This window comes from Cupriavidus necator N-1 (assembly GCF_000219215.1).
GTDB classification, from domain to species: Bacteria; Pseudomonadota; Gammaproteobacteria; order Burkholderiales; family Burkholderiaceae; genus Cupriavidus; species Cupriavidus necator.
Map to the genome: position 1 here is coordinate 2,985,595 of NC_015726.1, position 113,513 is coordinate 3,099,107.

100 protein-coding genes, 1 tRNA gene and 1 other RNA gene (2 of these 102 only partly in view) are annotated in these 113,513 nt (G+C 67.7%); 39 read left to right on the forward strand and 63 right to left on the reverse strand.

The annotated features are described in order from the left end of the window. Window positions 1–1,118 carry the 3' portion of a TRAP transporter large permease gene (locus CNE_RS14020; protein WP_013957764.1) on the forward strand. 616 nt of this gene lie to the left of the window's left edge, so only the last 1,118 of its 1,734 coding nucleotides appear in the window; its start codon lies beyond the left edge, outside the window; it ends in the stop codon at window positions 1,116–1,118. A gap of 45 nt (window positions 1,119–1,163) precedes the next feature. Beyond that, entirely contained in the window at window positions 1,164–1,544 is a 381-nt protein-coding gene (locus CNE_RS14025; protein WP_013957765.1) for a type II toxin-antitoxin system VapC family toxin, read from the forward strand. A 64-nt stretch (window positions 1,545–1,608) separates the two neighbouring features. On the opposite strand, the gene CNE_RS14030 is transcribed toward CNE_RS14025, so the two are convergent. From CNE_RS14030 to apbC, 14 genes are all read right to left on the reverse strand, one after another. After that, window positions 1,609–3,882, reverse strand: coding sequence for an arginine/lysine/ornithine decarboxylase (locus tag CNE_RS14030; RefSeq protein WP_013957766.1), 2,274 nt, complete (start codon window positions 3,880–3,882; stop codon window positions 1,609–1,611). A 149-nt stretch (window positions 3,883–4,031) separates the two neighbouring features. Then, window positions 4,032–4,598, reverse strand: a complete 567-nt coding sequence (gene dcd / locus CNE_RS14035) for a dCTP deaminase (protein ID WP_010813843.1) — start codon at window positions 4,596–4,598, stop codon at window positions 4,032–4,034. A 95-nt stretch (window positions 4,599–4,693) separates the two neighbouring features. Next, complete coding sequence (locus CNE_RS14040) at window positions 4,694–5,524, reverse strand: formate dehydrogenase accessory sulfurtransferase FdhD (protein WP_013957767.1); 831 nt, start codon at window positions 5,522–5,524, stop codon at window positions 4,694–4,696. A 63-nt stretch (window positions 5,525–5,587) separates the two neighbouring features. Then, the gene (locus CNE_RS14045) at window positions 5,588–5,977 is read right to left on the reverse strand and encodes a hypothetical protein (RefSeq protein WP_013957768.1); all 390 of its coding nucleotides are present in this window, start codon (window positions 5,975–5,977) and stop codon (window positions 5,588–5,590) included. 33 nt (window positions 5,978–6,010) lie between these two features. After that, window positions 6,011–7,219 carry a formate dehydrogenase subunit gamma gene (locus CNE_RS14050; RefSeq protein WP_013957769.1) on the reverse strand — a complete coding sequence of 403 codons (1,209 nt, stop codon included), beginning with the start codon at window positions 7,217–7,219 and terminating at the stop codon, window positions 6,011–6,013. A gap of 64 nt (window positions 7,220–7,283) precedes the next feature. Then, window positions 7,284–7,520: a hypothetical protein gene (locus CNE_RS14055; RefSeq protein ID WP_013957770.1), complete on the reverse strand. Its 237-nt coding sequence runs from the start codon at window positions 7,518–7,520 to the stop codon at window positions 7,284–7,286. Continuing rightward, window positions 7,517–8,203, reverse strand: coding sequence for a formate dehydrogenase FDH3 subunit beta (gene fdh3B, locus CNE_RS14060; protein WP_013957771.1), 687 nt, complete (start codon window positions 8,201–8,203; stop codon window positions 7,517–7,519). The genes CNE_RS14055 and fdh3B overlap by 4 nt, the downstream gene beginning before the upstream one ends. A 15-nt stretch (window positions 8,204–8,218) precedes the next feature. Continuing rightward, window positions 8,219–11,251, reverse strand: a complete 3,033-nt coding sequence (locus CNE_RS14065; RefSeq protein WP_041228080.1) for a molybdopterin-dependent oxidoreductase — start codon at window positions 11,249–11,251, stop codon at window positions 8,219–8,221. Between the two features lie 71 nt (window positions 11,252–11,322). Further along, entirely contained in the window at window positions 11,323–11,538 is a 216-nt protein-coding gene (locus CNE_RS14070; RefSeq protein WP_013957773.1) for a hypothetical protein, read from the reverse strand. 198 nt (window positions 11,539–11,736) lie between these two features. Beyond that, window positions 11,737–12,369, reverse strand: coding sequence for a TorD/DmsD family molecular chaperone (locus CNE_RS14075; protein WP_013957774.1), 633 nt, complete (start codon window positions 12,367–12,369; stop codon window positions 11,737–11,739). A 34-nt stretch (window positions 12,370–12,403) separates the two neighbouring features. Beyond that, a complete protein-coding gene (locus tag CNE_RS14080; RefSeq protein ID WP_013957775.1) occupies window positions 12,404–14,569 on the reverse strand; it encodes a 4Fe-4S binding protein in 2,166 nt (721 codons plus the stop codon). A 101-nt stretch (window positions 14,570–14,670) separates the two neighbouring features. Continuing rightward, entirely contained in the window at window positions 14,671–15,264 is a 594-nt protein-coding gene (locus tag CNE_RS14085; protein ID WP_013957776.1) for a DUF3306 domain-containing protein, read from the reverse strand. A gap of 27 nt (window positions 15,265–15,291) precedes the next feature. Further along, window positions 15,292–15,825, reverse strand: coding sequence for a DUF3305 domain-containing protein (locus tag CNE_RS14090; protein WP_013957777.1), 534 nt, complete (start codon window positions 15,823–15,825; stop codon window positions 15,292–15,294). Between the two features lie 27 nt (window positions 15,826–15,852). Then, on the reverse strand, window positions 15,853–16,941 hold the full coding sequence (apbC, locus tag CNE_RS14095; protein ID WP_013957778.1) for an iron-sulfur cluster carrier protein ApbC: 1,089 nt from the start codon (window positions 16,939–16,941) through the stop codon (window positions 15,853–15,855). A 338-nt stretch (window positions 16,942–17,279) separates the two neighbouring features. Here apbC and CNE_RS14100 point away from each other — a divergent pair, with 338 nt between their 5' ends. The 10 genes from CNE_RS14100 to CNE_RS14145 all read left to right on the forward strand — a co-directional run bounded on the left by CNE_RS14100 (window position 17,280) and on the right by CNE_RS14145 (window position 32,200). Further along, window positions 17,280–17,918: an OmpA family protein gene (locus CNE_RS14100; RefSeq protein WP_013957780.1), complete on the forward strand. Its 639-nt coding sequence runs from the start codon at window positions 17,280–17,282 to the stop codon at window positions 17,916–17,918. Window positions 17,919–18,208: 290 nt separating this feature from the next. After that, a complete protein-coding gene (gene metG / locus CNE_RS14105) occupies window positions 18,209–20,269 on the forward strand; it encodes a methionine--tRNA ligase (protein WP_013957781.1) in 2,061 nt (686 codons plus the stop codon). Between the two features lie 354 nt (window positions 20,270–20,623). Next, window positions 20,624–23,950, forward strand: a complete 3,327-nt coding sequence (locus CNE_RS14110; RefSeq protein WP_013957782.1) for an acetyl-CoA carboxylase family protein — start codon at window positions 20,624–20,626, stop codon at window positions 23,948–23,950. Between the two features lie 46 nt (window positions 23,951–23,996). Next, window positions 23,997–25,730, forward strand: a complete 1,734-nt coding sequence (locus CNE_RS14115; RefSeq protein WP_013957783.1) for an AMP-binding protein — start codon at window positions 23,997–23,999, stop codon at window positions 25,728–25,730. 121 nt (window positions 25,731–25,851) lie between these two features. After that, window positions 25,852–26,643 (forward strand): IclR family transcriptional regulator, encoded by a 792-nt coding sequence (locus tag CNE_RS14120; protein WP_013957784.1) that lies wholly within the window; start codon window positions 25,852–25,854, stop codon window positions 26,641–26,643. A 59-nt stretch (window positions 26,644–26,702) separates the two neighbouring features. Beyond that, entirely contained in the window at window positions 26,703–28,307 is a 1,605-nt protein-coding gene (locus CNE_RS14125) for an ABC transporter substrate-binding protein (protein ID WP_013957785.1), read from the forward strand. Between the two features lie 69 nt (window positions 28,308–28,376). Then, window positions 28,377–29,288: an ABC transporter permease gene (locus CNE_RS14130; protein WP_013957786.1), complete on the forward strand. Its 912-nt coding sequence runs from the start codon at window positions 28,377–28,379 to the stop codon at window positions 29,286–29,288. Continuing rightward, window positions 29,281–30,174, forward strand: coding sequence for an ABC transporter permease (locus tag CNE_RS14135; protein WP_013957787.1), 894 nt, complete (start codon window positions 29,281–29,283; stop codon window positions 30,172–30,174). Before CNE_RS14130 ends, CNE_RS14135 begins: the two co-directional genes overlap by 8 nt. Further along, a complete protein-coding gene (locus CNE_RS14140) occupies window positions 30,171–31,217 on the forward strand; it encodes an ABC transporter ATP-binding protein (protein WP_013957788.1) in 1,047 nt (348 codons plus the stop codon). The genes CNE_RS14135 and CNE_RS14140 overlap by 4 nt, the downstream gene beginning before the upstream one ends. 17 nt (window positions 31,218–31,234) lie before the next feature. Then, window positions 31,235–32,200: an ABC transporter ATP-binding protein gene (locus tag CNE_RS14145; RefSeq protein WP_013957789.1), complete on the forward strand. Its 966-nt coding sequence runs from the start codon at window positions 31,235–31,237 to the stop codon at window positions 32,198–32,200. 15 nt (window positions 32,201–32,215) lie between these two features. On the opposite strand, the gene bamE is transcribed toward CNE_RS14145, so the two are convergent. From bamE to CNE_RS14160, 3 genes are read right to left on the reverse strand one after another with little or no spacing between them, the layout of a single operon-like run. Continuing rightward, window positions 32,216–32,764 carry an outer membrane protein assembly factor BamE domain-containing protein gene (gene bamE / locus CNE_RS14150; protein WP_013957790.1) on the reverse strand — a complete coding sequence of 183 codons (549 nt, stop codon included), beginning with the start codon at window positions 32,762–32,764 and terminating at the stop codon, window positions 32,216–32,218. Window positions 32,765–32,807: 43 nt separating this feature from the next. Next, complete coding sequence (locus tag CNE_RS14155; RefSeq protein ID WP_013957791.1) at window positions 32,808–36,956, reverse strand: translocation/assembly module TamB domain-containing protein; 4,149 nt, start codon at window positions 36,954–36,956, stop codon at window positions 32,808–32,810. Window positions 36,957–36,996: 40 nt separating this feature from the next. After that, window positions 36,997–38,799, reverse strand: a complete 1,803-nt coding sequence (locus CNE_RS14160) for an autotransporter assembly complex protein TamA (protein WP_041228084.1) — start codon at window positions 38,797–38,799, stop codon at window positions 36,997–36,999. A gap of 167 nt (window positions 38,800–38,966) precedes the next feature. On the opposite strand from CNE_RS14160, the gene CNE_RS14165 reads away from it, so the two are divergent. The 3 genes from CNE_RS14165 (at window position 38,967) to panC (ending at window position 41,126) form a co-directional block, all read left to right on the forward strand. Then, a complete protein-coding gene (locus CNE_RS14165; RefSeq protein ID WP_013957793.1) occupies window positions 38,967–39,158 on the forward strand; it encodes a DUF3460 family protein in 192 nt (63 codons plus the stop codon). Window positions 39,159–39,189: 31 nt separating this feature from the next. Further along, on the forward strand, window positions 39,190–40,074 hold the full coding sequence (locus CNE_RS14170; protein WP_013957794.1) for a segregation and condensation protein A: 885 nt from the start codon (window positions 39,190–39,192) through the stop codon (window positions 40,072–40,074). A gap of 203 nt (window positions 40,075–40,277) precedes the next feature. Continuing rightward, the gene (gene panC / locus CNE_RS14175) at window positions 40,278–41,126 is read left to right on the forward strand and encodes a pantoate--beta-alanine ligase (RefSeq protein ID WP_013957795.1); all 849 of its coding nucleotides are present in this window, start codon (window positions 40,278–40,280) and stop codon (window positions 41,124–41,126) included. Window positions 41,127–41,175: 49 nt separating this feature from the next. Here the strand turns inward: panC and CNE_RS14180 are convergent, their stop codons facing one another. Together CNE_RS14180 and CNE_RS14185 are read right to left on the reverse strand one after the other, a co-directional pair. Further along, window positions 41,176–42,369 carry a PepSY-associated TM helix domain-containing protein gene (locus CNE_RS14180; RefSeq protein WP_013957796.1) on the reverse strand — a complete coding sequence of 398 codons (1,194 nt, stop codon included), beginning with the start codon at window positions 42,367–42,369 and terminating at the stop codon, window positions 41,176–41,178. 132 nt (window positions 42,370–42,501) lie between these two features. Further along, window positions 42,502–44,022, reverse strand: a complete 1,521-nt coding sequence (locus tag CNE_RS14185) for a cobyric acid synthase (protein ID WP_041228086.1) — start codon at window positions 44,020–44,022, stop codon at window positions 42,502–42,504. Window positions 44,023–44,063: 41 nt separating this feature from the next. On the opposite strand from CNE_RS14185, the gene cobU reads away from it, so the two are divergent. Genes cobU through CNE_RS14205 form a run of 4 tightly spaced genes read left to right on the forward strand, consistent with a single transcriptional unit; the run spans window position 44,064 to window position 47,667 of the window. Beyond that, window positions 44,064–44,759: a bifunctional adenosylcobinamide kinase/adenosylcobinamide-phosphate guanylyltransferase gene (cobU, locus tag CNE_RS14190; RefSeq protein WP_041228453.1), complete on the forward strand. Its 696-nt coding sequence runs from the start codon at window positions 44,064–44,066 to the stop codon at window positions 44,757–44,759. Then, a complete protein-coding gene (gene cbiB, locus CNE_RS14195; RefSeq protein ID WP_013957799.1) occupies window positions 44,753–45,727 on the forward strand; it encodes an adenosylcobinamide-phosphate synthase CbiB in 975 nt (324 codons plus the stop codon). The genes cobU and cbiB overlap by 7 nt, the downstream gene beginning before the upstream one ends. After that, the gene (gene cobD / locus CNE_RS14200; RefSeq protein WP_013957800.1) at window positions 45,724–46,743 is read left to right on the forward strand and encodes a threonine-phosphate decarboxylase CobD; all 1,020 of its coding nucleotides are present in this window, start codon (window positions 45,724–45,726) and stop codon (window positions 46,741–46,743) included. The genes cbiB and cobD overlap by 4 nt, the downstream gene beginning before the upstream one ends. Window positions 46,744–46,761: 18 nt before the next feature. Beyond that, the gene (locus CNE_RS14205; protein WP_013957801.1) at window positions 46,762–47,667 is read left to right on the forward strand and encodes a cobalamin-binding protein; all 906 of its coding nucleotides are present in this window, start codon (window positions 46,762–46,764) and stop codon (window positions 47,665–47,667) included. Here CNE_RS14205 and CNE_RS14210 read toward each other — a convergent pair whose 3' ends face one another. The 7 genes from CNE_RS14210 to CNE_RS14240 are packed head-to-tail and all read right to left on the reverse strand — an operon-like array spanning window position 47,668 to window position 54,544. After that, the gene (locus tag CNE_RS14210) at window positions 47,668–48,249 is read right to left on the reverse strand and encodes a histidine phosphatase family protein (RefSeq protein WP_013957802.1); all 582 of its coding nucleotides are present in this window, start codon (window positions 48,247–48,249) and stop codon (window positions 47,668–47,670) included. Further along, the gene (locus CNE_RS14215; protein WP_013957803.1) at window positions 48,234–49,070 is read right to left on the reverse strand and encodes an adenosylcobinamide-GDP ribazoletransferase; all 837 of its coding nucleotides are present in this window, start codon (window positions 49,068–49,070) and stop codon (window positions 48,234–48,236) included. Before CNE_RS14215 ends, CNE_RS14210 begins: the two co-directional genes overlap by 16 nt. Further along, window positions 49,067–50,107: a nicotinate-nucleotide--dimethylbenzimidazole phosphoribosyltransferase gene (cobT, locus tag CNE_RS14220; protein ID WP_013957804.1), complete on the reverse strand. Its 1,041-nt coding sequence runs from the start codon at window positions 50,105–50,107 to the stop codon at window positions 49,067–49,069. The genes CNE_RS14215 and cobT overlap by 4 nt, the downstream gene beginning before the upstream one ends. Before the next feature lie 33 nt (window positions 50,108–50,140). Beyond that, window positions 50,141–50,773, reverse strand: a complete 633-nt coding sequence (gene cobO / locus CNE_RS14225) for a cob(I)yrinic acid a,c-diamide adenosyltransferase (protein ID WP_013957805.1) — start codon at window positions 50,771–50,773, stop codon at window positions 50,141–50,143. Next, window positions 50,766–51,608: an ABC transporter ATP-binding protein gene (locus CNE_RS14230; protein ID WP_013957806.1), complete on the reverse strand. Its 843-nt coding sequence runs from the start codon at window positions 51,606–51,608 to the stop codon at window positions 50,766–50,768. The genes cobO and CNE_RS14230 overlap by 8 nt, the downstream gene beginning before the upstream one ends. After that, a complete protein-coding gene (locus tag CNE_RS14235) occupies window positions 51,605–52,612 on the reverse strand; it encodes a FecCD family ABC transporter permease (protein ID WP_013957807.1) in 1,008 nt (335 codons plus the stop codon). The genes CNE_RS14230 and CNE_RS14235 overlap by 4 nt, the downstream gene beginning before the upstream one ends. A 15-nt stretch (window positions 52,613–52,627) precedes the next feature. Next, entirely contained in the window at window positions 52,628–54,544 is a 1,917-nt protein-coding gene (locus CNE_RS14240; RefSeq protein WP_013957808.1) for a TonB-dependent receptor domain-containing protein, read from the reverse strand. A gap of 582 nt (window positions 54,545–55,126) precedes the next feature. On the opposite strand from CNE_RS14240, the gene CNE_RS14245 reads away from it, so the two are divergent. From CNE_RS14245 to CNE_RS14265, 6 genes are all read left to right on the forward strand, one after another. Next, window positions 55,127–55,447 carry a hypothetical protein gene (locus CNE_RS14245; RefSeq protein WP_010814920.1) on the forward strand — a complete coding sequence of 107 codons (321 nt, stop codon included), beginning with the start codon at window positions 55,127–55,129 and terminating at the stop codon, window positions 55,445–55,447. Continuing rightward, window positions 55,444–55,776 carry a cell division protein ZapA gene (locus tag CNE_RS14250; RefSeq protein WP_010814921.1) on the forward strand — a complete coding sequence of 111 codons (333 nt, stop codon included), beginning with the start codon at window positions 55,444–55,446 and terminating at the stop codon, window positions 55,774–55,776. The genes CNE_RS14245 and CNE_RS14250 overlap by 4 nt, the downstream gene beginning before the upstream one ends. Before the next feature lie 266 nt (window positions 55,777–56,042). Then, a non-coding RNA gene (gene ssrS / locus CNE_RS38940) (6S RNA) lies at window positions 56,043–56,260 on the forward strand. A 110-nt stretch (window positions 56,261–56,370) separates the two neighbouring features. Further along, window positions 56,371–56,853 (forward strand): EVE domain-containing protein, encoded by a 483-nt coding sequence (locus CNE_RS14255; protein WP_013957809.1) that lies wholly within the window; start codon window positions 56,371–56,373, stop codon window positions 56,851–56,853. A gap of 52 nt (window positions 56,854–56,905) precedes the next feature. Beyond that, window positions 56,906–57,730 (forward strand): sulfite exporter TauE/SafE family protein, encoded by an 825-nt coding sequence (locus CNE_RS14260; RefSeq protein ID WP_013957810.1) that lies wholly within the window; start codon window positions 56,906–56,908, stop codon window positions 57,728–57,730. A gap of 113 nt (window positions 57,731–57,843) precedes the next feature. Beyond that, the gene (locus CNE_RS14265; RefSeq protein ID WP_013957811.1) at window positions 57,844–58,542 is read left to right on the forward strand and encodes an SIMPL domain-containing protein; all 699 of its coding nucleotides are present in this window, start codon (window positions 57,844–57,846) and stop codon (window positions 58,540–58,542) included. Window positions 58,543–58,592: 50 nt separating this feature from the next. Here CNE_RS14265 and CNE_RS14270 read toward each other — a convergent pair whose 3' ends face one another. The 5 genes from CNE_RS14270 to CNE_RS14290 form a co-directional block, all read right to left on the reverse strand. After that, on the reverse strand, window positions 58,593–60,146 hold the full coding sequence (locus CNE_RS14270) for a malonate--CoA ligase (protein ID WP_013957812.1): 1,554 nt from the start codon (window positions 60,144–60,146) through the stop codon (window positions 58,593–58,595). A gap of 73 nt (window positions 60,147–60,219) precedes the next feature. Continuing rightward, the gene (locus tag CNE_RS14275) at window positions 60,220–61,002 is read right to left on the reverse strand and encodes an enoyl-CoA hydratase/isomerase family protein (protein ID WP_013957813.1); all 783 of its coding nucleotides are present in this window, start codon (window positions 61,000–61,002) and stop codon (window positions 60,220–60,222) included. Between the two features lie 44 nt (window positions 61,003–61,046). Then, on the reverse strand, window positions 61,047–62,060 hold the full coding sequence (locus CNE_RS14280; RefSeq protein ID WP_013957814.1) for a Bug family tripartite tricarboxylate transporter substrate binding protein: 1,014 nt from the start codon (window positions 62,058–62,060) through the stop codon (window positions 61,047–61,049). Between the two features lie 147 nt (window positions 62,061–62,207). Continuing rightward, a complete protein-coding gene (locus CNE_RS14285; RefSeq protein WP_013957815.1) occupies window positions 62,208–63,683 on the reverse strand; it encodes a malonyl-CoA decarboxylase domain-containing protein in 1,476 nt (491 codons plus the stop codon). A 66-nt stretch (window positions 63,684–63,749) separates the two neighbouring features. Further along, on the reverse strand, window positions 63,750–64,469 hold the full coding sequence (locus tag CNE_RS14290) for a GntR family transcriptional regulator (RefSeq protein ID WP_013957816.1): 720 nt from the start codon (window positions 64,467–64,469) through the stop codon (window positions 63,750–63,752). Window positions 64,470–65,283: 814 nt separating this feature from the next. Here CNE_RS14290 and CNE_RS14295 point away from each other — a divergent pair. After that, a complete protein-coding gene (locus CNE_RS14295; protein WP_013957817.1) occupies window positions 65,284–66,378 on the forward strand; it encodes a YjgN family protein in 1,095 nt (364 codons plus the stop codon). A 29-nt stretch (window positions 66,379–66,407) separates the two neighbouring features. Then, the gene (locus CNE_RS14300; protein ID WP_013957818.1) at window positions 66,408–67,427 is read left to right on the forward strand and encodes a M48 family metallopeptidase; all 1,020 of its coding nucleotides are present in this window, start codon (window positions 66,408–66,410) and stop codon (window positions 67,425–67,427) included. A 26-nt stretch (window positions 67,428–67,453) separates the two neighbouring features. Here CNE_RS14300 and lgt read toward each other — a convergent pair whose 3' ends face one another. Next, window positions 67,454–68,272 (reverse strand): prolipoprotein diacylglyceryl transferase, encoded by an 819-nt coding sequence (lgt, locus tag CNE_RS14305; RefSeq protein ID WP_013957819.1) that lies wholly within the window; start codon window positions 68,270–68,272, stop codon window positions 67,454–67,456. Between the two features lie 72 nt (window positions 68,273–68,344). After that, on the reverse strand, window positions 68,345–69,289 hold the full coding sequence (locus CNE_RS14310) for a LysR family transcriptional regulator (protein WP_041228089.1): 945 nt from the start codon (window positions 69,287–69,289) through the stop codon (window positions 68,345–68,347). Between the two features lie 164 nt (window positions 69,290–69,453). Here CNE_RS14310 and ilvD point away from each other — a divergent pair, with 164 nt between their 5' ends. Next, complete coding sequence (gene ilvD, locus CNE_RS14315) at window positions 69,454–71,127, forward strand: dihydroxy-acid dehydratase (protein ID WP_013957820.1); 1,674 nt, start codon at window positions 69,454–69,456, stop codon at window positions 71,125–71,127. A gap of 104 nt (window positions 71,128–71,231) precedes the next feature. Here the strand turns inward: ilvD and CNE_RS14320 are convergent, their stop codons facing one another. From CNE_RS14320 to CNE_RS14330, 3 genes are read right to left on the reverse strand one after another with little or no spacing between them, the layout of a single operon-like run. After that, window positions 71,232–71,717: a hypothetical protein gene (locus CNE_RS14320; protein WP_013957822.1), complete on the reverse strand. Its 486-nt coding sequence runs from the start codon at window positions 71,715–71,717 to the stop codon at window positions 71,232–71,234. Continuing rightward, window positions 71,714–72,148 (reverse strand): DNA polymerase III subunit chi, encoded by a 435-nt coding sequence (locus tag CNE_RS14325; protein WP_010814936.1) that lies wholly within the window; start codon window positions 72,146–72,148, stop codon window positions 71,714–71,716. Before CNE_RS14325 ends, CNE_RS14320 begins: the two co-directional genes overlap by 4 nt. A gap of 37 nt (window positions 72,149–72,185) precedes the next feature. After that, the gene (locus CNE_RS14330) at window positions 72,186–73,724 is read right to left on the reverse strand and encodes a leucyl aminopeptidase (RefSeq protein WP_013957823.1); all 1,539 of its coding nucleotides are present in this window, start codon (window positions 73,722–73,724) and stop codon (window positions 72,186–72,188) included. 187 nt (window positions 73,725–73,911) lie between these two features. On the opposite strand from CNE_RS14330, the gene lptF reads away from it, so the two are divergent. The 3 genes from lptF to CNE_RS14345 are packed head-to-tail and all read left to right on the forward strand — an operon-like array spanning window position 73,912 to window position 76,608. Then, the gene (gene lptF / locus CNE_RS14335; protein WP_013957824.1) at window positions 73,912–75,039 is read left to right on the forward strand and encodes an LPS export ABC transporter permease LptF; all 1,128 of its coding nucleotides are present in this window, start codon (window positions 73,912–73,914) and stop codon (window positions 75,037–75,039) included. Then, on the forward strand, window positions 75,036–76,202 hold the full coding sequence (lptG, locus tag CNE_RS14340) for an LPS export ABC transporter permease LptG (RefSeq protein WP_013957825.1): 1,167 nt from the start codon (window positions 75,036–75,038) through the stop codon (window positions 76,200–76,202). Before lptF ends, lptG begins: the two co-directional genes overlap by 4 nt. Before the next feature lie 13 nt (window positions 76,203–76,215). Beyond that, window positions 76,216–76,608: a sirohydrochlorin chelatase gene (locus CNE_RS14345; protein ID WP_013957826.1), complete on the forward strand. Its 393-nt coding sequence runs from the start codon at window positions 76,216–76,218 to the stop codon at window positions 76,606–76,608. An 81-nt stretch (window positions 76,609–76,689) separates the two neighbouring features. Here the strand turns inward: CNE_RS14345 and cobA are convergent, their stop codons facing one another. From cobA to CNE_RS14380, 7 genes are read right to left on the reverse strand one after another with little or no spacing between them, the layout of a single operon-like run. Then, the gene (gene cobA, locus CNE_RS14350; protein ID WP_013957827.1) at window positions 76,690–77,490 is read right to left on the reverse strand and encodes a uroporphyrinogen-III C-methyltransferase; all 801 of its coding nucleotides are present in this window, start codon (window positions 77,488–77,490) and stop codon (window positions 76,690–76,692) included. Window positions 77,491–77,517: 27 nt separating this feature from the next. After that, entirely contained in the window at window positions 77,518–78,822 is a 1,305-nt protein-coding gene (locus tag CNE_RS14355) for a sulfate adenylyltransferase subunit 1 (protein ID WP_013957828.1), read from the reverse strand. Window positions 78,823–78,848: 26 nt separating this feature from the next. Then, complete coding sequence (gene cysD, locus CNE_RS14360; RefSeq protein ID WP_013957829.1) at window positions 78,849–79,814, reverse strand: sulfate adenylyltransferase subunit CysD; 966 nt, start codon at window positions 79,812–79,814, stop codon at window positions 78,849–78,851. 11 nt (window positions 79,815–79,825) lie between these two features. Further along, window positions 79,826–80,629 (reverse strand): phosphoadenylyl-sulfate reductase, encoded by an 804-nt coding sequence (locus tag CNE_RS14365; RefSeq protein ID WP_013957830.1) that lies wholly within the window; start codon window positions 80,627–80,629, stop codon window positions 79,826–79,828. Further along, window positions 80,626–81,207, reverse strand: coding sequence for a DUF934 domain-containing protein (locus CNE_RS14370; RefSeq protein ID WP_013957831.1), 582 nt, complete (start codon window positions 81,205–81,207; stop codon window positions 80,626–80,628). The genes CNE_RS14365 and CNE_RS14370 overlap by 4 nt, the downstream gene beginning before the upstream one ends. Window positions 81,208–81,223: 16 nt before the next feature. Further along, a complete protein-coding gene (locus CNE_RS14375; RefSeq protein ID WP_013957832.1) occupies window positions 81,224–82,906 on the reverse strand; it encodes a nitrite/sulfite reductase in 1,683 nt (560 codons plus the stop codon). A gap of 28 nt (window positions 82,907–82,934) precedes the next feature. Beyond that, window positions 82,935–83,708, reverse strand: coding sequence for a sulfite exporter TauE/SafE family protein (locus tag CNE_RS14380; RefSeq protein WP_013957833.1), 774 nt, complete (start codon window positions 83,706–83,708; stop codon window positions 82,935–82,937). A gap of 165 nt (window positions 83,709–83,873) precedes the next feature. Here CNE_RS14380 and CNE_RS14385 point away from each other — a divergent pair, with 165 nt between their 5' ends. From CNE_RS14385 to CNE_RS14400, 4 genes are all read left to right on the forward strand, one after another. After that, window positions 83,874–84,815 (forward strand): CysB family HTH-type transcriptional regulator, encoded by a 942-nt coding sequence (locus CNE_RS14385; RefSeq protein ID WP_013957834.1) that lies wholly within the window; start codon window positions 83,874–83,876, stop codon window positions 84,813–84,815. A 90-nt stretch (window positions 84,816–84,905) separates the two neighbouring features. Further along, window positions 84,906–86,069, forward strand: coding sequence for a methyltransferase (locus tag CNE_RS14390; RefSeq protein WP_013957835.1), 1,164 nt, complete (start codon window positions 84,906–84,908; stop codon window positions 86,067–86,069). 85 nt (window positions 86,070–86,154) lie between these two features. Beyond that, window positions 86,155–87,318, forward strand: coding sequence for an ABC transporter substrate-binding protein (locus tag CNE_RS14395; protein ID WP_013957836.1), 1,164 nt, complete (start codon window positions 86,155–86,157; stop codon window positions 87,316–87,318). Beyond that, on the forward strand, window positions 87,302–88,228 hold the full coding sequence (locus CNE_RS14400) for an NAD(P)-dependent oxidoreductase (RefSeq protein ID WP_269148697.1): 927 nt from the start codon (window positions 87,302–87,304) through the stop codon (window positions 88,226–88,228). Before CNE_RS14395 ends, CNE_RS14400 begins: the two co-directional genes overlap by 17 nt. 22 nt (window positions 88,229–88,250) lie before the next feature. On the opposite strand, the gene CNE_RS14405 is transcribed toward CNE_RS14400, so the two are convergent. Next, entirely contained in the window at window positions 88,251–89,171 is a 921-nt protein-coding gene (locus CNE_RS14405; RefSeq protein ID WP_013957838.1) for an alpha/beta hydrolase, read from the reverse strand. Between the two features lie 160 nt (window positions 89,172–89,331). On the opposite strand from CNE_RS14405, the gene CNE_RS14410 reads away from it, so the two are divergent. Beyond that, a tRNA-Leu gene (locus CNE_RS14410) sits at window positions 89,332–89,416 on the forward strand. Window positions 89,417–89,628: 212 nt separating this feature from the next. On the opposite strand, the gene CNE_RS14415 is transcribed toward CNE_RS14410, so the two are convergent. The 8 genes from CNE_RS14415 to wecB all read right to left on the reverse strand — a co-directional run bounded on the left by CNE_RS14415 (window position 89,629) and on the right by wecB (window position 98,713). Beyond that, on the reverse strand, window positions 89,629–90,438 hold the full coding sequence (locus CNE_RS14415; protein WP_013957839.1) for a hypothetical protein: 810 nt from the start codon (window positions 90,436–90,438) through the stop codon (window positions 89,629–89,631). Between the two features lie 2 nt (window positions 90,439–90,440). Then, on the reverse strand, window positions 90,441–91,280 hold the full coding sequence (locus tag CNE_RS14420) for a YaiO family outer membrane beta-barrel protein (protein ID WP_013957840.1): 840 nt from the start codon (window positions 91,278–91,280) through the stop codon (window positions 90,441–90,443). A 151-nt stretch (window positions 91,281–91,431) separates the two neighbouring features. Continuing rightward, the gene (locus CNE_RS14425) at window positions 91,432–92,436 is read right to left on the reverse strand and encodes a glucosidase family protein (RefSeq protein ID WP_041228455.1); all 1,005 of its coding nucleotides are present in this window, start codon (window positions 92,434–92,436) and stop codon (window positions 91,432–91,434) included. Between the two features lie 16 nt (window positions 92,437–92,452). Beyond that, window positions 92,453–93,502, reverse strand: coding sequence for a bactofilin family protein (locus CNE_RS14430; RefSeq protein WP_041228094.1), 1,050 nt, complete (start codon window positions 93,500–93,502; stop codon window positions 92,453–92,455). Between the two features lie 32 nt (window positions 93,503–93,534). After that, window positions 93,535–95,061: a glycosyltransferase gene (locus CNE_RS14435; protein WP_404997192.1), complete on the reverse strand. Its 1,527-nt coding sequence runs from the start codon at window positions 95,059–95,061 to the stop codon at window positions 93,535–93,537. 122 nt (window positions 95,062–95,183) lie between these two features. Further along, window positions 95,184–96,971, reverse strand: coding sequence for a polysaccharide deacetylase family protein (locus tag CNE_RS14440; RefSeq protein ID WP_238553087.1), 1,788 nt, complete (start codon window positions 96,969–96,971; stop codon window positions 95,184–95,186). Window positions 96,972–97,101: 130 nt separating this feature from the next. After that, window positions 97,102–97,449: a hypothetical protein gene (locus tag CNE_RS14445; protein WP_013957845.1), complete on the reverse strand. Its 348-nt coding sequence runs from the start codon at window positions 97,447–97,449 to the stop codon at window positions 97,102–97,104. Window positions 97,450–97,528: 79 nt separating this feature from the next. Continuing rightward, the gene (wecB, locus tag CNE_RS14450; RefSeq protein ID WP_013957846.1) at window positions 97,529–98,713 is read right to left on the reverse strand and encodes a non-hydrolyzing UDP-N-acetylglucosamine 2-epimerase; all 1,185 of its coding nucleotides are present in this window, start codon (window positions 98,711–98,713) and stop codon (window positions 97,529–97,531) included. Window positions 98,714–99,739: 1,026 nt separating this feature from the next. On the opposite strand from wecB, the gene loiP reads away from it, so the two are divergent. Both loiP and CNE_RS14460 read left to right on the forward strand, forming a co-directional pair. Next, window positions 99,740–100,483: a metalloprotease LoiP gene (loiP, locus tag CNE_RS14455; protein WP_013957847.1), complete on the forward strand. Its 744-nt coding sequence runs from the start codon at window positions 99,740–99,742 to the stop codon at window positions 100,481–100,483. A gap of 107 nt (window positions 100,484–100,590) precedes the next feature. Next, on the forward strand, window positions 100,591–100,902 hold the full coding sequence (locus tag CNE_RS14460) for an SMP-30/gluconolactonase/LRE family protein (protein ID WP_013957848.1): 312 nt from the start codon (window positions 100,591–100,593) through the stop codon (window positions 100,900–100,902). 42 nt (window positions 100,903–100,944) lie between these two features. Here CNE_RS14460 and hutG read toward each other — a convergent pair whose 3' ends face one another. The 11 genes from hutG to CNE_RS14515 form a co-directional block, all read right to left on the reverse strand. Continuing rightward, on the reverse strand, window positions 100,945–101,757 hold the full coding sequence (gene hutG / locus CNE_RS14465) for an N-formylglutamate deformylase (protein ID WP_013957849.1): 813 nt from the start codon (window positions 101,755–101,757) through the stop codon (window positions 100,945–100,947). Between the two features lie 33 nt (window positions 101,758–101,790). Then, a complete protein-coding gene (locus tag CNE_RS14470) occupies window positions 101,791–103,197 on the reverse strand; it encodes a formimidoylglutamate deiminase (protein ID WP_013957850.1) in 1,407 nt (468 codons plus the stop codon). Beyond that, window positions 103,194–104,456, reverse strand: coding sequence for an imidazolonepropionase (gene hutI, locus CNE_RS14475; protein WP_013957851.1), 1,263 nt, complete (start codon window positions 104,454–104,456; stop codon window positions 103,194–103,196). The genes CNE_RS14470 and hutI overlap by 4 nt, the downstream gene beginning before the upstream one ends. Beyond that, entirely contained in the window at window positions 104,453–105,055 is a 603-nt protein-coding gene (locus tag CNE_RS14480; RefSeq protein ID WP_013957852.1) for a HutD/Ves family protein, read from the reverse strand. Before CNE_RS14480 ends, hutI begins: the two co-directional genes overlap by 4 nt. Then, the gene (gene hutU / locus CNE_RS14485; RefSeq protein ID WP_013957853.1) at window positions 105,052–106,752 is read right to left on the reverse strand and encodes a urocanate hydratase; all 1,701 of its coding nucleotides are present in this window, start codon (window positions 106,750–106,752) and stop codon (window positions 105,052–105,054) included. Before hutU ends, CNE_RS14480 begins: the two co-directional genes overlap by 4 nt. Window positions 106,753–106,803: 51 nt before the next feature. Continuing rightward, window positions 106,804–108,381 carry a histidine ammonia-lyase gene (hutH, locus tag CNE_RS14490; protein WP_013957854.1) on the reverse strand — a complete coding sequence of 526 codons (1,578 nt, stop codon included), beginning with the start codon at window positions 108,379–108,381 and terminating at the stop codon, window positions 106,804–106,806. A gap of 62 nt (window positions 108,382–108,443) precedes the next feature. After that, window positions 108,444–109,205, reverse strand: a complete 762-nt coding sequence (gene hutC, locus CNE_RS14495; RefSeq protein WP_013957855.1) for a histidine utilization repressor — start codon at window positions 109,203–109,205, stop codon at window positions 108,444–108,446. A gap of 16 nt (window positions 109,206–109,221) precedes the next feature. Next, window positions 109,222–110,001: an ABC transporter ATP-binding protein gene (locus CNE_RS14500; protein ID WP_013957856.1), complete on the reverse strand. Its 780-nt coding sequence runs from the start codon at window positions 109,999–110,001 to the stop codon at window positions 109,222–109,224. Then, the gene (locus CNE_RS14505; RefSeq protein ID WP_013957857.1) at window positions 109,998–110,867 is read right to left on the reverse strand and encodes an ABC transporter permease; all 870 of its coding nucleotides are present in this window, start codon (window positions 110,865–110,867) and stop codon (window positions 109,998–110,000) included. The genes CNE_RS14500 and CNE_RS14505 overlap by 4 nt, the downstream gene beginning before the upstream one ends. Window positions 110,868–110,894: 27 nt before the next feature. Continuing rightward, window positions 110,895–111,863: an ABC transporter substrate-binding protein gene (locus CNE_RS14510; RefSeq protein WP_013957858.1), complete on the reverse strand. Its 969-nt coding sequence runs from the start codon at window positions 111,861–111,863 to the stop codon at window positions 110,895–110,897. Window positions 111,864–112,171: 308 nt separating this feature from the next. Further along, the gene (locus CNE_RS14515) at window positions 112,172–113,179 is read right to left on the reverse strand and encodes an NAD-dependent epimerase/dehydratase family protein (protein ID WP_013957859.1); all 1,008 of its coding nucleotides are present in this window, start codon (window positions 113,177–113,179) and stop codon (window positions 112,172–112,174) included. A 9-nt stretch (window positions 113,180–113,188) separates the two neighbouring features. Between CNE_RS14515 and CNE_RS14520 the strand changes: the two genes are divergently transcribed. Beyond that, window positions 113,189–113,513 carry the start of a CDP-6-deoxy-delta-3,4-glucoseen reductase gene (locus tag CNE_RS14520; protein ID WP_013957860.1) on the forward strand. 740 nt of this gene lie beyond the right edge of the window, so only the first 325 of its 1,065 coding nucleotides appear in the window; it begins with the start codon at window positions 113,189–113,191; its stop codon lies off the right edge, out of view.

Genomic DNA, 113,513 nt, shown 5'->3' on the forward strand with positions numbered 1-113,513 from the left:
CCTTCTTCCTGACGCGCTTCAAGCCCGACTGGCTGCCGCCGGTTCCCGCCGAAGCGCGCACGCTGCGCGGCTGGGCGCTGTGGCGCAAATGCCTGCGCGGCATCATCCCCTGCGCGGTGCTGATCTTCCTGGTGCTCGGCACCATCATGCTGGGCATTGCCACGCCGACGGAATCCGGCGCCATGGGCGCGGTCGGCGCGCTGGTGCTGGCCGTGATCCGCGACAAGGCCTTTAGCCGGATCGACCGCCAGGTCTACCGTGTCGGCATCGCCGCCACGCTGGTGGCCGCGGCGGTGGGCTTCTTCGCCTTCGGCTCGCACGTGTTCCGCATCCCGCTGGCGGTGGTGTACCTGGTCATCCTCTGGCTGCTGCTGCGCGCAGGCCAGATGACCGAGCTGCGCCTGCTGATCGTCGATGCCTACCAGTCCACCGCGCGCATCACCGCGATGGTGGTGTTCATCCTGATCGGCTCCACCTGCTTCTCGGTGGTGTTCCAGGGCGTGGACGGCGGCGCCTGGGTGGAGCATCTGTTCACCTCGCTGCCAGGCGGCTGGATCGGCTTCCTGATCGTGGTGAACCTGTTTATCTTCTTCCTGGCCTTCTTCCTGGACTTCTTCGAAATCGCCTTCATCGTGGTGCCGATGCTGGCACCGGTGGCGGTCAAGGTGCTGGCGCCGGTGGTGGCCGACTCCATGGGCGGCAACCCGGAGGCCGCGGCGACGGCGGCGCTGGTGTGGTTCGGCGTGATGCTGTGCGTGAACATGCAGACCTCGTTCATGCACCCGCCGTTCGGCTTCGCGCTGTTCTACCTGCGCGGCATCGCCCCGAAGGAAGTAAAAAGCTCCGACATCTACTGGGGTGCTCTGCCCTGGGTCGGGCTGCAGATGGTGATGGTGCTGCTGGTGATGTTCTGGCCAGGCATGGTGACGGGGCTGCTGGACAAGGGATCGCTCAAGCACAGCAACGCGGCAGAGGTCAGCATCCCGCTTGGCGGAGAGCCGGAGAAACCGGCGTCGGCGCCAGGACCAGCCGCCCCGCCGGGTTCGCTGGAACTGCCAGGCGCGGCACCGGCACCTGAGCCCGCGGCACCACAGTTCGAGTTCGAAAAGAAGAACTGATCAGATAGCCGATCCAAGGCCCCGCAGCAATGCGGGGCCTTTTCATTGGCGCGGGTCCGCGCCGGCGCCGGCGTGCGCGCGTTCTTCCGCCAGGCGGCGCGGGAAGGTGCCGCGCTCTACCTGTCGGCGCTGACTGTGGGCGAGCTCCAGCGCGCCGTTGCGCTGACCCGCCATCGCGGCGATACGGCGCAGGCCGCGGTGCTGGAGCAATGGCTGGCAACCGTGCTGGAGGACTTTGGCCGGCAGGTGTTGCCGGTCGATACCGACGTCGCCCAGGTCTGGGGCCAGCTGCGCGCGCCGCGGCCTGAGCATGCGCTGGACAAGTTCATTGCCGCCACCGCGCTGATCCACGACCTGACCGTTGTCACGCGCAATGAGGAAGACTTCCGCGGCACGGGCGCGATGCTGCTGAATCTGTTCACCTAGCGCGAAAAGGAAAGGGCCCCGCATAGCGGGGCCCTGATCTCATCAGCGGGACGCGGACTGGCGCTCAGCCGTCCTGCTTCACGCAGTCGACAAAGTACGCCTTCTTGCCGTCGATTTCGTCCTCGACCAGGCCGTGGATGTCGGTCTCGAAGCCCGGGAACAGCTTGTTGAACTCGCGCGCGAACTTCAGGTACTGCACGATGGTGCGGTTAAAGCGCTCGCCCGGAATCAGCAGCGGAATGCCCGGCGGGTACGGCGTCAGCAGGATGGCGGTGACGCGGCCTTCGAGGTCGTCGACCGGCACGCGCTCGATCTCGCGGTGCGCCATCATGGCCCAGGCGTCCGACGGCTTCATCGCCGGCTCCATGTCCGACAGGTACATCTCCGTCGTCACACGGGCCACGTCATTGGCCTTGTACACGCTGTGGATCGCATCGCACAGGTCACGCAGGCCCATGCGCTCATATTGCGGATGCTTGGCGACGAATTCCGGCAGCACACGCCACAGCGGCTGGTTCTGGTCGTAGTCGTCCTTGAACTGCTGCAGCTCGGTCACCAGCGAGTTCCAGCGGCCCTTGGTGATGCCGATGGTGAACATGATGAAGAACGAGTACAGCCCGGTCTTCTCGATGATGATGCCGTGCTCGGCCAGGTACTTGGTGACGATGGCCGCCGGGATGCCGCGTTCGCTGAACTCGCCGTCCACGTCCAGGCCCGGGGTGATGATGGTGGCCTTGATCGGGTCGAGCAGGTTGAAGCCATCGGCGAGGTCGCCGAAGCCGTGCCAGCGCTCGTTGGCCTTGAGCATCCACTCCTCGCGGTCGCCGATGCCGTCTTCGATCAGCGCGTCCGGGCCCCACACCTTGAACCACCAGTCGCCGTTCTTGCCGTCGTCATAATCGCCCTCGACCTTGCGCATGGCGCGGCGGAAGTCCATCGCCTCCTGGATGCTCTCTTCCACCAGCGCGGTGCCACCCGGCGCTTCCATCATCGCCGCGGCCACATCGCACGAGGCGATGATCGAGTACTGCGGGCTGGTCGAGGTGTGCATCAGGTACGCCTCGTTGAAGCGGTAGCGGTCCAGCTTGCGCGTCTCGGAATCCTGCACCAGGATCTGCGAGGCCTGCGACAGGCCGGCCAGCAGCTTGTGCGTGGACTGCGTGGCGAACACCAGCGCGTCCTTGCTGCGCGGGCGGTCCTTGCCGATCGCGTGCATGTTGCGATAGAAGTCGTGGAAGGCCGCGTGCGGCAGCCAGGCTTCATCGAAGTGCAGCGTGTCGATCTCGGCGGCCAGCATTTCCTTGATCTGTTCGGCGTTGTACAGCACGCCATCGTACGTACCCTGCGTGATAGTCAGGATGCGCGGCTTCTGGTTCTTGGCCTTGCTCGCGAACGGGTGGTTGGCGATCTTCTTCCTGATCGTTTCCGGGTCGAACTCGCTCTTCGGGATCGGGCCGATGATGCCGTAGTGGTTGCGCGTAGGCATCAGGAAGACCGGGATCGCGCCCGTCATCATGATCGCGTGCAGGATCGACTTGTGGCAGTTGCGGTCCACCACCACGATGTCGCCCGGCGCCACGTTGGCATGCCACACCATCTTGTTCGAGGTGGAGGTGCCGTTGGTGACGAAGTACATGTGGTCGGAGTTGAAGATGCGCGCGGCATTGCGCTCCGACGCGGCCACCGGGCCGGTGTGGTCCAGCAGCTGGCCCAGCTCGTCGACCGCGTTGCAGACGTCGGCGCGCAGCATGTTCTCGCCGAAGAACTGGTGGAACACCTGGCCCACCGGGCTCTTCAGGAACGCCACGCCGCCCGAGTGCCCCGGGCAGTGCCACGAGTACGAGCTGTCCTGCGCGTAGTCGATCAGCGCCTTGAAGAACGGCGGCGCCAGCGTGTCGAGGTAGACCTTGGCTTCGCGGATGATGTGGCGTGCCACGAATTCCGGCGTGTCCTCGAACATGTGGATGAAGCCATGCAGCTCGCGCAGGATATCGTTGGGGATATGGCGCGAAGTGCGGGTCTCGCCGTACAGGAAGATCGGCAGGTCCGAGTTGCGGCGGCGCACTTCGGCGACGAAGGCGCGCAGCTTTTCGATCGCGGCGGCCTCGAGCTGGTCGTCGCCGTCGCGCGTGAACTCGTCGTCGTCGATCGACACGATAAAGCTCGATGCCCGGCTGGACTGCTGGGCAAACGACGTCAGGTCGCCGTAGCTGGTCAGGCCCATGACCTCCATGCCCTCTTTCTCGATCGCCTCGGCCAGCGCGCGGATGCCCGAGCCGGAGATGTTCTCGGAGCGAAAGTCTTCGTCAATGATGATGACGGGGAAACGGAATTTCATCGGGCATCCTTGATGGAAAGCAGGACATAAAGGACTTGAGCCACATGGCCGGCGGGAGGTTCCCCGCGACGGCGACATGTGGCTCTCACGTCAGTTGTGGCGGCCGCTCTGGGCCAGCCGCACCGGCAGACGCCGGCATTGTAATGCGCTCAGGTCTTCGGCAGTGTGACACCGTGCTGACCCTGGTACTTGCCGCCCCGGTCGCGATACGAGGTCTCGCAGACTTCGTCGCTCTCGAAGAACAGCACCTGGGCGCAACCCTCGCCGGCGTAGATCTTGGCGGGCAGCGGCGTGGTGTTGGAGAACTCCAGCGTCACATAGCCTTCCCATTCGGGCTCGAACGGCGTCACATTGACGATGATGCCGCAGCGGGCATAGGTGCTCTTGCCCAGGCAGATGGTCAGCACGCTGCGCGGGATCCGGAAGTACTCCATCGTGCGCGCCAGCGCGAACGAGTTGGGCGGGATGATGCAGACATCGCCCTTGAAATCCACGAACGACTTCTCGTCGAAATTCTTCGGATCGACGATGGTGCTGTTGATATTGGTGAAGATCTTGAATTCGTCGGCGCAGCGGATATCGTAGCCGTAGCTCGAGGTGCCGTACGAGACGATCTTGCGCCCGTCCTGCTCCCGGACCTGGCCTGGCGCGAACGGCTCGATCATGCCGTGCTGCTCCGCCATGCGGCGGATCCACTTGTCGGATTTGATGCTCATAAGGTTGGGAGGGTAAACACACTGGCTCGGAGTGCGCCGCATTGTACAACCAATCGGGGCCCGCCCCTGCAAGCAAACGCAAGCACAAGTGCCGCTTACGCCACCGCGTCTTCCGGCAGGCGGTGGTGGAAGCGCTCGCGCCCGGTGTAGAGCAGGAAGTGCTTGCCGGTGCAGCGCGCAAACAGCGTCAGGTTGACGCGCCGTGCCATCTGGTAGCCCATCTGCGTCACACCCGAGCGCGACAGCAGGAACGGGATGCCCATCTGCGCGCCCTTGATCACCATCTCGGAGGTCAGGCGGCCGGTGGTGTAGAAGATCTTGTCGCTACCCGTCATGCCTTCCAGCCACATGCGTCCGGCGATGGCGTCCACGGCGTTGTGGCGGCCGACGTCCTCGATGAACATCAGCAGCTCGGTGCCCTGGAACAGCGCGCAGCCGTGCACCGAGCCAGCCTGCTTGTAGACCGACTGCTGCAGCCGGATGGTGTCGATGATGCCGTACAGGGTGTCCTGGTCCAGCGTGGCGCCAACCGGCAAGCGGATGTTGTCAACTTCATCGAGCAGCGAGCCGAACACGGTGCCTTGTCCGCAGCCGGTGGTCACCACGCGGCGCGCGGTGCGCTCCTCGATGCGGTCCACGCCGTTGCGCGTGGTCACGGCGGCCGACTCGGTTTCCCAGTCGACCTGCACCGCGGCGATATCTTCGATCGATTCCACCAGCCGCTGGTTGCGCAGGTAGCCCAGCACCAGGTGCTCGGGCGCGCCGCCCAGGGTCATCAGCGTGACCAGCTCGCGCTTGTCGAGGTAGACCGTCAGCGGACGCTCGCCCGGCAGGTAGGCCGCGCGCACGCGGCCCTGCTCGTCGACGACTTCAACCTCTTCGATCAGGGGAACGGCTGCCTGGGTAAGCTCGGGACGCAGGGTCATGACGAGGGGCTCGGGACTGCTGGTGAGGGCCCCGCGCCGCGCGCGGCGTGCGTGGGGCTGTGGTTACGGCGCCTTTGCAGGCGATTGTACCGCGCCGGCCGCGGCCGGTTTGGCCTCGGCCGCGGTGCTTGCCACGGCTGGTGCCGGGGCCGCAGGCGCAGCGGCGGTCGGCGCCACAAACGGGCCCGGATCGGCACATTCGGCAGTCTGCGACGGCGCGCGGGCTTCCTGGCCGTGGGCCTTACGCTCGGCAAAGTAACGCGCCGCGGTCTTGTCCTGCGCGTGGCACAACTGGTAGGCGGCGACCTTGTCGGCCCAGGCGGCGCGCGCCTTGGTCTCGGCGGCCTTGGCCTGCTGGGCCTCGGTCGGCGGCGGCAGCTTGGCCAGCGCGCCGGTGGCAAAGGTGGCGCCCGCACACAGGGCAAGCAGCGTCAGGGTGCGTGTCATCGTCATGGTGGGTTCCGCATGGTCTGGTTGGCGCCGGCCTCAGGCTTCGCCCGGGGTATGCCGGGTGTTGCGCCCCGCGGCGGCTTCCGGGCTGGCCGAACGCTGGGCCGGGATCTTGCCCGACTTGATGTCGTCGTACCAGTGCTCGTGGTGCTCCTTGGCCCAGGCCTCGTCCACCCAGCCGTCGCGCATGGCGCGGTAAGCGCCTTCCATGCCGACCGTGCCCATGTAGATATGGCCGCACGCCATCGCGATCATCAGCACGGCCGAGATCCCGTGGATCACGTTGGCGATCTGCATGGTCGCGCGGTAGTAGTCCATGCCCGGCACGATCATGTCCAGCACCCAACCCGAGGCCGACAGCACCAGCCCGAACACGAACACGCCGATCCAGAACCAAATCTTCTCGCCGGCATTGAAGCGCCCGCTCGGCACATGCTTGCCGGATGCCAGGCCGCCAAGGCTGGTCACCCAGTGCACGTCGTCGCGGCTGGGCAGGTTGTCGCGCACGAACACCACGAAGCCCACGATCACCGACAGCGTAAAGATCGGGCCGATCACGTTGTGCAGGTTCTTCAGCACGTAAGTCAGCCAGCCGAACAGCATGTGGCCCATCAGCGGCAGCAGAAAATGCTTGCCCAGCAGCAGCACGATGCCCGACACCGCCAGCACCACGAATGAGATCGCCATGGTCCAGTGGACGATGCGCTCAAGCGGCGTGAAGCGCTCGATCATGCGGCCGGTGCGCGGCGTGCGCAGCGGGATGGTGCCGCGCCAGAGGAAGAAACCCAGGATGGCGAGCGGCACCACCAGCAGCAGCCAGCCGCCCCAGACGGTGATGACGCCGTTGCGGAACAGGCGCCATTGCTGCCCGGTGCGCTGGATCAGCACGCCGGCTTCCTTGTCGGGCAGGCTGCTGTAGTGGCGCTGGTCGGAATTGACCTCGCGCCAGACCGGCGCATTGTTGCCGGGCTGCTCGACGGTGCGGCGCTTCTGCGACTGCGCCTCGGCGGCGATGTCGCGGCGTGGCACGTTGAAGATGTTTTCCGACGCGATGCCGGCCAGCGGCTGGACCGGGTGCGTGGCGGGGTTGTTGGTGTCGGCGCTGGCCTGTGCGGCGGCCGGTGCCGGCGGTGCCGAGGCCGGCGCCTGTGCGGCGGCGGTCCCGGCAATGGCCGCCAGTGCCAGGGCGCCGGCGCTGAGCCAGCGCCGCCAGCCTAAGCGGCATGCATTCTGTAACGGCGTCATGTGCGCTCCTTCGGATCGTCGAGGACCAGCGCCCGGCTGCCGGGGCGGCCCAACTGCAGCGCCTTCATTGCGTGCGGTTGTACTCGTTTTGCAACTGGTTGCGCTGGCGAATCTGGTTGCCCCAGCTGGTCTTGTCGCCCTGCGTCCAGCCCTTGGCCACGAACGGATCGTCCGGGGCGCCCTGGTAGGCCTGGGCGTCAGCCTTGCGGTGCGACGGGCCGATGGTCTGCGGCTTCTCACCGCACGCCGCCAGCAGCACGCCGCACAGCGACAGCAATGCAATAACGCGGACGCGGTTCATGACGCTTGCCCTCCCGAGGCCGCGGGTGCGGCCGGTGCAGCGGGCGCCGGCTGTGCCGGTTGGGCCGGTTGGCCCGGCTGGGCCGCGCCGCCCTTGGCGGTGCCGTAGGCGGTACCCCAGCCGAACACGTCGCCGCCAGTGCCGCGCTTGATCACGCGGTTGCGCAGGATGTCGGCGATCACATCGCCGTCGCCGCCCAGCAGCGCCTTGGTCGAGCACATCTCGGCGCACAGCGGCAGCTTGCCTTCGGCCAGGCGGTTGCGGCCGTACTTCTCGAACTCGGCTTCCGAGCCGTTCTTTTCCGGGCCGCCCGCGCAGAAGGTGCACTTGTCCATCTTGCCGCGAACGCCGAAGGTGCCGGTCGACGGGAACTGCGGAGCGCCGAACGGGCAGGCGTAGGAACAGTAGCCGCAGCCGATGCAGACGTCCTTGTCGTGCAGCACCACGCCGTCCTCGGTGCGGTAGAAGCAGTCGACCGGGCAGACCGCCATGCAGGGCGCGTCCGAACAGTGCATGCAGGCCACCGAGATCGATTTCTCGGCGCCGACCATGCCGTCGTTGACGGTGACCACGCGGCGCCGGTTCACGCCCCAGGGCACCTCGTGCTCATTCTTGCAGGCAGTGACGCAGCTGTTGCATTCGATGCAGCGCTCGGCGTCACAGATAAATTTCATGCGTGCCATGGTGTCCCTCTGCCCTTATGCAAACCGCTCGATCTGGCAAACGGTGGTCTTGGTTTCCTGCATCATCGTGACCGCGTCATAGCCGTAGGTGGTGGCCGTGTTGACCGCCTCGCCCCGCACCACCGGCATCGCGCCCTCCGGGTAGTAGTCCTTCAGGTCCTTGCCCTCCCACCAGCCCGAGAAATGGAACGGGATAAACGCGGTATCGGGCCCTACCCGCTCGGTCACCAGCGCGCGCACCTTGATGCGGGCCCCGGTGGGTGTCTTCACCCAGCAGAAGTCACCGTTGCGGATGCCGCGGTCGGACGCCGCGCGCGGGTTGATCTCGACGAAGTTCTCCTGCTGCAGTTCGGCCAGCCACGGGTTGGAGCGGGTTTCCTCGCCGCCGCCCTCGTACTCGACCAGCCGCCCGGAGGTCAAGATGATCGGGAACTTCTCATAGACCTTGTTCTCGATATTGCGCTGCTGCACCGACTTGTACAGCGTCGGCAGCCGCCAGAACGCCATCTTGTCGTCGTGGGTCGGGTACTTGGCGACCATGTCGGGGCGCGTGGAGTACAGCGGCTCGCGATGCTGCGGGATCGCGTCGGGGAAGTTCCATACCACCGCGCGCGCCTTGGCGTTGCCAAACGGATGGCAGCCATGGTTCTTCAGCACCACGCGCTGGATGCCGCCCGACAGGTCGGTCTTCCAGTTCTTGCCTTCGGCCTTGGCCTTCTCGGCATCGGTCAGGTCGTCCCACCAGCCCAGCTTCTTCAGCAGCACATGATCGAACTCCGGATAGCCGGTGGTGATCTCCGCGCCCAGCGAGCAAGAGCCGTCCTCGGCCAGCAGATTGACGCCATCGCGCTCCACGCCGAAGTTGGCGCGGAAGTTGCCGCCGCCGTCCATCACGTGCTTGCTCGTGTCGTACAGATTGGGCGAGCCCGGGTGCTTCAGTTCCGGCGTGCCGTAGCACGGCCACGGCAGGCCGAAGAAGTCGCCGGTCAGGTCGTAGCCGGTCACCGGGTCCTTGCCCGCCTTGCAGCGCAGCGTCTTGACGTCGAACATCTGCATATTGCGCATATGCGACTTCAACCGCTCCGGCGACTGGCCGGTGTAGCCGATGGTCCAGTTGCTGGCGTTGATCTCGCGCAGGATCGATTCCGGCTCAGGCTCCATCCAGGTGCGGCCGGCGCGCTTGACCTCGATCAGCTTCATGTTCTTCGACAGTTCCTTGCCGAAGCCGAGCCGATCGGCAAACGCCTGCATCAGCGTATGGTCGGGCATCGACTCGAACAGCGGCTCGATGACCTTTTCGCGCCATTGCAGCGAGCGGTTCGACGCCGTGCACGTGCCCGAGGTCTCGAACTGCGTGCAGGCCGGCAGCAGGTACACCGCGCGGTTCGGGTTGACCTTGTCGCCCTCGGCCGGCGGCATGTTGGCCATGGCCGCGGTCGCCGACGGATAGGGGTCGACCACCACCAGCAGGTCGAGCTTGTCCAGCGCCTTCTTCATCTCCAGGCCACGCGTCTGCGAGTTCGGGGCATGGCCCCAGAAGAACACGCCGCGCACGTTGTTGTCCTGGTCGATCAGCTCGTTCTTCTCGGTGACGATATCGATCCAGCGCGACACCGTGGTGCCGGACTTCTCCATCATCGCCTGCGAGGCAAACTGCTTCTTGATCCATTCGTAGTCCACGCCCCACACCGCGGCGTAGTGCTTCCAAGCGCCGGTGGCCAGGCCGTAGTAGCCCGGCAGCGAGTCCGGGTTGGGGCCCACGTCGGTGGCACCCTGCACGTTGTCATGGCCGCGGAAGATGTTGGCGCCGCCGCCCGACACGCCGATATTGCCCAGCGCCAACTGCACGATGCACGAGGCGCGCACGATCGCGTTGCCAATGGTGTGCTGGGTCTGGCCCATGCACCACACCAGCGTGCTGGGGCGGTTCTTGGCCATGATCTCGGCGACCATCTTCACCTGCGCCTCGGGCACGCCGCAGACTTCCTCGACCTTGTCGGGGGTCCACTTAGCCAGCACCTCTTCCTTGACCTTGTCCATGCCATAGACCCGGTCATGCAGGTACTTCTGGTCTTCCCAGCCGTTCTGGAAGATGTGGTACAGCACGCCGAACAGGAACGCGATATCGGTGCCCGAGCGGATCCGCACATAGTGCTGGGCCTTGGCCGCGGTGCGCGTGTAGCGCGGGTCGACCACGATCACCTTGCAGCCGTTCTCCTTGGCGTGCAGCAGGTGCAGCATCGACACCGGGTGCGCCTCGGCCGCGTTGGAGCCGATATACAGCGCTGCCTTCGCGTTCTGCATATCGTTGTACGAGTTGGTCATCGCCCCGTAGCCCCAGGTATTCGCCACGCCCGCCACAGTGGTGGAGTGGCAGATACGCGCCTGGTGGTCGGTGTTGTTGGTGCCGAAGAACGACACCCACTTGCGCAGCAGATAGGACTGCTCATTGCTGTGCTTGGACGAACCGACGAAGAACATCGAGTCCGGGCCGGTCTGCTGGCGGATCTCCTTCATCTTGGCGGTGATCTCATCCAGCGCCTGGTCCCAGCTGATGCGCTTGTACTTGCCGTTGACCAGCTTCATCGGGTACTTGAGGCGGTATTCGCCGTGGCCGTGCTCACGCAGCGCCGCGCCCTTGGCGCAGTGCGCGCCCAGGTTGATGGGCGAATCGAACACCGGCTCCTGGCGGATCCACACGCCGTTCTGCACCACCGCGTCGACCGCGCAGCCGACCGAGCAGTGGCCGCACACGGTGCGCCTGACCACGATGCCGGTCTTGCCGTCGGCTGCCGCCTTCTTGTCGTCGGCGGCGTCCGCCTTGCGGATCAGCGTCAGCTGCGAAGCCGCCAGCCCGGCACCGACGCCGATGCCAGAGCGCTTGAGGAAGCTGCGGCGGTCCATGGTCGGCATCGCGCCGGCCAGGCTGGCCGCGAGCCGCTGCGAGAGTCGGCCGGAGGCTGCGCCGGCAGGTTCAGGCCGGTTGGCCAGGCCGTCAGCGAGGCGGGCGGATGCGCCCTGCGCCGCGCGTTTGCGGGTCAAGATCATGTCTCACCTCAGATGCGGACGCTGGTCGCGTCCGGTTGCAGGCGGCGCGGCAGACCACACCGCCCTGGCAGTTACACCAGCGTGGTCCGGTAGTACTTGCGGATGTGGTCAGAGACCCGGTAACCCTTGCTGTCCGACGGAGGATCGGTGGGTTCCGGCAGAGCTGCGGCCTGGCCCGGCATGGCCGGACCGCGCGCGGTCAGCGCTGCCGCACCCGTAGCGGCAGCCACAACTCCAGCGCCCGCGAGAAACGTGCGGCGCGCGACCCTGGTTTGCTTCTCTGTCATGTGGGGGCTCCTCGGCTGTCCAAGCCCGATGGTTTTAGCCGTTATGCGTTGTTATGCATATTCTAGAATCATCTAGCAGGAAAGACCATGATATGCACGGGTTTTTCCTTACTTTCCAACCCATTTTCGGTAAGCGGCTGCCATGGGCCCGCGGCGCTAAAGAAGCCTCGAAGCGCGCCGATATTCAATGCCGCCCGCTCAATGCATCTCGAGCGCCACAGCCTCCACGCCGGTAAACGCGCCCAGCAAGCCGGCCACGCCGCGATAGAAACGCGCCTGCGGGTGCGTCGTCACTGCATCGCACAATCGCTCCACCCAGGGCTGCAGGTGCTGCGCATAGAAACGCTGCTGCTCGCCCAGGTTGGACACCGACAGGTCGTCGCCCGCCACCAGGAATCGCATCACCTCGCACAGCGTGGCGATATGGTCCTCGGTCTCGCTGACATCTTCATGGCGCTCCAGGCCGTAGCGGGCCAGGTCTTCGCGCAGCGCCACCAGCGGGCGCTCGTTCAGGAAGCCGGTCATGTAGAAGGAGCCGTACAGGAATACATCCTGGCGGCCCACGCCCACGAACAGCTGCCGGTACTCCTCCTCGGCCTCGGCCGCGGTGGTCTCAGATGCTGCATCGCACAACGCGTTCCATGCCTTGCCCAGCACGGTGTTCGCGTCCTCGCCCACGGCGCGGTTGGCGGCGATGTGGTGCAGCAGCGCGGCATCGGGCGCGTGGTAGAACAGCGTGGCGAGCAGGCCATAGAGGTCGGCGCGGGCGGTGTCCTCGGCATCGTCGGCCGGCGGCGCGGCGGTGAGCTGGATCGGCTGGAAATCTGTCATGTCGTGATGATTTGTCCTGGGTGGCCGGCCGCCGTCAGCGCAGCGTGGCGCCGGTGGCGGTTCCCGTGTCGCGCTCTATCATGTCGATGACGCGGCAGTCAGGGCACATCTTCAGGCGCTCGGCCGCGGCGCCAGCAAAGGCCGGATGGCCGGCCAGGCGCACCAGCATCGACTCCACCATCTGCGCCGTGCCGAACGGCTTGGCGCAGCGGACGCAATGGAACGGCTGGGTCTCGTTGAGGGTCACCGGGCGGCGCGCCGCGTCGCCGGCCAGCAGGCGCGGCACCAGGCTGATGGCGTCTTCCGGGCAAGTCTTCTCGCACAGCCCGCACTGCACGCAGTTGCGCTCGATAAAGCTGAGCACCGGGCGCTCGGGGTTGTCGCGCAGCGCCTGCGACGGACACGCGCCGACGCAGGCCATGCACATGGTGCACTTGCCCGTATCCACCGCGATCGCGCCGATCGGCGCGCCAGCCGGCAGCGGCACGCTTTGCGCGGGCACTGGCGCGTGCCGCGCTAGGTGGTCCAGCACAAAGTCCAGCATCTCGCGCTTGGCCGCGACGGGGCCGAACGGCGCCGGCGGCAATGCGTTGCGGCCAGGGCGCAGCGCCGCCAGGCCGGCATCCAGCGCCAGGGTATCGGCGGCCTCGACCAGCGACAGCACCTCGCCGTCATAACCCAGGCCCGCCAGCATGGCGCGCCCGACCGCGATCTGCTCCAGCAGCGCGGTGCGGTACTGCGGTGCCTCGTCGCCGGTCAGCAGCACCGCTACGCGGCTGGCGCCCCAGCACAGCGCGGCGAGCCATAGCTCCAGCCCCGCCGAGGCCGGGTGGAACAGCGACAACGGCATCACATTGGCGGGCACGCCCTTGGCCTTGCCGCCACGAGCGGAACGGCCCAGTGCCAGCAGCGCGGGCGTGCCGTATTCCTCGCCGTGCAGCAGCACCACCGGATCGCGCGCGCCGGCCTGGCGGTACGCTGACAGCAGCGTCCTCAGGCGCGCGCCCGTCACCTCCGGCCCCGGGTAGCCATAGCTGATGGCCCCGCTCGGGCACACGGTAGTGCAGGCACCGCAGCCCATGCACAGGTTGGGCGTGACCTCGATGCGTCCCTTGCCGTCATGCCAGCGCGAGCCGATGGCCTCGGTCGAGCAGATGTCGATGCAGGCGGTGCAGCCGGTGGTCTGGTTGCGGCCATGCGCGCACAGGTTTTCCTTGTAGCGGAAGAATTTCGGCTTCTCGAACTCGCCCACCAGCCCCGCCAGCATCAGCGCCTGGGCCTGCTGGTGCGAGGCATCGGCGCCGGCGTGCAGGTAGCCCTGCGGCGGCTGGTGCATGGTGAAGGCGGGCGTGTCGCACAGGTCGAAGACCAGGTCGAAGCGCCCCTGCACAGTGCCCTGCGGGCGGTCGAAGTCGATCGCCGCGGCGGCGCCGCAGGCGCGCACGCAAGCACGGTGCGAGCGGCAGCGCGACAGGTCGACCTGGTAGCTGAAATCGATCGCGTCTTCGGGACAGGCGTCGATGCAGGCGTTGCAGCGGGTGCACAGGTCCAGGTCGATCGGGTTGCTGCGGCCTGCGCCGGTCTCCCAGCTGGCCTCGAATGCACCGAGCCAGCCCGTCAGCGAGGCCAGCCGGCCGCTGTGGACCGGATAAGCGCGCGCCGCCGGCTGCGCCGCGGCGCCTTCACGCCTGTCGCTGCCGGTCAGCAGCACCGTGACCTCCAGCTGCATCGCGGCCAGCCGCTCAGCCCACGGCAGCGCCCGCTGGGCCGGGCCCAGCACCAGCACCGCGCCGTCGGACCGGTAATCCACCACCGGCACCGGGTCAGGCTCCGGCAGCGCGGCCACGGCCAGCAGCGCGGCGATCTTGGCATTGGCGGTCTTCGGGTCGCGCCGGGCGCCCTGTGACCAGCCGCCGGTCTCGCGGATATTGACGAAGCGCACCGGCGCGGTCACCACCGGGCGGCCATCGCTGCCCTGCGCGGCTTGCGCTGCAACTTCAGTAAATAGCTGGCGTTCCTGCGTGCAGGCGACGATGACGTCGTCGGTGCCGTCGAGCGCGGCGGTGAAGTCGCCGATCTCGCGCCGGCACAGCAGGTGATGGACCTTCAAGGGGCCCTGGTTGGCGTCCTTGGTTGCTTCGGACAATGCCGCCCCGTCAAGCGGCATGGTGTCGTTGCAGTTGCAGATCAGCGTCGGCATGGCGAATGCGGCTGACCGGTCCGGACGTCCTTCTTGGCGAGGGGTCTGCGGGCCGGCGGATTGTGGGGATGCCTATTGTAGGCTGCGCTGCACCTGCGGGGCTACGCGCATTTATGCGGGTCTTGCGGGCCCTGTTCTGCGCTTTGACTTACCGTTTGCTGCGGCGTTTCGACTGGTGAGGGTATGTCCGTAGTGTCGGCGCTCTCGCCGGATTCGGCGAACTCGGCGGGCGTCGCCGACGGTACATCCACAGGCCCCGCGGCAGCGGCCGCGGCCTGTGCCGCCGCGCGTTCCTCGTCGGTCGGCTCGAACAGGCCCAGCGTCTCGGCCTGGCGCAGCTGGCGCAGGATCTCCGGCGGGATCGGGTCGGGCTTGCTGTAGTCGTCGATATAGATGTCGAGCCCGTCCATCACATTGAAGTGCGGATCGGCGAACAGCGTCTTCAGCGCCGCGCGCTTGACCGATTCATCCACGCCGCGGGCCACAAACCGGGCGATCTCGTCGCCGGGGCGCAGCGCCGCCACGTCCTCCAGCGTCGGGGCCGGTACCTGCGGCGCTTCGGGCGCGGCCCCGGTGGCCACGGGGACGGCGTCGGCAACAACTGCCGGTGGTGCCGGTTCGGCCGGCACGGGCACGCCCTCCCGCACCGCGGCCTTGCGGCGCGACCAGCGCGACAGGAAGGACGAATCGCTCATCGGCAGGGCAAGCTCAGGTCGTCAGGATCAGTAGCGGGCGCGGTCTTCCGGCGCCTTGAAGGATTCGGGCCGGCGCCGCTGCTTGGGCTCGGGCCGGTAGTGCTCGTCGACATAGGCCTGCAGCCACTCGCGCTGCTCGGGCGCCAGCGGCACGTTCTCGACGGTCTCGCCGGCATCGAGCCACCGCCCGGCCTCGTTGTACGACAGCGTCACGGTCATCGGCACCGGATGTGCCTCTGCGCCATCGCCGTCGTCCTCCGGCATGCGCCACAGCACGAACCAGCACGGCGTAGTCGAGGTCAGGTTCAGGTAATAGCCTTCGCCCTGGTCGCGGAACAGCGTCACCTCAAAGCCCGGGTACAGCCAGTGCGCGCCATGGGCGTCATGCTCCAGGCACACGGGGTGCGTGCCGAACTCGCCAAGGTCCGGCAGCACCGCGTCCAGCTCCCACTTCCATGGCTGCCAGCGGTTGGCCAGCGCGACCTTGCGCATCACCACCGCCATGGTGACGGCGGGGCGGGCTCCGGGTGCCGGCAGGTCGGGGGTAGGCTGGCTTTCCATGGTTGCTGCGCGCGGCGCGGCGCGCCCTCAGGTGTTTTGCACCACGATACTCGGGAACTTGCTGGTCATGTCGCGCGCCTTGTCGGCGACCTTGATCGCCACCTTGCGCGCGATGGCGCGGTACATCTCGGCCACCGGGCTGTCGGGCTCGGCCACCACGGTCGGACGGCCGGAGTCGGCCTGCTCGCGAATCTGCAGGTTCAGCGGCAGGCTGCCGAGCAGGTCCACGCCGTAGTCGGCGCACATCTTCTCGCCGCCGCCGTGTCCGAAGATATGCTCGACGTGGCCGCAGTTCGGGCAGCAGTAGACCGCCATGTTCTCGACGATGCCCAGGATGGGAATGCCCACCTTCTCGAACATCTTCAGGCCCTTCTTGGCGTCCAGCAGCGCGATGTCCTGCGGCGTGGTGACGATCACCGCGCCGGTGACCGGCACCTTCTGCGACAGCGTCAGCTGGACGTCGCCGGTGCCCGGCGGCATATCGACGATCAGGTAGTCCAGGTCGTGCCAGTTGGTCTGGCGCAGCAATTGCTCCAGCGCCGAGGTCACCATCGGGCCGCGCCATACCATCGGGTTGTCCTGCTCGATCAGGAAGCCGATCGAGTTGGCCTGCAGGCCGTGGCCTTCCAGCGGCTCCATGGTCTGGCCGTCGGCGGATTCCGGGCGGCCGTCGATGCCCAGCATCATCGGCAGGCTCGGGCCGTAGATGTCTGCGTCGAGCATGCCGACGCGCGCGCCTTCTGCCGCCAGCGCCAGCGCCAGGTTCACGGCCGTGGTGGACTTGCCCACACCGCCCTTGCCCGACGCCACCGCGATCACATTCTTCACGCCCGGCAGCAGCTTGACCCCGCGCTGCACCGCGTGCGCGACGATCTTCATGGTAACGGCCACGCTGACATTGCTCACGCCCGGCACTTGCCGCACTGCAGCAACCACCAGCTTGCGGATCGGATCAAACTGGCTCTTCGCGGGGTAGCCGAGTTCGACTTCCAGCGAGACATCGCCGCCGTCGACACGGATATTCCTGGCCGATCGGGTGGACACCAGATCCTTGCCCGTATTGGGATCGATGACGGTGCGCAGGGCTTCGGTGACCTGCTCAGTGCTGATGCTCAAGACATACTCCGCTTCGATGATTGGGGGACTGGCGCATGGTGGCCTGCGCCTAATGTATCAAAGTATGCAGCACCGGCCATGAAGGCCGGAAATCCACGCGCAATACCCTGCATGGGGTGTGGGATTACAGACATTTACAAATCTCACAAGCTTGCACTTGTGCGCGCGCCGCCATATCCATATTGTAGTGCGGTTGGACGGTCCGGTACGTCGGCACCGCAGCCGGTGCCAGGACCGGCCGGGCCCGACGCGTACAAAAGGTTACCTGCCGCTAGCCTTGGCGTTACCATCGCGATGCGGTACCAAGAACATTTACGGGAACATCAGAAGGAGAAAGCATGAAGATCAAGCTCGTTACCGTCTCGCTCGCCGCTGCCACGCTGCTGGCCGCTGGTTGCGCCACTGAACAGCAGACCCATACGGCAGTCGGCACCGGCGTGGGCGCCGCGGTCGGCGCCGGGCTTGGCAACCTGATCGGCGGCAATACCACCGGCACGCTGGTGGGCGCGGCGGTGGGCGGTGCCATCGGCGGCGCAACCGGCTACAACTGGAACGCCATCCGCGGCAAGCTGAGCAAGGACACCGCGGGCACGGGCACCCAGATCACCGAGCAGCCGGATGGCACGCTGAAGGTCAACATCCCCAGCCAGGTGACTTTCGATACCGACAGCGCCACGATCAAGCCGTCGTTCCGCTCGGTGCTCGACCAGGTCGCGCAGACCCTGGGCCAGCACCAGGACGTGAGCGCCAGCGTGGTGGGCCATACCGACAGCACCGGCAACCCCAACTACAACATGCAGCTGTCGCAGCGCCGCGCCCAGAGCGTGGCCGGCTACCTGGGTGATCGCGGCGTCGCACGCAATCGCCTGACCGCCGAAGGGCGCGGGCAATCCCAGCCGGTTGCGGACAACGGCAGTGAGGCCGGACGGGCACAAAATCGCCGCGTCGAAATTTTTTTGAAACCAATTCAAGGATGACCTAGTCATAGAAACAGGTGCCGCTTGCCACCGTTGCTGGCTCGCGATGGGTGGCTGACCTCCCGGGCGGTACCTGATTTCTCCTCCTTTTCCGTTGTGGAAAGCTGCGCCGGCTCTGACCGGCGCTTTTTTTTTGGCCGAAGGGATCCGTGGGTTTCGCCATTCCGCCATGCGGAACCGGCGCGCAGGCGCTGGCCAGTTGCTAAAATAGCCCCTTCCCGGCACGCGCCCTTCCCTCCTGGCTGGCGCCGTCCCCCTGATATTTCCCCGCTCCTGACCGGCTCCTGTTTATGACCGCACGTCGCATCCTCGTCACATCCGCCCTGCCTTATGCCAACGGCCAGATCCATATCGGCCACCTGGTGGAATACATCCAGACCGATATCTGGGTGCGTTTCCAGCGCATGATGGGCAACGAGGTCTACTACGTCGGCGCCGACGACACCCACGGCACGCCGGTCATGCTGCGCGCCGAGAAGGAAGGCATCACACCCAAGGAACTGATCGACCGCGTCTGGACCGAGCACAAGCGCGACTTCGACAGCTTCCTGGTGTCGTTTGACAACTACTACAGCACCGACGCGGAAGAAAACCGCGAACTGTGCGAGAAGATCTACCTGGCCCTGAAGGCCGAGGACCTGATCGCCGAGCGCGAGGTCGAGCAGTTCTTCGACCCGGTCAAGAACATGTTCCTGCCGGACCGCTTCATCAAGGGCGAGTGCCCGAAGTGCGGCGCCAAGGACCAGTACGGCGACTCCTGCGAGGTCTGCGGCACCACCTACGTGCCGACCGACCTGAAGAACCCGTATTCGGTGGTGTCCGGCGCCACGCCCGTGCGCAAGTCGTCGGCCCATTACTTCTTCAAGCTGTCCGATCCGCGCTGCGAGACCTTCCTGCGCGAATGGGTGGCCGACCTGGCCCAGCCCGAAGCCGCCAACAAGATGCAGGAATGGCTGGGCGCCGAAGGCGAGGCCTCGACCCTTTCCGACTGGGACATCTCGCGCGATGCGCCCTATTTCGGCTTCGAGATCCCCGGCGCGCCCGGCAAGTACTTCTACGTGTGGCTGGACGCCCCGATTGGCTACTACGCCAGCTTCCAGAACCTGGCCGCGAAGCAAGGCATCGACTTCGACGCCTGGGTCGGCCCGCATTCCACCGCCGAGCAGTACCACTTCATCGGCAAGGACATCCTGTACTTCCACACGCTGTTCTGGCCGGCGATGCTGCGCTTCTCGGGCTACCGCACCCCGACCAATGTGTTTGCCCACGGCTTCCTGACCGTGGACGGCGCCAAGATGAGCAAGTCGCGCGGCACCTTCATCACCGCGCAGAGCTATGTCGACACCGGCATGAACCCGGAATGGCTGCGCTACTACTTCGCCGCCAAGCTCAACGCGAGCATGGAAGACCTCGACCTGAACCTCGATGACTTCATTGCGCGCGTGAACAGCGACCTGATCGGCAAGTACGTCAATATCGCCAGTCGCGCCGCGGGCTTCCTGGTCAAGCGCTTCGAAGGCAAAGTCGATGAAGCCGCGCTGGCCCACCCGCTGCTCGAGCAGCTGCGCCAGGCCGCCCCGCAGGTCGCCCACCTCTATGAAGCCCGCGAGTACAGCAAGGCGTTGCGCCTGGTGATGGAGCTGACCGACACGGTGAACGCCTTCGTCGACACCGAGAAGCCGTGGGAACTGGCCAAGGACGAAAACAAGCGCGCGGCGCTGCATGCGGCGTGCTCGGTCTCGCTGGAAGCCTTCCGCCTGCTGACGGTGTACCTGAAGCCGGTGGTGCCGAACGTGGCTGCCGGCGTGGAACGCTTCCTGAACGTCGAGCCGCTGGACTGGCGTGCCATCGACAAGCAGCTCTCGGCTGCCAGCCCGGTGCAGGCCTACCAGCACCTGATGACGCGCGTCGATGCCAAGCAGGTCGATGCGCTGCTGGCTGCCAACCGCGAATCGCTGCAGGCAACCGCGGCGCCGGCCGCCGCAGGCGCGGCAATCGAGCCGATCGACGACACCATCACCATCGACGACTTCGCCAAGGTGGACCTGCGCGTCGCCAAGATTGTCGAATGCCAGAAGGTGGAAGGTTCGAACAAGCTGCTGCAGCTGACGCTGGACCTGGGCGAAGGCCGCACCCGCAACGTGTTCTCCGGCATCCAGTCGGCCTACACGCCGGAGCAGCTGGTCGGCAAGCTGACCGTGGTGGTGGCCAACCTGGCCCCGCGCAAGATGAAGTTCGGCGTGTCCGAAGGCATGGTGCTGGCGGCATCGGCCGCGGATGAGAAGGCCGCGCCGGGCCTGTATATCCTGGAACCGCACGAGGGCGCGGTGCCGGGCATGCGCATCGGCTGAAGCAGAGCACGCATCGCCGTTCCCCTCTCCCGCTCGCGGGAGTGGGCGGTAAATCCGCGGTAACGCCATGTTCCGCGCGTCCCATCGGTAGCGATCCACGGCCAGCCAGGCCTCTGGATCGACCCGCCACAGCGCCCGAGATTCTGCAATGCAGAACAGAACGGGCAGCACTTCCCCTCCCCCTCGCTCGCGCGCTATGCACGCGCGGCATGTCATACATGGTTCCGGCGCATCGCGCTTGTGACCCCTGGACGAGCCGCGTAGATTCCACCTCGCAGAATCACAAACCAAAAAACAGAAGCCGGCCACGCAACGCTGCTTGCGCGATGCCGCTTCGCATGGAAGGGGACATTTGTGAAGAAGCTCCTGATCGCCAATCGTGGCGAGATCGCGTTGCGCGTGCAGCGCGCCGCACGAGACCTTGGCATCGCCATCGTGGCCGTCTATGCCACCGACGACGATGCCAGCCGGCACCGCCTGCTGGCCGACGAAGCTGTCGCGCTGCAGGGCCAGGGGGCCGCCGCCTATCTCGACATTCCCGCCATCATCGCCGCAGCGCGCGCCACCGGCTGCGACGCCATCCACCCTGGCTATGGCTTTCTCAGCGAGCGCGCGGACTTTGCTAGCGCTTGCGCAGCCGCGCAGATCGTCTTTGTCGGCCCCGAGCCCGAGCAGCTGGCCCTGTTCGGCGACAAGGGCCGCGCGCTGGCGCTGGCCGCACGCTGCGGCATACCGGTGATGCCCGCTACTGCGGGCGGCGCCACGCTCGATGCAGTGACCGCCTTCTTCGACGAGCAGGACGGCGCCGGCGTGGTGCTCAAGGCGGTGGGCGGCGGCGGCGGGCGCGGCATGCGCGTGGTGCGCGAGCGCGACGCCCTGCCCGAAGCCTATGCGCGCTGCCGCTCCGAAGCGCGCTCGGCCTTCGGCATCGATGCCATCTACGCCGAGCGGCTGGTGGCCCGCGCGCGCCATATCGAAGTGCAGATCGCCGGCGACGGCCACCACGTGATCGCACTGGGCGAGCGTGACTGCACGCTGCAACGCCGTTTCCAGAAAGTGGTCGAGATCGCGCCCAGCCCGGCGCTGGATCCGGCGCTGCGCCAGCGCATTGTCGATGCCGCCTGCACGCTCGCGCGCGAAGCGCGCTATCACAGCCTGGGCACGTTTGAATTCCTGGTCGAAGAGCCCGAGGACGGCGCGCGCCGCGATGGCGCAGCCTTGCCCTTTGTCTTTATCGAAGCCAATCCGCGCCTGCAGGTCGAGCACACCGTCACCGAGCAGGTCACCGGCGTGGACTTGGTGGCCGTGCAGCTGGGGCTGGCCGAAGGCCGGCGCCTGGCAGAGCTGGGGCTGGACCCGCAACACCCGCCGCGCGTGCGCGGCTATGCCATCCAGGTGCGCGTGAATGCCGAGGCCACCGACGCGCAAGGACTGGCACGGCCGGCACAGGGGCGGCTGGAGCGTTTCGATCCGCCCACCGGTCCGGACGTGCGCGTGGACACCCACGGCTATACCGGCTATGCACCGTCCGCGCACTACGACACGCTGCTGGCCAAGCTGATCGTCACCTCAGCCAGCGACAACTTCGCTGACGCAGTGCGGCGCCTGCAGCGCGCGCTGGGGGAATTCAATATCGGCGGCATCGCCACCAACCTCAACCTGCTGCGGGCGCTGGCCGAGCGCGAGGACTTTGCCAGCCAGCACGTGCATACGCGCTATATGGAAGCTGCGCTGCCCGCCCTGCTGGAACGCGCCGCGCAGATTGCTGCGCAAGACGCGGCGCGACAGGCCCTGGCAGGAGGCAGCGCCCCCAAGGTGGCGGCACCTTCCAGCACGGCAAGCTTCGAGGAGCAACTGGGCGAGGGCCTGTGCGCGGTGCGCGCGCCAATGCACGGACGCGTGATCGAACTGGCGCGCGAGAACGACCTGGTCAAGGCCGGCCAGACCGTGGCCGTGCTCGATGCGATGAAGATGGAACATGCCATCGTGGCCGAGCACGCGGGCCGCGTGATCGACCTGCGCACCGCCTCAGGTGAGCAGGTGGCCGAGGGCCAGGTCATGCTGGTGCTGGAGCCGGCCGACGCCGGCGCCCATGCCGATGGCGAAGCCGAGCACGCCGACCCGGCGGCGATCCGCGCCGACCTGCAGCGCGTGCTCGACCGCCATGCCTTCCTGTACGACGCGGCCCGCCCCGAGGCGGTGGCACGCCGCCATGCGCGCGGCCAGCGCACCGCGCGCGAGAACGTCGACGACCTGTGTGATGCCGGCAGCTTCCGCGAATACGGCGGCCTGGCGCTGGCGGCACAGGCCAGCCGGCGCAGCGAGGCCGACCTGATCGCCAACACCCCTGCCGACGGCCTGATCACCGGCACCGGCGCCGTCAACGGCAGCCTGTTCGCACCGGAGCGCGCGCGCTGCGCGGTGCTGGCCTACGACGCCACAGTGCTGGCCGGCACCCAAGGCAAGCGCAACCATATCAAGACCGACCGCATCCTGGAGGTGGCCCTGCGGAACCGGCTGCCGACGGTGATCTTTGCCGAAGGCGGCGGCGGCCGCCCGGGCGACATCGACTTCCCCACCGTGGCCGGCCTGTACCAGCCGTCGTTCGCCGCCTTCGCCGAGTTGAGCGGCGAAGTGCCGGTGGTGGGCATCGCCTCCGGGCGCTGCTTTGCCGGCAATGCCGCGCTGCTGGGCTGTTGCGACCTGATCATCGCCACGCGCAACGCCAATATCGGCATGGCCGGCCCCGCCATGATCGAAGGCGGCGGCCTGGGCGTGTTCCGCCCCGAGGATATCGGCCCGGCCACGGTGCAGTACCACAACGGCGTGGTTGACCTGCTGGTCGACGATGAGGCCGACGCCGTGGCCGCGGCCAGGCATTACCTGTCGATGTTCCAGGGCCGCGTCGACGACTGGCAGGCGCCTGACGCGCTGGCGCTGCGCCAGGTGGTGCCAGAGAACCGCCTGCGCGTCTACGACACGCGCGCCGCCATCGCCGGCCTGGCCGACGCGGGCAGCGTGCTGGAACTGCGCGCAGGTTTTGGCACCGGCATCCACACCGCACTGGCGCGCATCGAAGGCCGGCCCGTGGGCATTCTCGCCAACAACCCGCGCCACCTCGGCGGCGCCATCGATGCTGATGCCGCCGACAAGGCCGCCCGCTTCATGCAGGTGTGCAATGCGCACGGGCTGCCGATCGTGTCGCTGATCGACACCCCGGGCTTCATGGTGGGCCCGGAGGTCGAGGCCCGCGCCCAGGTGCGCCATGTGTCGCGCATGTTCGTCGCCGGCGCCAAGCTGCGCGTGCCGTTCCTGGCGGTAGTGCTTCGCAAGGGCTACGGCCTGGGCGCGATGGCGATGGCCGCGGGCGGCTTCCGCGCGCCGACCTTCACGGTCTCGTGGCCGACCGGCGAATTCGGCGGCATGGGCCTCGAGGGCGCGGTGCGGCTGGGTTTCCGCAAGGAGCTGGAAGCGCTGCCGGCCGGTCCGCAGCGCGATGCGCTGTACCAGCAACTGGTGGCGCAGATGTACGAGCGCGGCCATGCCATCAACGCCGCGGCGGCACTGGAACTCGACGCCGTGATCGACCCCGCCGCCACCCGCCAGTGGGTGGTCAGCGGGCTCGAGGCCGGCGCCGCCAATCCCCATCGTCCGGTACGCACCTTCGTCGACGCCTGGTAGGCACGGCGGCAGACAGAACCAGAGCGAAAGCAACAGGAGACAGCAGATGAACGAACAGGCGTTCTTCGAGGACCTGGAAGTCCGGCATCGCAAGATCTGGCCCGCCGGCCTGCCCGACGCACCGGTCTACCCCCATGGCGAGGCCCCGCTGGGCGACTACCTGCGCGCGTGGGCGCGCAAGCGCCCGGACCACGCCGCGCTGGTCTGGTACGGCACCACCGTGAGCTACGCCGAGCTCGACGACCTGTCCGAGCGCTGCGCCGCGCTGCTCAAGGGCCGCGGCGTGGGTGCGGGCGACCGGGTGGCGGTGATGATGGGCAACTGCCCGCAGTTCCACGTGGTCTTCTACGGCATCCTGAAGCTGGGCGCGGTGTATGTGCCGGTCAACCCGCTCTTCAAGGAACAGGAGCTGGTCTATGAGCTGAACGATGCCGGCGCCACCACCGTCATCGTGCAGGACCAGCTGGCGCTGCTGCTGATGTCAGTGCGCGCGCAGACGCTGCTGCATACTGTCTACACCACCAGTGCCGGCGCGATGCTGCCGGCGCAGCCGGACCTGCCGCTGCCAGCGGGCCTCGACGCGCCCCCGCTGGCCGTGGAAGGCGCCATCGACCTGCTGCAGGCGCTGCGCGACACCGAGCCGGTCGCACAGCCCCCGGCCGACATGGACACGCTGGCCGCACTGAACTACACCGGCGGCACCACCGGCCTGCCCAAGGGCTGCATGCACACGCAGCGCGACATGGTCTACACCGCGGCGGCTTCCTACGCGCTCACCGGCGGTGTCGATGCGGAACGGCTGGCAGAAGGCTCCGGCGACGTGATGCTGAACTTCCTGCCGATGTTCTGGATCGCGGGCGAGAACCTCGGGCTGATCTACCCGATCTTCAGCGGCGCGACGGTGGTGCTGCTGGCGCGCTGGGACCCGGTCGCGGTGATGGCCGCGATCGAGCGCTATCGTGTCAACCGCACCTTCGTGGTGGTGGACAACGCGGTCGAGCTGATGAACCACCCCGAATGCGGCCGCTACGACCTGCGTTCGCTGCAGCACACGCGCGCCGCCTCGTTCATCCGCAAGATCACCCCCGACATCCGCCAGCGCTGGCACGCGCTGACCGGCAGCATCATTGCCGAAGGCGCCTGGGGCATGACCGAGACCCATACCAGCGACACCTTCACCACCGGCATGCAGGACGACGATATGGACCTGCGCGGCCGCCCGGTGTTTGTCGGCCTGCCGGTGCCGGGCACGCGCATCAAGATCTGCGACTTCGACACCGGCGCGGTGCTGCCGGTCGGCGAGGAAGGCGAGATCGTGGTCAGCACGCCGTCGCTGTTCAAGGGCTACTGGGGCCGCCCCGACGTGGATGCTGAGGTGTTCCGCGACGGCTGGTTCCGCACCGGCGATATCGGCGCCTATGACGAGGCGGGCTACCTGCATTTCCTGGGACGACGCAAGGAGATGCTCAAGGTGCGCGGCATGAGCGTGTTCCCGTCCGAGCTGGAGGTGCTGCTGTCACGCCATCCGGCGGTGCTGGGCTCGGCCGTGGTGGGCCGCCCCGACCCGGACAAGGGCCAGGTCCCGGTGGCCTTTATCCGCCTGCGCCCCGAGCATGCCGACGGCATCACTGCCGACACGCTGCATGCATGGTGCCGCGAGCAGATGGCGGTCTACAAGGTGCCCGAGATCCGCATCCTGCCCGAGTTCCCGCTGACCGCCACCGGCAAGGTGCGCAAGGTCGAGCTGCAGGCCTTGCTGGATACCGAGGCCGGCGGCTGAACGGGACCGCTGTCGGGTAGTACCGCCGTACCGGACGAGGACGCCGCGCGCGCGTCCCGCACGCCTGCGCGTCGAACAAGCGCGGCTGGCATGCAACGGCACAACGAGGGAGCCAACGGTTATGCAGGACCGATCCACCGGCAATGCCTTCAAAGAAGACCGCCACTTCGTCACCGCGCTGGCGCGCGGGCTGGAAGTGCTGGCCTGCTTCCGCACCAGCGACCGCGTGCTGGGCAACCAGGAAATCGCCCGGCGCTGCGGGCTGCCCAAGTCGACGGTATCGCGCCTGACCTCCACCCTGACGCGGCTGGGCTACCTGGCGCAGGCCGAAGGCAGCCACAAGTACAGCCTGGGCACGGCCTGCCTGCGGCTGGGCAGCGCCATGCTGTCGCGGCTGGACATCCGCAAGGTGGCGCGACCGCTGATGCAGGAGCTGGCCGACTTTTCCGGCGGCACGGTGTCGCTGGGCACGCGCGACCGCTTCTCGATGATCTATGTCGAGCACTGCCGCAGCTGCGCAGCGATTGCGCTGACGCTCGATACCGGCTCGCGCATTCCCGTAGCCACCTCGGCCATCGGCCGCGCCTGGCTGGCGGTGGTGCCGGACCAGGAGCGCCAGGCCTTCATGGAACAGGTGCGCGACGTCGACGACATGGCGTGGCCGCGCCTGCGCCAGGGCATCGAGCAGGGCCTGGCGGACCACCTCACCCTGGGCGTGACCTGCTCGATGGGCGACTGGCAGCCGGACGTCAACGGCATTGCGCGCGGCTTCGAGCCCGGCCATGGCATGCCGCCCATGGCCATCAACGTGGGCGGACCGTCGTTCCGCCTGTCCCCGTCATTCCTGCTCGACGAGGTGCGCCCGCGCCTGCTGGAGGTGGTACGCCAGCTGGAAGGCAGCTTCCCGCGCTGAGCGCATCCGTTGTTCACACCAACAGCGCCGCCACGAGACGGCGCAACAGGAGGAGCACCATGCAAGTGAAGTTGACCGGCGCCGCCCGGCGCCGCCTGCTGGCCGGCATGCTGGCCGCCGCCATCCCCGCGGCTCACGCCGCACCGGCCGCACCGGCCGCGCCGGCCACCGGCAGCCTCACCGTCGCCTTCGGCGCGGAATCGACCACGCTCGACCCGGTCAAGATCTCGGCCGGCGTCGACCACTACTTTGTCGGCCAGATCTTCGAGATGCTGGTGCGCCGCAATGCCGCGCTCAAGGACGAGAACTGGCTGGCGGAGAACTGGAAGCTGGAAAACGGCAAGGACGGCAAGCCCGTGCTCGACGTGCAGCTGCGCAAGGGCGTGCGCTTCCACAACGGCGACCCGCTGACGTCCGAGGACCTCGAGTTCTCCTGGCAACGCCAGCGCGACCCCAAGAGCAGCTTCTTCTCGCACTATGTCTCGTCAATCGAGCGTTTCGAGATCGTGGATGCACACCGCTTCAAGCTGCATTTCAAGGAGCCGGATGCGCAGTTCATCGTCGGCAACATGCAGCTGTGGGCCATGCCCAAGAAGTACATCCAGAAGGTCGGTGAAGAAGAGTTCGCCCGCAAGCCGGTCGGCACCGGGCCGTGGAAGTTTGTCTCGCGCACGGTCAAGGACGAGCTGAAGCTGGAAGCCTTCGACGGCTACTGGAACAAGGAAAAGCGCCCGGGCATCAAGGACCTGACCATCAAGGTGATCCCGGAGGACCTGACCCGGGTGGCGGCCTTCAAGACCGGCAAGGTCGATTTCATCGACAACGTGCCGCCGTCGATGGTCGAGGAATTCAAGAAGATGCCGGGGGTGAAGACCGTCACGCTGGTGAGCGGCAACAACCTCTTCCTCAATTTCAACACGCAGATGCCGAAGTCGCCGTTCAACGATGTGCGCGTGCGGCAGGCGGCCGCGCACGCCATCGATGTCGACGCCATCATCAAGCGCGTGCTGTTCGGCCAGGGCGAGCGCTATGCGCAGGTGGGCAAGGAGTCGAATGGCTACGACCCCGAGCTCAAGCCCTACGCCTTCGACCAGAAGCGTGCGCGCGAGCTGCTCAGGCAGGCGGGCTATCCCAATGGCTTCGAGACCCCCTGCTACAACCTCACCACGCCGCGCGAACCGGGCGTGAAGGAAGTGGGCGAAGCCATGTATGCCTACCTGAGTTCCGTGGGCATCCGCTGCCAGGTGCGCAACCTGGAGTACGGGGCCTGGATCAGCCTGGGCAAGCGCGGCCGCTCGGGCCCGCCGGAGATGGACGGCGTGCTGAGCTGGATGTGGTCGCAGGGGCTGCCCGGCGACCCGGGACTGGCCTGGTCCGGCCATTTGCACAGCTACCAGGGCGGCGGCGGCTGGGGCACCTATTCCTACACCAGCGACCCCGAGGTCGACGCGCTGCTGGAGAAGCAGCGCCAGACCATGGACCCCGCGGCGCGCACCGCGCTGCTGCGCCAGATCGCGCGGCTCAAGCAGGAGCGCGTGCTGGGCGGCCTGCCGACCTACCGGCCGCTGGTGACCTTTGCCTGGCGCGACAACAAGATCAACTACGTGCCCTGGCCCATCCGCGACTACTGGCGCTCATTCCAGGAAGTCAGCTGGAAGCAGTGATCCGCCGCCGCGCCCGGCGCCCGAGCCGGGCGCGGCATTCCCGCTGACAATTCTCCGACGGAGCCTGTCATGCCTATTGCAAAACGCCTGCTGCACGGCCTGATCAGCATCCTTGGCGCGAGCGTGATCATCTTCCTGATCTCGCGCCTGTCCGGCGACCCGCTTGCCCTGTTGTTGCCGGCCGACGCGCCGCCGCAGGTGATCGAGGCAACGCGCCGCCATCTCGGCCTGGACCAGCCCCTGGTGGCGCAGTACCTGGTCTTCCTCGGCCATGCCGTCACCGGCGACTTCGGCAACTCCTACCGCTGGCAGGAACCGGCACTGGGGCTGATCCTGGAGCGGCTGCCGGCCACGGTGGAACTGGCGCTGGCCGCGCTGGGCTTCTCGATTGCGATGGCGGTGCCGTTCGGCGTGCTGTCGGCGGTCTACCGCGGCTCTTGGTTCGACCGCTTTGCCAAGGTCTTCGCCATGCTTGGACAGGCCATGCCCAACTTCTGGGTCGGGCTGCTGCTGATCCTGTTCTTCGCGGTGCAGCTGAACTGGCTGCCAGCGTTCGGGCGCGATTCGTGGAACAGCCTGGTGCTGCCCGCGATTGCGCTGGGCTGGTATCCGGTGGCGGCGCAGACCCGCGTGGTGCGCTCGGCCATGCTGGATGTGCTCGACAGCGACTACATCCGCATGGGCCGCGCCATGGGCCTGCCCGAGCGCGTGCTGATCTGGAAGTACGCGCTGCGCAACGCGGCCATTCCGCTGGTGACCATCCTCGGCGTGTACTTCGCGGCGATGCTGGGCGGCGCCTTCGTGGTCGAAGTCATCTTCGCCTGGCCAGGCGTCGGCCGCACCGTGGTCGAGGCCGTGTTCGCGCGCGACTTTCCCGTGGTGCAGGCGGGCGTGATGCTCACCTCCGTGCTGTTCGTGCTGTCCAACCTGATGGTCGACCTCAGCTACGGCCTGATCGACCCGAGGATCCGCCATGCCTGAGATCGCCGTTCCTCCTGCCAGCGCCCCGGCGGCGCCGGCCCGCAAGCGCCAGCGGCGTGACCTGAGTGGCCTGCCCTGGTTTGCGCTGGTAATCTTCCCGGTGCTGCTGGTCTGCGCCGTCGGCGGCGAGGCGCTGCTGCCGCACGACCCCAATGGCCTCGACCTCGGCCTGGCCTTCCAGCCACCGGCCTGGCTGGCGGGCGGCAGCTGGGCCTATCCGCTGGGCACCGACAACATGGGGCGCGACCTGCTCTCGCGCATCATGGCCGGCACGCGCATCTCGCTGGTGGTCGCGCTGTACGCCATCCTGATCTCGGGCGGCATCGGCACCGCCGCCGGCATGCTGGCCGGCTACTTCGGCGGGCGCCTGGACGCGCTCATCATGCGGCTGGTCGATATCCAGATGTCGATCCCCGCGCTGGCGCTGGCGCTGGTGCTGGCCGCGGTGCTGGGCCCGGGCTTCAACACCGTGGTGCTGGTGATCGTGGTGACCTACTGGACCTGGTACGCGCGCATCGTGCGCGGCGAGGTGATGTCGCTCAAGCAGCGCGACTACGTGGCGCTGGCGCGCGTGGCCGGCTGCGGCACGCTCACCATCTTCCGCCGCCACCTGCTGCCCAACCTGCTCAACACCCTGCTGGTGCTGGCCACGCTGCAGGTTGGCCAGGTGATCATCTTCGAGGCCTCGCTAAGCTTTCTCGGCCTGGGCATCCAGCAACCCGATGTGTCGTGGGGGCTGATGCTAGCCGATGCGCGCAACTACATCACCAACGCGTGGTGGGCCATCACCATGCCCGGACTGGCCATCATGGCCACCTGCCTGGCGTCCAACCTGCTGGGCGACTGGCTGCGCGACCACTTCGACCCGAAAAGGAGGCAGCTATGACCGGCCCCGACCCGCACGTGACGCAACGCCCGTCGCCAACGCCAGCTGCCCAGAATTCCCTACGCGGCGCGCCCATGCTGTCGGTACAGGGCCTGACCACGCACCTCGAACTGCGCCGCGGCACGGTGCGCGCCGTGGACGGCGTCGACCTGCACGTGCATGAGGGCGAGACCCTGGGCGTGGTGGGCGAATCCGGTTCCGGCAAGTCCATGACTATCCTATCGATCCTGCGCCTGCTGCCGCGCCAGGGCGGCGTGCAACTCGGCGGCAAGGTGTTGCTCGATGGCGTGGACCTGCTGCAGCTGCCCGAAAAGACCATGAGCACGCAGTACCGCGGCCGCAAGATCGCGATGATCTCGCAGGATCCGCTGACCTCGCTGAACCCGGTCTTCACGGTGGGCGACCAGGTCGGCGCGCCGCTGCGCTACCACGGCCGCGCCGACAGCCGCGAGGCGCGACGCCGCCAGGTGGTGCAGGTGCTGGACAGCGTGCGCATCCCCTCGCCCGAGACGCGGCTGGACGACTATCCGCACCAGTTCAGCGGCGGCATGCGCCAGCGCGTGGTAGCCGGCATGGCCATTGCCAGCGCGCCGCGCCTGCTGGTGGCGGACGAGCCCACCTCGGCACTGGACGTGACCATCCAGGTGCAGATCATGGCGCTGTTCCGCAAGATCCAGGCGCAGACCGGTGTCGGCATCATCCTGATCACGCACGACCTGGGCGTGGCGGCCAGCATCTGCCACCGGGTGGCGGTGATGTACGCCGGACGCATTGTCGAGACCGGCGACGTGCGCACGCTGTACCAGCGCCCCGCCCATCCCTACACGCAGGCCCTGCTCCAGGCCATCCCCCACTTCGGCGAAAAGCGCGAGCGCCTGTACGCCATCCAGGGCAGCCCGCCCAGCCTGATCGACCCGCCGCACGGCTGCCGCTTCGCGGCGCGCTGCCCACACCGCAAGCCGCTGTGCGATGACGCCTATCCCCCCGAGATCGAACTTGAATCCGGCCACAAGGTCAGTTGCTGGCTGGCGTCGGCCGGCTAAGAACCCAGGAGGCAGCCATGCTGCTCGAAGTCGAAAACCTAAAGAAGCATTTCCCCGCGCGCGGCGGCGGCACGGTGCGCGCCGTCGACGGCGTCAGTTTTGCCGTGGATGCCGGGCAGACCTATGCGCTGGTGGGCGAGTCCGGCTGCGGCAAGACCACCATCGCCAGGCAGCTGCTGCTGCTTGAGCGCCCCAGCGCGGGCACCATCCGCTTCGACGGCCAGGACGTGCTGGCGCTGGACCGCAAGGGCGTGCTGGGCTACCGGCGCCAGGTGCAGGCGGTGTTCCAGGATCCGTCCTCGTCACTCAATCCGCGCCTGAAGGTCAGCATGCTGCTGGCCGAGCCGCTGCTTGCGCACGGCCAGGGCGGCGACCGCGCCGCGCTGCGCCGGCGGCTGCTGGAGCTGCTGGAGATCGTCGGCCTGCCGCCCGGCGCGCTTGACCTCTATCCGCACGAGTTCAGCGGCGGCCAGCGCCAGCGCATTGCCGTTGCGCGCGCGCTGGCGCTGCAGCCGCGGCTGATCGTGCTGGACGAGCCCACCTCGGCGCTGGATGTCTCGATCCGGGCGCAGATCGTCAACCTGCTGTCGGATATCCAGCGCAGCTTCGGCCTGGCCTATGTGGTGATCGCCCATGACCTGGCGCTGGTGGAACACTTCAGCTCGGCCGTGGGCGTGATGTACCTGGGCAATATGGCCGAAAGCGGGCCCAGCGCCGCGGTGTTCAGCGCCCCGCGCCACCCCTACACGCAGGCACTGCTGGGCTCGGCGCCGCGTCCCGACCCTGACCACCAGCCGGCCGAAGGGCTGATCCTGGGCGATATCGGCTCGGCGCTGAACCCGCCGGCGGGCTGCAAGTTCCATCCGCGCTGCCCGCGGGCGGTGCCGGCCTGCGCCACCGAGATCCCCCGCATGCTGCGGCTGGACCCGGCCGCCGGCTCAGCCGCGCCGGTGCACGTGGCCGCCTGCCACCTGCTCCACTGAGGGCCTGGGCACGGGTCAGCCGCCCTGCATCTTCGACGGATCGTCGCTGCGCGAGGTCGTGGTGACGGTACCGTCGCTGTTGAAATGCACATTGAAAAAGGCCTTGTCGGTGGAGGTTTCCATCCAGCGGTAGCCCCACACCTCTTCCTTCTTCAGCGCAAATGCCTCCACCTTGGTGGGCTTGCCGAGCAGGCGGCGGATGTCGTCCTTGCTCATGCCGGCGCGCACGCGTGCGAAGTTCTCGGCTGACAGCACCTGCTCGATCTTCGCGACCTTGCCATCGGCGCCGATGGTGACCATCCAGGTGGTGGTGCCCTCGGGGCCACGCGGGTACTCCAGCCGGCGCCCGCCGTCGGCTTCCTCCCAGACGATCTCCGGCTTGCCGGCCTGGCGCCGCAGGTCTTCCTCAGTGGACTGGCCGGGGACGATGCCCTTGAACAACTCGCTGTCGGGCTTGATCGCGTTCCAGGTGTTGCGGGCGGTGTCGCCCGCCTTCTTCATGGCTTCATCGACCTTCTGCTGGTCGCAGCCGAACAGCGCAAGCAAAGCGGCAAAGAGTCCCATGGCGGCAAGGCGTCGCGGCGACGCGAAAGTGGCGGGGCGCCCGTCAGCGGCGCACGGGTTCGGCGACGGCTGCCGAGGCTGCCTGTGCCGCGCTGTCGGGACTGGTTGGCTGGCTCTCATCCTGCTGGCTCCTTCTGGTGTCGCTGCGACCCGAGGTCCCGCTGAACAGGTTCGCCCAGCTGTCGAAGCGGCGGTTGAACAAGACCGACAAACCGTTGATGGACCCGCCCTTGGCAATCAGCGACCAGCGCCGCGAGAACTGCCAGGTCAGCTTCACCACGTTCGAGGCCGATGTCAGGCTCTGCTCATAGCCGACCGACATACGATCGGAAATGGCCTTGCCCATGCTGACCACCTGCTGGTCATTGAGACCCGCGGTGCTGGGCCCGATCGAAAATTCGTCGATGCCGAAATGCTGCACGATCCCCTTGCCGGCCTTGCCGCCGATCATACCCAGCGCCGCGCCGCCCAGCGCGGCGCCACCCAGCTGGCGCTGCTGGCCGGCACCGGCGCTTTCCGCGCCGTAGCCGAACATCAGCCACGAGAGCTTATCCTCTTCGGGCACGTTGGGCTCCGACACCAGCCGCACGCGCGGCAGCCGCACCGTGCCGGTCACCTCCACGCCCGCCTCCACTTCCTGGTTGCGGCGCATGGCGCGGATGTTCATGTTCGGGTTGTCGATCGGGCCGTTGAAGTTGATGACGCCACGCTCGATGTCCAGCTTGCGCCCGAAGGCTTCATAGGTGCCTTCGGTCACGCGCACCGTGCCGGTGGCCTTCATTGGTGCCAGGGGTTCGCTCTTGACGCCCATCTGGCCGGCCAGCAACAGGTCCGCGCCCGCGCCGCGGAAGCGGAAGTTGTTGCCCAGGTCCACGGTCAGGTCGATCACCGGGCTGAACTTGCTTGCCGGCTTGGTCTCCGGCGCCGGCGTGGCGGCAGTCTTCACGGCGCGCTGGTCCTTGCGCCGGATCACCACCACATCGTCGCCCAGCACTGGCGCACCGGCCTTGGGCAGGTCGAACAGGCCGCGGTCGACGCGGATCTTGCCGCGGATCACGACCTGCTTGTTCTCGTTGGCGATGGTGGCATCGCCCGAGACCACCAGCGTGCGCTCTGGGCTGGCGAACAGCTGCAGCTTGTCGGCGACGATCTTGCCGGTCAGGTTGGGATCGGCCTCGCCCAGCTTGACGCTGCCAGTGGCCGTGATCTTGCCGTCGCCACCGTGGAATTCCACGTGCTTGAGCTCGACCGTGTTCTGGTCCAGCACCACGCGCACGGTGCCGTCGGTCAGGCGCAGGCCCAGGTCATACAGCGTGACGGCGAGATTGTCGCCGTCGACGGTGCCGGTCAGCAGCGGCGCGCCGACCGTGCCGGCCAGGCGCATCGCCGCGGCCAGTTTGCCGTCGAAGGCGTACTGCGGGCCGGTCAGCGCTTCCAGCGATTTCAGCCGCGGCACGTCGACGGTGACCGTGCCGCCCAGGGTCGAGGCCGGGCCCACGGTCTGCAGCCCCTGCTCCTGCACCAGTCCGGCGGAGGCGTCCACCACCACCTTGCCGATGCGGCCCGACACCATGCCGCCGCGCAGCGCGATGCGGTTGCCGCCGGCCTCGGCGCGCAGGCTCGTCTCGCCCAGGCCGAGCGTGGTGAAGCCCCGGCCGGCATTGACCGACAGGTCGCCGCTGCGCCGGCGCAGTTCGGCAAAGCCGGTCGCGGTCTCGGCCAGCGCCAGGTTCCAGCGGCCGTCGATGACCAGGTCGGAGCGCACCGGCGGCTTCTCGCCGGTGATGGTTTCCATCAGCTCCAGTACATGGCCCACCTGCAGGCCGTCCAGGCTGCCCGCGCTGCGGATGCGGCCGTGGTCCCAGTCCAGGCTGTCGATCGCCAGCGTGGCGCGGTCCAGCAGCAGGCGCGCGGCGCCCAGGCGCACGCGCTGGTCGGCCACCAGCAGTTGCGTCGGCGCTGCCAGGCGCAGGTTGACGGTGCTGCGCTCTTCCAGCGTGCGGATGGTGCCGTTCCAGCCCTCCTTGCCCTTCCACGCGCCCTGCCCCGCCAGCGCCAGCTGCAATGGCCGCTTGTTCAGGCTGCCGGTCGCCTTGACGTCGAATGTATGGTTGGCCTGGGTGCCGTTGAGCGTGGCATCGAGCGTGCTCAGGCTGGCCTGTGGGCCGCGGTAGTCGCGCGCGGCCAGCTGCACCGAGAGCGGACCGTCCAGCCCGCCGCGCACCTCGGCGCGGCCGCTGGCGCTGGCCACCTTGTGCGGACCCACTTCCAGCGCCTGCGCGTTGTAGTCGGCCACCACTTCAGGTTTCTTCAGCGTGCCGGTGATGGTGGCGTCGAGCTTGAGCTTGCCGGCCACGCCAAACTTGAGCCGCTCCAGCTGCGGCGCATCGACCGCTAGCTTGAGCGCATCGCCGCGCGCGCCGAAGCTGCCGCGCAGGTTGGCCTGGTTGCCGGCCATGCTCAGCGAGGCCTCGCTTGGCAAGAGCCGCTCGCCTGCGAGGCGCACCTTGCCGCCGCCGGTCATCGGCAGGCCCGCGTATTCGCTCTCATGCACGGCAAAATCCAGCGCCACGCCAAGCTCGGGCGCGATCTCGCCGGTCGCGGTGAAATCCGCGTTGATCCGGCCGGCGGCAACCTTGGCCAGGCGCGAGGGATCGAACGAGGCCAGCTTGCCCTTGAAGCTGAACGGCTGCTTGTCTTTCAGGCCGAGCTTGCCTTCCGCGGTCAGCAAACCCGGCCCCACCGCGGCGCGCAGCGTGGCCAGCGTGACCGCCTCGGCATCGATGCTGGCATCGGCGAAAAGCTTGAGCGGCCCGCCCGACAAGTCCAGCGCCACGCTTTGTCGGCCCGGCTCCATCCGCACCACCACCGGGCCGGACAGGCTGGCGCTGGTCAGCGAGCCATGCAGCGCGGCCGGGTCCAGCCTGCGCACATCCAGGTCGAAACCGCCACGGCCGCCGCGCAGCGAACCGCCGCCGGCAATCTCGGCCTTGCCGGCCAGCGCCACGCGCAGGTCCGAGACGGCCTGTGCCATCTCGCTCAGCTCGACGTGGGCGCGCACCGACTGGACCGGCAGCCGCTCCTTGTCCAGCGGACCGGCTTCCAGGTTGTGGATCGCGATGTCGCCGGCGACCGCCAGCGGTGCGGGCGCCGGCGCCGCCGCAGGAGCGGATGCGGAGACCCCCGATGCCGCCGGGGGAGCCGATGCCGCCACGGCACTGGCTGCCTGCGCGCCGGCACCCGCCGCCACGCCGCCCACCGGCCGCAGCTCGGCATGCACGGTCAGGTTGGCCTGTGGCGCCGACGGGCTGAACAGGCGCGGGTTGATGCGATCGCCATCGACCAGCAGGTGCGTGAACGGCACCTTGCCGAACGGCGTCAGGTCGGCGCCTGCGCGCAGGTGGATGCGGTCGCCGCTGGCCTGCAGCTCGGCACGCAGCGCGTCCAGGTTGCCCTTGGCGGTGGCATTGACGGCAAAGGCCTCATCCTGCCAGCTGCTTTCCAGCAAGGCTTCGGCGCTGAGCGCGAACGGGGCGCGTGCGCCCAGCTGGGCGTTGGCCGCCAGCTTGCCGTATGGTGTTTCCAGCTTGTCCACGCTGACGCGGTGGCGCTGGCCGTCGCTGTGCAGCGCGCCGGCCAGGTTGCTGAACACCATCGGCTCGGCCGTGGGCGCCGTGCCTTGCAGCAGCGACAGCCGCTCAAGCGTCAGGGAATCGACATCGATGGCCAGCGGCAGTTCGAGCGACGTGGGCTTCTGCATCGGCTCGGTGCTCGGCTCGGACGGTCCGAGCTTCACTTCGGCCTTGCCGATGCGCAGCCACTGCACGTGCAGGCGCCGCGCCTGCCAGTTGAGCGCCCAGTTGCCATCCACGCGGTCCACCGCCACGCGCGTCTGGCCGCTGGCGAACACCACGTCGCGCAGGCGCAGGCCGTGCGTCACGGTGCCGCCTTCCAGCCGGCCGCTGAGCATGCCGGCCGACAGCCGCGTGGCCAGCGTCCACAGGTGGCGGGTGCCGGTCTCGGTGTGCAGCGCCGCCACGCCCGCCGCCACCAGCGCCACCATCAGCAGCAGCAGGATGCCGGCCAGCCAAGCCAGCACGCGCCACAGCCGCCGCCGCTTGCGCGGCGCGGGCGGGGTCGGCGTCCGGGCCGAATCGCCGCCGGGCACCGAAGGCAGATCGTGAGCGCTCATGCCAGCATCCGGGTCAGGCGGGAAAGACAAGGGTGCCGCATCAGAACGCCACCCCCAGCGAGATATGCGGCCGGAACTGCTGCGCCTGGATGCCGTAGCCCAGGTCCAGCTGCAGCGGGCCCACCGGCGTGCGCCAGCGCACGCCGACGCCCACGCCGTTGTAGATGGTCACGCCGCGCAGGTTGTCGGCGGCAGTGCCGAGATCCCAGAACACCGCCACGCCCCAGTCCGGCTTGAACCAGTACTGGTACTCCAGGCTGCCGGTGCCCAGGTACTTGGCCGGCAAGATGCTGGAGCCGCTGGGCGTGCCGATCGACTGGTAGCTGTAGCCGCGGATCGAATCGGTGCCGCCGGCGCGAAAGCGCAGCGTGGCCGGGATCTGGCTGGAGCTGTCGCCGGTCAGGTCGGCACCGAGTTCCAGCCGTGCCACCACCAGGTCGCGCTTGCCCACCGGTATGTACTGGCGGATACGGCCGTACAGCCGCAGGAAGGTGGCATCGCTGAGGAAACCCTTGGCGGCCACCCCGACCTGGGTGCTGATCACGTTGCCGCGGCGCGGGAACACAGGATTGTCGACGTCGCGCCGCGTCCACGCAAAGGCCGGCACCAGCGCCTTGCTGATCTGGGCGGCCTGGCCCTCCGGCAGCAGCTTGTCGTAGTAGAAATCCAGCGACGTCGTCACGTCGTACTTCTCGCGCGAGCGCGAGCGCTTCAGGCCCGCGCGCAGGCTGGTGGTGTCGGTGTTCTCGATGTCGATGGTGCGCTCGTAGCTGCTGTACACGCTGTTGCGGTAGTTGCCCCTGTCCGGCGGCATCGCGGTCTCGGCGAACAGATAGGAGCGCTTCTGCTCCAGCCGCGCCTGCGAGTCGAAGGTCCAGGCGCGGTTGAACAGGTTGTAGTACGAATAGCGGCCTTCGATCTGCGCGCCGGTGTCGGTGGTAAAGCCCACGCCGCTGTTGAGCCGGTGCGCCGGATATTCGCGCACGCGCACCAGCACTGGCGAGCTCACCACGCCGTCAGCCGCCTTGTCGGCGTCCGGCGGCGGTTCCAGGTCGACCTGCACGTTGGAGAAGTACGGCTGGTTCTGGATCGCGCGCTGCAGCTCCAGCAGCCGCTCCACGCGGTACGGCTCGCCCTCGCTCAGCGGGTTGACGTTGTAGATGATCTGTTCCGGATAGCGGCGCGTGCCGGTCACCTTCAGCGGCCCCAGCAGGTAGGCCGGGCCGCTGGCGTAATGCGCGGACAAGTCCGCGCGCTGGTCGTCCGGCTCCACGCGCGCCTGCGACGCGGCCAGGCGCGCGCCGTAGTAGTTGTGGCTCTGCAGCGTGACCAGCGCGTCTTCCTTGGCCTTGTCCCAGTCGCCCTGCCGGAACGGCTCACCCACCGGCAGTCCCCACTTGGCCTGCATCTCTGCCACCTGTTCGGGCGAGCGCGTGGCTGCCGGGCCCGTCACCTGGACGTCGACATTGCGGATCAGCGTGCGCGCGCCGGGGTCGACCATCACGTGGACCACGCGCTTGTCGCCCTCGCCTTCGACGCGGGTGGTGGTGGTCGGGTCGAAGTAGCCCTCGGTGGAGGTGAGCGCCCGCACCTGCTCGCCGGCGGTCTCGACCATATAGTCGAGCTGGTCCGGCGAAAGGTCGGCGCGGTCCTTGTAGCGTGCCAGGTCGAGATGCTCTTCCAGCATTTCGCGAATCGGCTTGGGTGCCTCGACTTCGACCTCGTAGGCGGCGCGGGCCGGGCCGGCCGCCAGCGCCAGCACCGCGCCCAGCGCGGCCAGTACGCGAACGGCCACGCGCGCGCGGCCAGCGGAGTTAGCGGTAATAGCGGTGTCTTGCGGCATCGCCGATTGTCCACACATACAAAGTCGGTATTTGACCACACCCGGCCTTACGCCCGGAACTTTCCGGCGCCTTGCACCAGGCCTGGATGCATTCCGGGGGGCCGATACTGTAAAATCGTGGCCCACTGCACCCATCTGGCGCCCGCGCGGGCGCATCACGGTTGAACATGGCCATTTACGAATCCGAAATCACCCAGTTCCTGAAGCAGCTCAAGCAAGAGCGCCCGACGCTGGAGGCCGAGCAGCGCGACGGCCGTGCCCTGCTGTGGGACAAGTCGCCGATCGACCTGGAAGAGCGCGCCCGCGCCGAAGCTTCGCGCGTGGCGCAGAAGCCATACGTCTACTCGCAGGACAACTGATTCCCGCCGCCCCCGCGAGCGCACGCCGCCCATGAGCGCAGGCGACCAGGACAAGCTGCCGCTGCCCGTCGAGCTGCCGGCCGTGGCCCCGGCCGTTGCAGCCGGCCCTGCCGACATGGTCGACGGGATGGCCTTCGCGCGCCTGTACGGCGAGCCGCTGTTCAAGCTGCCGCAGGACCTGTACATCCCGCCGGACGCGCTCGAGATCTTCCTGGAAGCCTTCGAGGGCCCGCTGGACCTGCTGCTGTACCTGATCCGCAAGCAGAACTTCAATGTCCTCGACATCCCGATGTCGCAGGTCACCCGGCAGTACCTGTCCTACATCGAGCAGATCCGCAAGACCAACCTTGAGCTGGCCGCCGAATACCTGCTGATGGCGGCCATGCTGATCGAGATCAAGTCGCGCATGCTGCTGCCGGTCAAGAAGGCCGACAGCGACGATGAGGCCGAGGACCCGCGTGCCGAGCTGGTGCGCCGACTGCTGGAATACGAGCAGATGAAGCTAGCCGCGCAGCGCCTGGATACGGTGCCGCAGCTGGGCCGCGACTTCCTGCGCTCGCAGGTCTATATCGAGCAGAGCCTGGCGCCGCGCTTCCCCGAAGTGGAAACCGTGGACCTGCAGTCCGCCTGGGCCGATGTGCTCAAGCGCGCCAAGCTCAACCAGCACCACAAGATCTCGCGTGAGGAACTGTCGGTGCGCGAGCACATGAGCCAGATCCTGCGCCGGCTGCAGCACTCGCGCTTCATGGAATTCTCCGAACTGTTCGAGGACGCGGTGCGCTCCGGCAAGGGCGTGCCGGTGGTGGTGGTGAACTTTATCGCCATGCTGGAGCTGTCGCGCGAAGCGCTGGTGGAGATCACCCAGGCCGAACCGTTCGCACCAATTTATGTGCGATTGGCGTACAGCCCGACCTGACCCACCCGCGGTGCGGGGTCCGGCCCCGTCCCACTTGTTCTACAATCCGCCGACAGCCGGCCCAACGGCCCACGGCGCAGGCCCCGACGGCAAGTGCCCGAAGGCCCCACGCCCGACAGAAGGCCGAGACCGGTAGTCCATGTGCCGCCCCTCGATGGACCGGCGCCCGGGTCACACCTATCACGACCAGCACACCAAGGCAGATGAAAGTCATTTCCTCCATCCAAGAGCTGCGCGACCAACTGCGCGGCCAGAACCGCGCTGCCTTCGTCCCCACCATGGGCAACCTGCACGAAGGCCACCTGTCGCTGATGCGCCTGGCACGCCAGCACGGCGACCCGGTGGTGGCATCGATCTTCGTGAACCGCCTGCAGTTCGGCCCGAACGAGGATTTCGACAAGTACCCGCGCACGCTGCAGGACGATATCGAGAAGCTGCAGCGGGAAGGCGTCTACGTGCTGTTCGCGCCGTCCGAGCGCGATATGTACCCCGAACCGCAGGAATACCGCGTCGAGCCGCCGCATGACCTGGGCGACATCCTGGAAGGCGAGTTCCGCCCCGGCTTCTTCAAGGGCGTGTGCACGGTGGTGATGAAGCTGTTCTCGTGCGCGCAGCCTCGGGTGGCGGTGTTCGGCAAGAAGGACTACCAGCAGCTGATGATCGTGCGCCGCATGGTGCAGCAGTTTGCCCTGCCGATTGACATCATCCCCGCCGAGACCATCCGTGCCGAAGACGGCCTGGCGCTGTCGTCGCGCAACCGCTATCTGAGCCCCGACGAGCGCGCCGAGGCGCCGGTGCTGTACCGCACGCTGCATGACGTGCGCGACACCGTGCTGGGCAGCGACCGCGCCGCGGCCGACCTGCTTGCGGTCGAGGCGAATGCGAAGGAATCGCTGGCCAGGCGCGGCTGGAAGCCTGACTACGTGTCGATCCGCAAGCGCGTCGACCTGCAGGCGCCGACGCGCGAGGAATTCCTCGCCGGCGAGCCGCTGGTGATCCTGACGGCCGCCAAGCTGGGCGCGACCCGGTTGATCGACAACCTGGAAATCTGAGCGGCGCCGCCGCACCAGACAAGAAAAGCAGGCCGCCGGCCTGCTTTTTTCATGCCCGGCGCATGCCGGAGCGTTGTGCGGCCTTCACCATATGCCGCTGATGGCCCCGCCGCCGCTTCCACCAGATCAGCACGCCGGTCACGGCAAACGCCAGCGGGGCCAGCCCGAACAGCGTGATGAAGACGCGCCCCGGCAGCCCGAAGGCCTCGCCGGTATGCAGCGGGAACAGCCAGTTCAGCAGCGTGTCGCCCGCCGGCGCCTCGTGCGGATCACGCACGCCCAGCGGTTTGCCGCTCCAGGCATCGAGCCACAGCCGCGTGGCACCGGTGTCCTTGCGCACCTCGCCGGGCTGGCGCAGCCGTACCTCGAACGCGTCGCCCGGCTTGCGCGGGAAGCTGATGCGGGTCACCTGCGCTTGCGGGTATTGGGCCTGCGCCGCCGCCATGATCTCGCCCACGCCCAGCTGCCGGGCCCCGGCAGGCGCCGGTGCCGAGACGTGCTTCACCGGCGGCGTCACAGTCATTACGCCCGCCACCATCGGTGTCACCCACTTCGGCAGGTTCAGGTACCAGCCGGAAAAGGCAATGATGGCCAGCACCGGCGCGGCCAGGATGCCGCCCGCGCGATGCAGCGAATAGTTGAAGCGCGACCATGAACCGCCGTGCGTGATGCGGAACGCCTGCACCACCGAGCGCAGCTTCATCTTGGGCCACCACACCGCCACGCCCACCAGCGTGGTCAGCAACAGCAGCATGCCGGCCACGCCGGTGATGGTCTTGCCGGTGTCGCCGCTAAGCAGGTAGCGATGCAGGTGGAACAGCGTGGGCAGCAGCAGCCGGCGCGACAGGCCCGCCTCGCCCCAGACCCGCTCGCCCTTCACAGCAAGCGTGACCGGATCGACCATCACCTGGCGTGAGCGGCCCGGCACCACGCTGTCGGGCCCCTTGACCGGATACCAGGCGATAAAGACGCCGTCGGCATGGGCCGGCAGCATCAGCAGGTTGGGCTTGCCGTAGGGGGGCGCAGCCAGCCGCTCGGTCACTGCCTGGACCGTGGCCGGCGAGACCGGCTCCGTCATCGGCGCGGACGCCACCAGCAGGTCAGGGTTGAGCCAGGCATCCAGTTCGTCGCGCCAGGCGATGGTCATGCCGGTCAGCCCCAACAGGACGAACAGCAGGCCAAGGCTCAGGCCGATATACAGGTGCAGTTTGACGAGGACGACGCGCAGGCGGCCGGTGACCATGAGGGGGCTGAAGTACGTTGAGCGGACGCGGCCATGCGTGGAATATGGCGCACAAGCCACTTTCACGCAGAATGCAAATGCGAAAGATTCGCGATTCTAACAGGGCCCCGCCAGGCGGCCGTGCCGCATGCGTCAGCGCCGCAGCGGCGCCAGCATCGCATCCAGGTCCAGGTGCGCGGTCATGGTGTCGGCAAGCCGCTCGATCGATGCTTCGCGCAGTGCATCGAGGTCCACCGCCTGGGCGCCGTCCAGCCCCGCCCAGCGCAGCAGCGCCTGGCAGCCGGCGGGCTCGTCGAACAGGCCGTGGACATAGGTGGCTAGCACCTGGCCGTCGGCCGAGCGTGCGCCGTCGGGCCGCACCGTGCCGTCGCCGCGGTCGAGCCACAGGGCCGGCTGCTCAAGCCCCGCGCCCGTGGTGACGCCAAGATGGATCTCGTAGCCGCGCACCGGCGCATCGGCTTCATCCAGCGCCAGCCGGCCGCCGACCTGGCGCAGTTGCTTCTCTGCCGCCAGCGTGGTCTCGAAATCCAGCCAGCCCAGCCCCGCGCTGCTGCCGGCCGGGCCTTCGCGGCCATCGGGATCGTGCACCTGCCGCCCCAGCATCTGCATGCCGCCGCAGATCCCGATCAGCTTGCCGCCGTAGCGCAGGTGCCGGGCCAGCACCGCGTCCCAGCCATTGGCCCGGATGAAGTCCAGGTCGCCGCGCACGTTCTTGCTGCCGGGCAGCACCACCAGGTCCGCGGGCGGGATCGGCATGCCGGGCCCGACAAACTGCAGGTCCACCTGCGGGTGCGCGCGCAGCGCGTCGAAATCGGTATGGTTGGCGATGCGCGGCAGCACCGGCACGATCACGCGCAGGCGCTGCGCCGGCGTGCCTGCCTTGTCCGCTTGCGTGCCGATGATGGCGTCCTCGGCATCCAGATGCAGGCCGTGCAGGTAGGGCAGCACGCCGAACACCGGCTTGCCGGTGCGCGCGACCAGCCAGTCCAGTCCCGGCTCCAGCAGGCCGATATCGCCGCGGAAGCGGTTGATGATGAAGCCGGTCACGCGCGCGCGTTCGCTGTCGGACAGGCAGTCGAGCGTGCCGATCAGGTGCGCAAACACGCCGCCGCGGTCGATGTCCGCCACCAGCACCACCGGGCAGTCGACGCGCTCGGCGAAGCCCATGTTGGCGATGTCGCGCTCGCGCAGGTTGATCTCGGCGGGACTGCCGGCGCCCTCCACCAGCACCACGTCATAGGCCTGCGCCAGGCGCGTGTGCGAAGCCAGCACGGCCTTCATCGCCTCGGGCTTGTAGGCATGGTAGGCGCGCGCATCCAAGTCCAGCCGCGCGCGGCCGTGGATGATCACCTGCGCACCGGTGTCGCTGCTGGGCTTGAGCAGCACCGGGTTCATGTCGGTATGCGGCGCCAGCCGCGCGGCCTGTGCCTGCAGCGCCTGCGCGCGACCGATCTCGCCGCCGTCGGCGGTGACCGCGCTGTTCAGCGCCATGTTCTGCGGCTTGAATGGCACCACGTGCGTGCCGGCACGCGCCAGCACCCGGCACAGGCCGGCCACGATGGTGCTCTTGCCGGCATCGGAAGTCGTGCCCTGGACCATCAGCGTGCCGCGCAGGGCACCCGGCGGCAGGGATTGCGAGGAGTCGGTCTGCATTGGCGGATTATCGCACCGGTGCCTGCAACACCTCCCGTGCGATGCCCGGATGCGGCGGCTACAATACGCGGATGGAAACCCCGGCCATCGCACCCGCCTCCGCCCCCGACACCGCCACCCAGCCGCGTGCCGCCGGCGGACACGGTAACCGCCAGCTCACCCTGGTGCTGGGCGGCGCGCGTTCCGGCAAGAGCCATTACGCCGAACAGCTCGCCACCGACCATGCCACCATCACCGGCGGCCCGGTCACCTACATCGCGACCGCGCACCAGGACCCGGCGCACGCCGACCAGGAGCTCGAGGTCCGCATCGCCCTGCACCGCGCCCGCCGCCCCGCCGACTGGCGCCTGGTGGAAGAACCGGTGCACCTGGCCGATGCGCTCTACGCCAACGCGCGCCACGACGGCTGCATCCTGGTGGATTGCATGACGCTGTGGATGAACAACCTGATCTTCCCCGACGGCCGCACGTATCCTGAGCATGGCGTGATCACGCCGCCGGATGCCTTCACCGAAGAAATCGAAGCGCTGCTCTCCGCGCTGCCCACGCTGCCGGGCCATGTGATCCTGGTCACGAACGAGATCGGCTTCGGCGTGATCCCGATGGGCGCCATCACCCGCTTCTATGTCGATGAACTGGGCCGCCTGAACCAGAAGCTGGCCGCCGCCGCCGACTGCGTGCGGCTGATGGTGGCAGGCATTCCGGTTGCGGTGAAGGGTGCCGATCCCACATGCTGATGCTGGCCTGGCCGGCATGCGTGGCAGCGGCACTGACGGGCGTTCTGCTGGACCGCTGGCTGGGCGAGCCGCGCCGCTGGCATCCGCTGGTGGGCTTCGGCCGCATCGCTGCCGCACTTGAGCGGCGGCTCAACCCCGCGCCGCAGCGCGGTGCGCCCTGGCGCCAGCGCCTTGCCGGTCTCGCCGGCTGGTGTGTGCTGGTGCTGGTGCCGGCAGCGCTCGCATGGTGGCTGGTCGACGCCGCGGCCAGCCTGCACCCGGTTGCCGCCCTGGCGCTGCATGCGGTGGCGCTGTACGCCGCACTCGGCGCGCGCAGCCTGCGCCAGCATATCGCCCCGATCGCCGCCGCCCTTGCCGCGGCAGACCTGCCCGCCGCGCGCGCGCTGACCGCGCGCATCGTCTCGCGCGACACCACCGATGCCGATGCTGAAGCACTGGCCCGTGCCGCCTGTGAGTCGGCACTGGAAAACGGCAACGACGCGGTCTTCGGGGCGCTGTTCTGGTTCCTGGTCGGCGGCGCGCCCGCCGTGATCGTGTTCCGGCTGGCCAATACGCTCGATGCGATGTGGGGCTACCGCACGCCGCGGCTGCTGTATTTCGGCTGGGCCGCGGCGCGCATCGACGACGGGCTCAACCTCGTGCCCGCGCGCCTGACCGCGCTGTCCTATGCGCTGCTCGGCGCCACCGCGCAGGCGCTGCATTGCTGGCGCACGCAGGCCCCGGCATGGTCGAGTCCGAATGCCGGCCCCGTGATGGCCGCGGGCGCCGGTGCGGTGGGCGTGCGGCTCGGCGGCCCGGCGCGCTATCACGGCGAGATCGAGCAACGCCCGCCGCTGGGCGCCGGCCCCGCGCCGCAAGCCGCGCACGTGATGGCGTGCCTGCGGCTGGTCGAGCGCACCTTGTGGCTGTGGCTGGCGTTGGCAGGCGCCAGCGCGCTGGCCGTCCTTGCGGTTGCCAAGCCGACATGAACACCGCCCTGCCCACGATCCGCCACGGCGGCGACCTGCTTGCCGCGGTGCGCCGCTACGGCCGCCCCGCCGGCGACTGGCTCGACCTGTCCACCGGCATCAATCCCGACGGCTATCCCGTGCCGGCGCTGCCTGCGCAAGCGTGGCAACGGCTGCCGCAGGATGACGACGGACTGGCCGAACTGGCCGCACAGGCCTGCGGCGCGCCGCGGGCCTTGCCCGTCGCCGGCTCGCAGGCCGCCATCCGCACGCTGCCGGGTCTGCTGCGCCCGGGCCGCGTGGGCATCGCCGCGCTCGGCTACAGCGAATACGCGCCGGCCTTCGCTGCCGCGGGCCATGCGGTGGCGCCGCTGGATGAGGCGGCTTTCGCGCAAGCGGCGCTGGCCGACGAGCTCGACCATCTCGTCGTCGTGAACCCGAACAACCCGACCGGCCGCATGCTGCCCGCCGCCACGCTGCTGCGCTGGCACGCGAAGCTGGCGGCGCGCGGCGGCACGCTGCTGGTCGATGAAGCCTTTATCGACTGCCTGCCCGATGGCTCGGCGGCCGCGCACAGCGGCAAGGCCGGCCTGGTGGTGCTGCGCTCGATCGGCAAGTTCTATGGCCTGGCCGGCATCCGCTGCGGCTTCGTGCTGGCGCAGCCGGCACTGCTGGACGCGCTGCGCGAGCGCCTGGGCCACTGGACCGTATCGGGCCCGGCACGCGAGGTCGCGCGGCATGCGCTGGCCGACCACGGCTGGCAGGATGCCACCCGCGCGCGGCTGCAAGCAGGCGGGGTGAAGCTGGCCGCGCTGCTGGACCGCCATGGCCTGGCGCCGGTGATGCATCCGCTGTTCTGCTGGGTGCCGCATGACGACGCCGCGCGGTTGCACCACGCGCTCGCGCAACAAGGCGTCTGGACCCGCTACTTCGACGCCGCCGGCGGCTGCCCGCCGAGCCTGCGCCTGGGCCTGCCGCCGGACCAGCCACGCGCCTGGCAGCGGCTGGACGCGGCACTGGCCGCAGCCACTGCCTGAACCACTTTCCCCGATTCCATGCTGAACCGCCTGACGCCCGTTATCGCTTCCACGCTGCTGCTGGCAGCCCTGCCCGCCGCCGCCGCGGTGTCTGCCGTCGACGACTCGGGCCAGACCGTGACGCTGGCGCAGCCCGCGCGCCGCGTGATCTCGCTGGCGCCGCACGTCACCGAAATGATCTTCGCGGCCGGGGGCGGCGAGCGCATCGTCGGCACGGTCAGCTACAGCGACTACCCGCCGCAGGCGCGCGAGATCGCGCGCGTGGGCGACAACAAGGCGCTGGACCTTGAGCGCATCGCCGCGCTCAAGCCGGACCTGATCGTGGTCTGGCGCCACGGCAATGCGCAGAAGCAGACCGACCGCCTGCGCGCGCTCGGCATCCCGCTGTTCTACAGCGAGCCGCGCAGGCTGGCAGCGATCCCGGAGAACATAGAGAAACTCGGCACGCTGCTGGGCACCGAAGCCACCGCGCGGCGCGCTGCCGACGGCTTCCGCCAGCAGGTGGAGACTCTGCGCAAGACCTACGCGGCACGCCCGCCGGTGACGGTGTTCTACCAGGTCTGGCAGCAGCCGCTGATGACGCTCAACGGCCAGCACCTGGTCAGCGACATGCTGGCGCTGTGCGGCGGGCGCAACCTGTTCGCGGCCGAGACGCCGCTGGTGCCGACCGTGTCGGTCGAAGCGGTGATCGCGGGCAACCCGGAAGCGATGCTGACCGCTGGCATGGGCGCCACGCGCTCTGACCAACCGCTGCCGGATTTCGAGATGTGGCGGCGCTGGAAGCAGGTCACGGCGGTGGCGCGCAACAACCTGTTCGTGATCGACGGCGACCTGGTCAACCGCGCCGGTCCGCGCGTGGTGCAAGGTGCCGAGCTGATCTGCAAGGACCTCGAAACCGCGCGCAAGCGCCGGCCCGCACGCTGATCAGGCGGCGCGGTTCCACCAGCCGAGCCGGACCCCGCCCGGCCCCAGCGTAAAGCCGCAACTGGCACCGAAGCCCAACTCCCACTTGACCGTCGCCGCCAGCGGCACGCCCAGCCAGTGCGCGGCCAGCATGCGCATCGGGCCGGCATGGCCGACCACCCACAGGCATTGCACGCGATCCTCCGCCAGCGTTGCGGCCCAGCCGGCAACCCGCGCCATCGCCTGCGCCGGCGCTTCGCCGCCATGCGGGCGCGCGTGCAGCAGGTCGGCCGCCCACTGGTCGAGCGCGGCGCGGTCGATCGCATCCCAGGCCACGCCCTCCCAGCTGCCGAAGTCGATTTCGCGCAGCCGGGGTTCGGTGTCGATAGCCGGCGCGCCGGCCGATAACGTCTGCACCAGCGCCTGCGCGGTGCCGAGCGCGCGCGCCAGCGGGCTGGCGACAATGCGATCCGGTGTGGGCAGGCCCGCGGCGATCCGTGCTGCCGCAGGCGTCAGCGGCGCCACCAGCGGCAGGTCGAGGCAGCCATAGCAGGTGCCCGCCGGCACCTGCGGCTGTGCATGGCGGATCAGGACCACATCCATGCCGCAGCCACCAGGTAGAGCAGGATCTCGGCGCACTGCTGGGCCATGCCCAGGCAGTCGCCGGTATAGCCGCCGATGCGGCGCACGAAGTAGCGACCGAGCAGCAGGCGCAGACCCAGCAGCGCGACCACTGCCGTCGCGCAGAACCACGGCGACACCAGCCACAGCGGCACCAGCCCGCACAGCAGCGCGAACGCCAGCCCCGCGCCGGCCAGCTTCTGCGCCACCGGCTTGGCCTTGCCTTCCGCGCGCACGTAGGTCAGCGTGGCCAGATAGCTGGCCGCCATCGCGCGGCTGGCGGCATGCGCGGCGACGATCACCGCCAGCAGCACCATCAATCCGCCGCGCCCCGCAATCGCCACCAGCAACTGCCACTTGAGCAGCAGCGCCACTACCAGCGCGATCGCACCGAACGCGCCGATGCGCGAGTCATGCATGATGCGCAGCACGTCCTCGCGCTGCCACGCACCGCCGAAGGCATCGACGCAATCGGCCAGGCCGTCTTCATGGAAGGCGCCGGTCAGCAGCAGCGTGGCGGCCATGCCCAGCAGCACGGCCACGCCGGGCGGCCACCACAGCATTGCGCCCCAGGTGACCAGCGCGCCGACGCCTCCCACCAGCAGCCCGACCAGCGGGAAGTAGCGCGCGGCGGCGTGCAGGTAATGCGGTTCGAATCCGGCCCAGCGCGCCAGCCAGCCCGGCAGCGGCACGCGTGTGAAGTAGCCCAGCGCGGTCAGGAAATAGCGCAGCTCGCCGGCCACGCCGGCGGGGCTGCGTGGTTCGGGTGCTGGTGCAGGCACCGGGTCGGACGGCACGCTCATGGCGAGGCGGTGCTGACGCCGGCGCCGCTGAAGGTCGCCATTTCGTTCAGGAACGCCGCCGCCGAGGCCAGCAACGGCCACGCCAGCGCGGCGCCCGTGCCCTCGCCCAGGCGCAGGTCCAGCGCCAGCAGCGGCGCGGCGCCGAACTGGTCCAGCAGCGCACGGTGGCCGCGCTCATGCGAGCAGTGCGTGAACACGCAGTACTGCAGCACGTTGGGGTCCAGGCGCTGCGCCACCAGCAGCGCGGCCGTGGCGATAAAGCCATCGACCAGGATCACCATGCGGCTCGCGGCGGCGGCCAGGAAGGCGCCTGCCATCATCGCGATCTCGAAGCCGCCGAAGGTGGCCAGCACATTCAGCGGCGCCTGCACATCGGCATGCAGCGCAAGCGCGCGCTCCAGCACCTCGCGCTTGCGCGCGAGGCCGGCATCGTCCAGCCCGGTGCCGCGCCCGATGCAGTCTGCCAGCGGCAGGCCGGTCAGCCGCTGCATCAGGCAGGCGGCCGCCGAGGTATTGGCAATGCCCATCTCGCCGAAGCCGATCACGTTGCAGCCCTGCTGCGCATGGCGCAGCACGCGCGCCATGCCGGCCGTCATCGCCGCGGCCGCCTGCTCCGGTGTCATCGCCGGCTCGACCGCGAAGTTGCGGGTGCCGTCGGCAATGCGGCAGTTGACCAGGCCCGGTGCCGCCGGCAGCGGCACGCGCACGCCCGCGTCGACGATCTCCAGCGCAATCCCGTGCTGGCGCGAGAACACATTGATCGCCGCGCCGCCAGCCAGGAAGTTCTGAACCATCTGCGCGGTGACCTCGGCCGGATAGGCGCTGACACCGGCGTCGGCCACGCCATGGTCGGCGGCAAACACGATCACCGTCGGGCGCTGCAGCACCGGCCGCGCCGTGCCGAGGATCAGGCCCAGCTGCAGGGCCAGCGATTCCAGCCGGCCCAGTGCGCCGAGCGGCTTGGTCTTGTCGTCGATGGCGGCCTGCAGCACGGGGCGCAGGGCATCGTCGAGGGGAGTGATTTCCGGAAACTGCATGATGCTTTGACCTTGTATTCTAAAAGGATGCGACTACATCTCGACGCCGCGCTGCGCCTTGATGCCCTGCTGGAAGGCATGCTTGACCGGCGTCATGTCGGTGACGGTGTCGGCCGCCTCCACCAGCGCCGGCGGCGCGCCGCGGCCGGTGATGACCACGTGCTGCATCGACGGGCGCGCGCGCAGGTCGGCGATGACCTGCTCCACATCAAGATAGTGCAGCTTGAGCGCGATGTTCAGTTCGTCGAACAGCACCAGGCCGATGCCAGGGTCGCGCAGCATGCCGCGCGCCACTTCCCAGGCAGCCTCGGCCTTGGCCGCGTCGCGGGCGCGGTCCTGCGTTTCCCAGGTATAGCCCTCACCCATTACGTGGAAGGCGCACTCGTCCGGGAAGCGGCGCAGGAACATCTCTTCGCCGGTGGGCTGCGCGCCCTTGATGAACTGGACCACGCCGGTGCGCATGCCGTGGCCGAGCGCGCGCACCACCATGCCGAAGCCCGAGCTGGACTTGCCCTTGCCATTGCCGGTGGTGATGACGATCACGCCGCGCTCGTCCTGCGCGGCGGCAATTTTGGCGTCGACGATTTCTTTCTTGCGCTCCATGCGCGCCTTGTGGCGGGCATCGCGGTCCGGGTCTTCTGCAGGCGGGTTCTGGGTATCAGTCATGATGTGTGTCGGGTATGGGTGGGGCGGCGCCGTCGGGAATCAGCGCAGTATGCGCTCCGTCGGTGACGCTGACGATGGCGGTGCGCAGCGCGCGCGAGCAGTGTTCAGGGGTCAGCACCTGGGCGGCAGTGCCATGCAGCGTCGTGCCGTCTTCTGCCATCAGCAGGGCGTGGGTGGCGTAGCGCAGCGCCAGCGTCAGGTCGTGCAGGATCAGCACGATGGCATGGCGCCCGGCCCGGGCCAGCGCGGCCAGCTGTTCCAGCACCAGGATCTGGTGGCGCAGGTCCAGGTGCGAGACCGGTTCGTCCAGCAGCAGCAGCGGCGCCTGCTGCGCCAGCGCCGCGGCCAGCGAGGCGCGCTGGCGCTCGCCGCCGGACAGGGTCAGCACATCGCGCGCGGCCAGCGCCTCAATATCCATCGCGCGGATCACTTCGTGCACGATGCGGTCGTCCTCGCGCCCGCTCCAGCCCCAGCCGGACAGGTGCGGATGCCGCCCCACGCGCACGGCATCCTGCACCGACATCGAGAAGGTGTCATGCACGGCCTGCGGCAGGTAGGCGCGCTGGCGCGCCAGCACCGCCGGCGCGATCTGCGCCGCCGCGGTGCCGTCGATCTCCGCGCTGCCGCCATCGGCGTGGCGCAGGCCGGCCAGCACTATCATCAGCGTGGACTTGCCGGCACCGTTGGGCCCGGCAATGCACCATAGCTGCCCCGCGCCGATGGTCATCGTCAGGCGATCCACCAGCACGCGCTGTCCGGTGCGCAGCCGCACATCACGCAGCGCAAGCTGCGGACAGGCGGTGAGCGGATGGGACCAGTGCGGGCCTTGGCTCATCGCGGCCTCCGCAGCAGCAGGTAGAGGAAGGTCGGCACTCCCAGCAGCCCGGTGATCACACCCACCGGCAGCTGCGCGGGCGCAATCACGGTGCGTGCGATCAGGTCAGCGGCCATCAGCAGCGCGCCGCCCAGCAGCGTGGCGGCCGGCAGCAGCAGGCGCTGGTCGTTGCCCCAGGCGAGGCGCACCAGGTGCGGCACCACCAGCCCGACAAAGCCGATCGAGCCGGCCGTGGTGATGGCCGCGGCGATGCACAGCGACGCCAGCAGGAAGGTCGCCAGCCGCACGCGGCCCACGCGCACGCCCAGCGACTGCGCCACGGTCTCGCCCAGCAGCATCACGTTGAGCGCGCGCGCCATCGGCATGGCCAGCAGCAGCGCCACCACCAGCATGGCCAGCGCGCCGCCGTAGGCGGCGGTGCCGCTCAGGTCGCCGGTCAGCCAGAACAGCATGCCGCGCAGGCGCGACTCCGGCGCAATGGAAAGGATCAGGGTAATGACCGCACCCCAGCCTGCGGCCAGGATCACGCCGGTCAGCAACAGCCGGGCGCCCGCCTCGCGGTGGCCGCCCTGCACCTGCGGATGCAGCAGGTCGCGCCGCGCCAGCGACGCCACCAGCACCATCGCCCCCAGTGCACCGACGGCGGCGGCGGCCTGCACGCCCCACCACGGCGCCAGCAGCAGCATGGCCAGCAGCGCGGCGGTGGAGGCGCCGCCCGACACGCCCAGCACATAGGGCTCGGCCAGCGGGTTGCGCAGCAGCACCTGCATCAGCGCGCCGGACAGGGCCAGCAGCCCGCCGCAGGCAAACGCCGCTGCCGCGCGCGGCAGCCGCAGTTCGCGCACGATCGCTGCGGCGGTGCCGGTGTCGGTGCCGCTGAGCGCAAGCCAGAGCTCGCGCGCATCGAGCGGCACGCTGCCCAGCGCCAGCGACAACGCGAACGCCAGCAGCGCCGCGAGCGCCAGCACCAGCCAGATCGCCAGGGCGCGCCGGAACTCAGACATGGCGCGCCCGTGCGCTCATCGCTGGCGCCAGCCCAGCGTGATGAAGCCCGCGCGCCCCTGGGTGTTGTAGGGGTAGGCGAGCTGGTAATCCTTGTCGAACAGGTTTTCGACGCGGGCGGCGATGAACCATTGCTTGTCGATGTTGTAGCGGGCGTTCAGGTTGACGATACCGTATCCGCCCAGCCGGCGCGAGCCGGCATCCATGCGCGACGACGACACCAGCCATTCGCCGCCGAAGCGCCAGTTGCCGAAATCACGGCCAACATCGAGCGCGGCATGGCGGCGCGCGCGGCGCAGCAGCTGGGTGTTGGTCTGCTCGTCGACCGGGTTCTGGAAGGTCACGCTGGCGCCGAAGTCGGTGCCGTAGACGCTGGCGCGCCACGAGGCTTCGATGCCCTGCACCTTGGCCTTGTTGACGTTCTGCGCCAGGAACATGCCGTTGGGCTGCTGCGCCGACACGATCAGGTCGTCGTAGCGCGTCTCGAAGGCGGTCACGCGCAGCAGGCCGGCGCTGGCGGTGGCGTACTGCACGCCGGCCTCGACCGACTTGGCACGTTCGGGCTGCAGGTTCGGCTGACCGAAGTTGGGGAAGTACAGCTCGTTGAAAGTCGGCGCGCGGAAGGCATTGCTGACGCTGGCGATCAGCTTGAGCGCATCGGTCACGTAGTAGCCGTAGCCGGCGCGGAAGCTGCCTTGGTTGCCGAAGTCGGAATAGTGGTCGTTGCGCGCGTTGAGCTGCAGCTGGTGCTGGCCGATGCGCCCGTCATAGCCGCCGAACACCGAGAACACATTGCGCGTGGGCGCGCCGTAGGCGCTGGAGTCCAGCTCCTGCTGCAGGTAGTCGGTGCCGAACAGCAGCGTGTGGTTGGCGGCCAGCGCATACTCGTTCTGCCAGTTGAACTGGCGGTTGCGGGTATTGAAGGTGCCGTTGGGCCTGCCGTTGAGGAAGGTGTCGCTGCGGTCCTCGCTCTGCGACAGCTTGAAATGGGTGGACCAGTCCGCCCCCACCTTGCCGTTGACGAAGGCCGACAGCGTGTACAGCTCGCTGTTGGTCCGGTTGTCGTCGGTCGGGCGGCCGAAGGCGCTGTCGAACGACAGCTTGCTCTTCGAGTAGTAGCCGGTGAAGCCCGCGTCCCAGTTCGGCGCGAAGCGGTGCTTGACCTGGCCCGATACGCTCTGGTTCTCGTACGGGTTGTCGTTGGGATTGGCGCGCGGCGCCTGCTTCGTGTTGATCGACGAAAAGCCGTCGGTCTTGAACGCCGAGCCGGTCAGGTTGAACGAGGTATCGCCGACCTGGCCGCCATAGCCGACCGTGCCCTGGCGCGTGTTGTTGCTGCCGTATTCCACCTGCGCATTGGCCGCCGGCGCCTGGCCCGCCCCGCTCTTGGTGAAGATCTGCACCACGCCGCCGATGGCGTCCGAGCCGTACAGCGCCGACACATTGCCCCGCACAACCTCGATGCGCTCGATCTGGTCGGGCAGGATATTGGCCAGTTGCGCGGTGCCGCTGCTCACGGACGATACCCGCACGCCGTCGATCAGGATCAGCGTCTGGTTGGAGTTGGCGCCGCGCATGAACAGGGTGGTGTTGCTGCCCATGCCGCCGTTGGTCGAGAACTCCACGCCGGCCTGGTTGCGCAGCAGCGTGCGCAGGTCGGGCGCCTGCGAGTTGACGATGTCCTGCTGCGTCACCACCGTGGTGTGAGGCAGCGCCTCGGTAATGGCTTGCGCGGTACGGGTGGAGGTGACCACCACCGGCGCGAGCTGCGTGGTGTGGCTGTCGGGGCGGCTGCCAGTGCCGCTGTCGGCCGCTTGCGCGAACGAAGTGGCCGGAACCAGGGTGAACGAGGCGATGGCCGCCAGGATGGCGGGCACGGACGGACGCACCGCCGGGGTTGCCGGGCGGGTCGACCTGTGGAGCGATGAACGCATGATGCAGGACTGGATAGGAACGGCCGGGCCCGTTCCCCCGCGGACCATATGGCGATGAGGCGTGCCGCGCACGGGCGGCAGCCCGCGTTCAGGCCGGTATCCGGGCTGGCGACACTGGACCGGCGCCTTCCCGAACCTGCGGTTCAGTGGCGTGTGGCCGGTCCTGCGGTGCATGTGGCCGGGAATGGGATCCGGCCTTGCCAGCGGCGTTGCCGGCAGGCTGGCTGTCGGCGATGTCGGAGTCTGGCAGATGCACACCGCGGTCGCTTACCGTTGCGGGGGCAGCACAGGTTGGCCTGTCCGGCGCGCAGCCGGCCCGGCTCCCTGTTTCCCGTTGAACTGCCCTTTCGCCAGGGACGAAAAGGGCGAGCACCTGGAACGTGCGCGAGTCTAGGGCGTTTCGCCCCCCGCGTCAACGCGGCTGCCAGTAGTGCTTTGTCACAACTCTGGTGGCGTTTTAGGTGCAGAAGCCTGCAACTTCCACGCGGGTCGCCGGTCACAAACCCTTTCCTCCGCATTGTGCAAGCCGGCGCATCGGCTAGAATCGCGATACCTGACACTACTCCCATCATGACAGGCCCTATGCTCACCGAACTCGAACAACTGGCCGCCAAGATCGGGCGCGTGCTGCACCATGCGGACACCCTGGCGGCGGAGAACCAGCGGCTGCGCGACGAGATCGCCCGGCTGGAGGGCGAAGCCGCGCAGTTGCGCGGCGAGCGCGAGGCCATGGCCGCCGACCGCGAACTGCTCAATATCAAGATCGAGGAAGCGCAGCTGCGCATCCAGTCCATCCTTGACAAGCTGCCGACTGCCAGCGACACGCGCCAGCTCGACCTGCTCGGCGAAGAGGCTGCGGCGCAGGACGCCGAGCCGCACAAGGCCCCCGGAGAACACGCATGAGCAACAAGCAAGTCGAAGTCAATATCGCCGGCCAGCCCTACCGCTTCGCCATCGCGCCCGAGAACGAGGCCGCGCTGCTCGAAGCCGTGGCCTTGGTCGACACGCAAATGAACAAGCTGCGCAACGGCATCGCGGCCAAGGGCGTGGAGCGCGTGGCAGTCATGGCCGCCATCAGCATCGCCTCGGACCTGCTGTCGATGCAGCGCAAGCAGCAGGCCGAGGGCGCGATCCCGGTCGATGCCATCCGCGCGCGCATCCGCGAACTCAACGACCGCGCCGACGAGGCCCTGCGGCAATATGCGCACGTGGGCACCGGTACGCGCGGCTGAGCGATGACGCAGGGATGTGCTGCGGATGCCGCGCTGTCGCGCAAAATGTAACGATACGCGCGAGTGGACTTGGTATGCCCTGCGACGCGGTGTATAGTGTAGCCAGACTGCACGAGGCACCATAGATGTGCAGCGACAGGCCAGGTTATCGCGCCCGGCCGCCGTTCTTATCCCATCCTAGTCAGAAACGGCAAACGTCTGACATCCCGCACGCGGATCCGGTTTTCCGGGCACGATGATGCGCCTGGAAAGTCAGACGTTTGACAGTTTCCCTGCCTGGTTCGTGAGGGTCATAAACTCCTTGAACCGATATGCATTGCATGGTGCGGGATCATGTCGCGTGGGCGAGCGCGTCATCGCATTCATAGTCTGGGCCTGGCCTGGACTCCCTGAGTGGATGATGTACCCGAAATGCGACTTCCGCAGCCACTCTGAACCTCACTTGGGTTCAGGATGCCGACCCAGCGGCCAAGGCGGGGACCCCTTAAAAAGGCGGTGGTTTTCTGAACCATCGCCTTTTTTCTTGCCTGCGCGTCCGCGTGCACACGCTGTGCACGCGGCGCCCTGATCTGCCTTCCATTCCTGAGCTGCGCCGTGAGCCCGAACCAGAACCAACGCGCCCGCCAGTACTGGCTGATGAAATCAGAACCGGATGAAGCCAGCATCGACGACCTGGCCCGCGAAGGCACGCTGCCCTGGACCGGCGTGCGCAACTACCAGGCGCGCAACTTCATGCGCGACACCATGCAGATCGGCGACGGCGTGCTGTTCTATCACTCGTCGTGCCCGGAGCCCGGCATTGCCGGCCTGGCCGAGGTCTGCTCAGTACCGTACCCCGACCCCACCCAGTTCGACCGCAAGAGCCCGTACTATGATGCCGCCTCCAAGGCCGACGCGCCGCGCTGGCTGCTGGTCGACGTGCGCTTCGAGCGCAAGAGCGCGCTGATCCCGCTGGCCGCCTTGCGCGAGCATGAGGAACTGGCCGACATGGTGGTGCTACGTCGCGGCAACCGGCTGTCGATCACGCCGGTGACGCCGGCAGAATGGCGCTTCATCACCGGCAAGCTGATGCGCTGAACCCTGCCCGGCCGGCCCGGGCAAGGCTGATCACAACAACCCTGAAGACACGATGCAGTTCGACAACCTGCCGGTGCTGGTTCCTGCCCTGCTTGCCCTGGGCGCTTTCACCGGCTTCTGCGCCGGGCTGCTCGGCGTCGGCGGCGGCATGATGATGGTGCCCTTCCTGACGCTGCTGTTCACCAGCCTGGGCTTTGCCGACGAGGCCATCGTCCATATGGCGATCGCCACCTCGATGGGCACCATCCTGTTCACCTCATTGTCGTCCGTGCGCGCCCACCACCAGCGCGGCGCGGTGCGCTGGCCGATCGTGCTGGCGCTGGCGCCGGGCATCGTGCTCGGCGGCATGATCGGCGGCGGCAAGGTGTTCGCGGCGCTCAAGACCAGCTGGCTGTCGCTTGCCTTTGCCGGCTTCGTCGGATTTTCCGCGCTGCAGATGCTGCGCAACCGTCGCCCCAAGCCCGGCCGGCAGCTGCCCGGCTTTGCCGGCATGGCAGGCGCGGGCGGCGTGATCGGCTTCCTGTCCAGCCTGGTGGGCGCGGGCGGCGCCTTTGTCTCGGTGCCGTTCATGACCTGGTGCAACGTGCCGATCCACAACGCGGTGGCCACCTCAGCCGCGCTCGGCTTCCCGATCGCCGCGGCCAGCGTGGCCGGCTATGTCTGGAGCGGCTGGCAGATGCCGGGACTGCCGGCGGGATCGCTCGGCTATCTCTACCTGCCGGCCCTGCTGGTGATCGCCGCCGCCAGCGTGATGACCGCGCCGCTGGGCGCGCGCACCGCGCACCGGATGGATGTGGGCCAGTTGCGCAAGGTCTTTGCCGTGCTGCTGCTGTGCCTGGCAAGCTATATGTTGTGGAAGGCCTGGCAGGCATTCTGACCCGGACGGGGGAGGCGCGCCCGCCCGGCTTCGCAACAATCGTTTGCAATGTCGCGGAACGATCGGGCACCCGGGCACGTCTGATACCCATCACGTTCGAACAAGAGAACAACATGAAACAATGGCTTGCCGCCACCCTGCTGGGCACTACCGCCATCGTCGCCTCGGCGCACGGTGGCCCCACTGAAACGCCGTCGGGCGTACTGTCGCTGAGCGCGCAGGCAGTCACCGAAGTGCCGACCGATATCGTGCACCTGACGCTTGCCGCGGAGCAGGAAGGCGCTGAACCGGCCGCGATTTCCTCGGGCCTGTCGGCCCGGACCCAGGCCGTCATCACGCAGGCGCGCCGCGTCCAGGGTGTGACCGCCGAGTCGGGCGGCTTCACCATTCACCCGAATACCGACCGCAACGGCCGCATCAGCACCTGGCGCGGGCGTTCCGAAGTCATCCTGAAGTCGCGCGATTTCTCGGCCGTGTCCAAGCTCGCCGGCGAGCTGGCCAGCCAGATGCAGGTGCAGAACATCGCCTTCTCGCTGTCGCGCGAAGCGCGCGAGGCGGCCGAAGCCAAGCTGGCCGAGCAGGCCATCGCCTCGTTCCGCGGCAAGGCGCAGTCGACCACCAAGCTGTTCGGCTACAACAGCTACACCATCCGCGAAGTCAGCCTGAATGAAACCGGCGTGGTGCCGCCGATGCCGCGCATGTACGGTGCTGCCAAGGCCATGATGGCCGACGCTGCGGTGCCGGTGCCGGTTGAGGGCGGCAAGACGCAGGTGACGGTGTCGGTCAACGGCTCCGTGCAGATGCTGAAGTAAGACAGCCGCGCCCTGCGCCATCGCGCAGGGCGCGGCCATCATCACTGCGCTCAGAGCGTCGAGAACTGCTCGCGCAGCACGTTCTTCTGCACCTTGCCCATGGTATTGCGCGGCAGCTCGTCCACCACGTGCACGCGCTTGGGCACCTTGAAGTTGGCAATGTGGCCCTTGAGCGTGCCGATCAGCGCCGCCTCGTCGATTTCCGCACCCGGCTTGCGTACCACCACCGCCACCACCGCCTCGCCGAAATCCGCGTGCGGCACGCCGATCACGGCGCTCTCGGCCACGCCCGGCATCTCGTCGATAAAGCTCTCGATTTCCTTCGGGTAGACGTTGTAGCCGCCCGAGATGATCAGGTCCTTGCTGCGTCCGACGATGGTCAGGTAGTTGTCGGGCACCGCGCGCTCGCCGGCCTGGCTGACAATGGCGCCGCCGAAGCGGCCGACGTCGCCGGTCTTGAACCAGCCGTCCTCCGTGAACTCTTCCCTGGTCTTCTCCGGCATGCGCCAGTAGCCCTTGAACACGTTCGGGCCCTTAACCTCGACATTGCCGATCTCTCCCGGCGCGCACGGCTGGCCCTCGCCATCGACCACGCGCACCGACACGCCCGGCAGCGGCATGCCGACGGTGCCGCCGATGCGCTCGCCCAGCGCGGCATCGTACGGGTTGGACACCAGCATCACGGTCTCGCTCATGCCGTAGCGTTCCAGGATGGTATGGCCGGTGCGCTCGCGGAAGGCATCGAAGGTCTCCAGCAGCAGCGGCGCCGAGCCCGACACGAACAGCCGCATGCGGCGGCAGGTGTCGTCGTCGAAGCGCGGCTCCTGCAGCATGCGCACGTAGTAGGTCGGCACGCCCATCATCACCGTGCAGCGCGGCAGGAATTTCAGCACCTGCGCCATGTCCAGCCTGGGTGCCCAGATCATCTTGGCACCGGCCAGCAGCGCGCCGTGCGAGGCCACGAACAGGCCGTGCACGTGGAAGATCGGCAGCATGTGCAGCAGCACGTCGTCGCTGCGCCAGCCCCAGAATTCATGCAGCGTCTGCGCATTGGAGGCCAGGTTGCGGTGCGTCAGCATCGCGCCCTTGCTGCGGCCGGTGGTACCGGAGGTGTAGAGAATGGCGGCAAGGTCGTCATCCTGGCGTGCGACCGTCTCGAAGGCATCCGACTTGCCCGCGGCACGCGACAGCAGCGAGCCGCTGCGGTCGTCGTCCAGCGTGAAGACGTGGTTGACGCCGTGGCGGAACGCCACCTTGGACACCCAGCCGAAATTCTTGCTGCTGCACACCACCACCGACGGCTCGGCATTGCCGACAAAGTAGTCGATCTCTGCCTCCTGGTAGGCGGTGTTCAGCGGCAGGTAGACGTAGCCGGCGCGCAGCGTGGCCAGGTACAGGAACAGCGCTTCGGGGGACTTCTCCACCTGCACGGCCACGCGAGCGCCTTCGGGCAGTTGCAGCGAGGCCAGCAGGCTGGCCAGCTTGGCAGTGGCGCGGTCAAGGTCGTCCCAGCTGTAGTACAGCCCGTCATGCGTCTCGATGCAGCAGGCGGTGCGGTCGGCGGGGAAGCGGGATTCGAACAGGGCGAACAGGTTGGCGTTCATGTCGGGGATCGAACGAAAGGCTAAGGAAAACGAAGAAAACAATCGCGCGTGGAAGCAGTCATGGCGGCGTGCCCTACTCCCCACGGAACTGCGGTGGCCGGCGCGCGAGGAAGGCGGCCACCCCTTCCGCGTGGTCCGCGCCTGCGGCGTAGGCAAAATGCGCGTCCAGCTCGGCGGGCGACAGCGGTGCCGGCAGCGGCGCCAGCCGGCGGATGGTGGCCTTGTTGATGCGGGCGGCGACGGGCGCGCCCGCGGCTATGCGGCGCACCGTGGCATCGACCTCCGCGGCCAGCGCGCCGGGCTCGACCACGCGGGTCAGCAGCCCTTTGTCGCGCGCCTCGGCGGCGTCGAAGACCCGGCCTTCCAGCAGGATCTCCAGCGCGGCGGCGCGGCCCGCCAGCGCCAGCAGGCCCTGCAGTTCGCCGGGCGCCATCGGGAAGCCCAGGCGGTTGATCGGCACGCCGAAGCGGCTGTCCGAGGCGGCGATGCGCAGGTCGCAGTGGCTGGCGATTTCCAGCCCGCCGCCCACGCAGACGCCTTCAATCATCGCCACGGTGGGGTGCGTGCATTGCGCCACCGCCGCCAGTGCCGGCGCGATGGTAGCCATGTGATAGTGGCGCACCGCGGCCTCGTCGGCGCGCTCTGCCGGGAACTCGGCGATGTCGGCGCCGGCGGCAAAGTTGCCGTCGGCACCGCGCACCACCACGCAGCGCAGCGAAGTATCGGCGGACAGGCGCGCAAAGCCCGCGGCCAGCTCGCGCCACATCTGCGCGGAAATGGCGTTGAGCTTGCCCGCGTGCGACAGCGTCACGGTGGCGGTGGTGCCCTGCGTGGCGAACAATACGGTGCCGCTCATCGCCGCGCCCCCTTGCATCGGATCAGCGTTGACATGGCGCCCCGTCAGTCGATCTTGGCGCCGGACTGCTGCACCACCTGCGCCCAGCGGCGAATCTCGGCGTGCAGGAACTGCGCGAACTGCTCCTGCGTAAACGCCGGCGTCTCGGAGCCGTTGTTAAGCCAGACCTGCTTGAGCTCAGGCGTGTTCAGCGCCTTCTCGATCTCTGCGTACAGGCGGTCGACGATCTCCCTGGGCGTGCCCTTGGGCACCCACAACGCATACCAGGTCGACACGTCATAGTTGGGCACGCCCGCCTCGGCCGCGGTCGGCACGTTGGGGAACGCCGCCGAGCGCTTGCTCGAAGCCACCGCCAGCGCCTTGATGCGGCCCGCGCGGATATGCTGCGCCGACGAGCCCAGGCCGTCGAACATCAGGTCGACCTGGCCCGCGATCAGGTCGGACAGCGCCGGGCCCGCGCCCTTGTAGGGGATGTGGGTGATGAAGGTCTTGGTCTGGAGCTTGAACAGCTCGCCCGCCAGGTGGTGCGACGAGCCGTTGCCGGCCGAACCGTAGTTCAGCTTGCCGGGATTGGCCTTGGCGTAGGCAATCAGCTCCTGCAGCGTGTTGGCCTTGACACGGTTGGGATTGACCACCACCACTTGCGGCGGCTGCGCGATCACCGTGACCGGGATGAAGTCCTTCTCGATGTCGTAGTCCAGCTTCTTGTAGAACGACGGCGCAATCGCGTGGTGCGCGCCGCCGATAAACACCGTGTAGCCGTCCGGCGCGGCCTTGGCCGCAATGCTGGCGCCGACCGTGCCGCCGGCGCCGCCGCGGTTGTCGATCACGAATTGCTTGCCGAGCTGCTTGGACAACTGCGCGGTCAGCGGGCGCGCAAAGGCGTCGGTGCCGCCGCCGGCGGGAAACGGCACGATCACGGTGACGGGCTTGGACGGCCAGGTGTCGGCATGCGCGGCGGGCGCGGCGAGCATTGCGCCGGCGCCGAGGCCGGCCAGGCCCAGGGCCATGCCCGTTGCGCGCGCGCACGCGGCCAGGCTGAACTGACGACGATTCATGGGTTGTCTCCTCTCTCTTCTGCGGAAAGTCAATCTGATGGCCGCGCGACACCGCCGCGGCGCGAAGTTACTGCATGGGTCCCGACAAAGAAATGCGGCGCGTCGGGCGCCGCGGGTACCAGGGCCTGTGCCGTGACCGGACCAGGGTCACAGCAGCTTCCCGACGCTACGGCTGATGCGCGGGTTGCCGGCGCCCAGGCGTGCCAGATTGTCGTCCAGCGCCTCGGGCACGTAAAGATAGTTGACCATCATGCCGCAGCTCTGGCTGCGGCCTTTGCGCGACAGGTCGGCGCCCCAGTTCAGCCGCTCCACGCAGGCCCCGTTGCCCAGGTGGAAGCGCGCCACCGGGTCGGCCGGCATCGACTGGTTGCGTTCGCGCACCAGGAAATGCGCGGCCAGGGTCATGGCGGTATCGCGGATCACGGTATCGGCGGCGTCCGGCACCAGCGCCTCCAGCCACCCGGCGCCGTCCGCGGGCGCCTTGTCGTGGCGCTCGCTCCAGCGCGCCAGGCGCTTGTCGCCCAGCACGCGCGCAATGGCATCGCCATCCTGCTTGCGCAGCCAGTCGGCAAACCCGGGGATCGGCGAGAGCGTGGCGAACTGATTCACTTTTGGAAATTCACGCTGGACTTCCTCGATCACGCGCTTGAGCAGGAAGTTGCCGAAGCTCACGCCGCGCAGGCCCGCCTGCGTATTGCTGATCGAATAGAAGATGGCCCACTTGACGCGGCGCAGGTCTTCCAGCGGCGCGGCCTCATCCAGCAATGTATGGACATTGGCCGCCATCTCCGGCGCGAATGCCACCTCGACAAAGATCAGCGGCTCGCGCGGGATGCGCGGGTGGAAGAACGCATAGCAGCGGCGGTCGGAATCGAGGCGGTTGCGCAGGTCGGTCCATGAGGCGATCTCATGCACGGCCTCGTAGCGGATCAGCTTTTCCAGCAGCGATGCCGGCGAATCCCAGGTGATCGGCTGCAGTTCCAGCAGGCCCACGTCGAACCAGTTGGAGAACAGCGCCTCGAGGTCTTCGTCAAGCGGGCGCAGGCCCGGCATGCGGCGCTGCCAGCGCAGCATGTCGGCGCGCAGCTGGATCAGGAAGTGCAGGCCGCAGGCGCTGTTGCCGCGCTGGCCATGCAGCGCGGCCAGCCGCTTGAAGAAACGGATGCGTGCATTGGACAGCGCCTGGGCCAGGCCCGAAGGCCCGGCCTGCGCGCGGGCGGCGCGCGCGCCCTTGTCGCCGTCGGCCCCGGCGTCTTCACTGCCCTTGCCGCCGCTGCTGCTGGCGACTTCGGCCAGCACCGCCAGCATGCCGCGCCGGGTGGCCTCGCCGGCGGCTTCATACTCGGCCTGCCACGCCTGCGCGGCAGCATTGGCGGCGCCATCGGTCAGGCGCGCGTCGAAGCAAAGCCGCAGCTGCTCGCGCTGGCGGCGCACCGCGCGCGGCGGCAGCGGCGCCTCGCCGTCGGCCGGCGTGGCGGCGGCGGCCTTGGCGCTGGCCTTGGCGTCGCCCTCACCCTTGCGTCCCCACCAGCGGCCCAGCCGTGACAGGAACTTGGAACCTGCCGGCTCGCTCTCGCCCAGCGGCGCACTGATCTTCTGGTCACCCGTGTCGAAGGAATTCATGCGGTACCTGCCTTGATGCATCGATCGGAATGTGGGAAAAACATCGGACTGGGGTTGCGGCCGCGGCTACTCTTCGCCGCCGGCCACGCGCAGCACCGGCGGCGCGCGCACGGCCTGGGTCTCTGCCGCCCCGGCGGTGGCACCGGCATCCAGCGTCTTGAGGGCCGCGCGCTGACGCAGCAGGTGGGTCTTCATCATCGCCTCGGCGCCTTCGGGGTCGCGGGCCTTGAGCGCGGCGAACACGGACAGGTGCTCGGCGCAGGATTCCTGGATCCGGCCCGGCAGCTTCAGGCTTTTGTGGCGCGACAGCCGCAGCACCTTGCGCAGGTCGCTGATCAGGCCCGACAGCCAGCGGTTGCCGGCCAGCCGCTGGATCGATTCGTGGATCTGGAAGTTGGTTTCGTAATAGGCATCGATGTCGCCCGCCTGCGCGTAGCGCGCCAGGTCGGCATGCAGGCCGTCCAGCGCGTCCAGGTCGGCGCGGGTGGCGTTGCGCGCGGCCTCATAGGCGCAGCGCCCTTCCAGCAGTGCCATCAGCGGGAAGATCTCGTCCAGGTCATGCTCGGAAAGTTCATTGACGAAGCAGCCGCGGCGCGGCTCCAACCGCACCAGGCCTTCGGCGGCCAGCACCTTGAGCGCCTCGCGCAGCGGCGTGCGCGAGATGCCCAGCGTTTCGGCCATCGCGCTCTCGTCGATCCATGCGCCGGGCACCAGCGTATGCGCGTCGATCATGGCGCGCAGCCGGTCTGCCACTTCCAGGTACAACGCCTGCTGGACGATGCGCATGCTTCCCCCAGGGTCGGATGGCGTGACCGATGCGTCCCGGCCACGATCTGGCATCGGTCAGGGTAGATGCGCCCCGTTAGCCATAATTTATAATTATGGATTAGGACGCGAACGATACAAGGGATTTCGATGCTGCGCTGCAAACAAGCCGGAGCGATTGGTGTCTGATGTTGACCGGCGAGGTGCGGTCTGTGAGGTGCGGCGTGGGTACGGTATGAGGTGCGGCGGGCGTTTCCATGCCTCCCTGCAAGGAAACGCCCGCGCCTGAAAATACTGCAGCACTGCTTTTCATCGTCGGCGGGTACTTTCAAAAGTATCCACCGCGTGGGTCCATGGATTGCCGGCGCTGGCCCTGCGCCCCCCTTTTGAAACGCGCTTGACGCGCGGATTTTCCCGTCGCCCTGGCTGTACGTGAAATGCCGGCAAGTGTGGCCTCTCAGCCGTCACTCCCTCCCTGGCACTTCCGTTGGCGGCTGTGGCGTGCCGCTCATCTTTGTAACAATCAAGATAGCGATTTACGTGCCAGCGGGACTAAGTCCCTGATTTCATTGGCAACACGCATTCGGAAGTTGTTACAGAATACGTCTAGTGTAACAGAATGTTTCTAGAGTGTTACGAGGGTTTTCCCACATTTTTTATACGCCTGCCCGCCTGGCGGCAATGGCATATGCAGATTGTGCCGTGGTCGCTATTTATCAGTGCGAGAATGTGAGCGCATCGCCGCAAATGCCCGATCTAAAGTGGTTGCATTCCTGAAACTGCGGTCAAGGCCGCAATCCTGACTGTCGCTTTCCACACACACTGGAGCCCCGCCATGCAAGCTGGCAGCGATTTCACCCTGGCCGGCACTCCGGCAAACGAAGCGCCGGTGCCTGCCGAGCCGCGCTACGCCGTGCCGCGCCCGCTGGGCCTGTCCTTTACCGGATCGGGTTCGGAGTACTTCCGTATCTGGATCGTCAATGCACTGCTGACCATCGTCACCTTCGGCATCTATTCGGCCTGGGCCAAGGTGCGCACGCTGCAGTATTTCTATCGCAACACGCGGCTCGACGGCGCGAGTTTTGACTACCACGGCAAGCCGTCCGCGATCCTGAAGGGCCGCGCCATCGTGTTCGCGCTGGTGTTCGCCTTCCAGCTCGCCTCGACGGTCTCGCCCTTCCTTGCGCTGGCGATGCTGGTGGCGCTGCTGGCGGTGTTCCCCCTGTTGCTGGTGCGCTCGTTGCGTTTCCGCATGGCAAATTCCAGCTACCGCGGCCTGCGCTTCGCCTTCACCGGCGGCGATGCCGAGGCCTACAAGGTGTTCGTGCTGTGGCCGCTGGCCGCGGTGGCCACGCTGGGCCTGCTGGGGCCGCTGGCGCACCAGCGCTTCAAGCGCTACCAGCACAACCACACCCGCTTCGGCACCGCACCGTTTGCCTTCCACGCCGGCGCGGGCGATTTCTACGGCGTTTACCTGCGTGCCTTCGGCATGATGGTCGCGCTGGTGGCGGCCGCGGCGCTGGCCGGATTCGCGCTGGGCGCGACCGCGTCGGGCAAGGCGGGCGTGGTGCTGTCGTTCAGCATCGGCGTGGGCGGCTTCTACCTGGCGCTGCTGGCCGTCAGCCCTTACGTGATGGCGCGCTTGCAGAATGTCGTGTGGAGCCACACCACGCTGGCGCCGCATGCGTTCCGCAGCGAGGTGGGGGCCGGCCGCATGGTCTTTATCTTCGTCACCAACCTGATCGCCATCGCGCTGACGCTGGGCCTGTACCTGCCGTTCGCGCGGGTGCGTTCGGCGCGCTACCGGCTCGAATGCGTAACCATGCTGGCGGCGGGCCCGCTCGACACCTTCGTGGCCGGCGAGGCGCAGCAAGTGGGTGCACTGGGCGATGCGGCGGTAGACTGGTACGACATCGACATCGCGCTCTGAGCACGCCGTGCGCTGACCCGGCCCGCACCATGATCCCTGCCACCTTCTTCGACGGCCGCTCGTCGCGCGCGCATCCGGCCACGCTGGCCGTTGAGGCGCAGCAGGCCGTGCTGCGCGACGACTCCGGCGCCGAGCTGCGGCGCGCGCCGCTGTCGGACGTGCGCGTGTCCGAGCGCGTGCGTCGCGCGCCGCGGCTGGTCACCTTTGCCGACGGCGCCTTCTGCGAGATCACCGACCACGCCGCCTTCGACCACATGCTGGCCGCGACCGGCCATCGCGACAGCCTGGTGGCGCGCGCGCAGAACAGCTGGCGCCTGGCCGGCCTGGCCGTGGCGGCACTGGTGGCGGTGCTGGTGCTGGGCTATTACGTGCTGCTGCCGTGGGGCGCCGGCATGATGGCGCGCGCGGTGCCGCCCGAGGTGGAGGCCCATCTCGGCAAGCTGACGCTGGCGAGCCTGGACAACGGCATGGTCAAGCCGACGCAGCTGCCGCCCGCGGAGCAGCAACGCATCCGCTCGGGCTTCGCGGCGCTGAAGCGGCCGCGCGATGCCGGCCACGATTACCAGATCCTGTTCCGCCAGGGCGGCGAGATCGGCGCCAATGCGCTGGCGCTGCCGGGCGGCACCATCGTGGTCACCGACGAGCTGGTCGGCCTTGCCGGCACCGGCCCTGGCATGATGGGCGTTCTGGCCCACGAAGCCGGCCATGTCGCCAACCGGCACGGCTTGCAGCAGGTGATCCAGGGGTCGGCGCTGGCCGCGCTGTCGGCCTACCTGTTCGGGGATATCTCGACGGTGCTGGCCGGGGTGCCGGCCGCGATCCTGACACTGCGCTATTCACGCGACCACGAGCGCGAGGCCGACGCCTTTGCGATCGAGGTCATGCAGCGCAACGGCCTGCCGCCCGCGGCGCTGGCCGATGTGCTGGTCAGGCTGGACCACCGGCGCGGTGCGGCGTCGGACGCCGAACCGGAACGCGGCCAGGACTTCATGTCGACCCACCCGCAAACGCAGGCGCGCATCGACGCCTTGCGCCGCGCCGGCAAATAGCGCGGACCGGAACTTAGAACCCGTTCTCAGGCCGCCGGCTGCGATGCGCCGGCGCCGGGCTGGCGCCGGTAGGCCCAGACCACCATGGCGATGCCGGCCAGGATCATCGGCAGGCTCAGCCACTGGCCCATCGACAGCTTCAGCGCCAGCAGGCCCAGGAAGTTGTCGGGCTCGCGCGCGAATTCCGCAGCAAAGCGGAAGGCACCATAGCCGATCAGGAATACCCCCGACACCGCGCCCATCGGCCGCGGCTTGCGCGCGAACAGCCACAGGATGATGAACAGCGCCACGCCCTCGCCGGCAAACTGGTACAGCTGCGACGGATGGCGCGGGATGTTGTCGCCCGCCTGCGGGAAGATCATGCCCCACGGCAGGTCGGTGGCGCGGCCCCACAGCTCGCCGTTGATGAAGTTGCCGATGCGCCCGGCGGCCAGCCCGCAGGGGATCATCGGCGCGATGAAGTCGGTCACCTCCATCCAGTGGCGCCGGCGCAGCTTGCCGAACAGCCACATCGCCACGATCACGCCCAGGAAGCCACCATGGAAGGCCATGCCGCCTTCCCACACCTTGAGGATCTCGAGCGGATGGGCCAGGTAGTACGACGGCTTGTAGAACAGCACATAGCCCAGCCTCCCGCCCAGGATCACGCCCAGCACGCCGAAGAACAGCATGTCGTCCAGGTCGCGCGTGGTCCAGCCCTTGGCCGCGATATGCGGCTGGCGGATGCGCAGGCGCCCGAAGCCCAGGAACATGATGAACCCGGCCAGGTACATCAGCCCGTACCAGCGGATGGCAAGCGGGCCCAGGTGGATGGCAACCGGGTCGAACTGGGGATGAATCAGCATGTTGGCGTGAATGGAGGTTGTAAAGGCCGCGGCCTGCGTCTTGTCAGTGGCCTCGGTGACATTGGTGACGTGTCAGCGAGGGGCGGGCCCGGCTGCGCCCGCTTCTTGCGCGAGCGCGGTCGCAATATCGATGAACGAGCGCAGCACCGGCGCCACGCCGGCGGACGCGCCGTCGCGCCAGACCAGCCCGGTCTCGATCTGCGGGCCGGTCTCGCGCAGCGCCAGGTACGACACCCCGGTGCGGCGAAGGTTGCACAGCGACGCCGGCACCAGCGCCACGCCCATGCCCGCCGACACCAGGCTGACGATAGTCTGCATCTGGATGGCTTCCTGCGCGATCACGGGCACCAGGCCCTCGCGCGCATAGTAGCCCGTAATGATGTCATAAAACGCCGGCGCGCTTCGGCGCGGGAAGATGATCAGCGGTTCATGGGCGGCCTCGCGCAGCGAGACCGTATTGTCGCCCGCCAGCACCCCGCCCGACGGCCGCCAGCCGTCGGGCACGGCCAGCACCAGCGGCTCGCTCACCAGCGGCATGTAGGCCAGCCCGTGCGGCATGGCCGGCAGCTGCGGCCGGATCACCAGGCCGGCATCGATCGCCCCCTCCATCAACGCTTCGAGCTGCACGTCGCTGGTGGCTTCGCGCAGCTGCAGCTGCACCTCCGGGTGGCGGGCGCGAAAGCGCCGCAACAGGTCGGGCAGGATGCCGTAGTCGGCGGTGCTGACAAAGGCCAGCGACAGCGAGCCCAGCTCGCCGCGCGCCAGCCGCTGCGCCAGCCCGGGCAGCGCCGCGGCATCGGCCAGCACGCGCCGCACCTCGGGCAGCCACTGCTGGCCGGCCGGCGTCAGCGCCACCGAGCGCCGCGTGCGCACGAACAGCTGCACGCCGATTTCCTCTTCCAGCGCCTGGATCTGCTGCGACAAGGGCGGCTGCGTCATCGACAGGCGCCCTGCCGCGCGGCCGAAATGCAACTCTTCCGCCACTGTGACGAAGTAACGCAGCTGACGCAGGTCCAAACGCCCTCCTGATATGTTTTTCGACTCAATAAAGGTCAAATAATATATTTGACACTCCAAAACGCAAGCGTCATTCTTTGGCCCACAACATCGCCGCCATGCGTTCGTGCAGCCTTCGGGCGCGGTGCGGAGCGGCACTGAAGACCCCCCGGAGATTCCCCACCATGGCATTCAACAAACGCTCGCAGAACATCACGCAAGGCGTGGCGCGTTCGCCCAACCGTTCGATGTACTACGCACTCGGCTACCAGAAGGAAGACTTCGACAAGCCGATGGTGGGCATTGCCAACGGCCACTCGACCATCACCCCCTGCAACGCCGGCCTGCAGCGCCTGGCCGATGCCGCCATCGACGCCATCAAGGCGTCCGGCGCCAACCCGCAGGTGTTCGGCACCCCGACCATCTCGGACGGCATGTCGATGGGCACCGAGGGCATGAAGTACTCGCTGATCTCGCGCGAAGTCATCGCCGACTGCATCGAGACCGCCGCGCAGGGCCAGTGGATGGACGGCGTGGTCGTGATCGGCGGCTGCGACAAGAACATGCCGGGCGGGATGATCGCACTGGCGCGCACCAACGTGCCGGGCATCTACGTCTACGGCGGCACCATCAAGCCGGGCAACTGGAAAGGCAAGGACCTGACCATCGTGTCGTCGTTCGAGGCCGTGGGCGAATTCACCGCCGGGCGCATGAGCCAGGAAGACTTCGAAGGCGTGGAGAAGAACGCCTGCCCGTCGACCGGGTCGTGCGGCGGCATGTACACCGCCAACACCATGAGCTCGTCGTTCGAGGCGCTGGGCATGTCGCTCTTGTATTCGTCGACCATGGCCAACCCGGACCAGGAAAAGGTCGACAGCGCCGCCGAGTCGGCCCGCGTGCTGGTGGAAGCCGTCAAGCAGGACATCAAGCCGCGCGACATCATCACGCGCAAGTCGATCGAGAACGCCGTGGCGCTGATCATGGCCACCGGCGGCTCGACCAACGCCGTGCTGCACTACCTGGCCATCGCCCACGCCGCCGAAGTGGAATGGACCATCGACGACTTCGAGCGCATCCGCCGCAAGGTGCCGGTGATCTGCAACCTGAAGCCGTCCGGCCAGTACGTAGCGACCGACCTGCACAAGGCAGGCGGCATTCCGCAGGTCATGAAGATCCTGCTCAAGGCCGGCATGCTGCACGGCGACTGCCTGACCATCACCGGCCGCACGCTGGCTGAAGAGCTGGAAAACGTACCCGACACCCCGCGCGCCGACCAGGACGTGATCCTGCCGATCGAGAAGGCGCTGTACAAGGAGGGCCACCTGGCCATCCTGAAGGGCAACCTGGCCGAAGAAGGCGCGGTCGCCAAAATCACCGGCCTGAAGAACCCGGTCATCACCGGCCCGGCGCGCGTGTTCGAGGACGAGCAAAGCGCGATGGAAGCCATCCTGGCCGACAAGATCAACGCCGGCGACATCCTGGTGCTGCGCTATCTCGGCCCCAAGGGCGGCCCCGGCATGCCGGAAATGCTGGCCCCGACCTCGGCCATCATCGGCAAGGGCCTGGGCGAGTCGGTCGGCTTTATCACCGACGGGCGCTTCTCGGGCGGTACCTGGGGCATGGTGGTTGGCCACGTGGCGCCGGAAGCGTATGTGGGCGGCACCATCGCGCTGGTGCAGGAAGGCGACTCGATCACCATCGACGCGCACAAGCTGCTGCTGCAGCTGAACGTGCCGGACGAAGAACTGGCCAGGCGCCGTGCCAACTGGAAGCAGCCGGCACCGCGCTATACCCGCGGCGTGCTGGCGAAGTTCTCGAAGCTGGCGTCGACGGCGAGCAAGGGTGCGGTGACGGATTGATTTTCAGCCGCGCTGATGCAAAAAAGCCTGCGAGCAATCGCAGGTTTTTTTGTTTGCCGACGTCTGTCGAGCCCCGCCGGTTTTCTCCAGCCCTTCAGCCGCCGTTAATCCGCCCCCGGCGTCTTCTCGATCTCCTCCAACGTCGCATCCAGCCATTCCACCAGCCGCGCCTCCAGCGACTGCGTCAGCTCGCTGGCCAGTTGCGCCGTCAGCGGCGCCAGCCGCGACTGCAGCGTGGCTTCGGTATGGGCCGCCACGACCTGCGGCCATTCGGTGCGAAAGCGCATCATCACGCGCGTCAGCAACTCGGTGCGCACGGCGCGCAGGTCGTCCTCGCCCGGGGCGCCGCTATCTGCCGGCATCGCCGATGCCGGCACGGCGCCCTCGTCCGCCACGGCGTCGCCGGTATCGCCGACATGCATGACCAGGCCCGAATCGGCCATGCCGAAGGTATCGATCACGCCCTCCTGCGCAGCGGCAGCCGGCGCTGCTGTCCCTGCATCCGGCAGTTCGAACACCTCGGTCAGCAGCGGGATGCTGTCGTTCGGATCGAGCCGCGGGATCACCCGCGAGGTGGTGCGTTCGCTCATGCGGCGTCTCCCTTGGGCTGGCCGATGTCGTGGTGCGTCAGCGGATAGCCGCGTTCGCGGTAGAAACGGTAGCGCTGGCGGCCGGCCTCGCGCGCCGCATCGCCCGCGCCCACCACCTCGATCAGCCGTTCGAAGCTGGCAAACTGCGCCGGGGCCTGGTCGGCCAGGTTGATCAGCAGCTGGTGGTGCGGCACGCCTTCGGTGGTGGCGGCCAGCAGGATCGGCGTGACCGCCGCATTGGGGCTTTCCAGCCCGCAATGCGGCAGGAAGTCCAGCGCGGAGAAGGTCCACAGGCGCGCATCCAGGTCCGCCAGCTGCGCCGGCGCCCCGTGGATCACCACCTTCTGCCCGGCGCCGTAGGCCTTGCGGACCAGCCGGCAGACATAGCCGAGCACGTCCGGCACGTTGCTGTGGAAATCGATGCGCGTCATGAACCCTTGCTGCCTCTGTTGCCTGCCGCCGCTGCCATCAGGCCGCGCGGTCCATCAGGAACTGCGCCAGGAGCGGCACCGGGCGGCCGGTGGCCCCCTTGGCCGCGCCGCTCTTCCAGGCGGTGCCGGCGATGTCCAGGTGGGCCCAGTCGTACTTCTCGGCAAAGCGCGACAGGAAGCACGCCGCCGTCACGCTGCCGGCCGGGCGGCCGCCGATATTGCCCATGTCGGCAAAGTTGGACTTGAGCTGGTCCTGGTACTCGTCGTCCAGCGGCATGCGCCAGGCGGTGTCCATGGCGCGGCGGCCGGCTTGCAGCAGGGCATCGGCAAGCGCGTCGGAGCGCGCGTACAGGCCGCTGTTGACATGGCCGAGCGCGATGATGCAGGCACCCGTCAGCGTGGCCACGTCGATCACCGCGGCCGGCTTGAAGCGCTCTACGTAGGTCAGCGCGTCGCACAGGATCAGGCGGCCTTCGGCGTCGGTGTTCAGGATCTCGATGGTCTGGCCGGACATGCTGGTGACCACGTCGCCCGGCTTGGTGGCGATGCCGCTGGGCATGTTCTCGCAGGTCGGCACCACGGCGATGACGTTGAGCTTCAGGCCCATCTCGGCCACGGCCTGGATCGTGCCCAGCACCGAGGCGGCGCCGCACATGTCGTACTTCATCTCGTCCATGCCCTCGCCCGGCTTGAGCGAGATGCCGCCGGTATCGAAGGTGATGCCCTTGCCCACCAGCACCACCGGGGCCTGCTTGGCACCGGCGCCGTCGTAGCGCAGCACGATGAACTGCGGCGGCTCTTCGCTGCCCTTGGTCACGGCCAGGAAGGCCCCCATGTTCAGGGCCTCGATCTGCTTGCGGCCCAGCACCTCGGCCTTGAGCTTGTGGCGCTTGGCAATGCCGCGGGCGGTATTGGCCAGGTAGGTCGGCGTGCAGATATTGGACGGCAGGTTGCCCAGGTCGCGCGTCAGCTCCATGCCGTTGGCGATGGCGGTGCCGCGCACCACGGCCTGGGTGGCGGCGCGGGCATCGCCGCTGTCGACCGCGATCACGACCTTGCGCAGCGACGACTTGTCGTTGCCGTTGGGCTTGCCGTTGGCATTGGCGCGCTTCAGGCCCGGATGGCGCTCCAGCAGGCGATAGCCGGCTTCGCGCACCAGCGTGATGGTGGTAATCACGCCCCAGGCGACATCGCGCTGCTGCGGCGCCTGTTGCGCCAGGCACCACAGGGCCGAGGCGGCACGCGTGGACGACAAGGCACGCACAGCGGTGCGGACCGCATCGGCAAAGGCCTTGTCGCTGAAATCGGCTTCCTTGCCCAGGCCCACCAGCAGCACGCGCGCGGCGCCCACGCCGGCCACCTCATGCAGCATCAGCTGGGTGCCGCGCTTGCCCTCGAAGTCGCCCTGCTTGACCAGCCGCCCCACCAAGCCCTTGGTGGCCACATCCAGTGCCTTGGCCACTCCGGCCAGGTTCTGGCCTTCGAACAGGCCGACCACCAGGCAGTCGGTCTTGGTCGCCAGGAAACCATTTTGGCCGGCTTTGCTCCAATCCAAGGCTTTTGTGCTAAATTCCATCGCGCTTCCTTCCAGGGGCTCGTTAGACACGAAAGCCTCCATTATCCGCGATTTTTATCCCGCGACCTGCCGCCGCTGATACGCCCCGGCCACGCTGACAGCTTGTTGTGCTGCCAGCCAGCTGTTCTGCCAGGCACCTCGCACGGCACATCGCCCGCTCCGGCCGGCAGCCCGGAACCGAACCCGCATGATCCTTCAACAAGCCCTGCGACGCGAGCTTGCCTACACCGCCGGGGCGGTGTTCCTGGTGATGCTGACCTTCATGCTCACGTCGCTCGTGATCCGCATCCTGGGGATGGCCGCCAACGGCAAGGCCAGCCCCAACGACGTGCTGATGCTGATCGGCCTGGCCACCATCGGCTACCTGTCGATCCTGCTGTCGGCCACGCTCTTCATTTCCACCCTGATCGTGCTGACGCGCTGGTACAAGGATTCGGAGATGGTGGTGTGGTTCTCGGCCGGCATCTCGCTGCGCGACCTGGTCAAGCCGGTGCTGCAGTTCGCCGCACCCTTCGTCGTCCTGGCGCTGCTGCTGGGCATGTTTGCCTGGCCCTGGGCCAACCAGCAGAGCGCGCTGTTCCGCGACCGCTTCGAGCAGCGCGGCGTGATGTCGATGATTGCCGCGGGGCGCTTTATCGAGCCGGCCAAGGCCAACTACGTGCTGTTCATCGAGGGCATGGATGCCGACATGAAGTATGCGCGCAATGTCTTTGTCGCCAACTCCGAGGCCGACAAGATCGGCGTGGCGCTGGCGCACCAGGGCAAGTTCGAGACCATGCCCAACGGCGACCGCCTGGTGGTGATGGAAAACGGCCGCCGCTACTCGGGCACGCCCGGCCAGATCGACTACCGCATCGTTGAATTTGGACGCTATGCGGTCAAGGTGGACAACAAGCCGCCCGAGTCCGAGGCCGACCAGCCGCCCAAGAGCCGCGACACCATCGACCTGATCCGCAACCCCACGCGTGAAAACCTGGGCGAGCTGGTATGGCGCATCTCGCTGCCGATCCTGGCCTTCAACTTCGTCATGATCGCGATCCCGCTGGCCTACGTGAACCCGCGCCTGGGCCGCTACACGCCGCTGGTGTTCGCGGTGCTGATCTACCTGACCTACAGCAACCTGATCAACCTGTCGCAGTCCTGGGTGCGCTCGGGTGCGATCCCGTTCTGGCTGGCGTGGTGGCCGATCCACCTGGTGGTGTTCGTGGGGGCGCTACTGCTGTTCCGCTACCGCCAGAACCGCAGCCTGGGCGGCTGGCGCGCCGTGTTCGGCCTGCGCAGGCGCGATGCCGCGGCCACCGGAGGCCGGGCATGAGGATCCTGCGTGTTTATGAACGCTACTTCGGCCGGCTGGTCTATGGTGTGTTCGCCTTTATCCTGTTCGCGGTGCTGTCGCTGTTCGTGTTCTTCGACATGCTCAACGAGCTGGAGAGCGTCACCAACCAGTACACCTCGCTGATCGCGCTGTTCCACGTCCTGCTGCAGGCGCCCACGCGGGTGTATGAGGTGCTGCCGATCGCCGTACTGATCAGCGCGATCTACGTGTTCTCGCAGCTGGCCAGCCAGTCCGAGTACACCATCTTCCGCGTAGCCGGCCTGAACACGCGCCAGGCGCTGTTCTCGCTGTTCAAGCTGGCGGTGCCGCTGGCCATCGTGACCTTTATCTTCGGCGAGTTCATCGGCCCCCGCGCCGAGCAGTACGCGCAGAAGATTAAGCTCGAGGCAATCGGCGCAACCGTGTCGTCGGGCTTCCGTTCGGGCGTCTGGGTCAAGGACCGCGACAAGGATGCCGCCACCGGCGGCGGCGAGATCACCCGCTTCGTCAACGTGGCGGGGTTGCGGCCGGACCAGACCATCACCGGCATTACCATGTACGAGTTCGACCCGCAATACCGCCTGCGCGTGATCCGCGTGGCGCAGGAGGGGCGCTACCAGGGTGGCCAGTTGTGGGAACTGCAGGGCGTCAACGAGACCCGCTTCATCGAGCTGGCGCCCGCGGCACAGGGGGCGAAGCCGGCACGCGATGCGCTGGCCCCGGACTTCCGCGCCGAGCAGATCAAGTTCCCGCGCGTGACCATGCATTCTGAGCTGACGCCGCAGATCCTATCGGTGCTGCTGGTGACGCCGGAGCGGATGTCGACGCTGGACCTGTTCCGCTATATCCGCCACCTGCGCGACAACAAGCAGGATACGCAGCGCTATGAGATCGCCTTCTGGAAGAAGGTGATTTACCCGCTGACGCTGTTTGTGATGGTGGCGCTGGCCCTGCCCTTCGCCTACCTGCACGCGCGTGCCGGCGCTGTCGGCGTGAAGGTGTTCGGGGGCATCATGCTGGGGCTGTCGTTCCACTTGTCGAACACGCTGTTCTCGCACGTGGGGCTGCTGCATACGTGGCCGCCGATTATCTCAGCCCTGGTGCCAGGCACGCTCTACCTGATGGTGGCGCTGCTGGCGCTTCGGTGGGTGGATCGGCACTGAGGAGCAGGCTGCCATGACCGCACCCACCCGGGCCTTGGTCCTGTTTGCGCATGGCGCGCGCGATGCACGCTGGCGCGAGCCGTTCGACCGCCTGCAGCAGAAGGTGGCCGCGGCCCTGCCCGGGTGCGAGGTGCGGCTGGCGTTCCTGGAACTGATGACGCCCGCGCTGCCCGACGCGCTCGCCGACCTGGCAGCGCGCGGCGTGTCCGACGCCACCGTGGTGCCGGTGTTCCTGGGCCAGGGCGGCCACCTGCGGCGCGACCTGCCGGCCTTGCTCGACCAATGCCGGCAAACGCATCCCGGGCTGCGTATCCATTGCGCGACGGCAGCAGGCGAGGCCGATGCGGTGCTGGATGCGATGGCGGCGTACTGCGTTGCCTCAATGCCGGCAAGCGGCCAGCCCTGAGCAGAAACGTGGTCCCCGATGAAAAAAGCCCTGTACCGGCATGCCGGTACAGGGCTTTTTTTCTAGTGGCGCGGAGCGCGGTCAGGCAGCGCGCGGCGCCTGCACGACGGTATCGTCCACGCCTTCGCGCGGCGTTTCGGTAGCCCGCGCAGCCAGCGCCGCCCCGATCATCAGCAGGCTCGGCTGCACCGGATCGATCCAGGCCGCGGCCTCGCCCGCTGCCATCCGGCCCAACGTGAACTCACGACTACGCTGCCGCGGCGTGCTGGCGGCTTCCACCACCCACGCCGGCGTGGACGCCGGCTTGCCATGCGCGATCAGCTGCGCGGCAATCGACGCCGCCTGGTCGCGGCCCATGTAGTAGACCAGCGTATCGGCCTTGACCGCGGCTTCGATATCGGCCGAGCCGTCACCATCCGCAGCCTTCGCCTGCGTGGCAAACGCCACGCTGCGCGACACACCCCGCTTGGTCAGCGGCTTGCCGATCGCCGAAGCGGCCGCCAGCGCCGCCGTGATGCCCGGCACCACTTCATACTCGATGCCGGCGGCTTCCAGCGCCTGCAGTTCCTCGTCGGCGCGGCCGAACAGCATCGGGTCGCCGCCCTTCAGGCGCACCACGCGCTCGTACTTGCTGGCCAGGTCGACGATCTGGCGGTTGATGAACAGCTGCGCGGTGGAACGCTGACCGCAGCGCTTGCCCACCTCGACCAGCTCGGCCTGCGGACACCAGGCCAGCATCTCCGGCGACACCAGTGCATCATGCAGCACCACCTGGGCTTCGCCCAAAAGCCGTGCACCACGCACCGTAATGAGGTCTGCTGCACCGGGGCCTGCCCCGATGAGGAACACCTTGCCGTAAGTCTTCTGCGCCTGCTTGTTCATCTCCGGTCCCTTTCCTGTCGTTACCGATCAGGAGAACGCACGGATCATGCCCGCGGCCACCGTGTGGTTGGTCGCTTCGTCGATCAGCACGAAGGCGCCCGTTGCCGGGTTGTCGCCATAGGCATCGCACACGATCGGCTTCTGCAGCGAGATCTGCACCGAACCGATATCGTTCAGGCGGATATCGTGGCGGCCGGTCTCGTGCGACAGCGTATGCACGTCCAGCACGCGGTCCACCGCCGACACGCGCGCGAACACGCTGGCCGTGGTGTGCTTGAGCACGTACTTGCGCGCCGGGTTCAGCGATTCGTCGTCGAACCAGCACAGGTCGGCTTGCAGCTTCTTGGCCGGCGCGGTGGCGGCATCGGCGGCGACGAACATGTCACCGCGTGATACATCGACGTCCTCGGACAGGCGCACGGTGACCGTGTCGCCGACATTGGCGGATTCGGCGGCGCCGTTGGGCGTCAGCACTTCGGCCACCACGGCCTCGCGGTTGGCAGGCAGCACGCGCAGCTTCTGGCCCACGCGCACGGTGCCGGCTTCGATGCGGCCGGCATAGCCGCGAAAGTCGTCCGACTGCGAACCGTCCTGGCGGATCACCAGCTGCACCGGGAAGCGCAGCGCGGCGTCATCCTCGGGCGCGGCCTCTTCCACCGGCAGTTCTTCCAGCAGCGGCAGCAGCGGCTCGCCCTGGTACCAGGCCATGGCATCGCTCTCGTGCACGATGTTGTCGCCGCGCAGCGCCGACACCGGCACGTAGCGCACGTCCTTCAGGCCCAGTTGCTCGGCCAGTTCGGTGTAGGCGGTGCGGATCTCGTTGAAGCGCTGTTCGCTGTAGTCGACCAGGTCCATCTTGTTGATGGCGACGATCACGTGCCGGATCTCAAGCAGCTTCAGGATCGCCGAGTGGCGCTTGGTCTGCGCCAGCAGCTCGGCGCGGCCGTTGGTGACGGTGACGCGGGTGGCATCGACCAGCACGATGGCCGCGTCCGCGGTCGAGGCGCCGGTGACCATGTTGCGGGTGTACTGCTCGTGGCCCGGGGTATCCGCGATGATGAACTTGCGGCGCGCGGTCGAGAAGTAGCGGTAAGCCACGTCGATGGTGATGCCCTGCTCGCGCTCGGCTTCCAGGCCGTCGGTCAGCAGCGAGAAGTCGATCTGCTCGCCGGCGGTGCGCTTGTTCTTGGCGTTGGCCAGCGCGGTCAGCTGATCGGACAGCACGGCCTTGCTGTCATACAGCAGGCGGCCGATCAGCGTGCTCTTGCCGTCGTCGACGGAGCCGGCGGTGATGAAGCGCAGCAGGCCTTGATGAGTTGCTTGGTGAGTCATGTTGAATTCCTTTGCTGCGTCCGGGATCAGAAGTAGCCTTCTTTCTTCCGGCGTTCCATCGAGGCTTCGCTGGTCTGGTCGTCCATGCGGGTGGCGCCGCGCTCGGTGATCTCGGTCACCGCAGTCTCGGCGATGATCGCTTCCGGCGAATCGGCAACGCTGGCCACCGGGCAGGTGCAGCTGATGTCGCCGACGGTACGGAAGCGCACCGACAGCACTTCGCTGACGTCGCCGTCCTGCTTGGGCGTGATCGGCGTGACCGGCACCAGCAGGCCGTTCTTGCGCACCACTTCGCGCTGGTGCGAATAGTAGATCGGCGGCAGCGCCAGCTTTTCGCGGGCGATGTACTGCCACACGTCCAGCTCGGTCCAGTTCGAGATCGGGAACACGCGCATCTGCTCGCCCTGCGCCATGCGGGCGTTGTACAGGCTCCACAGCTCGGGGCGCTGGGCCTTGGGGTCCCACTGGCCGAACTCGTCGCGGAACGAGAAGATGCGCTCCTTGGCGCGGGCCTTCTCTTCGTCGCGGCGGGCGCCGCCCATCAGCGCGTCGAACTGGTGCTCGCCGATGGTTTCCAGCAGCGTCACGGCCTGGGCCGCGTTGCGCGAATCGGTTTCCTTGCGCAGGCGCACGGTTCCGCGCTTGATCGAGTCCTCGACATGGCCCACCACCAGGCGCGCGCCCAGCTCAGCCACGCGCTGGTCGCGGAAGGCGATCACTTCCGGATAGTTGTGGCCGGTGTCGATATGCACCAGCGGGAACGGCAGCTCGATCTTGCGGTCGCCCAGGCGGAAGGCCTTCAGCGCCAGGTGCAGCATCACGATCGAGTCCTTGCCGCCCGAGAACAGCAGCGCCGGGTTGCGGCACTCGGCCACCACCTCGCGGATGATGTAGATCGACTCGGCTTCGAGCCGGTCGAGATGGTCGTTCTGTACCTGCAACAGGTGCGCCACGCTGCTGGTGGCTTCTGCGATGTCGTTCATGATGCCCATTTCGTCCGGCCTCAATGCTTGATGTTCTGTTCGTGGAGCCCGCACTCTTTCGAGTCCTTGCTCTCCCACCACCAACGTCCCGCACGGACATCCTCGCCCGCGCGCACGGCACGCGTACACGGCTCGCAGCCGATGCTCGGGTAGCCCTTGGCGTGCAGGTCGTTGATGGGCACGTTGTGGCGCTTCAGGTAGGCCCACACTTCGGCCTCGCTCCAGTCCGCCAGCGGGTTGAATTTGGGGATGCCGCGGGCCTCGTCCATTTCCTCGAACGGCAGCTCGGCGCGCGTCACGGCCTGCTCGCGGCGCTGGCCGGTCATCCAGGCGTCGGCGTGCGACAGCGCGCGGTTGAGCGGCTCAACCTTGCGGATGCCGCAGCATTCCTTGCGCAGGTCGATGCTGTCGTAGAAGCCGTTCAGGCCATTCTTCTTCAGGTAGTTCTCGACGGCCTCGGCGTCCGGCGTGAACTGCTCGATGCTGTAGCCGTAGTGCGACTGCACCTTGTCCAGCACCGCCAGCGTCTCGGCGTGCAGGCGCCCGGTCTGCAGCGTGAACACGCGGATGCCGGCGCGCACGGCTTCGGTGCCGCGCAGGATCGCGTCGGTCAGCACCATGTCCTCGGCCGCCAGGCTCGAGGCAAAGCGCGCGCGGAAGAAGCGCGCGGCGATGCCCGCCAGGCGCTCGCCCAGCTCGCGCTCCTTCTGCTCCAGCGCGGCGATGCTGCCGGTGTATTCCGGCGCAACCCACAGCGCGGGCGGACGCAACGCCGACGCCGCACCGGCGTCGACCACGGCGATGTCGCTCAGCACCGTGCTCATGCCGCTTCCTTCGGTTGCGCGCCAACCTCTGCTCGCGCGCGGCGGAACAGCGGCAGCGGCTCATCCACCGAAGCCTGGTAGGTCACGGTGAACTCGGTGAAGCCCTTGATGGCGTCGTCGATGTTCTTGTCGGCGCGCACCGCGAAGGCATCGAAGCCGCAGCGCTTCATGAAGTTGAGCTGGTCGCGCAGCACGTCGCCGATGGCGCGCAGCTGGCCCTTCCAGTGGTAGCGGGTGCGCAGCAGGTAGGCCGTGGAAAAGCCGCGGCCATCGCGGAACACCGGGAAGTCCACCGCCACCAGCGCCACGCGCGCGAAGTACGCCTCGGCATCGCCCGGCTCGTCTTCCGGGGCCAGCCACACGCCGGTGCGGGCCGCGTCGCGGCCGGCCAGCAGCGCTTCGTTGGCCTTGAACACTGACAGCGGGAACAGCACCGCGTCCTGGCTTTGCACGGCCGCGGCGATCTGCTCGTCGGTCAGCGGCTGCTCGGCGGTGCCGCGCAGTACGGTCCAGGCGTCATCGACGATGACGGGGGCGACGGTAGCGCCGTCCTGTTGCAGTTGAATGATCTTTGCCATGTTCAGTCTCCGGTCCTCAGGCTTCAGCGCGCTCGCGCGGCTGCTTGTCGGCATAAACGCGCTCCTTGAACGGGGCGATGCCGATGCGGGACAGGGTTTCGATAAAGCGTTCGTCTTCGATGCGGTTGGCCACGAAGGTGTCGATGATGCGGCTCACCACCTCGGGCATTTCCTCGGCGCTGAACGACGGGCCGATCACCTTGCCCAGCGCGGTCTGGTTGCCCTGGGCGCCGCCCAGCGTGACCTGGTACCACTCCGAACCATCCTTGTCGACGCCCAGCACGCCGATATTGCCGACGTGGTGGTGGCCGCAGGCGTTGATGCAGCCCGAGATGTTCAGCGAGATCTCGCCCAGGTCATAGACGTAGTCGAGGTCGTCGAAGCGGTCCTGGATCGCCTGCGCGATGGGGATCGACTTGGCGTTGGCCAGCGAGCAGAAATCGCCGCCCGGGCAGGCGATGATGTCGGTCAGCAGGCCGATATTCGGGGTGGCCAGGCCGGCCTTCTTGGCCAGTTGCCACAGCGCGTACAGGTCCTGCTTCTTCACGTCTGGCAGGATCAGGTTCTGCTCGTGCGCCACGCGCAGCTCGCCGAAGCCGAACTGGTCAGCCAGGTCGGCCACGGCTTCGATCTGCGCGTCGGTTGCGTCCCCCGGGGGCGAGGCCACGCCCGGCTTGGTCGACAGCGTCACCGCGGCGTAGCCCGGCACCTTGTGGCCGTGCACGTTGCGGCTGACCCAGCGCGCAAAGGCCTTGTCTTCCAGCAGATGGTTCTCGTACGACGCATCGGTATCGGCCAGCTTTTCATAGGCGGGCGGCGTGAAGTACTGCGCCACGCGGTCGAACTCTGCCTGCGTCAGCGTGGCCGGGCCGTCCTTGCTGTGCTGCCACTCTTCCTCGACTTCCTGCGCGAACTTGTCCGCGCCGATGGCCTTCACCAGGATCTTGATGCGCGCCTTGTACTTGTTGTCGCGGCGGCCATAGCGGTTGTACACGCGGATGGCCGACTCGACGTAGGACAGCATGTGCTGCCACGGCAGGTCGTCCTTGATGATCGTGCCCAGGATCGGCGTGCGGCCCAGGCCGCCGCCGGCCAGGATGCGCAGGCGCGTTTCGCCTTCGGCGTTCTTGTAGGCGTAGATGCCGATATCGTGCATCTGCACCACGGCGCGGTCATTGGCCGAGGCCGAGATGGCGATCTTGAATTTGCGCGGCAGGAAGGCGAATTCCGGCTGGAAGGTGCTCCACTGGCGCAGCAGCTCGGCCAGCACGCGCGGGTCCACCGACTCGTCCGGCGCCACGCCGGCGAAGTGGTCGGTGGTGATGTTGCGCACGCAGTTGCCCGAGGTCTGGATGGCGTGCATCTCGACGCTGGCCAGCTCGGCCAGCACGTCAGGCACGCGCTCCAGTTCCATCCAGTTGTACTGGATGTTCTGGCGCGTGGAGAAGTGGCCATAGCCGCGGTCGTACTCGCGCGCGATATGGCCCAACTTGCGCATCTGCTTCGACGACAGCAGGCCGTACGGAATCGCCACGCGCAGCATGTAGGCATGGCGCTGCATGTACAGGCCGTTCTGCAGGCGCAGCGGCAGGAATTCTTCCTCGGTCAGCTCGTCGGACAGGCGGCGGCGCACCTGGTCACGGAACTGGGCGACGCGCTCGGCGACGATGCGCTGGTCATATTGGTCGTACTGATACATGGCGGGGTCCGTTCAGTATTCGTTGAATTCAGGAAACGAGCTTGATGGCGACCAGCGTCAGCGTGGTCGCCAGTGCGGCACGCACCAGCCGTTCGGGCAGCGCCCGCGACAGTTGCGCGCCCAGCCAGATGCCGGGGATCGAACCCACCAGCAGCGCCAGCAGCAAATTCCAGTCGACCGTGCCAAGCCACACATGGCCCAGCCCGGCAAGCGCCGTCAGCGGGACGGCGTAGGCAATGTCGGTGCCGGCCACTTCAGCCGGCTTCATATGGGGGTACAGCAGCAGGATCAGCGTGGCGCCAACGGCGCCGGCGCCGATCGACGACACCGTCACCAGCACGCCGATCACGGCGCCGACGGCGATGGTGGCAATGACCTGGGCGCGGCCGTGCAGCTGGAAGCGCGGATTGCGTTCCAGCCAGGCCAGCATCTGCTTGCGGAACAGCAGCGACAATACGGTCAGCAGCACCGACACGCCGATGGTCAGGCGGATCGCATGTAGCCACTGGGCGTTGAGCTCGCCGGCGCTCTTCAGCACCAGGATGGCGGCCACTGCCGCCGGCAGGCTGCCGATGCACAAGCGCCGCACCACCTGCCACTGCACATGGCCGTGGGCGCGGTGCGCGATGGTGCCGAAGCCCTTGGTGATGGCCGCGAAGGCCAGGTCAGTGCCGACCGCGGTGGCCGGCGAGAAGCCGAACAGCAGCGTCAGCAGCGGCGTCATCAACGAGCCCCCACCCACCCCGGTCAGACCGACGAGGACGCCTACAAACAGACCGGAAACGGTATAGGCAACAGACATGGGGGACTCGGTGGGGCCTGGCCCGTGGATCTCGCATCACAAAGTGGCTGCTGCGAGAAGACGCACGGAGGGCTGGCCATTAATTAACAAAGTTCGAGAATCGTAATAAACTGGCCTCATACCTCAAACTAATAAGAAGTTGTTTGTTTATACGAACCCAGATATATGAACCTGCACCAGTTTCGCTTCGTGCGTGAGGCCGTCCGGCAGAACTACAACCTGACTGAGGCTGCAAAAGCGCTTTACACGTCACAACCCGGCGTGTCCAAGGCCATCATCGAGCTGGAAGAAGAGCTGGGCGTGGATATCTTTACCCGCCACGGCAAGCGCATCCGCAGCCTGACCGAGCCGGGCCGCCGCATCCTGAGCTCGGTCGAGAAGATCCTGCAGGAAGTGGAAAGCCTGAAGCGCGTCGGCATGGACTATGCGGCACAGGACCAGGGCAACTTCACCATCGCCACCACCCACACCCAGGCGCGCTACGCCCTGCCACGGGTGATCAGCGAGTTCACCAAGCGCTACCCCAAGGTGCGGCTGTCGATCCAGCAGGGCAACCCGGCGCAGATCGCCGACATGCTGCTGCACGACCAGGCCGATATCGGCATCGCGACCGAAGGCATCTCCGCCGACAAGAACCTGGTGTCGCTGCCGGGCTACCAGTGGACCCATATGGTGATTACGACACCCGAGCATCCGCTGCTGGACAAGAAGCACTTGGCGCTGGAAGACCTGATGGGATACCCGCTGATCACCTACGATGCCAACTTTGCCGGCCGGACCAAGATCGACAAGGCCTTCGCGCTGCGCCACCTGGAGCCGGACATCGTACTGGAGGCGATCGACGCGGACGTGATCAAGACGTATGTCGAGATCGGGCTGGGCGTGGGTATCGTCGCCGGCGTCGCCTATGATGCCGAGCGCGACCGCAACCTGCGCGGCATCCCGGCCGGCCACCTGTTCGGCAGCAACGTGACGCACCTGGCCGTCAAACAGGGTGCCTACCTGCGCAGCTTTGTCTACACCTTCATCGAGCTGTTCTCGCCGACGCTCAACCGCAAGCTGGTTGAGCAGGCCATGTCCGGCGAACACGAAGCCTACGAACTCTGAGGTCGGCCCCCCACCGCCGCCTCTCTCTATATAAGAAGCAAACCCAACCATGCATCTGCTGCCCATCAAGCCCTGCCGGCCGGAGGCCCTGTGAGCGACCTGCCCCGCATTCACTGGACTGAGGACGGCGTCGAGCGCAGCGCCGCCTGGCGCTCTGAAGCCGGCCTGCCGCCGCCGCGCCGCGTGGTCATCGCCGACGACACCACCAGCGCCGACACCGCCTACCGCCTGGCCTGCGAAGGCACCGCGCTGCTGTGGCGAGGCGACTTCCAGAACGCGCGCCAGCTGCTGCACGCGCTGGCCCGCCGCACCGAGCGCAAGCCCAAGAAGGCCAGCCGCCCCGGCCAGAAAGCCAAGGACAAGGCCAAGGGCGGGGCCGCTTCGCCAATCGAGGCCTTCAACCTGCACCGTCTGGCCCAGTCGCAGCGCGCCCGCACGCTGGGCATGCTGCTGCTGCCGTTCGAGGCCAGCCACGAGGTGCCGCTGCGCCGCGCGCCGGATGTGCGCGACGCCTGCGATCAGGTCTATGGCCCGGCCAGCGAGCCCTACGTGGCGTCGATGCGCGAGCTGCTGGGCATGATCGGCGCCTATGAATGGCGCAAGAAGGGCGTGGAGATCCCGGCGCTGGAAGACCGCATCCACCCCTGGTACGGCGTGTTCTCGCCGGTGCGCGGCGAGTATGTCGACCTGGTCGCTGCCGAGCCGCTGCCGGCCAAGACCCTCGCCTTCGATATCGGCACCGGCACCGGCGTGCTGGCCGCAGTGCTGGCCCGCCGCGGCGTGCAGCGCGTGGTCGCCACCGACCAGGACCCGCGCGCGCTGGCTTGCGCGCGAGAGAACATCGCCCAGCTTGGCTACGCCCGGGAGGTCGAGATCGTCCAGGCCGACCTGTTCCCCGAGGGCCGGGCGCCGCTAGTGGTGTGCAACCCGCCCTGGGTGCCGGCCCGGCCCAGCTCGCCGGTCGAGCGCGCGGTCTACGACCCGGACAGCACCATGCTGCGTGGCTTCTTGCAGGGGCTGGCCGACCACCTGGCGCCGGGCGGCGAAGGCTGGCTGCTGCTGTCGGACCTGGCCGAGCATCTCGGCCTGCGCCCGCGCGAGGAACTGATGGGCTGGATCGACGCCGCCGGGCTGAAGGTGCTGGGCCGCTCCGATATCCGCCCGCGCCACCCGCGTGCGACGGATGCCGCCGACCCGCTGCACGCGGCGCGCTCCGCCGAGGTAACCACGCTCTGGCGCCTGGGCGTGCGCTGACCAGCACGGCCGCGGCGGGGCGCAGGCGTGCCCCGCCGGCCGAGTTCGGCTATCCTTCCCGTCACATATAAGAACGGAGGAGACGATGCTGACACTGCCCTTGCGCCCCCTGCTGCTGGCCGGCGCCCTGCTCTTCACCAGCGCCGCGCATGCCGACATCCGCGTCGGCATCGATGTGTCCACCACCGGTCCGGCGGCCTCGATCGGCATCCCCTCCAAGAACACCGTGCTGATGTGGCCGCAGACGCTGGGCGGCCAGAAGGCGCACTACGTGATCCTGGATGACGGCACCGACCCGGCCGCGGCGGTGCGCAACGTGCGCAAGCTGATCTCCGAGGAAAAGGTCGACGTGATCGTCGGCCCCAACATCACCCCCACCGCCATCGCCGCGCTCGACGCCGTGGCCGAAGGCGAGACCCCGATGGTGGCACTGGCCGCCTCGGCCTCCATTGTCGAGCCGCAGACCGACGCCAAGCGCCGCTGGGCCTTCAAGATGCCGCAGAACGACTCGCACATGGCGACCGTGCTGACCGAGTACATGAGCAACCACGGCGTCAGGACCGTCGGCTTTATCGGCTTTGCCGACGCTTACGGCGAAAGCTGGTGGCGCGAATTCTCGAAGCTGGCCGAGGTGCGCAAGATCAAGGTGGTCGCCAACGAGCGCTTCTCGCGCAACGACACCTCGGTGACCGGGCAAGTGCTCAAGCTGCTGGCGGCCAACCCGGACGCGATCCTGATTGCCGGCGCCGGCACGCCGTCCGTACTGCCGCAGAAAACGCTGGGCGAGCGCGGCTACAAGGGCAAGGTCTACCAGACCCACGGCATCGCCACCTGGGACTTCCTACGCATGGGCGGCAAGGATGTGGAAGGCACGCTCTTCCCGACCGGGCCGGTGGTGGTCGCGCGCCAGCTGCCCGAGAGCCACCCAGTGCGCAAGGTGGCGCTGGACTTCGTCAACCGCTACGAAAGCAAGTACGGCGCCGACAGCGTCACGCAGTTTGCCGGCGACGCCTGGGGCGCGTGGATGCTGCTGGACGACGCCGCCCGCCGCGCGCTGAAGAGCGGCGCCCAGCCCGGCACGCGCGAATTCCGCGCCGCCATGCGCGACGCGCTGGAAGCCACCACCAATCTCACCATCCCCAACGGCGTGATGAACCTGAACCCGAAAGACCACCAGGGCTTCGACCAGCGTTCGCGCGTGATGGGGGTGATCCGCAACGGCAAGTTCGCCTATGCGGGCGATAAGTAGCCCGCCGTATCAAGAAAGGAAGCATGGCATGAGCACCACTCTCACCCCCACCACCGTCGCCTTCATCGGCCTGGGCGCCATGGGCTCGCACATGGTCCGCCACCTGCTGGCCGCCGGCCACACCGTGCGCGCCTTCGTGCGCCGCCCGGAAGCGGACGAGGCCGCGCGCGCGCTGGGGGCGGAACCCTTCTTCACCCCGGCCGAAGCGGCGCGCGGCGCCAGCGTCGTCTTCACCAACGTGACCTCGTCCGAAGACGTGCGCGAAGTGCTGCTGGGCGAGCAGGGCGTGGTCCACGGCGCGGCGCCGGGCACAATCTGCGTGGACCACAGCACCATCTCGCCGATCGTCACGCGCGAGATCGCCGCGGCGCTGGCCGCGCGCGGCATCGAAGCGCTGGACTGCCCGGTCTCTGGCGGCACCATGGGCGCCGAGGCGGGCACGCTGACCATCATGGTCGGCGGCAAGCCCGAGATGCTGGAGCGCGTGAGCCCGCTGCTGCGACTGCTGGGCAAGACCATCACCCATATCGGCGACCACGGCGCGGGCCAGGTTGCCAAGCTGTGCAACCAGATCGCGCAGGTGGTCAATATCGAAGGCATTGCCGAGGCCATGCGTTTTGCCGCCGCGCAGAATGTCGACACCGGCCGCGTGTTCGAGGCAATGGCGACCGGCATGGCCGGTAGCCGCATGCTCGACCTGATGGGTCCCAAGATGGTGGCGCGCAACTTCGCCGCCGGCATCGAGGCGCGGCTGCACGACAAGGACTTCGGGCTGGCGCGCGATATCGCCGAAGAAATCGGCCTGGACCTGCCCGCGATGCAGGCCACCTCGGCGCAGCTGCGCACATTGATGGCCAACGGCTGGGGCAAGGACGATACCTCGTCGCTGCTGCGCGTGCTGGAGGGCTGACGCCCTTGCGCCCGGTGCGCGCTCAGCGCTCCATCAGCCGCAGCACCGCGCGCGTCAGGGCACCGTCCGGGCTGGCAAAGCTGTCCAGCACATTGAAGTGATGGCAGTCCGGCAGCACCAGGTCGCTCGCGGCCGGATGCGCCACCTTGGCCGGCCACGCCGCGCGGATCAGCGCGTGCTGGCGATGGTATTCGGCGGCCTCGAGTTCCCCCACCGCGATCGCCAGCGGGGCACCGCTGGCCGGCGGCATATACGCGGGTGACAGCCGCGCGACATCGTCTTCCGAGAACCGCAGGTCGCGCTGCAGGAAGGCCGCACGCCGCAGCGGCTCCATGTCGTATAGCCCGCTGACCGACAGCCCGCCCTTGACCAGGTCGGCCGGCAGGTCCGCACCCAGCTGCGGCCAGCGTGCGGCCATCAGCATCGCCACCAGGTGGCCGCCGACGGAATGCCCCGCCAGGAAGAGCTTGTCCGGATCATGGCCCAGCCGGTCCGCCTGCCGGTACAGCCAGGCGACGCTGCGCAACACCTGCCGCACGATCTCCGGCACCGTCACCGCAGGCACCAGCGTGTAGTTCACCACCGCCACCGCCACCCCCAGCGCCGGCAGCGCGCTGGCGGCAAAGCTGTGGTCGTGCTTGTCCAGCGCCCGGTAGTAGCCGCCGTGCACGAAGACCAGCAGCGGCGGCAGCGCCCCGTTGGCCCGCTGCGCGGGGAAGTAGTCCAGCGTCTCGCCCTGCGCATGGCGCGAGTCCTCGCCGGCATAGCTCAGGTCCGCCAGATAGGGGCTGCGTGCGCGCACCCCGGCGGACCACTGCGCCCAGCGCGCCATATGCACTGCGTTGTCCGGCACATTGGCGCGGTTGTTGTATTCCCGGTCATAAAAGCCGGGGTCCTGCGAAGGCAGGCTGGCGAGGCGCGCCAGCGAAGCTTGGTTGGTCATGGCGGTCGGGGGTGATCGGGACGATGGGCGTGTGAGAGGCTGGGCGCCATGCTACCGGATTTGCGCGGCCGCTGATGTGCCCGGCGCCGGTTGTCCGACGCCAGGATTTCCGGCATAATTCCCGGCTCAGCACGGCACCGGTTCCGGCGCCATACACCCTGCCCGGGTGGTGAAACAGGTAGACGCAGGGGACTCAAAATCCCCCGCCGCAAGGCGTGTCGGTTCGAGTCCGACCCCGGGCACCATCAGCTTAGGCGCAAAGCCTTATCCCATAAGCCTTTCCGGGCAGTTCGGTGGTGTTTCTGTGGCAACTTCCGTGGTAAGTTGCCCATGTTAATCAAACGCATCACCTTGAAATGCTGCCACCAGCGCTCAGGGGTCTACCCCCCTCAGGAGCGCTGGACGAGACCGCAGAGGCGGCGCTGTAGCGTCTGCATGCCGGCAACCCCCTCTGCTTCTAAAGCGCGCTGCGCTCAATCCTCTCCCAACTCATTGCCCACCCATACAAGGCAATACACCCAAATACCAGCATCGTAGGCCCGAACACAAACGACAGCAGCGGCATCATCAACAGCGAACAGCTCACCATCAGATAAACGTGCAGTGCCAGCTGCATCGGCACCGCGATCATGACAAACACAAGCGTGAGCAGCGTCAGGAAGATCTTCTTAGGCCACGAGAAGTCAAAGATGTAGTAGACCAGCGCATGCGCCCACGGCAACAGAAACAAAAGGCTGGCGCAGGTCTTCACGCCGTTGTCCACATATCTGCTGGCCGTGTACGGAAAACTCTGCGGCGCCACCGCGAAGAACAGCAATGCCGTGGCCTCAATGAACACGGCGAACAGCAGGAAGTACCGCAGCGGCAGGTACTGGTCCCGTATCCGCAACGCCATCAGGCAGACGGCGAGCGTCGCGATCAGCGTCACGGACCAGGTCAGTACGTCTGGCACCGGAGCAACGACGTTGGTGTAGGGCAGGTTGAAGTCGAACCATGCCACCCGCGTCAATTGTTCAATGACGACGCCATCCATGCCGAGCTTGTCGATCCAGAAGCGCAGCACTCCTGCCCATATCCCGCTGATATGGTCGCGCAGCATCCATTCGGCCACATTGAACGCCACGGGCACCAGCAGGACCCCCGCGAGTGCGGGGACGGACAGGGTCAGGTGGTCCAGCGAACGATGCCTGGCCAGGCACAGGATAGTCAGGCCAAGAGCGTTGCTCTGGTCGCGTGTGGCTGCGGTGTGCCCGGCAGGGTGCGTCATGGCTAGAACTCCGCGAAGACCCCCACTTCTGCTTGCTTGCGCGTGTAGGAGGGGTTGTCGTAGTAAATGGCGCGCAGGTTTATCCCATAGCGTTTGGTGAACCATTTGCGCCAGGTCAGCGAGACCTCATGGCTGTTGAAGTCGCTCAGCAGGGTCTGCGCGCCGGTGAGCTGGTAGGCTTCGCTGCCGCCGTCATATTTCAGGGTAATGTACTGGTCCTTGTCGCGGCCGTAGGTGACGGCGACGATGCCGCGATTGGAGCGGATATTGCCGGGATCGCTGCGGTTCAGCCGCGCACCCAGCTGGACGATCCAGGGGGCGTCGAAATAGTAGGTCAGGCCGAGCAGCAAGGTCTTGTCGGTATAGACCTCTTTGGCGCGGTAGTAGGTGAAGCCGGCGCTCACGACCAGGTTCTTCTTTTCGAGCAGTTTGCGGAACAGCATGCCGTCGGTTCGGAACTGGGGCAGGAAGAAGCCGCCCGCGCTGGTGCCGGCGCTCAGGAAGCCATACCAGTTCTCGTCAAAGGTGCGCGTGTAGCCCAGGCCGAAGAACGTGCCCTGGTCCCCGAAGTGGTTCTGGTGGCTGATTTCGCCGGTCACGTAGTCCTTCGGGGTGAAGTTGACCCCGCCTCGCAGGTACTGGTCGTTCCAGCTGGCATTGTCGCCGGTGAGGTTGGCGTGGCCGAGGCCGCCTTCAATGAAACCGGTGAGCAAGGGAGCGAACGTCCTGGGCGCGGTGGCTTCTGCCTGGGCGCGGACATCGGTGGCGGCAAGCAGTGCCAGCATGCCCAGAAGGGGCAGGGCCCGAGCGCCGTGGGTTCTGGTATCCGAGAGCTTCGCCATGCGTATCCTGTCGATCGTGTCGATGTCGCACAGAGGGTCCCGCGAGGATCCTCCGGCCCGCAAGCTGCTGTTGAACCATACACTGCTTCGCAGTGAGCAGTCGATAATGCCTCCCTCGGTATTGGCGCGTTTCGCATGGACGTGATGCAAATCAGCGACACCGCATGCCCGGGGAAGGTGGCGCCAGCGCCTGCTCCGGACTTAGGCGTGCCTCGAACGCCAGGTACAGTGCCTCCTCCAAGACATTCCAGTGCTTGCCATGGCGGAACTGGATGGATCGTATGCGCCAGCACGCGATCGCGTCCTTGTCTCCCATCTTGTCGGCTACCAGGGCCACCAGCCCCCAGGGGAAATCGACTTCGGACATCTGCAGCCAGGCCATGCGGTTCTCCTTCATCCACAAGTAGTAGGCCGCGGCATGGGGCCGGCTGGCCGGCTTGATATCGGCCAGGATGGGGAAGATCTGCGCTACGGCGTCGGGATAGAACGCCGCCTGGTCGCGTGGCTGGGTGCTGACCAGGTAGCCCTGGTTGGGGCGCCAGAACACGCGCAGGATGTCCTTGTCGAGTTGTTCGGCCTTGCGCATCCAGCCGGCGGCACCTACGGCGTCTCCGTGGCGCTGGCGATAGTCGCTGGCGGCCTTGAAGGCGCTTGAGACTTCCACGTTGTCCATCAGCAGGGCCACCGGTAGCTTCGCCGAGATCAGGTAGACCCCGGAACCCGGGTCGCGCAGTGTGTCCAGGTGCCGGCTGGCCTTGTCGAAGCTGGCCTGCCACGCCGGGGGCATGCCCTTGGGCGGCGCGGAACGGACCAGCAGTTCCATCCAGGCCGCCATCAACGCGTCGTCGGCGTCAGCCTCCTGGCAGGAGACGAAGCGCTGGCCCTTCATGCAGTAGCGGTCGAAGCGGCCGTCGGCGAGCTGGCGCGGAAGCAGCCATGCGATCCAGCGGGTTGCGGCGGTTTTCGTGGTCATGCCCGCGTCTTGCGCGGCCAGCAGTGCCTTGGCTGCAAAGTAGGGATCGATCGAGTCGCCATTAAAGTAGGTCGTGATCGCCCCGTCGGGACGCTGGTAGTCAGCCAGCACAAGCTCGGCGGCGCCGGCCGGCTGGTGAACGCATGCGGCAATCACGAGGAGCAGCGAAAGCAAGGTTTTCATGGTGTGCAGGGCTGTGTCATGGGCTGGCCACCAGGCCATCGGACACGACCCTTCCTTCCTCCGGGGCGCACGCCGCGCCATGAACCACGGTACCGGCGCAGACGTGAAGCACCGGCGCCACCAGGGTAGTGCGCTTGTCCGCAGCGCCGATCGTGCAGCGCGCCCCGACATCGATCTCGCGCTCGGCAGCCACCGGGCCGGCGATGACGCATTCACGGGCCACGGAAATGGTGCCCGCCGCAATCAGTGCGCCGTCGATGCGCACCCGCGCGCCCAGCCAGATGCTGCCACTTGCCTTGACGCTGCCGATAATGCGCGCGCCGGTGCCGAGCCACAGGTCGCCATGCACGACAAGGTCGCCGCGATACAGGGTGTTAGCGGGAAACGTCAGATCGCGCGTTACCAGCCAGCGGCCGTCAGCGGCTTCGTCGGGAGCCATGACGGCATGTGCCCAGTCTCCCCCCGCCGGGGCGGTGGCGTCCATGCCGGGCGGCGCGGCAAGGTGACGCGGCCCGAACCCGATCACCGCGGCGCTGACCGAGGTGAACTCGCATTCGTCTTCGAGGCGGATCGAATACAGGGCGGAAACCGGTCCGAGCAAGCGGCACTGCGGCTCGACGTGGATGCTGCGCGCGTGTGCCCAGCGCTGCAGCTCGCTGGCGCCGCGCATCAGGATCTCGCCTTCGGACAGCAGCACCTGCATGCGATTGAGCCGGCCTGTGGAGATCCCGCGCCGGCCGTAGATGTCGCGGGAGAACGTATAGTTGTCCGGTAGCACCAGCGATCCGCTGGTGACGATGGTGCGCGCGCAGACGCCGATGAACGCCTCCGCCGCCGTCGGCATGAACGTGCCGGTCACGTGGACGACAGGCCGCAAGGCGCTGACCGGGTGCGCCAGGCCATGCAGACCTGACGTCTCGTCCTGCCGCTCGACCATCGCGCGAAAGACCGCGGCCACGGCCGCAACGTCCAGCGTGTGTTCGCCATCGATCGCCAGCGGACGGATGTCGCGCCGGCGCCGCCATTCAAGCACCGCCGGCAGTAGCGGCAATGCGAAAACCAGCATGGTGAGAGTGCCTAGCAGCAAGGGCCACACGCTCAGCTCCTCTGTCGATAACGCGCTGTCTTGTCCCACCGCAGTTCGCGGCGGAGCAGGTAATCGAAAACGATCTGGCCGATGATGGCGCGCGACACGGTCAGCATGCTGACCAGGAAGCCGAAATAATTCAGCGGCAGCAGGCGGATGCGTTCGCGGGTGCCATCCAGGTGCACGGCCGCAGCGATCTCGAAGAAGGCGGCGAAGTTGCCCAGCGTCCCGTACGACATCAGCGCGAACAGGATCACGGCTTCACCGAACAACGGCAGGCCGCCGGCATAGAAGAGAAGGATCGCCAGCAGCCAGCCGAACAGCATCAGCGGCGCCATCATGTAGATGCCGAGCAGCGCCACGCCGTCGATCTTCTCGAACAGCCCGTGGTGCCGGCACGCTGCCATCTTCCAGCCGTGCCGATAGAGCGCCTGGTTGTGGCCCTTGGTCCAGCGCATGATCTGCCGCACCCGCACGGGCCAGGTCTCGGGCACCTCTTCATAGCACTCCGACCAGTTCTGGTAGACCGTCTTCCAGCTGGCCAGCAGCAGCCGGTAGGTCAGGTCGGTGTCTTCGGCCAGCACATCGTCGTGCCAGCCGCCGACGCTGCGCAGCGCCCGCATCCTGACGCCGCCGACGGTGCCGCCATACTGGGGCACCAGGTCCAGGTTCATTCGGGCCTGCTGATCCACCTGGTAGCCGCCGGAGCGCTCCAGGTCGAGCAGCCGCGTCAGCAGGTTGCTGCCGAGGTTCATCGGCACCACGCGGCCCATGGTCGCGCCGACTTCGGGGTCGAAGAACGGTGCCACCAGTTGCTTGAGCAGGCCCACCGGCGGCAGGTAGTCGGCATCGAACACGACAATGATGTCGCTGGCGACAGCGTCGCTCGCATCCTTGAGCGCGGCGGCCTTGCCGGGCTTGCCGCCGGTGCGGTGAAATGGGGTGATGCGTCCGGGGTACTGCTGCACGAAGTCGTCGATGATCTCGCGCGTGCGGTCACAGGAGCGGTCGTTGACGGGCATGATGGTGAGCCGGTCGACGGGATAGTCCGCGTGCAGCAGGCACGTCAGCGAACCGGCGATCACCGCCTCTTCGTTGTGCGCCGCGACCAGCACGGTCAGGGTGGGCCAGTCTGCGATATCGATGTCCAGGTACGGGTGGCGTTGCCTGCCGAACAGCCGGTTCAGCGTGAACAGGTAGTGGCGCACGGCATAGAAGATCACCAGGCCGACGATCAGCAACAGCATGACCGTCAGCGGCGGCACGATCGCCTGCGCGTCCTCGTGCAACGGCGCTTTCGGCGGCGCGGGCTTGGGCCAGGGGCGCGGGCGCAGCGCCGGCTCCCGCCGGCCATCGTCTTCCAGCGTGTCCGGCCTTGCCATCGCAACTTCCATCGCAGCGCTGCCGGGGTCGGAGTCAGCAAGCTTTACGGATTTTCTTGGCAGTGGTTTGAGGGCGGCTTCGGGGGCTCCGGATCCGCGGACGAAGGCCTCTCCCCTCACGGGAGTTTCCGTGGCCTTCGCATCGGGCGCGGGCATGGTGAAGACCAGCAACCCGCTCAGTGAGAGGAACAGGCGATACGCCAGGCGCATGCTCAATGACCTCCGTCTATGTTTTCATCTTGGAGGCTGGCCGTGCTCCCCCAGCCAGCCCCTGCGCATTACAGCTTGCCGGCGACGAATGCCAGCGAGGTGCCTCCTTGCGATGTCACGATCCAGTTGGCCGAATCCCATGTCACCGTGGCGAGTCCCTGCGTCACCACCGGCTGGGCATAGCCGGTGCGCGGCAGCACCCACGCCATGTCGGTCAGGTCGGTCGGGTGGCTGGCCTGGAACGACCATGCGTTGCCGGTATCGGTGGCCTGCCAGGTGGTCTGCTGGCGCCGCTGGCTGAACTGCGCCAGCGTATCCATCGTGTACCAGCTGAACAGTCCGCTTGCCTTCACGTTGTCCGCCTTGTTGAAGATGACGTTGAGCGTCTTCGGGTATTGGATAGCGCCCACCGGGTGCATGTAGATCAGCCGGCTGGTGCGGTTCTTCGCCACGAAATCGATCAGCTGCTTGTACCAGGTGTTGATGTCGGCCACGGGCACGTTGAATTCCTCGAACTCTTCGAACGTCGCGTACTGGCCGAACGGCATCACCGGGAAGGCGCGGATGGTGTTGTTCGTCAGCACGCCATTGCGATAGCTGCGCGTCGGCGCCATCCCGGTGTGGCCCAGGAAGTAGTAGCCGGTGTTGCCGTTGGCTTCGAGCCAGTTGAGCGACCACTGCGGCGTATTGCCTTCCGGCGCGGCGTACTCGACCGCGGCGCGTCCGGTCACGCCTTCGACGCTCTGCTTGTTCATCACCAGGTACTGTTCGAAGGTGGACTGGTTGGTCTCGCTGGCGTTGGCACCCCAGTAGTCGTGGATCCATCCGCCATGACTGCCGATCTTGTGTCCCTTCGATTGCAGGGACAGCATCAGATTCTTTGCCGCGGTGTTCTGCGACAGGTTGATGCCCTTGGCGTCGCCGAAGTTGATCTGGTCAGGGCCCGCAGTCACGGAAATGGAGAACGGGCTATTGCTACTGTCGAAGGTGCCCCAGGTATTCATTTCCGCCGCAGGCGCGATCTGGTCGCCGGCGCAGAAGTGCCAGTTCAGCACCAGCCCGCCGCGCGCCTTGGGCTGCGCCGAAAGCCGCGCCGTCTTCATCAGGTTGCCGCCGAAGTAGCGCAGGAAGCCGTGCATCAGCATGCCGTCGGTCTGTCCCTTCAGGTAGGCGAGCGGCAGGTTGACGAACAGCACGCTGCCTGAGCCGAAGTTGCGCAGCCCTGCCACCAGCCCGAAGTTGGGCGACGTGATCAGCGCGGAGCCTGTATAGGTGCCCTGCGTGACGAAGCTCGGATAGATCAGGAAGCCATAGACGTAGCCCGAGATGCCTTCGATGGGAGGCGTCGTGCTCGCGTCCCACAACATCGACTTGCCCGGCGGCACCTGCAGCGTCCTGAGCGTGGTGCCCAGCGCGGTGATTGGCCCGACGCCGATCATGTTGCCGAGCAACTGGTCATAGAGCACGTAGTCGACGCCGGCAAGGTTGCTGAGCCGGCTCTTCTGCGGCGCGTAGAAGCCGGTAGGGGTCAGCGCGCCGAAGTCGTAGACCAGCATCAGCTTGCCGCCCTGGCTGGTGTAGGTCTCCAGCGCCGCGATCAGCGCATCGCTGGCCTTCACGTGCACTTGGTCCGGCAGGATCACGCCCGAGAACTGCGCCGGGGTCGTGCCTTGCTGGAACTGGGTGTCCGTGATGACGGTGATCTTCAGGCCTTCTTCCTGGGCCCCGTCGAGCCAGGCCGACACGCGCGGATCGGGAAGGGAGAAGCCGTCCGGCACCAGCAGTGCGATCTGATTGGTGGCGGCGTGCGAGATTGCCGGCAAAGCGAGCACCAGTGCCAGGCATAGCTGAAGCACCAGGACGCTGCTTCGCCGCAGCAGTGAATAGGATTGGTAGAGCACGGTCTTCTCCCAGCGCGATGACTACAAGTTGCCTCGGCGTGCAAGACGCTGCGGCGCATCGACGTACGCGAGCATGCAGAGCCCGTCAGTCCGGCTCGGCTCCAGGCGCCGGCGCGAGCGTGTATGTGCCCGCCTTCACCTTGGCTCCGGCCTTTAGCTTCTTGGGCTTCTTCGCCTTCAGCTCATCCTTGAGGGCCTTGAGGGTTGCCTTGCTCTTGCCCTTCTCCGCCTCGTACGCAAAGTCGATCTGGAAGCTGTGGTCATAGCCCAGCAGCCCGCCGGGATCCGCCGGACTCGCGGGGAGATAGAGCGGGGTCTCGGCCGCGGCCGCAGCGGCGTCCGCGGTCAGGGCGGCATGGGCGGCGGGTGCCGATGCCAGGACACCCGCGACAGCAAGCGCGGTTGCCGCTGCTGCAATACGTGAGAGCCTCATTGCCTTTGCTCCTGCTTATAGAGCGGCCAGACAGAAGTTGAACTTTTGCGCTGAACCGCTGGTTTAGCTTGGTGCTGCGCTACAGGCTGACGACGCCGGCATCGACCGACGCATCGCCGCACTCCGCATACGTGTCCGGGCGTTCCGCCAGCAAGGCAACGACAATGCGTTCGCTGGCGTGGCCGTCGCCGAACGGGTTGTGGGCGCGCGACATGCAGGCGTATTCCTCGGGGTCGTTCAGCAGCCGCTCCGCGGCGGCGATGAGGCGTTCCGGGTCCGTGCCCACCAGGCGCGCGGTGCCGGCGGCCAACGCTTCGGGCCGCTCGGTGGTTTCTCGCGTCACCAGGACCGGCTTGCCCAGGGCCGGCGCCTCTTCCTGAATGCCGCCGGAATCGGTGACGATCAGGTAGGCGCGCGACATCAGGAACACGAAAGGCAGGTAATCCTGGGGCTCGATCAGGTGGATGTTCGGGTGTCCGCTCAGGATCGCGTGCACGGGCTCCTGCACGTGGGGGTTGAGGTGCACCGGATAGATGATCTGGATATCCGCATTGCGGTCAGCCAGCATGCGCAGCGCCGTGAACAGGCGCTCGAACGGCGGGCCGAAGTTCTCGCGCCGGTGTCCGGTCACCAGCACCAGCCGCCGCGATTCGTCGAGGAAGGGGTACTGGCCGGCCAGCCGGCACCGCATGTCCGCATCGGCGTCCAGCCAGCCCTTGACCTGGAGCAGGGCATCGATACCGGTGTTACCGGTCAGGCTGATGCGGACCGGATCGACGCCTTCGCGCAACAGGGTTTCCTGTGCCTGCCGCGTTGGCGCGAAATGCCAGGACGCCATCACGTCGGTCACGCGCCGGTTCATCTCTTCCGGCCAGGGGGCACTTAGATTGCCGGTGCGCAGTCCCGCTTCGACGTGTCCGATGGCCACATTGCGATAGAACGCGGCGAGCGTGGCGGCGAGCGTGGTGGTGGTGTCGCCATGGACCAGCATGGCATCGGGCAGGAAGCGATCCAGCACCGAGTGAACGCCCGAAAGCACACGCGTCGTAATGTCGGACAGGCTCTGACCCTGGCTGATGACGTTGAGGTCGAAGTCCGGCGCGATCTCGAAGAGCCGCAGTACCTGGTCTAGCATCTGCCGGTGCTGGCCGGTCACGCAGACCCGCAGGTCGAAACTGCCCGACTCCCTGAGCCGATGAATCAGCGGTGCCATTTTGATGGCCTCAGGGCGGGTCCCGAATACAGCCAGAACTTTCTTCGGCATGTGGGTCTCTCTCGGCTCGCAAGGATTCTTGCCGGTGCGTTGGCTGGCGACTGCTTTCGATCGCCTGGTCCTCACGTTCCTGCAGGAATGGCGCCGTGGCTTGCGTCAGCCAACCTGATCGGCGCTTCGTGATGTCCCGGACGTGCACACCACGACGTAGGAGAGCGACGCCTGTGCCATCGGGCTGTAGCCCATTGAATTCATTGGGAATTCTTCGATGTCGACAAGAGCAAGCGCCGACCTCGGACGCTCTTGCGGTTGCAGAGTTGTTACTTATTCCGCCACGCCCGTCGGGATAACGACCTCAACGCGTGGCCAATGCTGCACCGCACAGGACTTCACCTCCGCGATAAGTGGCATTGGAGGCGGCGGGCGCCATGGACGCTTCGCCATGTCGGGTATCGGGTGCCGCGGCTGGGAGTGCACCACGCTTGTTGCGACCTTGCCGGTGTGATAACGGGTCAGGATGAGAGCGGTGGGAAGGGTGGGCGACAAATGGAGCGGCTTAATCCGGCGGCCTAGGCCAAAAAGTTGATTGACGCGGGGAAGGCATTATGCAGTAGCCATGAAACTCATTCATTTGGCTCAGGCTGGTAGGAATGAGCCTGCCCGGCTGAGAGGTTTCAAGAATGAAACATCGCGCAGATCAGTATTAAATTAAATTAATAACATCGTTAACAATGCTGATTTGTGCTCTTTTATGCGCACGAGATGTTACTGCCATTTCTGTCAGAAATTAGGGAAATGAAAAAGCGGCCGGCAGCCCGATGCCCGGCGGCCCGGCAGGCCGGCATCAGAGCCGCCCGCCGGTCGCGGCCTTGCGGCTTCTCCACTCAATCCAGCTTGGCCGCCTTGGCGTCAAATATCACATTAAGGTAGGCGTCCTGCCATATTGGCAGGCCCGGTCTTCATCAGGTGTCATACGCGCCACTTTCACGCCAAACCTGTCGGACGGCGCCCACTGGCGCGCCCTCGCCCGGCTTCCTATCCTATGGCATTGCCAACCCCCCGTTCCCGGAGCAACCCATGAAGCGACTCGCCCTTTCCGCCCTTGCCTGTTCCGCGCTGCTGGCCGGCTGTGCCGGCGCCGATATGGAAAGCTTGACGCAGGCCGGCGGCAGCCTCTTTACCGCCGCCACGCTGTCGGACAGCAACGTCAAGACGCTCTCCGACCAGTCCTGCGCGGAAATGGACCAGAAGAACACCATCGCGCCGGCGGACAGCACCTACGCCAAGCGCCTCGCCAATGTGATGAGCGGGCTGGGCAACACCGGGCTGCCACTCAATGCCAAGGTGTATATGACCAAGGACGTCAATGCCTGGGCCATGGCCAACGGTTGCGTGCGGGTCTACAGCGGCCTGATGGACCTGCTCAGCGACGATGAAGTGCGTGGCGTGGTGGGCCATGAGATCGGCCATGTGTCGCTGGGCCATACCAAGGCCGCGATGCAGGTGGCCTACACCACGGCGGCGGCGCGCGGGCTGCTGGGGTCGACTGGCGTGGCTTCGCTGACGGCGCTGTCGTCGTCGCAGATCGGCGCGCTCGCCGAGCAGTTCGTCAATGCGCAGTTCTCGCAGCGGCAGGAAACTGCGGCCGACGACTATTCGTTCGACCTGCTGACCAGGAACGGCGCCAACCGCCAGGCCCTGGCGTCGGCGTTCCGCAAGATGTCGACCCTCGATGGCGGACAGTCGAGCATGCTCAGCTCGCACCCGGGATCGCTGGAGCGCGCCAAGCATATCGAAGCCCGCCTAGCCGGCGGGCGCTGACAGCGACGCATTTGCCCTTGCCGCCGCACCTGTTCCGGTGAGGCGGCACCTCCCTCCCGACTGCCCCGCTTCACTTCCCTCGCGCACTGCTCACGACACCAGCGGCATTGCGCGACGATGGCCATCACCATATCGTCGCCTTCGACGTCGTTGCGGGGCGGGTGCTGGCCAATCCGCGGGTCTTCGCCGTCATCGAGCCCGGACTGCCGGACGGATTCCGCGTCGACCGGCGCGGCTGGCTCTTTACCAGCAGCGCCAGCGGCGTGCATGTCTTCCATCCGGACGGGGCACGGCTGGCGCATATTCCCGTGCCGGAGAAGGTCGGCAACCTCGACTTCGGCGGCGCCGAGGGCAATGCGTGGTTCATCGCCGCCAGCACTTCGCTCTACCGCCTGCGGCTTGGTCAGCGCTTGACGTGAGCTTGTCGCGCCGCGCGGCAGCCGTCGTGCCGCGCCAGCGCCCTAGCGCGTTTCGACGAACTCCAGCACCGTCGCCAGCATCCCTCGCAAAGCCGGCTGCAATGCCGCCGCACGCGCCTCGTCGTAGGCGAACGGATACGTCTCGCTCATGTAGGCGACCTGCGACAGCTCGAGCTGCACCGCATGCACGCCGTCCTGCGGCTTGCCGTATTGACGCGTGATATAGCCGCCCTTGAAGCGCCCGTTGAGCACCGCGGTATGACCGGCCACCGCGCCCGCCTGCTCGAGCAACTGATCCGCAAGCGACGCGTCGCAGCTCTCGCCGTTGGCCGTGCCGAGGTTGAAGTCAGGCAGCCTGCCTTCGAAGAAGCGCGGCAGCACCGAGCGGATCGAATGCGCATCCCACAGCGCGACGGTGCCGTGCTCCGCCTTCAGGCGGGCCAGTTCCGCGGCCAGCGCCTCGTGGTACGGGCGCCAGATCGCATCGCGGCGCGCGGCGATTTCCGCATCGTCGGGGCCGTTGCCGTCGGCGTACAGCGGCGTCTTGTCGAAGGTGTCGACCGGGCACAGGCCCGTGGTGTCCTGGCCGGGATACAGGTTGGCGTTGTCGGGCGGGCGGTTCAGGTCGACCACATAGCGCGAATGCGTGGCCACCAGCACCGACGCGCCCAGCTCGCGGGCGAAGCTGTAAAGGCGTTCCAGGTGCCAGTCGGTGTCGGGCACGGTGCGCGCTTCGGCCGTCAGGCGCTGCGAGACCGAAGCCGGCAAGTGCGTGCCGACGTGCGGCATCGATACCAGCAACGGGCGCGTGCCGCGATGCAGGGTGAAGGCGGGGGTGTCGGTGGAGAAGGACATTGTCTTTGCGATGCAGTGGGCGTGCGCCCGGTTTCAGTCGGCCAGCAGGCTGGCGCGCGCCGCGATGAACAGGCGCCCCGCATCCGCCTGCAGCGGATGCGCGCCATGCTGCACGCGGCTGCGTCCGGCGGTGCGGACATCTGCTAGTGTCTCATGACCATGGCAGGCAAACACATGCGTCGCCAGCGCCTGCGGCCCATCGAGGCCCGCCAGCGTCGGATGCGCGCCATCCAGCACCACGAAATCGGCCTGCTGCCCCGGCACAAGCCCCGCCACGGCACGGCCGCTGGCACGCGTGCCACCAGCCACGGCTTCGAGATACAGCCGGTCAGCCACCTGCGCATGCGTGTCGGACGCCAGCACGTTGCGCCGCTGCAGGCCGAGCCGCTGGCCATATTCGAACAAGCGCAGCTCCTCGGCCACGCTGACGCTGGCATGGCTGTCGGAGCCGATGCCCCATGCGCCTTGCTGCGCCAGGTAGGGCGCAGCCTCGAACACGCCGTCGCCCAGGTTGGCCTCGGTGGTCGGGCAAATGCCGGCCACCGCGCCGCTGTGCGCCAGGCGCCGGCGCTCGTCCCAGTCCATATGGGTGGCGTGCACCAGGCACCAGCGCGCGTCGACCTGTACATGGTCGAACAGCCACGTCACCGGGCGCGTGCCCGACCACGCGATGCAGTCGTCGACCTCTTTCTGCTGCTCGGCGATATGGATATGGATGGGCGCCTGTGGGTCGATCGCCTGCAGTCCCGCCAGTGCATGCGCGAGGCTTTCCTCCGGCACCGCGCGCAGCGAGTGCGGTGCCAGCCCCAGCCGCGCGCCGGACTGCGCGCACGCGGAGGCCAGCCGTTCCAGCAGCCGGAGCATGGCGTCGGTGTCGTGCAGGAAGCGGCGCTGCTCGGCCAGCGGCGGCTTGCCGCCAAAGCCGGCGGTCTGGTACAGCACCGGCAGCAGCGTCATGCCGATGCCGGTGCGCTGGGCCGCGCGCAGCAGCCGCAGCGACATCTCGGCGGCATCGGCATAGGGCGTGCCGCCCGCATCGTGATGGACGTAGTGGAACTCGCACACGCTGGTGTAGCCCGCACGCAGCATCTCGATATAAAGCTGGGTGGCGATGGCCTCCAGCGTGTCGGGCGAGAGCCGCTGCGCGAAGCGGTACATCAGCGTGCGCCAGCTCCAGAACGAATCGGCACCAGCCGGATCGTCGCCCTGCGGGCGGCTGCGGAATTCCGTCAGGCCGGCGAAGCCGCGCTGGAACGCATGCGAGTGCAGGTTGGGCATGCCGGGCAGCACGGGGCCGGCCGCATGCGGCACGCCTGCGGCCGGCTGTACACCGGTCTGCACGGTGGTGAAGCGGCCCTGCTCATCCCAGGCCAGCAGCACATCGCGCACCCAGCCGGTCGGCAGCAGCGCAAACGGAGCAAAGAGTTGCGTGCCGCTCATGCCGAGGCTCCTTCGTGCGCATGCACTCGCCCTTGCCGCACCACCGTCGCGACCGGGTTGCGGCCGAACCAGTACGCCAGCTCAGCGGGCGAATCGATGCGCCACAGCGCGAAGTCGGCCACGCGCCCCGCTTCCAGCCGCCCGTGGCGATCCGATGCACCCAGCGCACGCGCGGCGTGCAGGGTCACGCCGGCAAGCGCTTCCGGCACGGTCAGGCGGAACAGGGTGCAGGCCATATTCATCATCAGCAGCAGCGAAGTGACCGGCGACGTACCCGGATTGTGATCGGTCGAGATTGCCATCGGCACGCCGTACTGGCGCAGCAGCGCGATCGGCGGCAGGTTGGTGTCACGCAGGAAATAGTAGGCGCCGGGCAGCAGCACCGCCACCGTGCCGGCCTCTGCCATGGCCGCGACGCCGGCCTCGTCGAGATGCTCGAGGTGATCGGCGGACAAGGCGCGGTGGCGAGCGGCGAGCGCGGCGCCGCCGAGGTTGCTCAGTTGCTCGGCATGCAGCTTGACGCGCAGGCCATGGCGCGCCGCCGCCTCGAACACGCGCTCGGTCTGTGCAATCGAAAAACCGATTGATTCGCAGAAGGCATCGACGGTGTCGACCAGCCCTTCCCCGGCCAGTGCCGGTAGCATGGTGTTGCAGACCAGGTCGATATAGTCGTCGGCACGGCCCGCGTATTCCGGCGGCAACGCGTGCGCGCCCAGGAAGGTCGTGTAGACCGAAATCCCGAAGTGCTCGCCAAGCCGGCGCGCCACGCGCAGCTGCTTGCGCTCGGCTTCAAGGTTCAGCCCGTAGCCCGACTTGATCTCGATGGCCGTGACGCCCTCGGCCAGCAGCGGCTGCAGGCGCGCGGCGGCCTGGGCAAACAGCGTGTCTTCATCCGCGGCACGCGTGGCGCGCACGGTCGAGACGATGCCGCCGCCGGCGCGCGCAATCTCTTCGTAGCCGGCGCCGGCCAGCCGCATCGCGAACTCGTCTGCGCGCTGGCCGCCGTAGACCAGGTGCGTATGGCAGTCGACCAGCCCGGGCGTGATCCATGCCCCATGGGAATCATGGCGCGCCGCGCCGCGATAGGCATCCGGCAGGTCCGCGGCGGCGCCCAGCCAGGCGATACGCCCATGCTCCACCACCAGCGCGGCGTCGCGGATCGCATTCGCCGGATCGGCATCGGGCAGCAGGTGGCAGTTGTGCCAGACGCCGTCCGCGCTGGGCGCGGACAAGGTTGAGGATCGAGAGGTCAGCGTCATTGACCGGGCTCCGTCTCAAGGGTGACGCACAGGCACAGGGCCGCGTCACCCACAGGTTCAAACGATGGCGTGGATGAGGGTTCGGCAGCGCCGTACAGCGCCCCTTCTCCCGCTTGCAGCAGCAGGCCGGCATCCTGCGCCTGCCATGCGCCGCTGACGGCCAGCAGGCAGACGGCATGGCCGCCGGTGCCAGGCGCAAACCCCTGCCGGAACACCTCGACGCGCGCGCGGCAGTGGCCGCGCCGCGTCATCACGTTGAAGTCGCGCGTGATGCCGTCGATCAGCGTCGCCTGCAGGCTGGTATCGCCGGAGAAGGCGAACGGCTCGCCGATATGTTCAAGGCGGTGGCTGAAGCTGGCGTCGTCCGCACGCAGCGTGACGCCGGCGCCCTCCAGCAGCACGATCTGGCGATCAATGCCGGGAAACGCCGAGAACGGCCCGTCCTGCCCGACATCGGCCACGCTCAGCCGCCACACGAAGTCATCCATGCCGGCGCCGGCCGGCCACACCGCGATCTCGCGCGTGTTGCCGCCGCCGTTCTTCCAGCGCGTGGGCGCGATGTCGGCCAGCGCGAACCGTTGAAATAGCGTCAGGCTCATGCGCCCTTCACCATCGGCAGGTTCAGGCCCTTCTCGTGCGCGCATTCGATGGCAATCTCATAGCCCGCGTCAGCATGGCGCATCACGCCGGTCGCCGGGTCGTTCCACAGCACGCGCTCGATGCGCCTGGCCGCGGCATCGGTGCCGTCGCACACGATCACCACGCCCGAATGCTGCGAGAAGCCCATGCCGACGCCGCCGCCGTGGTGCAGGCTGACCCAGGTCGCGCCGCCCGCGGTGTTCAGCAGCGCGTTGAGCAGCGGCCAGTCCGACACCGCATCCGAGCCGTCGCGCATGGCCTCGGTCTCGCGGTTGGGCGAGGCCACCGAGCCGCAATCCAGGTGATCGCGCCCGATCACCACCGGCGCCTTCAGCTCGCCCGACTTGACCATCTCGTTGAAGGCCAGGCCGGCGCGGTGGCGTTCATCCAGACCCACCCAGCAGATGCGCGCCGGCAGGCCCTGGAAGGCGATGCGGTCGTGCGCCATGTCGAGCCAGCGGTGCAGGTGCTTGTCCTCGGGGAACAGCTCCTTCATCTTGGCATCGGTCTTGTAGATATCCTCCGGATCGCCCGACAGCGCGACCCAGCGGAACGGGCCCTTGCCGCGGCAGAACAGCGGGCGGATATAGGCCGGCACGAAGCCCGGGAAATCAAAGGCGTTCTTCACACCCTCGTCGAACGCGACCTGGCGGATATTGTTGCCGTAGTCGACCGTCGGCACGCCCATCTTCTGGAAGTCGAGCATGGCCTGCACGTGCTTCACGATGGACGGACGCGCGGCGGCTTCCACCGACTTGGGATCCTGCGTACGCGCCGCTTCCCATTGGTCGACGGTCCAACCGGCCGGCAGGTAGCCGTTGACCAGGTCGTGCGCCGAGGTCTGGTCGGTGACGATGTCCGGGCGCATGCCGCCGGCCTGAGCGCGCTTGACCAGTTCCGGCAGGATCTCGGCGGCGTTGCCGAGCAGGCCGACCGAGATCGCCTGCTTGTTCTGCGTGGCCTCGGCGATCATCGCCAGCGCCTCGTCGAGCGTGGTGGCCTTCTTATCGACATAGCGCGTGCGCAGGCGGAAATCGATGCGCGACTCCTGGCACTCGATCGCCAGCACGCAGGCGCCGGCCAGCACGCCCGCCAGCGGCTGCGCGCCGCCCATGCCCCCCAGGCCCGCGGTCAGGATCCACTTGCCCGACAGGTCGCCGTTGTAGTGCTGGCGGCCGGCCTCGACAAAGGTCTCGTAGGTGCCCTGCACGATGCCCTGCGTGCCAATGTAGATCCAAGAGCCCGCCGTCATCTGGCCGTACATCATCAGGCCGGCGCGGTCCAGTTCGTTGAACTTGTCCCAGTTGGCCCAGTGCGGCACCAGGTTGGAGTTGGCGATCAGCACGCGCGGCGCATCGGCATGGGTGCGGAACACCCCCACCGGCTTGCCCGACTGCACCAGCAGCGACTCGTCCTCACCCAGGCGGCGCAGGCTGTCCAGGATGGCGTCGAAGCACTCCCAGTTGCGCGCCGCCTTGCCAATGCCGCCGTAGACCACCAGGTCCTGCGGGCGCTCGGCCACATCCGGGTCGAGGTTGTTCTGGATCATGCGGTAGGCGGCTTCGATCAGCCAGTTCTTGCAGTGCAGCTGGCTGCCGCGCGGCGCGCGGATTTCGCGCTGGCCGCGCTGGATGAATTGGTTTTCGTTGGCGTTCATGTCTTGTTCTCCTGCTGCGGGTCTGGTCTGGCAGTGTCGGCGCGGGGCGCGTTACGACAGGTTGGTCGGCAGGATCGCGCGCACGGCGTCGGGCCAGCCCGCGCCGGCATCGCCCTGCACCACCCATTGCTTCATCGCTTCGATATCCGGCGCCAGGTAGCGATCTTCTTCGACAAAGGCCACGCGCGCACGGATGCGGGCCAGTTCCTGCTCCACCAGCGGCGACGACTTCAGCGGGCGGTGGAACTCGATGCCCTGCGCCGCGGCCATGGCCTCGATGCCGACCACCACCGCGGTGTTGGCGGCCATCTCGCCCAGGCGGCGCGCACCGTAGGTGGCCATCGACACATGGTCTTCCTGGTTGGCCGAGGTCGGCAGGCTGTCGACGCTGGACGGATGCGCCAGCGCCTTGTTCTCGGAGGCCAGCGCGGCCGCGGTCACCTGCGCGATCATGAAGCCCGAGTTCAGGCCGCCGTCGCGCACCAGGAACGGCGGCAGGCCCGACAGCCCGGTGTCGAGCAGCAGCGCGAGCCGGCGTTCGGAAATCGCGCCGATCTCGGCAATCGCCAGCGCGATGATGTCGGCGGCAAAGGCCACCGGCTCGGCGTGGAAGTTGCCGCCCGAGACCACGTCGCCCTGCGCGGAGAACACCAGCGGGTTGTCCGAGGCGGCATTAGACTCGATCTGCAGGATGCGCGCGGCGTGCTGCAGGTTGTCCAGGCACGCGCCCATCACCTGCGGCTGGCAGCGGATCGAGTACGGGTCCTGCACGCGGCCGCAGGCCTTGTGCGAATCGACGATCTCGCTGCCGTCCAGCATCGCGCGCACGGCGCCGGCCACGGCGATCTGGCCGGCCTGGCCGCGCGCCTCATGGATGCGGGCGTCGAAGGGCTTGACCGAGCCCTTGATCGCTTCCAGCGACAGCGCGCCCGCCACCAGGCCGGCGGCAAAGGCATCTTCGGCGGCGAACAGGCCGGCCAGCGCCAGCGCGGTCGACACCTGGGTGCCGTTGAGCAGCGCCAGGCCTTCCTTGGGGCCAAGCTCGAAGGCCTGCAGGCCGGCGTGCGCGAGGCCCTCGGTGGCGGGCACGCGCTTGCCGTCGACCAGCACGTCGCCCACGCCGATCAGCGTGCACGACATATGCGCCAGCGGCGCCAGGTCGCCCGAGGCGCCCACCGACCCCTTGGCCGGGATGCACGGCGTCACGCCGCGGTTGGCCAGCGCCAGCAGCGCCTCGATCAGTTCCGGGCGCACGCCCGAATGGCCGCGCGCCAGGCTCACGGCCTTGATCGCCAGGATCAGGCGCACCGTGTCTTCGGCCAGGTCGGGGCCGGTGCCGACACTGTGCGACAGCACCAGGTTGCGCTGCAGCTGGGCCAGCTTGTCGTGCGGGATGCGGCTTTGCGCCAGCTTGCCAAAGCCGGTGTTGATGCCGTAGACCACGGCGTCGGCGTCGATGATGTCCTGCACCGTGGCCTGCGCGGCGCGCACGCCGGCCCAGGCCGATTCGGCCATGGCCAGGCGCACTTCGCCGCGGTAGATGCGGCGCAGGTCGGCCAGGGTGACTTGGCCCGGCTGCAGGGTCAGCAGCGGGCGGGAGGCTTGGTCGTCGTGTTGGCTGGCGCTCATTTGTATGTTCCTGTCTATACAGCTTAGAGTAAAAGTTGAACCGTGGGCCGGATCCTGTGGATTCAGCCGAAAGCGGGGTTGCCATCGGCGCGGAAGCGGCTGCCGAGGCGATAGCGGTTGCCCGGATGCAGGCAGCGCACGAAGGTCACCGGCACGCCGTTGGTCCAGGTGCGGCGCGTCAGCATCAGGCAAGGTTGCGTGGCCGGCATTTCCAGCTGCGCGGCCTGCTCCGGCGTGGCGGCAATGGCATCGACCACGTGCTCTACCTGATCGTAGGGCACATGGCGCAGCAGGTATTCGCCGGGCTGGGTCTCGCTGAAATCCTGGCTGATGAAGTCCGGCGCCACGCGCGGGTTGACGTAGCGGTCCTCCAGCTGCACCGGCACGCCGTCCTCGCGATGCACGCAGACCGAGTGGAACACCGATTCGCCGGTGCGCAGCTCCAGCGCGGCGGCCACCTCGATCGAGGCCGACACGCGCTCCACCAGGATCACGTCGCAGGCATAGTCATGCCCGCGCATGCGGATCTCGTCCTGCAGGTTGACCACGGACAGCAGCGTCGACTGCGGCTTGTGCTCCGCCACGAAGGTGCCCACGCCGGCCACCCGCACCACCCGGCCCTGCTCCTGCAGCTCGCGCAGCGCCCGGTTGACGGTCATGCGCGAGACGCCGAAGCGGTTCACCAGTTCCTGCTCCGACGGCACCCGGTCGCCCGGCTGCCACGCGCCGCTCTGGATCTGGCGGGCGATGTACTCCTTCACCTGCTGGTAGAGCGCGGTGGGAGAGGCAGAAGCGGAGGATGCGGTGCCGGCGGCGTGGTTCATGGCGTTGGTTGGATGCCTAGTGCTCGGCCGAGGCCATGGCCTCGGCGCGAATCTCCTCGGTCAGCCGCGCCTTGAGCGCGGAGAACTCCGGAGTGGTCTTGACGGTGTAATGGCGCGGATGCGGGAAATCCACCGCGATCTCGCTCTTGATCCGACCCGGCCTGGCAGAAAACACCGCCACCCGGTTGGCCATGAAAATGGCCTCGTCGATATCGTGGGTCACGAATAATACCGTCTTGCGCGACGCCTCCCATATACCCAGCAGCAACTCCTGCATCAGCACGCGGGTCTGGTTGTCGAGCGCACCGAAGGGCTCGTCGAGCAGCAGGATCTTGGGATCGTTGGCCAGCGCGCGCGCAATCGCGGTGCGCTGCTGCATGCCGCCCGACAGCTGCTTGGGGTAATGGTGCTCGAAGCCGCACAGCCCCACCCGCTGGATAAAGAAGTCGCTGCGCTCCTTCTGCTCGGCGGCGCTCATGCCGCGCTCACGCAAGCCGAAACGCACGTTCTGCTCGATCGTCAGCCACGGGAACAGCGTGTACGACTGGAACACCATGCCGCGGTCCGCGCCGGGGGCGGACACTGGCTGGCCGTCCAGCAGCACGCGGCCGCTGGTAGGCGTATCCAGCCCTGCGACGATGCGCAGCAGCGTGGACTTGCCGCAGCCCGACGGCCCGAGGATGGTGACGAAGTCATTGTCGCGGACCTCGAAGTCGACCGGCTGCAGCGCCAGGGTCTGGCCGCCGCGCGGGTTGGAGAAGGTGCGCGAGACCTGCTGGATGGACAGTGCGCTCATTGGATCGAACTCCACGGGAACAGGCGCTGGTTGGCGCGCTTGAAGACAAGGTCCGAGACCAGGCCGATGCAGCCGATCACGATGATGCCGAAGATGATCTGCCCGGTGTTGAGCAACGCCTGGCTGTCGGTGATCATGTGGCCGATGCCCGACGACGAGCCGATCAGCTCGGCCACGATCACGTAGGTCCAGGCCCAGCCCAGCACCAGCCGCAGGATCTCCGCGATCTCCGGCGCGGCGCCGGGAATCAGCACGCGCCGCACGATGCCGGCGCTGTTGGAGCCCAGCGTGTAGGCCGCCTCCACCAGGTCCTTGCGCGCGCCGCCGACGGCCACCGCCACCATCAGCACGATCTGGAAGAACGAGCCGATGAAGATCACCAGCAGCTTCTGCGTCTCGCCGATGCCGGCCCACAGGATCAGCAGCGGGATAAAGGCCGACGCGGGCAGGTAGCGGCAGAACGACACAAAGGGCTCGAAGAACGCCTCGGCCGCCTTGTAGGCGCCCATGAAAATGCCCAGCGGCACCGCCAGCACCGCAGCCAGCACGAAGCCGCCGACCACGCGCCACACGGTCATGCCGATGTCGCCGATGAAGTTGTACTCCGTGAACAGCAGCACGCCTTCCCTGGCCATCGTCATCGGATCGGCCAGGAACGTGCGCGGCACGAAGCCGCCCAGCGTCACCACGGCCCAGATGCCGAAGAACAGCACAAAGAAGGACAGGCCCAGCATCCAGCGCGTGTTGGGTGCCACCGGCACCAGCGGGGCCAGCCACGGGTGGCGCCGGCGCACCGGCGCCGCCGCTGCGGCAGGGGCCGCCGCGGCAGCGGCCGGGGCGGGTGTTCCAAGTCTGGCTTGCGTCATGACGTCACGCCTCCTGAAGACTGTCGGTTACTTGAGGAAACGCGCGTCATACAGCGCCGTCACGTCCGGCACCTGGCGGATCACGCCGATATCCAGCAGCACCGCTGCCGCTTCCTTGCTGAAGCTGGCGAGCTCGCCGGCAAAGAACTTGCGGTTGGCCTCGCGGTCCTGCCAGCGCAGGTAGGCGGAGGACTTGGCGAACTGCTCGCCGGTCTGCTTGACCGCCGCGCCCATGATGTCGTTGGCCTTGGCCGGCTCCTTCTGGATCATCTCCAGCGCCTCGAAGTAGCTGTCGACCAGCGCCTGCGCGGCCTTGGGATTCTCTTTAAGCCACTTCGGCGCGCAGCCCAGCGTATCGGTCACCATCGGGTAGTCGAGCGTGGTCGCCAGGATCTTGCCCTTGTCCGGGTTCTGGCGCACCGTCGACAGGTACGGCTCATAGGTCATGGCGCCGTCATTCTGGCCGGCCACGAAGGCCTGCGCGGCCGCCTGCGGCGACAGCGTGGTGGTCTTGACGTCCTTGAGCGTCATGCCGTTCTTCTTCAGCATCCAGGCCAGGCCGAAATACGGCGCGGTGCCCGGCGCATCGACGCCAATGGTCTTGCCCTTCAGGTCGGCGAAGCCCTTGACGTCACTACGCACGGCCAGGCCGTCGGCGCCGTAGGACTTGTCGAGCTGCACGATCTGGGTGATGGGCACGCCGTTGGCGTTCCAGGCCACATGCGTTTCCACCGTGGTGGCCGCGCACTGGATCGCACCCGAGGCCAGCGCCAGGTGGCGGTCCTTCTGCGGGATCATCTTGATGTCGACGTCCACGCCGTGCTTCTTGAAGATACCGGCCTTGTCGGCCAGCGTCAGCGGCGCGAAACCGGTCCAGCCGCTCATGCCCAGCGTGACCTGGGTGTTCTGCGCCTGGGCCGCACCAGCCCCCAATGCCGCAACCAGCACCACGGCCTGCACTGCCATCCGACCGCGAATCCTGCTGTGATTCCTCATCTGTACGCTCCTTTGGTGTGTCCGTCGACGCCAGGCCATGCGTGCGGCCGCGCTCGTTTTCGGACATTAAACAGTACCTGTATATACAAGTCAACGTAGGGCTTCCACCAAGCAACTAGGCGGATAAGCACCTTGAAAGGCGCTTTCCGGCGGGGATTTCTCAACAGGCCTCGCACCGGTCCGGTTCATGGATTGTGGTGCCGGCACCAGGCCGGGGCGGCGGAAGTGTTGTTGTATAGACAGGAGTAAAACGACGCACAGGGGCTGCAAGCCCCGTGCCAGCGTACTGGAGCGCGCCGGCCAGGCGGTCAGGCGTCGAAGAAGGAAGTGACGGTCGGATAACGCAGCCGCAGGCGCAGTTCGCGTTTCAGGCGGCGGTTGTCGAGGCGGCGCGATTCGCTCATGAAGCTCAGCAGCGTCTTGTCGATCACTTCACGCGCCTCGCCACGCGTGATCCGCGGCGGGCGCGGCAGACCGCGACGGTCGGCGACCAGGTCGAAGTAATCGGCCATGCGCAGCTCGGTGTCGTCGCTGGCATGGACCACGCGCTGCGCGCGGCCGCGGAACAGCGCCGCGACCATGGTGCGCGCCAGGTCGTCGGCGTGGATATGGCTCGTGTAGACATCGTCCTGCGGCACCAGCGCGGGCGTGCCGCGGTGCAGGCGCGCCAGCGGCAGGCGGTCTTCGGCATAAATGCCGGGGATGCGCACGATGCTGGCACGCCAGCCGGCATCGCGGCCGAAGCCGCGCACAGCCTGCTCGGCGGCCACGCGGCGGCGCGCGCGGGCGGTCTGGGGCCGAACGGCGTGGAATTCCGAGACCCGGGCCCCCTGCCGGTCGCCATACACACCCGACGTGCTGGCGTAGACAAACGCAGCGCGGGGCCTGCCCCGGTCGGGTAGAATGGCGGGCTCGCCGGGAAGCATGCCGGCCGACGTCCTGGCCTTGCGCCAGGCCGCCCGGCGCAAGGCGGCGAGCAAGGCACGCGTGCGCGGATCGCCTTCGCCCTGCCCGGGCGGCGGCGCCAGGTCCAGCACCTGCGTGGCCAGCCCGTGCAGCCGTGCCAGCGTGGCCGGCCGGTCCAGGTCCGCCACCAGCGGCACCGCGCCGGCGGCACGCAGTTCAGCGCGGCGCGCCGGCTGTGAAGTCACGGCAAAGACACGCATGCGCGACGACAGGATTCGCAGGCAGCGCGTCCCCACATCCCCGCAGCCGACGATCAACAGGCGCGGGCGGCCCAGCCGGCGCGAAGGTGCCGGCAGCCGCGGAGCTTGTGGGAGGCGCGAGGGCTGCAGCTTCGACAGAATTTGGCTCATAGACCGATTATGGCTTATCAAGTAACCGTCATGCCCAGCGGCCACAAGTTTGAAGTGGCCGCGGACGAAACCATCCTCGGCGCAGCCCTGCGCCACAGCATCGGACTGCCCTACGGCTGCAAGAACGGCGCCTGCGGCTCATGCAAGGGCCGCGTGCTCGAAGGCACCATCGTGCAGGGCGACCACGCCCCGGCGGCACTGACCGCGCAGGAGAAGACCGAGGGCCGCGCCCTGTTCTGCTGCGCCAACGCCGCCTCGGACGTCACCATCGAGTGCCGCGAAGTCCACGGCGCGGGCGACATCCCGATCAAGAAGGTGCCGTGCCGCGTGACCG

Excerpts from the sequence above, each read along its gene's own strand:
- CNE_RS14030 (WP_013957766.1), bottom strand. The coding sequence starts at position 3,882 with ATGAAATTCCGTTTCCCCGTCATCATCATTGACGAAGACTTTCGCTCC.
- dcd (WP_010813843.1), bottom strand. The coding sequence starts at position 4,598 with ATGAGCATCAAATCCGACAAGTGGATCCGCCGCATGGCGGAGCAGCAC.
- CNE_RS14040 (WP_013957767.1), bottom strand. The coding sequence starts at position 5,524 with ATGACCCTGCGTCCCGAGCTTACCCAGGCAGCCGTTCCCCTGATCGAA.
- CNE_RS14045 (WP_013957768.1), bottom strand. The coding sequence starts at position 5,977 with ATGACGATGACACGCACCCTGACGCTGCTTGCCCTGTGTGCGGGCGCC.
- CNE_RS14050 (WP_013957769.1), bottom strand. The coding sequence starts at position 7,219 with ATGACGCCGTTACAGAATGCATGCCGCTTAGGCTGGCGGCGCTGGCTC.
- CNE_RS14055 (WP_013957770.1), bottom strand. The coding sequence starts at position 7,520 with ATGAACCGCGTCCGCGTTATTGCATTGCTGTCGCTGTGCGGCGTGCTG.
- fdh3B (WP_013957771.1), bottom strand. The coding sequence starts at position 8,203 with ATGGCACGCATGAAATTTATCTGTGACGCCGAGCGCTGCATCGAATGC.
- CNE_RS14065 (WP_041228080.1), bottom strand. The coding sequence starts at position 11,251 with ATGATCTTGACCCGCAAACGCGCGGCGCAGGGCGCATCCGCCCGCCTC.
- CNE_RS14070 (WP_013957773.1), bottom strand. The coding sequence starts at position 11,538 with ATGACAGAGAAGCAAACCAGGGTCGCGCGCCGCACGTTTCTCGCGGGC.
- CNE_RS14075 (WP_013957774.1), bottom strand. The coding sequence starts at position 12,369 with ATGACAGATTTCCAGCCGATCCAGCTCACCGCCGCGCCGCCGGCCGAC.
- CNE_RS14080 (WP_013957775.1), bottom strand. The coding sequence starts at position 14,569 with ATGCCGACGCTGATCTGCAACTGCAACGACACCATGCCGCTTGACGGG.
- CNE_RS14085 (WP_013957776.1), bottom strand. The coding sequence starts at position 15,264 with ATGAGCGATTCGTCCTTCCTGTCGCGCTGGTCGCGCCGCAAGGCCGCG.
- CNE_RS14090 (WP_013957777.1), bottom strand. The coding sequence starts at position 15,825 with ATGGAAAGCCAGCCTACCCCCGACCTGCCGGCACCCGGAGCCCGCCCC.
- CNE_RS14100 (WP_013957780.1), top strand. The coding sequence starts at position 17,280 with ATGAAGATCAAGCTCGTTACCGTCTCGCTCGCCGCTGCCACGCTGCTG.
- metG (WP_013957781.1), top strand. The coding sequence starts at position 18,209 with ATGACCGCACGTCGCATCCTCGTCACATCCGCCCTGCCTTATGCCAAC.
- CNE_RS14115 (WP_013957783.1), top strand. The coding sequence starts at position 23,997 with ATGAACGAACAGGCGTTCTTCGAGGACCTGGAAGTCCGGCATCGCAAG.
- CNE_RS14120 (WP_013957784.1), top strand. The coding sequence starts at position 25,852 with ATGCAGGACCGATCCACCGGCAATGCCTTCAAAGAAGACCGCCACTTC.
- CNE_RS14125 (WP_013957785.1), top strand. The coding sequence starts at position 26,703 with ATGCAAGTGAAGTTGACCGGCGCCGCCCGGCGCCGCCTGCTGGCCGGC.
- CNE_RS14130 (WP_013957786.1), top strand. The coding sequence starts at position 28,377 with ATGCCTATTGCAAAACGCCTGCTGCACGGCCTGATCAGCATCCTTGGC.
- CNE_RS14135 (WP_013957787.1), top strand. The coding sequence starts at position 29,281 with ATGCCTGAGATCGCCGTTCCTCCTGCCAGCGCCCCGGCGGCGCCGGCC.
- CNE_RS14140 (WP_013957788.1), top strand. The coding sequence starts at position 30,171 with ATGACCGGCCCCGACCCGCACGTGACGCAACGCCCGTCGCCAACGCCA.
- CNE_RS14145 (WP_013957789.1), top strand. The coding sequence starts at position 31,235 with ATGCTGCTCGAAGTCGAAAACCTAAAGAAGCATTTCCCCGCGCGCGGC.
- bamE (WP_013957790.1), bottom strand. The coding sequence starts at position 32,764 with ATGGGACTCTTTGCCGCTTTGCTTGCGCTGTTCGGCTGCGACCAGCAG.
- CNE_RS14155 (WP_013957791.1), bottom strand. The coding sequence starts at position 36,956 with ATGAGCGCTCACGATCTGCCTTCGGTGCCCGGCGGCGATTCGGCCCGG.
- CNE_RS14160 (WP_041228084.1), bottom strand. The coding sequence starts at position 38,799 with ATGCCGCAAGACACCGCTATTACCGCTAACTCCGCTGGCCGCGCGCGC.
- CNE_RS14165 (WP_013957793.1), top strand. The coding sequence starts at position 38,967 with ATGGCCATTTACGAATCCGAAATCACCCAGTTCCTGAAGCAGCTCAAG.
- CNE_RS14170 (WP_013957794.1), top strand. The coding sequence starts at position 39,190 with ATGAGCGCAGGCGACCAGGACAAGCTGCCGCTGCCCGTCGAGCTGCCG.
- panC (WP_013957795.1), top strand. The coding sequence starts at position 40,278 with ATGAAAGTCATTTCCTCCATCCAAGAGCTGCGCGACCAACTGCGCGGC.
- CNE_RS14180 (WP_013957796.1), bottom strand. The coding sequence starts at position 42,369 with ATGGTCACCGGCCGCCTGCGCGTCGTCCTCGTCAAACTGCACCTGTAT.
- CNE_RS14185 (WP_041228086.1), bottom strand. The coding sequence starts at position 44,022 with ATGCAGACCGACTCCTCGCAATCCCTGCCGCCGGGTGCCCTGCGCGGC.
- cobU (WP_041228453.1), top strand. The coding sequence starts at position 44,064 with ATGCCCGGATGCGGCGGCTACAATACGCGGATGGAAACCCCGGCCATC.
- cbiB (WP_013957799.1), top strand. The coding sequence starts at position 44,753 with ATGCTGATGCTGGCCTGGCCGGCATGCGTGGCAGCGGCACTGACGGGC.
- cobD (WP_013957800.1), top strand. The coding sequence starts at position 45,724 with ATGAACACCGCCCTGCCCACGATCCGCCACGGCGGCGACCTGCTTGCC.
- CNE_RS14205 (WP_013957801.1), top strand. The coding sequence starts at position 46,762 with ATGCTGAACCGCCTGACGCCCGTTATCGCTTCCACGCTGCTGCTGGCA.
- CNE_RS14210 (WP_013957802.1), bottom strand. The coding sequence starts at position 48,249 with ATGGATGTGGTCCTGATCCGCCATGCACAGCCGCAGGTGCCGGCGGGC.
- CNE_RS14215 (WP_013957803.1), bottom strand. The coding sequence starts at position 49,070 with ATGAGCGTGCCGTCCGACCCGGTGCCTGCACCAGCACCCGAACCACGC.
- cobT (WP_013957804.1), bottom strand. The coding sequence starts at position 50,107 with ATGCAGTTTCCGGAAATCACTCCCCTCGACGATGCCCTGCGCCCCGTG.
- cobO (WP_013957805.1), bottom strand. The coding sequence starts at position 50,773 with ATGACTGATACCCAGAACCCGCCTGCAGAAGACCCGGACCGCGATGCC.
- CNE_RS14230 (WP_013957806.1), bottom strand. The coding sequence starts at position 51,608 with ATGAGCCAAGGCCCGCACTGGTCCCATCCGCTCACCGCCTGTCCGCAG.
- CNE_RS14235 (WP_013957807.1), bottom strand. The coding sequence starts at position 52,612 with ATGTCTGAGTTCCGGCGCGCCCTGGCGATCTGGCTGGTGCTGGCGCTC.
- CNE_RS14240 (WP_013957808.1), bottom strand. The coding sequence starts at position 54,544 with ATGCGTTCATCGCTCCACAGGTCGACCCGCCCGGCAACCCCGGCGGTG.
- CNE_RS14245 (WP_010814920.1), top strand. The coding sequence starts at position 55,127 with ATGCTCACCGAACTCGAACAACTGGCCGCCAAGATCGGGCGCGTGCTG.
- CNE_RS14250 (WP_010814921.1), top strand. The coding sequence starts at position 55,444 with ATGAGCAACAAGCAAGTCGAAGTCAATATCGCCGGCCAGCCCTACCGC.
- CNE_RS14260 (WP_013957810.1), top strand. The coding sequence starts at position 56,906 with ATGCAGTTCGACAACCTGCCGGTGCTGGTTCCTGCCCTGCTTGCCCTG.
- CNE_RS14265 (WP_013957811.1), top strand. The coding sequence starts at position 57,844 with ATGAAACAATGGCTTGCCGCCACCCTGCTGGGCACTACCGCCATCGTC.
- CNE_RS14270 (WP_013957812.1), bottom strand. The coding sequence starts at position 60,146 with ATGAACGCCAACCTGTTCGCCCTGTTCGAATCCCGCTTCCCCGCCGAC.
- CNE_RS14275 (WP_013957813.1), bottom strand. The coding sequence starts at position 61,002 with ATGAGCGGCACCGTATTGTTCGCCACGCAGGGCACCACCGCCACCGTG.
- CNE_RS14280 (WP_013957814.1), bottom strand. The coding sequence starts at position 62,060 with ATGAATCGTCGTCAGTTCAGCCTGGCCGCGTGCGCGCGCGCAACGGGC.
- CNE_RS14285 (WP_013957815.1), bottom strand. The coding sequence starts at position 63,683 with ATGAATTCCTTCGACACGGGTGACCAGAAGATCAGTGCGCCGCTGGGC.
- CNE_RS14290 (WP_013957816.1), bottom strand. The coding sequence starts at position 64,469 with ATGCGCATCGTCCAGCAGGCGTTGTACCTGGAAGTGGCAGACCGGCTG.
- CNE_RS14295 (WP_013957817.1), top strand. The coding sequence starts at position 65,284 with ATGCAAGCTGGCAGCGATTTCACCCTGGCCGGCACTCCGGCAAACGAA.
- CNE_RS14300 (WP_013957818.1), top strand. The coding sequence starts at position 66,408 with ATGATCCCTGCCACCTTCTTCGACGGCCGCTCGTCGCGCGCGCATCCG.
- lgt (WP_013957819.1), bottom strand. The coding sequence starts at position 68,272 with ATGCTGATTCATCCCCAGTTCGACCCGGTTGCCATCCACCTGGGCCCG.
- ilvD (WP_013957820.1), top strand. The coding sequence starts at position 69,454 with ATGGCATTCAACAAACGCTCGCAGAACATCACGCAAGGCGTGGCGCGT.
- CNE_RS14320 (WP_013957822.1), bottom strand. The coding sequence starts at position 71,717 with ATGAGCGAACGCACCACCTCGCGGGTGATCCCGCGGCTCGATCCGAAC.
- CNE_RS14325 (WP_010814936.1), bottom strand. The coding sequence starts at position 72,148 with ATGACGCGCATCGATTTCCACAGCAACGTGCCGGACGTGCTCGGCTAT.
- CNE_RS14330 (WP_013957823.1), bottom strand. The coding sequence starts at position 73,724 with ATGGAATTTAGCACAAAAGCCTTGGATTGGAGCAAAGCCGGCCAAAAT.
- lptF (WP_013957824.1), top strand. The coding sequence starts at position 73,912 with ATGATCCTTCAACAAGCCCTGCGACGCGAGCTTGCCTACACCGCCGGG.
- lptG (WP_013957825.1), top strand. The coding sequence starts at position 75,036 with ATGAGGATCCTGCGTGTTTATGAACGCTACTTCGGCCGGCTGGTCTAT.
- CNE_RS14345 (WP_013957826.1), top strand. The coding sequence starts at position 76,216 with ATGACCGCACCCACCCGGGCCTTGGTCCTGTTTGCGCATGGCGCGCGC.
- cobA (WP_013957827.1), bottom strand. The coding sequence starts at position 77,490 with ATGAACAAGCAGGCGCAGAAGACTTACGGCAAGGTGTTCCTCATCGGG.
- CNE_RS14355 (WP_013957828.1), bottom strand. The coding sequence starts at position 78,822 with ATGACTCACCAAGCAACTCATCAAGGCCTGCTGCGCTTCATCACCGCC.
- cysD (WP_013957829.1), bottom strand. The coding sequence starts at position 79,814 with ATGGGCATCATGAACGACATCGCAGAAGCCACCAGCAGCGTGGCGCAC.
- CNE_RS14365 (WP_013957830.1), bottom strand. The coding sequence starts at position 80,629 with ATGAGCACGGTGCTGAGCGACATCGCCGTGGTCGACGCCGGTGCGGCG.
- CNE_RS14370 (WP_013957831.1), bottom strand. The coding sequence starts at position 81,207 with ATGGCAAAGATCATTCAACTGCAACAGGACGGCGCTACCGTCGCCCCC.
- CNE_RS14375 (WP_013957832.1), bottom strand. The coding sequence starts at position 82,906 with ATGTATCAGTACGACCAATATGACCAGCGCATCGTCGCCGAGCGCGTC.
- CNE_RS14380 (WP_013957833.1), bottom strand. The coding sequence starts at position 83,708 with ATGTCTGTTGCCTATACCGTTTCCGGTCTGTTTGTAGGCGTCCTCGTC.
- CNE_RS14385 (WP_013957834.1), top strand. The coding sequence starts at position 83,874 with ATGAACCTGCACCAGTTTCGCTTCGTGCGTGAGGCCGTCCGGCAGAAC.
- CNE_RS14395 (WP_013957836.1), top strand. The coding sequence starts at position 86,155 with ATGCTGACACTGCCCTTGCGCCCCCTGCTGCTGGCCGGCGCCCTGCTC.
- CNE_RS14400 (WP_269148697.1), top strand. The coding sequence starts at position 87,302 with ATGCGGGCGATAAGTAGCCCGCCGTATCAAGAAAGGAAGCATGGCATG.
- CNE_RS14405 (WP_013957838.1), bottom strand. The coding sequence starts at position 89,171 with ATGACCAACCAAGCTTCGCTGGCGCGCCTCGCCAGCCTGCCTTCGCAG.
- CNE_RS14415 (WP_013957839.1), bottom strand. The coding sequence starts at position 90,438 with ATGACGCACCCTGCCGGGCACACCGCAGCCACACGCGACCAGAGCAAC.
- CNE_RS14420 (WP_013957840.1), bottom strand. The coding sequence starts at position 91,280 with ATGGCGAAGCTCTCGGATACCAGAACCCACGGCGCTCGGGCCCTGCCC.
- CNE_RS14425 (WP_041228455.1), bottom strand. The coding sequence starts at position 92,436 with ATGAAAACCTTGCTTTCGCTGCTCCTCGTGATTGCCGCATGCGTTCAC.
- CNE_RS14430 (WP_041228094.1), bottom strand. The coding sequence starts at position 93,502 with ATGCTGGTTTTCGCATTGCCGCTACTGCCGGCGGTGCTTGAATGGCGG.
- CNE_RS14435 (WP_404997192.1), bottom strand. The coding sequence starts at position 95,061 with ATGCCCGCGCCCGATGCGAAGGCCACGGAAACTCCCGTGAGGGGAGAG.
- CNE_RS14445 (WP_013957845.1), bottom strand. The coding sequence starts at position 97,449 with ATGAGGCTCTCACGTATTGCAGCAGCGGCAACCGCGCTTGCTGTCGCG.
- wecB (WP_013957846.1), bottom strand. The coding sequence starts at position 98,713 with ATGCCGAAGAAAGTTCTGGCTGTATTCGGGACCCGCCCTGAGGCCATC.
- loiP (WP_013957847.1), top strand. The coding sequence starts at position 99,740 with ATGAAGCGACTCGCCCTTTCCGCCCTTGCCTGTTCCGCGCTGCTGGCC.
- hutG (WP_013957849.1), bottom strand. The coding sequence starts at position 101,757 with ATGTCCTTCTCCACCGACACCCCCGCCTTCACCCTGCATCGCGGCACG.
- CNE_RS14470 (WP_013957850.1), bottom strand. The coding sequence starts at position 103,197 with ATGAGCGGCACGCAACTCTTTGCTCCGTTTGCGCTGCTGCCGACCGGC.
- hutI (WP_013957851.1), bottom strand. The coding sequence starts at position 104,456 with ATGACGCTGACCTCTCGATCCTCAACCTTGTCCGCGCCCAGCGCGGAC.
- CNE_RS14480 (WP_013957852.1), bottom strand. The coding sequence starts at position 105,055 with ATGAGCCTGACGCTATTTCAACGGTTCGCGCTGGCCGACATCGCGCCC.
- hutU (WP_013957853.1), bottom strand. The coding sequence starts at position 106,752 with ATGAACGCCAACGAAAACCAATTCATCCAGCGCGGCCAGCGCGAAATC.
- hutH (WP_013957854.1), bottom strand. The coding sequence starts at position 108,381 with ATGAGCGCCAGCCAACACGACGACCAAGCCTCCCGCCCGCTGCTGACC.
- hutC (WP_013957855.1), bottom strand. The coding sequence starts at position 109,205 with ATGAACCACGCCGCCGGCACCGCATCCTCCGCTTCTGCCTCTCCCACC.
- CNE_RS14500 (WP_013957856.1), bottom strand. The coding sequence starts at position 110,001 with ATGAGCGCACTGTCCATCCAGCAGGTCTCGCGCACCTTCTCCAACCCG.
- CNE_RS14505 (WP_013957857.1), bottom strand. The coding sequence starts at position 110,867 with ATGACGCAAGCCAGACTTGGAACACCCGCCCCGGCCGCTGCCGCGGCG.
- CNE_RS14510 (WP_013957858.1), bottom strand. The coding sequence starts at position 111,863 with ATGAGGAATCACAGCAGGATTCGCGGTCGGATGGCAGTGCAGGCCGTG.
- CNE_RS14515 (WP_013957859.1), bottom strand. The coding sequence starts at position 113,179 with ATGAGCCAAATTCTGTCGAAGCTGCAGCCCTCGCGCCTCCCACAAGCT.